107 protein-coding genes, 1 tRNA gene and 15 pseudogenes (1 of these 123 cut by a window edge) are annotated in these 112030 nt (G+C 66.8%); 55 read left to right on the top strand and 68 right to left on the bottom strand.

The window, feature by feature from the left end; genetic code table 11:
- Positions 1-205, bottom strand: partial view of a DsbA family oxidoreductase gene (locus P1N55_RS13915; protein WP_276276136.1) — the 5' end (the start) only. Its footprint begins 647 nt before the window's first position; only the first 205 of its 852 coding nucleotides appear in the window; it begins with the start codon at positions 203-205; its stop codon lies beyond the left edge, outside the window.
- A gap of 499 nt (positions 206-704) precedes the next feature.
- On the opposite strand from P1N55_RS13915, the gene P1N55_RS13910 reads away from it, so the two are divergent.
- A complete protein-coding gene (locus P1N55_RS13910; protein ID WP_276276135.1) occupies positions 705-920 on the top strand; it encodes a DUF7511 domain-containing protein in 216 nt (71 codons plus the stop codon).
- 411 nt (positions 921-1331) lie between these two features.
- On the opposite strand, the gene P1N55_RS13905 is transcribed toward P1N55_RS13910, so the two are convergent.
- On the bottom strand, positions 1332-1619 hold the full coding sequence (locus P1N55_RS13905; RefSeq protein WP_276276134.1) for a hypothetical protein: 288 nt from the start codon (positions 1617-1619) through the stop codon (positions 1332-1334).
- 47 nt (positions 1620-1666) lie between these two features.
- On the opposite strand from P1N55_RS13905, the gene P1N55_RS13900 reads away from it, so the two are divergent.
- On the top strand, positions 1667-6442 hold the full coding sequence (locus P1N55_RS13900) for a PAS domain S-box protein (protein ID WP_276278737.1): 4776 nt from the start codon (positions 1667-1669) through the stop codon (positions 6440-6442).
- Here the strand turns inward: P1N55_RS13900 and P1N55_RS13895 are convergent, their stop codons facing one another.
- A complete protein-coding gene (locus P1N55_RS13895) occupies positions 6443-7171 on the bottom strand; it encodes a hypothetical protein (protein WP_276276133.1) in 729 nt (242 codons plus the stop codon). It lies immediately after the preceding gene.
- On the opposite strand from P1N55_RS13895, the gene P1N55_RS13890 reads away from it, so the two are divergent.
- Positions 7136-7645 (top strand): hypothetical protein, encoded by a 510-nt coding sequence (locus P1N55_RS13890; protein WP_276276132.1) that lies wholly within the window; start codon positions 7136-7138, stop codon positions 7643-7645. The genes P1N55_RS13895 and P1N55_RS13890 overlap by 36 nt on opposite strands.
- A gap of 411 nt (positions 7646-8056) precedes the next feature.
- Entirely contained in the window at positions 8057-8473 is a 417-nt protein-coding gene (locus tag P1N55_RS13885; RefSeq protein ID WP_276276131.1) for an ArsR/SmtB family transcription factor, read from the top strand.
- A 72-nt stretch (positions 8474-8545) separates the two neighbouring features.
- Here the strand turns inward: P1N55_RS13885 and P1N55_RS13880 are convergent, their stop codons facing one another.
- From P1N55_RS13880 to P1N55_RS13840, 9 genes and pseudogenes are all read right to left on the bottom strand, one after another.
- Positions 8546-8953 (bottom strand): ArsR/SmtB family transcription factor, encoded by a 408-nt coding sequence (locus P1N55_RS13880; protein WP_276276130.1) that lies wholly within the window; start codon positions 8951-8953, stop codon positions 8546-8548.
- 547 nt (positions 8954-9500) lie between these two features.
- On the bottom strand, positions 9501-9851 hold the full coding sequence (locus tag P1N55_RS13875; RefSeq protein ID WP_276276129.1) for a rhodanese-like domain-containing protein: 351 nt from the start codon (positions 9849-9851) through the stop codon (positions 9501-9503).
- Between the two features lie 39 nt (positions 9852-9890).
- Positions 9891-10448, bottom strand: coding sequence for an NUDIX hydrolase (locus tag P1N55_RS13870; RefSeq protein WP_276276128.1), 558 nt, complete (start codon positions 10446-10448; stop codon positions 9891-9893).
- Complete coding sequence (locus P1N55_RS13865; RefSeq protein WP_276276127.1) at positions 10445-10987, bottom strand: NUDIX hydrolase; 543 nt, start codon at positions 10985-10987, stop codon at positions 10445-10447. The genes P1N55_RS13870 and P1N55_RS13865 overlap by 4 nt, the downstream gene beginning before the upstream one ends.
- Positions 10984-11389: pseudogene (locus P1N55_RS13860) on the bottom strand (hypothetical protein). The gene P1N55_RS13865 and the pseudogene P1N55_RS13860 overlap by 4 nt, the downstream one beginning before the upstream one ends.
- Complete coding sequence (locus P1N55_RS13855) at positions 11389-11802, bottom strand: DUF5809 family protein (protein ID WP_276276125.1); 414 nt, start codon at positions 11800-11802, stop codon at positions 11389-11391. Before P1N55_RS13855 ends, P1N55_RS13860 begins: the two are co-directional and overlap by 1 nt.
- 24 nt (positions 11803-11826) lie before the next feature.
- On the bottom strand, positions 11827-12237 hold the full coding sequence (locus P1N55_RS13850) for a DUF5810 domain-containing protein (RefSeq protein WP_276276124.1): 411 nt from the start codon (positions 12235-12237) through the stop codon (positions 11827-11829).
- A 54-nt stretch (positions 12238-12291) separates the two neighbouring features.
- Positions 12292-12777 carry a ribosomal protein S18-alanine N-acetyltransferase gene (gene rimI, locus P1N55_RS13845; protein ID WP_276276123.1) on the bottom strand — a complete coding sequence of 162 codons (486 nt, stop codon included), beginning with the start codon at positions 12775-12777 and terminating at the stop codon, positions 12292-12294.
- A gap of 384 nt (positions 12778-13161) precedes the next feature.
- A complete protein-coding gene (locus P1N55_RS13840) occupies positions 13162-15135 on the bottom strand; it encodes an aconitate hydratase (RefSeq protein ID WP_276276121.1) in 1974 nt (657 codons plus the stop codon).
- A gap of 141 nt (positions 15136-15276) precedes the next feature.
- Between P1N55_RS13840 and P1N55_RS13835 the strand changes: the two genes are divergently transcribed.
- From P1N55_RS13835 to P1N55_RS13815, 5 genes are all read left to right on the top strand, one after another.
- Complete coding sequence (locus tag P1N55_RS13835; RefSeq protein ID WP_276276119.1) at positions 15277-15741, top strand: deoxyuridine 5'-triphosphate nucleotidohydrolase; 465 nt, start codon at positions 15277-15279, stop codon at positions 15739-15741.
- Between the two features lie 88 nt (positions 15742-15829).
- The gene (locus P1N55_RS13830) at positions 15830-16489 is read left to right on the top strand and encodes a helix-turn-helix domain-containing protein (RefSeq protein WP_276276118.1); all 660 of its coding nucleotides are present in this window, start codon (positions 15830-15832) and stop codon (positions 16487-16489) included.
- A gap of 105 nt (positions 16490-16594) precedes the next feature.
- On the top strand, positions 16595-16975 hold the full coding sequence (locus P1N55_RS13825) for a methylglyoxal synthase (RefSeq protein ID WP_276276117.1): 381 nt from the start codon (positions 16595-16597) through the stop codon (positions 16973-16975).
- 41 nt (positions 16976-17016) lie between these two features.
- On the top strand, positions 17017-17259 hold the full coding sequence (locus P1N55_RS13820) for a hypothetical protein (RefSeq protein ID WP_276276116.1): 243 nt from the start codon (positions 17017-17019) through the stop codon (positions 17257-17259).
- Positions 17260-17365: 106 nt separating this feature from the next.
- Positions 17366-17704: a hypothetical protein gene (locus P1N55_RS13815; RefSeq protein WP_276276115.1), complete on the top strand. Its 339-nt coding sequence runs from the start codon at positions 17366-17368 to the stop codon at positions 17702-17704.
- A 479-nt stretch (positions 17705-18183) separates the two neighbouring features.
- Here the strand turns inward: P1N55_RS13815 and P1N55_RS13810 are convergent, their stop codons facing one another.
- The 3 genes and pseudogenes from P1N55_RS13810 to P1N55_RS13800 all read right to left on the bottom strand — a co-directional run bounded on the left by P1N55_RS13810 (position 18184) and on the right by P1N55_RS13800 (position 19825).
- Complete coding sequence (locus P1N55_RS13810; protein ID WP_276276114.1) at positions 18184-18906, bottom strand: DICT sensory domain-containing protein; 723 nt, start codon at positions 18904-18906, stop codon at positions 18184-18186.
- 8 nt (positions 18907-18914) lie between these two features.
- Positions 18915-19331: a DUF7344 domain-containing protein gene (locus P1N55_RS13805; RefSeq protein WP_276276113.1), complete on the bottom strand. Its 417-nt coding sequence runs from the start codon at positions 19329-19331 to the stop codon at positions 18915-18917.
- A gap of 52 nt (positions 19332-19383) precedes the next feature.
- Positions 19384-19825 (bottom strand): annotated as a pseudogene (locus P1N55_RS13800) (DUF302 domain-containing protein).
- Positions 19826-19954: 129 nt separating this feature from the next.
- Here P1N55_RS13800 and P1N55_RS13795 point away from each other — a divergent pair.
- A pseudogene (locus P1N55_RS13795) lies at positions 19955-21102 on the top strand (MBL fold metallo-hydrolase).
- 141 nt (positions 21103-21243) lie between these two features.
- On the opposite strand, the gene P1N55_RS13785 reads toward P1N55_RS13795, so the two are convergent.
- The 4 genes from P1N55_RS13785 to P1N55_RS13770 all read right to left on the bottom strand — a co-directional run bounded on the left by P1N55_RS13785 (position 21244) and on the right by P1N55_RS13770 (position 24716).
- Positions 21244-22284 carry a YihY/virulence factor BrkB family protein gene (locus tag P1N55_RS13785; protein ID WP_276276110.1) on the bottom strand — a complete coding sequence of 347 codons (1041 nt, stop codon included), beginning with the start codon at positions 22282-22284 and terminating at the stop codon, positions 21244-21246.
- Positions 22285-22506: 222 nt separating this feature from the next.
- Entirely contained in the window at positions 22507-23319 is an 813-nt protein-coding gene (locus P1N55_RS13780) for a hypothetical protein (protein WP_276276109.1), read from the bottom strand.
- Positions 23320-23377: 58 nt separating this feature from the next.
- Complete coding sequence (locus P1N55_RS13775; protein ID WP_276276108.1) at positions 23378-24169, bottom strand: DUF7260 family protein; 792 nt, start codon at positions 24167-24169, stop codon at positions 23378-23380.
- Positions 24170-24296: 127 nt separating this feature from the next.
- A complete protein-coding gene (locus P1N55_RS13770; protein WP_276276107.1) occupies positions 24297-24716 on the bottom strand; it encodes a universal stress protein in 420 nt (139 codons plus the stop codon).
- Positions 24717-25256: 540 nt separating this feature from the next.
- Here P1N55_RS13770 and P1N55_RS13765 point away from each other — a divergent pair.
- Both P1N55_RS13765 and P1N55_RS13760 read left to right on the top strand, forming a co-directional pair.
- On the top strand, positions 25257-26531 hold the full coding sequence (locus P1N55_RS13765) for a four-carbon acid sugar kinase family protein (protein ID WP_276276106.1): 1275 nt from the start codon (positions 25257-25259) through the stop codon (positions 26529-26531).
- A 98-nt stretch (positions 26532-26629) separates the two neighbouring features.
- The gene (locus tag P1N55_RS13760; RefSeq protein WP_379690144.1) at positions 26630-27937 is read left to right on the top strand and encodes a nickel pincer cofactor-dependent isomerase, group 22; all 1308 of its coding nucleotides are present in this window, start codon (positions 26630-26632) and stop codon (positions 27935-27937) included.
- A gap of 36 nt (positions 27938-27973) precedes the next feature.
- Here the strand turns inward: P1N55_RS13760 and P1N55_RS13755 are convergent, their stop codons facing one another.
- A complete protein-coding gene (locus P1N55_RS13755) occupies positions 27974-28474 on the bottom strand; it encodes a VOC family protein (protein WP_276276104.1) in 501 nt (166 codons plus the stop codon).
- Positions 28475-28568: 94 nt separating this feature from the next.
- On the opposite strand from P1N55_RS13755, the gene P1N55_RS13750 reads away from it, so the two are divergent.
- The 6 genes from P1N55_RS13750 (at position 28569) to P1N55_RS13725 (ending at position 34104) form a co-directional block, all read left to right on the top strand.
- On the top strand, positions 28569-28994 hold the full coding sequence (locus P1N55_RS13750) for a secondary thiamine-phosphate synthase enzyme YjbQ (RefSeq protein WP_276276103.1): 426 nt from the start codon (positions 28569-28571) through the stop codon (positions 28992-28994).
- Positions 28995-29042: 48 nt separating this feature from the next.
- Positions 29043-29732, top strand: a complete 690-nt coding sequence (locus tag P1N55_RS13745; protein WP_276276102.1) for a triose-phosphate isomerase — start codon at positions 29043-29045, stop codon at positions 29730-29732.
- 63 nt (positions 29733-29795) lie between these two features.
- Positions 29796-30548, top strand: a complete 753-nt coding sequence (locus P1N55_RS13740) for a glutamine amidotransferase (protein ID WP_276276101.1) — start codon at positions 29796-29798, stop codon at positions 30546-30548.
- A gap of 39 nt (positions 30549-30587) precedes the next feature.
- A complete protein-coding gene (locus P1N55_RS13735; protein WP_276276100.1) occupies positions 30588-32036 on the top strand; it encodes a rhamnulokinase in 1449 nt (482 codons plus the stop codon).
- A gap of 65 nt (positions 32037-32101) precedes the next feature.
- A complete protein-coding gene (locus P1N55_RS13730) occupies positions 32102-33199 on the top strand; it encodes a mandelate racemase/muconate lactonizing enzyme family protein (RefSeq protein WP_276276099.1) in 1098 nt (365 codons plus the stop codon).
- 95 nt (positions 33200-33294) lie between these two features.
- Complete coding sequence (locus P1N55_RS13725) at positions 33295-34104, top strand: SDR family NAD(P)-dependent oxidoreductase (RefSeq protein WP_276278736.1); 810 nt, start codon at positions 33295-33297, stop codon at positions 34102-34104.
- Between the two features lie 12 nt (positions 34105-34116).
- On the opposite strand, the gene P1N55_RS13720 is transcribed toward P1N55_RS13725, so the two are convergent.
- Complete coding sequence (locus P1N55_RS13720) at positions 34117-35289, bottom strand: enolase C-terminal domain-like protein (RefSeq protein ID WP_276276098.1); 1173 nt, start codon at positions 35287-35289, stop codon at positions 34117-34119.
- 218 nt (positions 35290-35507) lie between these two features.
- On the opposite strand from P1N55_RS13720, the gene P1N55_RS13715 reads away from it, so the two are divergent.
- From P1N55_RS13715 to P1N55_RS13700, 4 genes are all read left to right on the top strand, one after another.
- A complete protein-coding gene (locus tag P1N55_RS13715; RefSeq protein WP_276276097.1) occupies positions 35508-37196 on the top strand; it encodes an ABC transporter substrate-binding protein in 1689 nt (562 codons plus the stop codon).
- 108 nt (positions 37197-37304) lie between these two features.
- Positions 37305-38201, top strand: coding sequence for a carbohydrate ABC transporter permease (locus tag P1N55_RS13710; protein ID WP_276276096.1), 897 nt, complete (start codon positions 37305-37307; stop codon positions 38199-38201).
- Complete coding sequence (locus P1N55_RS13705; protein WP_276276095.1) at positions 38198-39034, top strand: carbohydrate ABC transporter permease; 837 nt, start codon at positions 38198-38200, stop codon at positions 39032-39034. The genes P1N55_RS13710 and P1N55_RS13705 overlap by 4 nt, the downstream gene beginning before the upstream one ends.
- Before the next feature lie 2 nt (positions 39035-39036).
- Positions 39037-40140: an ABC transporter ATP-binding protein gene (locus P1N55_RS13700; protein WP_276276094.1), complete on the top strand. Its 1104-nt coding sequence runs from the start codon at positions 39037-39039 to the stop codon at positions 40138-40140.
- Positions 40141-40246: 106 nt separating this feature from the next.
- Here P1N55_RS13700 and P1N55_RS13695 read toward each other — a convergent pair whose 3' ends face one another.
- On the bottom strand, positions 40247-41467 hold the full coding sequence (locus P1N55_RS13695; protein ID WP_276276093.1) for an ABC transporter permease: 1221 nt from the start codon (positions 41465-41467) through the stop codon (positions 40247-40249).
- Between the two features lie 59 nt (positions 41468-41526).
- Between P1N55_RS13695 and P1N55_RS13690 the strand changes: the two genes are divergently transcribed.
- Together P1N55_RS13690 and P1N55_RS13685 are read left to right on the top strand one after the other, a co-directional pair.
- Positions 41527-42600: an ABC transporter permease gene (locus P1N55_RS13690; protein WP_276276092.1), complete on the top strand. Its 1074-nt coding sequence runs from the start codon at positions 41527-41529 to the stop codon at positions 42598-42600.
- Positions 42601-42666: 66 nt separating this feature from the next.
- A complete protein-coding gene (locus P1N55_RS13685; RefSeq protein ID WP_276276091.1) occupies positions 42667-43365 on the top strand; it encodes a cyclase family protein in 699 nt (232 codons plus the stop codon).
- 16 nt (positions 43366-43381) lie between these two features.
- Here the strand turns inward: P1N55_RS13685 and P1N55_RS13680 are convergent, their stop codons facing one another.
- Together P1N55_RS13680 and P1N55_RS19795 are read right to left on the bottom strand one after the other, a co-directional pair.
- A complete protein-coding gene (locus tag P1N55_RS13680; RefSeq protein WP_276276090.1) occupies positions 43382-43696 on the bottom strand; it encodes an aldolase/citrate lyase family protein in 315 nt (104 codons plus the stop codon).
- 155 nt (positions 43697-43851) lie between these two features.
- Positions 43852-44061 (bottom strand): annotated as a pseudogene (locus tag P1N55_RS19795) (aldolase/citrate lyase family protein); the annotation flags it as partial.
- A 317-nt stretch (positions 44062-44378) separates the two neighbouring features.
- Between P1N55_RS19795 and P1N55_RS13670 the strand changes: the two are divergent.
- From P1N55_RS13670 to dmpG, 4 genes and pseudogenes are all read left to right on the top strand, one after another.
- Positions 44379-45139 (top strand): annotated as a pseudogene (locus P1N55_RS13670) (IclR family transcriptional regulator).
- Positions 45140-45695: 556 nt separating this feature from the next.
- Positions 45696-46454 (top strand): HpcH/HpaI aldolase family protein, encoded by a 759-nt coding sequence (locus P1N55_RS13665; RefSeq protein WP_276276087.1) that lies wholly within the window; start codon positions 45696-45698, stop codon positions 46452-46454.
- 107 nt (positions 46455-46561) lie between these two features.
- Positions 46562-47503 (top strand): acetaldehyde dehydrogenase (acetylating), encoded by a 942-nt coding sequence (locus P1N55_RS13660; protein WP_276276086.1) that lies wholly within the window; start codon positions 46562-46564, stop codon positions 47501-47503.
- Positions 47496-48533, top strand: a complete 1038-nt coding sequence (dmpG, locus tag P1N55_RS13655; RefSeq protein ID WP_276276085.1) for a 4-hydroxy-2-oxovalerate aldolase — start codon at positions 47496-47498, stop codon at positions 48531-48533. Before P1N55_RS13660 ends, dmpG begins: the two co-directional genes overlap by 8 nt.
- Before the next feature lie 562 nt (positions 48534-49095).
- On the opposite strand, the pseudogene P1N55_RS13650 reads toward dmpG, so the two are convergent.
- Positions 49096-50312 (bottom strand): annotated as a pseudogene (locus P1N55_RS13650) (Tm-1-like ATP-binding domain-containing protein).
- Positions 50313-50526: 214 nt separating this feature from the next.
- Between P1N55_RS13650 and P1N55_RS13645 the strand changes: the two are divergent.
- The 7 genes and pseudogenes from P1N55_RS13645 (at position 50527) to P1N55_RS13615 (ending at position 56865) form a co-directional block, all read left to right on the top strand.
- Entirely contained in the window at positions 50527-51306 is a 780-nt protein-coding gene (locus P1N55_RS13645) for an SDR family NAD(P)-dependent oxidoreductase (RefSeq protein WP_276276084.1), read from the top strand.
- A gap of 137 nt (positions 51307-51443) precedes the next feature.
- Positions 51444-51815: pseudogene (locus tag P1N55_RS13640) on the top strand (alcohol dehydrogenase catalytic domain-containing protein); the annotation flags it as partial.
- 133 nt (positions 51816-51948) lie between these two features.
- Entirely contained in the window at positions 51949-52509 is a 561-nt protein-coding gene (locus tag P1N55_RS13635) for a zinc-binding dehydrogenase (RefSeq protein WP_276276083.1), read from the top strand.
- 328 nt (positions 52510-52837) lie between these two features.
- Entirely contained in the window at positions 52838-54226 is a 1389-nt protein-coding gene (locus P1N55_RS13630; protein ID WP_276276082.1) for a sugar ABC transporter substrate-binding protein, read from the top strand.
- A gap of 204 nt (positions 54227-54430) precedes the next feature.
- Positions 54431-55381: an ABC transporter permease gene (locus tag P1N55_RS13625; protein WP_276276081.1), complete on the top strand. Its 951-nt coding sequence runs from the start codon at positions 54431-54433 to the stop codon at positions 55379-55381.
- A 3-nt stretch (positions 55382-55384) separates the two neighbouring features.
- Positions 55385-56128 (top strand): ATP-binding cassette domain-containing protein, encoded by a 744-nt coding sequence (locus P1N55_RS13620; RefSeq protein WP_276276080.1) that lies wholly within the window; start codon positions 55385-55387, stop codon positions 56126-56128.
- Positions 56125-56865 (top strand): ATP-binding cassette domain-containing protein, encoded by a 741-nt coding sequence (locus P1N55_RS13615; protein ID WP_276276079.1) that lies wholly within the window; start codon positions 56125-56127, stop codon positions 56863-56865. Before P1N55_RS13620 ends, P1N55_RS13615 begins: the two co-directional genes overlap by 4 nt.
- A 125-nt stretch (positions 56866-56990) precedes the next feature.
- Here the strand turns inward: P1N55_RS13615 and P1N55_RS13610 are convergent, their stop codons facing one another.
- On the bottom strand, positions 56991-57815 hold the full coding sequence (locus tag P1N55_RS13610) for a phosphoenolpyruvate hydrolase family protein (protein WP_276278735.1): 825 nt from the start codon (positions 57813-57815) through the stop codon (positions 56991-56993).
- Positions 57816-57899: 84 nt separating this feature from the next.
- Positions 57900-58319 carry a cupin domain-containing protein gene (locus tag P1N55_RS13605; RefSeq protein WP_276276078.1) on the bottom strand — a complete coding sequence of 140 codons (420 nt, stop codon included), beginning with the start codon at positions 58317-58319 and terminating at the stop codon, positions 57900-57902.
- Positions 58320-59416: 1097 nt separating this feature from the next.
- Between P1N55_RS13605 and P1N55_RS13600 the strand changes: the two genes are divergently transcribed.
- Positions 59417-59659 (top strand): hypothetical protein, encoded by a 243-nt coding sequence (locus P1N55_RS13600; protein ID WP_276276077.1) that lies wholly within the window; start codon positions 59417-59419, stop codon positions 59657-59659.
- A 240-nt stretch (positions 59660-59899) separates the two neighbouring features.
- On the opposite strand, the gene P1N55_RS13595 is transcribed toward P1N55_RS13600, so the two are convergent.
- Entirely contained in the window at positions 59900-60508 is a 609-nt protein-coding gene (locus P1N55_RS13595; RefSeq protein WP_276276076.1) for a hypothetical protein, read from the bottom strand.
- Between P1N55_RS13595 and P1N55_RS19995 the strand changes: the two are divergent.
- Positions 60429-61929: pseudogene (locus tag P1N55_RS19995) on the top strand (cytochrome P450). The gene P1N55_RS13595 and the pseudogene P1N55_RS19995 sit on opposite strands and share 80 nt — an antisense overlap.
- An 84-nt stretch (positions 61930-62013) precedes the next feature.
- On the opposite strand, the pseudogene katG reads toward P1N55_RS19995, so the two are convergent.
- Both katG and P1N55_RS13580 read right to left on the bottom strand, forming a co-directional pair.
- Positions 62014-64148, bottom strand: a pseudogene (katG, locus tag P1N55_RS13585) (catalase/peroxidase HPI).
- A gap of 206 nt (positions 64149-64354) precedes the next feature.
- A pseudogene (locus P1N55_RS13580) lies at positions 64355-65949 on the bottom strand (methyl-accepting chemotaxis protein).
- Positions 65950-66381: 432 nt separating this feature from the next.
- On the opposite strand from P1N55_RS13580, the gene P1N55_RS13570 reads away from it, so the two are divergent.
- Together P1N55_RS13570 and P1N55_RS13565 are read left to right on the top strand one after the other, a co-directional pair.
- Positions 66382-66753 (top strand): UPF0175 family protein, encoded by a 372-nt coding sequence (locus P1N55_RS13570; RefSeq protein WP_276278734.1) that lies wholly within the window; start codon positions 66382-66384, stop codon positions 66751-66753.
- Positions 66750-67259, top strand: coding sequence for a twitching motility protein PilT (locus P1N55_RS13565; protein ID WP_276276072.1), 510 nt, complete (start codon positions 66750-66752; stop codon positions 67257-67259). The genes P1N55_RS13570 and P1N55_RS13565 overlap by 4 nt, the downstream gene beginning before the upstream one ends.
- A gap of 152 nt (positions 67260-67411) precedes the next feature.
- Here P1N55_RS13565 and P1N55_RS13560 read toward each other — a convergent pair.
- The 4 genes and pseudogenes from P1N55_RS13560 to gnd all read right to left on the bottom strand — a co-directional run bounded on the left by P1N55_RS13560 (position 67412) and on the right by gnd (position 70753).
- A tRNA-Arg gene (locus P1N55_RS13560) sits at positions 67412-67484 on the bottom strand.
- A gap of 37 nt (positions 67485-67521) precedes the next feature.
- Positions 67522-68823: an RNA-guided endonuclease InsQ/TnpB family protein gene (locus P1N55_RS13555; protein ID WP_276276071.1), complete on the bottom strand. Its 1302-nt coding sequence runs from the start codon at positions 68821-68823 to the stop codon at positions 67522-67524.
- 156 nt (positions 68824-68979) lie between these two features.
- Positions 68980-69561 (bottom strand): annotated as a pseudogene (locus P1N55_RS13550) (2Fe-2S iron-sulfur cluster-binding protein); the annotation flags it as partial.
- A gap of 295 nt (positions 69562-69856) precedes the next feature.
- Positions 69857-70753 carry a phosphogluconate dehydrogenase (NAD(+)-dependent, decarboxylating) gene (gene gnd, locus P1N55_RS13545; protein ID WP_276276070.1) on the bottom strand — a complete coding sequence of 299 codons (897 nt, stop codon included), beginning with the start codon at positions 70751-70753 and terminating at the stop codon, positions 69857-69859.
- 107 nt (positions 70754-70860) lie between these two features.
- On the opposite strand from gnd, the gene P1N55_RS13540 reads away from it, so the two are divergent.
- Both P1N55_RS13540 and P1N55_RS13535 read left to right on the top strand, forming a co-directional pair.
- Entirely contained in the window at positions 70861-71235 is a 375-nt protein-coding gene (locus tag P1N55_RS13540; protein WP_276276069.1) for an SHOCT domain-containing protein, read from the top strand.
- On the top strand, positions 71226-71846 hold the full coding sequence (locus P1N55_RS13535; protein WP_276276068.1) for a DUF4188 domain-containing protein: 621 nt from the start codon (positions 71226-71228) through the stop codon (positions 71844-71846). Before P1N55_RS13540 ends, P1N55_RS13535 begins: the two co-directional genes overlap by 10 nt.
- A 6-nt stretch (positions 71847-71852) precedes the next feature.
- Here P1N55_RS13535 and P1N55_RS13530 read toward each other — a convergent pair whose 3' ends face one another.
- Together P1N55_RS13530 and P1N55_RS13525 are read right to left on the bottom strand one after the other, a co-directional pair.
- Positions 71853-72212, bottom strand: a complete 360-nt coding sequence (locus P1N55_RS13530) for a TetR family transcriptional regulator C-terminal domain-containing protein (protein ID WP_276276067.1) — start codon at positions 72210-72212, stop codon at positions 71853-71855.
- The gene (locus P1N55_RS13525; RefSeq protein ID WP_276276066.1) at positions 72158-72490 is read right to left on the bottom strand and encodes a TetR/AcrR family transcriptional regulator; all 333 of its coding nucleotides are present in this window, start codon (positions 72488-72490) and stop codon (positions 72158-72160) included. The genes P1N55_RS13530 and P1N55_RS13525 overlap by 55 nt, the downstream gene beginning before the upstream one ends.
- Before the next feature lie 84 nt (positions 72491-72574).
- Between P1N55_RS13525 and P1N55_RS13520 the strand changes: the two genes are divergently transcribed.
- Positions 72575-73657 carry an aminopeptidase gene (locus P1N55_RS13520; protein ID WP_276276065.1) on the top strand — a complete coding sequence of 361 codons (1083 nt, stop codon included), beginning with the start codon at positions 72575-72577 and terminating at the stop codon, positions 73655-73657.
- 64 nt (positions 73658-73721) lie between these two features.
- Here P1N55_RS13520 and P1N55_RS13515 read toward each other — a convergent pair whose 3' ends face one another.
- The 18 genes and pseudogenes from P1N55_RS13515 to P1N55_RS13430 all read right to left on the bottom strand — a co-directional run bounded on the left by P1N55_RS13515 (position 73722) and on the right by P1N55_RS13430 (position 89456).
- Positions 73722-73955 carry a hypothetical protein gene (locus P1N55_RS13515; protein WP_276276064.1) on the bottom strand — a complete coding sequence of 78 codons (234 nt, stop codon included), beginning with the start codon at positions 73953-73955 and terminating at the stop codon, positions 73722-73724.
- 107 nt (positions 73956-74062) lie between these two features.
- Positions 74063-75811 (bottom strand): archaellar assembly protein FlaJ, encoded by a 1749-nt coding sequence (gene flaJ, locus P1N55_RS13510; protein WP_276276063.1) that lies wholly within the window; start codon positions 75809-75811, stop codon positions 74063-74065.
- Positions 75812-75813: 2 nt separating this feature from the next.
- A complete protein-coding gene (locus P1N55_RS13505) occupies positions 75814-77487 on the bottom strand; it encodes a type II/IV secretion system ATPase subunit (RefSeq protein WP_276276062.1) in 1674 nt (557 codons plus the stop codon).
- Between the two features lie 14 nt (positions 77488-77501).
- Complete coding sequence (locus tag P1N55_RS13500) at positions 77502-78263, bottom strand: ATPase domain-containing protein (protein WP_276276061.1); 762 nt, start codon at positions 78261-78263, stop codon at positions 77502-77504.
- Positions 78260-78713, bottom strand: a pseudogene (locus tag P1N55_RS13495) (flagellar protein G). Before P1N55_RS13495 ends, P1N55_RS13500 begins: the two are co-directional and overlap by 4 nt.
- A 1-nt stretch (position 78714) precedes the next feature.
- Positions 78715-79149, bottom strand: a complete 435-nt coding sequence (locus P1N55_RS13490; protein ID WP_276276060.1) for a flagellin — start codon at positions 79147-79149, stop codon at positions 78715-78717.
- Positions 79133-80761: a FlaD/FlaE family flagellar protein gene (locus P1N55_RS13485; RefSeq protein WP_276276059.1), complete on the bottom strand. Its 1629-nt coding sequence runs from the start codon at positions 80759-80761 to the stop codon at positions 79133-79135. The genes P1N55_RS13490 and P1N55_RS13485 overlap by 17 nt, the downstream gene beginning before the upstream one ends.
- 249 nt (positions 80762-81010) lie before the next feature.
- Entirely contained in the window at positions 81011-81535 is a 525-nt protein-coding gene (locus P1N55_RS13480; RefSeq protein WP_276276058.1) for a chemotaxis protein CheD, read from the bottom strand.
- A complete protein-coding gene (locus tag P1N55_RS13475) occupies positions 81535-82752 on the bottom strand; it encodes a chemotaxis protein CheC (RefSeq protein WP_276276057.1) in 1218 nt (405 codons plus the stop codon). The genes P1N55_RS13480 and P1N55_RS13475 overlap by 1 nt, the downstream gene beginning before the upstream one ends.
- Positions 82753-83112: a chemotaxis protein CheY gene (gene cheY / locus P1N55_RS13470; protein ID WP_276276056.1), complete on the bottom strand. Its 360-nt coding sequence runs from the start codon at positions 83110-83112 to the stop codon at positions 82753-82755. It abuts the gene before it with no gap.
- Positions 83113-83216: 104 nt separating this feature from the next.
- The gene (locus P1N55_RS13465; protein WP_276276055.1) at positions 83217-85211 is read right to left on the bottom strand and encodes a hypothetical protein; all 1995 of its coding nucleotides are present in this window, start codon (positions 85209-85211) and stop codon (positions 83217-83219) included.
- On the bottom strand, positions 85211-85687 hold the full coding sequence (locus P1N55_RS13460; RefSeq protein ID WP_276276054.1) for a hypothetical protein: 477 nt from the start codon (positions 85685-85687) through the stop codon (positions 85211-85213). Before P1N55_RS13460 ends, P1N55_RS13465 begins: the two co-directional genes overlap by 1 nt.
- A gap of 42 nt (positions 85688-85729) precedes the next feature.
- A complete protein-coding gene (locus P1N55_RS13455; RefSeq protein ID WP_276276053.1) occupies positions 85730-86299 on the bottom strand; it encodes a DUF7500 family protein in 570 nt (189 codons plus the stop codon).
- A gap of 76 nt (positions 86300-86375) precedes the next feature.
- Positions 86376-87014 (bottom strand): archaellin/type IV pilin N-terminal domain-containing protein, encoded by a 639-nt coding sequence (locus P1N55_RS13450; RefSeq protein WP_276276052.1) that lies wholly within the window; start codon positions 87012-87014, stop codon positions 86376-86378.
- Between the two features lie 264 nt (positions 87015-87278).
- Positions 87279-87560, bottom strand: a complete 282-nt coding sequence (locus tag P1N55_RS13445; protein ID WP_276276051.1) for a DUF7521 family protein — start codon at positions 87558-87560, stop codon at positions 87279-87281.
- Positions 87561-87679: 119 nt separating this feature from the next.
- Positions 87680-88015, bottom strand: a complete 336-nt coding sequence (locus P1N55_RS13440; RefSeq protein ID WP_276276050.1) for an ArsR/SmtB family transcription factor — start codon at positions 88013-88015, stop codon at positions 87680-87682.
- A 175-nt stretch (positions 88016-88190) separates the two neighbouring features.
- A complete protein-coding gene (locus P1N55_RS13435) occupies positions 88191-88916 on the bottom strand; it encodes an RAD55 family ATPase (protein ID WP_346429977.1) in 726 nt (241 codons plus the stop codon).
- 105 nt (positions 88917-89021) lie between these two features.
- The gene (locus P1N55_RS13430) at positions 89022-89456 is read right to left on the bottom strand and encodes a chemotaxis protein CheW (protein ID WP_276276049.1); all 435 of its coding nucleotides are present in this window, start codon (positions 89454-89456) and stop codon (positions 89022-89024) included.
- A 179-nt stretch (positions 89457-89635) separates the two neighbouring features.
- Between P1N55_RS13430 and cheB the strand changes: the two genes are divergently transcribed.
- The 5 genes and pseudogenes from cheB (at position 89636) to P1N55_RS13405 (ending at position 95765) form a co-directional block, all read left to right on the top strand.
- Positions 89636-90757, top strand: coding sequence for a chemotaxis-specific protein-glutamate methyltransferase CheB (gene cheB, locus P1N55_RS13425; RefSeq protein ID WP_276276048.1), 1122 nt, complete (start codon positions 89636-89638; stop codon positions 90755-90757).
- Positions 90757-92769 (top strand): chemotaxis protein CheA, encoded by a 2013-nt coding sequence (gene cheA, locus P1N55_RS13420; RefSeq protein WP_276276047.1) that lies wholly within the window; start codon positions 90757-90759, stop codon positions 92767-92769. The genes cheB and cheA overlap by 1 nt, the downstream gene beginning before the upstream one ends.
- Positions 92766-93575, top strand: a complete 810-nt coding sequence (locus P1N55_RS13415) for a CheR family methyltransferase (RefSeq protein ID WP_276276046.1) — start codon at positions 92766-92768, stop codon at positions 93573-93575. The genes cheA and P1N55_RS13415 overlap by 4 nt, the downstream gene beginning before the upstream one ends.
- Positions 93576-93579: 4 nt before the next feature.
- Entirely contained in the window at positions 93580-94812 is a 1233-nt protein-coding gene (locus P1N55_RS13410; protein ID WP_276276045.1) for a HEAT repeat domain-containing protein, read from the top strand.
- Positions 94813-94902: 90 nt separating this feature from the next.
- Positions 94903-95765: pseudogene (locus P1N55_RS13405) on the top strand (CheF family chemotaxis protein).
- Positions 95766-95775: 10 nt separating this feature from the next.
- On the opposite strand, the gene tenA reads toward P1N55_RS13405, so the two are convergent.
- From tenA to P1N55_RS13380, 5 genes are all read right to left on the bottom strand, one after another.
- Complete coding sequence (tenA, locus tag P1N55_RS13400; RefSeq protein ID WP_276276044.1) at positions 95776-96441, bottom strand: thiaminase II; 666 nt, start codon at positions 96439-96441, stop codon at positions 95776-95778.
- A gap of 64 nt (positions 96442-96505) precedes the next feature.
- Positions 96506-97384 carry a CheF family chemotaxis protein gene (locus tag P1N55_RS13395; RefSeq protein WP_276276043.1) on the bottom strand — a complete coding sequence of 293 codons (879 nt, stop codon included), beginning with the start codon at positions 97382-97384 and terminating at the stop codon, positions 96506-96508.
- Positions 97385-97478: 94 nt separating this feature from the next.
- Positions 97479-97907, bottom strand: a complete 429-nt coding sequence (locus tag P1N55_RS13390; protein WP_276276042.1) for a DUF7112 family protein — start codon at positions 97905-97907, stop codon at positions 97479-97481.
- A 5-nt stretch (positions 97908-97912) separates the two neighbouring features.
- Complete coding sequence (locus P1N55_RS13385) at positions 97913-98302, bottom strand: 30S ribosomal protein S6e (protein WP_276276041.1); 390 nt, start codon at positions 98300-98302, stop codon at positions 97913-97915.
- An 83-nt stretch (positions 98303-98385) separates the two neighbouring features.
- Positions 98386-98808, bottom strand: coding sequence for a dCTP deaminase/dUTPase family protein (locus P1N55_RS13380; RefSeq protein ID WP_276276040.1), 423 nt, complete (start codon positions 98806-98808; stop codon positions 98386-98388).
- A gap of 88 nt (positions 98809-98896) precedes the next feature.
- Here P1N55_RS13380 and P1N55_RS13375 point away from each other — a divergent pair, with 88 nt between their 5' ends.
- A complete protein-coding gene (locus tag P1N55_RS13375; protein ID WP_276276039.1) occupies positions 98897-99328 on the top strand; it encodes a DUF5807 family protein in 432 nt (143 codons plus the stop codon).
- 12 nt (positions 99329-99340) lie between these two features.
- On the opposite strand, the gene P1N55_RS13370 is transcribed toward P1N55_RS13375, so the two are convergent.
- From P1N55_RS13370 to P1N55_RS13360, 3 genes and pseudogenes are all read right to left on the bottom strand, one after another.
- The gene (locus P1N55_RS13370) at positions 99341-99484 is read right to left on the bottom strand and encodes a hypothetical protein (RefSeq protein ID WP_276276038.1); all 144 of its coding nucleotides are present in this window, start codon (positions 99482-99484) and stop codon (positions 99341-99343) included.
- Positions 99485-99528: 44 nt separating this feature from the next.
- Positions 99529-100620 (bottom strand): DHH family phosphoesterase, encoded by a 1092-nt coding sequence (locus P1N55_RS13365; RefSeq protein WP_276276037.1) that lies wholly within the window; start codon positions 100618-100620, stop codon positions 99529-99531.
- Between the two features lie 41 nt (positions 100621-100661).
- Positions 100662-101125: pseudogene (locus P1N55_RS13360) on the bottom strand (universal stress protein).
- Between the two features lie 90 nt (positions 101126-101215).
- Here P1N55_RS13360 and P1N55_RS13355 point away from each other — a divergent pair.
- Positions 101216-101647 carry a universal stress protein gene (locus tag P1N55_RS13355; protein ID WP_276276036.1) on the top strand — a complete coding sequence of 144 codons (432 nt, stop codon included), beginning with the start codon at positions 101216-101218 and terminating at the stop codon, positions 101645-101647.
- Here P1N55_RS13355 and P1N55_RS13350 read toward each other — a convergent pair.
- The gene (locus tag P1N55_RS13350; protein WP_276276035.1) at positions 101644-102165 is read right to left on the bottom strand and encodes a GNAT family N-acetyltransferase; all 522 of its coding nucleotides are present in this window, start codon (positions 102163-102165) and stop codon (positions 101644-101646) included. The genes P1N55_RS13355 and P1N55_RS13350 overlap by 4 nt on opposite strands.
- A complete protein-coding gene (locus tag P1N55_RS13345; protein WP_276276034.1) occupies positions 102162-102533 on the bottom strand; it encodes a universal stress protein in 372 nt (123 codons plus the stop codon). Before P1N55_RS13345 ends, P1N55_RS13350 begins: the two co-directional genes overlap by 4 nt.
- Before the next feature lie 101 nt (positions 102534-102634).
- Between P1N55_RS13345 and P1N55_RS13340 the strand changes: the two genes are divergently transcribed.
- Positions 102635-103303: a DUF5806 family protein gene (locus tag P1N55_RS13340; RefSeq protein ID WP_276276033.1), complete on the top strand. Its 669-nt coding sequence runs from the start codon at positions 102635-102637 to the stop codon at positions 103301-103303.
- Here P1N55_RS13340 and P1N55_RS13335 read toward each other — a convergent pair.
- The gene (locus tag P1N55_RS13335) at positions 103300-104601 is read right to left on the bottom strand and encodes a dihydroorotase (protein WP_276276032.1); all 1302 of its coding nucleotides are present in this window, start codon (positions 104599-104601) and stop codon (positions 103300-103302) included. The genes P1N55_RS13340 and P1N55_RS13335 overlap by 4 nt on opposite strands.
- 25 nt (positions 104602-104626) lie before the next feature.
- Positions 104627-105310 carry a lipoate--protein ligase family protein gene (locus tag P1N55_RS13330; protein WP_276276031.1) on the bottom strand — a complete coding sequence of 228 codons (684 nt, stop codon included), beginning with the start codon at positions 105308-105310 and terminating at the stop codon, positions 104627-104629.
- Between the two features lie 202 nt (positions 105311-105512).
- On the opposite strand from P1N55_RS13330, the gene P1N55_RS13325 reads away from it, so the two are divergent.
- Entirely contained in the window at positions 105513-106334 is an 822-nt protein-coding gene (locus P1N55_RS13325) for a hypothetical protein (protein WP_276276030.1), read from the top strand.
- 3 nt (positions 106335-106337) lie between these two features.
- Here P1N55_RS13325 and P1N55_RS13320 read toward each other — a convergent pair whose 3' ends face one another.
- Positions 106338-106910 (bottom strand): cysteine hydrolase family protein, encoded by a 573-nt coding sequence (locus tag P1N55_RS13320; protein WP_276276029.1) that lies wholly within the window; start codon positions 106908-106910, stop codon positions 106338-106340.
- 76 nt (positions 106911-106986) lie between these two features.
- On the opposite strand from P1N55_RS13320, the gene P1N55_RS13315 reads away from it, so the two are divergent.
- From P1N55_RS13315 to P1N55_RS13300, 4 genes and pseudogenes are all read left to right on the top strand, one after another.
- Entirely contained in the window at positions 106987-108480 is a 1494-nt protein-coding gene (locus P1N55_RS13315) for an Hvo_1808 family surface protein (RefSeq protein WP_276276028.1), read from the top strand.
- Positions 108473-109813, top strand: a complete 1341-nt coding sequence (locus P1N55_RS13310) for an Hvo_1808 family surface protein (protein ID WP_276276027.1) — start codon at positions 108473-108475, stop codon at positions 109811-109813. The genes P1N55_RS13315 and P1N55_RS13310 overlap by 8 nt, the downstream gene beginning before the upstream one ends.
- A 172-nt stretch (positions 109814-109985) precedes the next feature.
- Positions 109986-110159 (top strand): hypothetical protein, encoded by a 174-nt coding sequence (locus P1N55_RS13305; protein WP_276276026.1) that lies wholly within the window; start codon positions 109986-109988, stop codon positions 110157-110159.
- Positions 110160-110252: 93 nt separating this feature from the next.
- A pseudogene (locus tag P1N55_RS13300) lies at positions 110253-111405 on the top strand (nicotinate phosphoribosyltransferase).
- A 200-nt stretch (positions 111406-111605) separates the two neighbouring features.
- On the opposite strand, the gene P1N55_RS13295 reads toward P1N55_RS13300, so the two are convergent.
- Positions 111606-111800 (bottom strand): cold-shock protein, encoded by a 195-nt coding sequence (locus P1N55_RS13295; RefSeq protein WP_276276025.1) that lies wholly within the window; start codon positions 111798-111800, stop codon positions 111606-111608.
- Positions 111801-112030: the final 230 nt, after the last annotated feature.

Genomic DNA, 112030 nt, shown 5'->3' with positions numbered 1-112030 from the left:
TAGGTTCTGTGATGTCGTTGGCAGCGTCGTAGAACTCGTCGAAGTCTTCTACCAGGCCGCCCATGACGTATCTGAGCTCTATCTGGTCGCCGAGTACGGTCCGGAGACGGCGCATGATCGGTTCCGACCCCCAGCACCACGTGCACATCGGGTCGGTGAACTGGGTTATCGTAGGCCGCTCGTTCGCGGTTTCCGTCGAAGACATATGAGTGGCCACACCCCGCCAGGGGATATATCTCAGGCAAATTACAATAAATCAGGTTTAGTACGGGAAACTGGAGCCCGCCGGTGCTGTAGGTAGACCCTGAACCGTCCCGGATCGACACCCAGACACAGAAGTGGTCAGTCGGACCGCCCCCAATTACTGGCGGGATAATCGTCGTCTACATCACGTTCAAGTACGTTACTGAGGGGGAAGGGAAGGGCACGAGACAGCCGAGTGGGGTCTGTCAAGGGGCAATTGACCGCCCGCTCGGCTGCCACCAGGGGATGATGGGGGGGCGAGCATGTCGGATACTTTTCGGTGACCGCCTCCGACCGGCGGCTACCTGCACGTACTTGCCGGGGTGTAATCAAGCCCCCCAGCGTGTCTCTGACGCTGAAACACTGGGGGGTTGTGTCGGCGGGACAACCAGAGGGACGGCCGTCTCAGTTCCCGAAACGCTGCTCCCCGTATTACTATCCCGCCACCCGTTGGGCTAGATATGACCGACTTCGATGTCCGAGAGAGAACGGTTGCCCCGGTCGACGAAAAATTCCAGCGACCCGAGGCGGATCCAGCGCCGTCACAGCTCGATGTGGGTCTGGACCCCGAATCCAACCGAGCCACCGTGGTTCCGGATCGCCCTGAAGCCGACACGACAACTGCGTGGATCACTGCCGACGTCGAGGTGCTCATAGACGTTTCCGAAATGCAGTGAGAGCACGCTGTCGGCGGAACCTCGGTTGACATCGTTGGACCGCTCAGCCCGCTGGGAGCCGATAGCCAGATCAGCAGTGACGCCGGGGCGATCGACGGCGTCACAGCGACGACGCTACGCGTCGAATCCGGGCGATGCCGACAGTACTCGCCACCTGGGGTGTAGCCCCGCTACTCGTCAGCTATCGACGCTTCGCCGGCACGACTCGCTGGGGTACGTTGCGCGAACGCACCACTCCTTGCGGTGCTGCGGCGTCTGGACGCCGTGGTGACTCCGTACCATCAATTTACGGGGTTCGAGTGTCAGCTAGTATCTATGTTTGCAGGTGGCTCTCGCTCGTTTTCGTTCCTGCTTGTGGGGGCAGATCCGGACAGCGAGCTTCGGTCGGCACTGGAACAGGGGGCTGGGCTCTCACTCGAAACGAGCCCCACAGGAGAGACCCACGGAGACACAGCCACAGAGACCGATTGCCTGCTCGTAAGCAGCGGCCCGGGAGAGGACGATATCGTCGACATCGTGCAGCGATGGACGACTGAACAGCCGACCACACCGGTCGTCGTCCTGGGGGAGCGTGACGACGAGGAGTCCGTCGGGGACGTACTGTCGGTCGGTGCGACAGCGTGGCTTCCGCGCGGACTGGCCGAGACAGCCCCGAGCGTACTGGGAGAGCGCCTTCGGACAACCGTCGAACGAGAACACGCACAGACGAGCGCACGTGAGATATACGATAACGTCGGGGCGTCGCCATTCTCCACGATCCGGACTCGGGCGAGATGCTCCACGCAAACGAGACACTCTGTGAACTACTTGGCCACGATCGGGCCGAAGTAGAGTCGATGCGGCTCGGCGAGTTCACTGCTGATCTCCCCGGATACGACCACGAGTGGATAACGCAGGTCGTATCGAGTGTGACACAACAGGACGGGGAACTCGAGATCGAATGGCCACTCCAGACAGCCGAGGGTGGGGTCCGGTGGACAGAAGCGCGCCTGCGGACAGTCCACGTCGGTGGCCGTGAAGTAGTGCTAACGACGTCGGTGGACATCACCGAACGCCGCCGAGAGGAACGGAAGTACCGCCAGGTATTCGACAACGTCAACGACGTCATCTCCGTCCACGACCCCTGGAACGAACGGATCGTCGACGTCAATCAGACGATGACCGAGCTGACGGGATACAGCCGCGCGACGCTGCTGGAGATGGGTATCACCGGACTCAGCGTGTCCGATGCCGGCTTCGGGTCGGGAACACCCTACGAACGCCAGCAACGTGTCGCGGCGACCGGAGAAGCCGAGACCGTCGAGTGGACGATCGAAACTGCTGCCGGGGCACAGCGACGGTTAGAGACGAATCTGGCGCCGGCCACCATCGCGGGAGAGGACCGTGTCCTCGCCCTGTCACGGGATGTGACCGCGCGTACCGAGTACGAGCGACGGCTCGAACAGGAACGGGACCGCCGATCGATACTGTTCGAGAACAACCCCGACCCAGTCGTCCGGGTTCGGTTCGACGGGGACGACGAGCCGATCATCAAGGAGGTCAACCCCGCATTCGAGGCGGTCTTCGGGTACGCTGCCCAAGAGGTCGTCGGGGCGACTGTGGCCGAGATGCTCGTTCCGGAGGACGAACACGACGACTTCGACCGCTTCCGACGGCAAGCAGCGAGCGGTGACCGTGTCAACGCGACCGCACCACGGCAGACGGCGAGTGGAATCCGCGAGTTTCTCTTCAACGTAATTCACTTCGACGCTGGCCAGGGCGAGAGCGGCGTCGCCGATGCGTACGTCTGGTACACCGATGTCACGGAACGAAAGCGGCGCGAGCGAATGGTCCGCTCCCTCCACGAGTCGACCGAAGCCGTCCAGACTGCCGAGACGGCACAGGCCGTGTGCGAAGCCGTCACGGATGCCGTCAGGGACGTGCTCGACCTGACAGCGCCGACCTGCTGGCGTGAGACGGACGACGGCCCGGAACTGACTCCCGTCGTGCGTAGCGGTTCGGAGCGTGGTCTCACAGCAGGAGTTGACGGGTCCGACGTGATCGAGCCTGGTTCGGTTCCGTACGATGCGTATCAGGAGGAAGCGCTACGCGTGATCGAACCTGATACGGGCCCCGGGAACGAGCAAGCCCCGGAGACAGCGCTGATCCCCCTCGACGGTCACGGTCTCGTCACGGCAGCAGCACCGGAACCCAGGCACATCGACGCAGTCACGCTCGATGCCGCGCGGATTCTCGCCCGACACGCGACGACGGCACTCGATCGAGTCAAACAGGCTCAGGAACGCCGCGAAAGTGAGCGTCGATTCCGTCTCATCGCCGAACATATCGACGAGATCGTCTATCTCACGACGGCCGACTTCTCCGAGATGCTGTACATCAACCCGGCGTACGAGGAGATCTACGGACGGCCTGTCGAGGAGCTCTACGAGGAGCCGACATCGTTCATCGACGTCGCTCACCCGGACGACCGGGCGAGATACGAGGCCGACGTCCAGCGACTGATCGACGATGTGGCTGCCGGCGAGCCACAGGACACGTACGAAGGCCAGTATCGCATCGACCGGGACGGTGAGACGCGGTGGGTCGCAGTCACCCGATTCCCGATCCGGAACGAGCGTGGCGACGTCGACCGCGTCGTCGGCCGCGTCACGGACATCACCGAGCGAAAGCGCCGCGAGCGCGAGTACGAACAGATCTTCGAGATGGCCGGCGACGGAATCGTCGTCCACGACCCGGAGAGCGGTGACGTGGTCACCGCCAACCGACAGGTCGCCGACCTGTTGGGCTACGATCGTGATGCGTTCATCGAGCGACCGTTATCGGAGTTCCAGGCCACGGACGAGGGAGCCACTGCTGTGGAAGCCAGACGACTGATCCAGGAGTCCGCCCGTGAAGGCGGACAGGAATTCGAATGGGCCCTCGAGACGGCCGACGGTGAGACAGTATGGGTCCGAGCCAGACACGAGCTGGGCGAGATCGCGGGCGAGCAACGCATTGTCGCACTTCTGCACGACATCACCGAACGCAAGCGCCGCGAGCGCGAGTACGAACAGATCTTCGACGGTGTCACCGATTCGATCACGGTCCACGATCCTGAAACGGCAGAACTCGTCGACGTCAACGAGACGTTCTGTGACATGCTGGGCTACGACCGCGAGGAGATACTGGAGATGGGAGTCGCTGGATTCAGCGCGGCCGACCGGGGCTATACGATCGACCGCGCGAGGGAGTTCGTCGAGACGGTCCTCGATTCCGACGGGCCCAGACAGACGGAGTGGGCCGTCGAGACCAGCGACGGGGAGATCCGCTGGCTGGAGGTGAAAGGGACGAGTATCGAACTCAGTGGGGAACAGCGGTACGTCTCGCTCAACCGGGACGTCACGGATCGACGCCGTAGCGAACGAAGACTCCGTGCAGTCCTCGATCGGATCGACGAAGCGATCCTCATCACGCGTGCCGAGGCGATCACCTCCGGATCACGGGCCCCCGATTACGTGAGTTCCGGATACGAGGATATCTGGGGACAGTCTCTCGAGGAGCTCATCGAGGCGTACGACGAGGGATTCTTCAGCACGCTCCATCCGCAGGACGCAGACGCCTACCGGCAGTTCGTCGAGGACATCGTCGCGGATGTTCGAGCGGGAACGGCGACCGAGAGCTACTCCAGGGAGTACCGAATCAGTCGACACGATGGCGCGACCCGCTGGGTCAAGTCGGACTACTATCCGACTGAGTGGGACGATGGCCAGACGCGGCTCGTAATCGTCAGCCGGGACGTCACCGAGCGGAAACGGCGAGAGCGCCGTATCGCCTCGTTCGACGACGCGACCGATGACCTCGCCACGGCGAACACACCCGAAGAGGCGACGCGGATCGCTGTCGAGGCGGCTGCCGAGACCCTCAATCTCCCTGCGGTCGGGGCCTTCCTGTACGACGACGATGAGGGAGTCCTCAGACCGGAGGTGCTGGCTGGTCACCTCCCGTCAGACATGGCGAACGAGCCCATCGGTCCCGGTTCGAGCCCACTCTGGGAGGGATTCGCGGCCGGCACGAGCGTCACATCCGACGGGGGCGAACAGAGACCGGGCGCTCACAGTGAACAAGCCGACTCCGGATCCACGACAGGACTGGCGGATCTCTCGGCATGGCGCGCGCTCTCGCTGGGGAGCCACGGTACCCTCCTCGTGGGCACTCGCGACGGATCGTTAGGTGCGGAGTCGGTGCAGGCCGCCCACGTGCTCGCCGCGACGCTTGAGGCAGCACTCAATCATCTCGAAGGCAAGCGACGGCTCGCCGCTCGAGAGGCGGAACTGCGGACACAGACAGAGCGAGCGGAGCTGCTGGACCGCATCGCTCGCCTCACACAGCGGGTCGAGGCCGCGATCACCGAAGCCTCGAGCAGTGCCGACGTTGAACAGGCAGTCTGTGAACGCCTCGTCGATACGGGCCCGTACGATCTGGCGTGGATCGGCGGCGTCGACGCCGGATCCGACCGTCTCGTACCTCGCGCTGTCGTCGGGACGACGGCCCAACACGTTGACTCAATGGATCTGACGACGGCGGGTGAGACTGTGGATCCACACCCCGCAGTCGAGGCCTGGACGAGCGACCAACTGCAGGTAGTGGACTCGCTCGTCGCCGACGGGCCAGCAGACGACTGGCGGCGGATCGGTCTCTCCGAGGGGTACCAGTCCCTCTGTGCGGTCCCGCTGACATACGACGACATCACGCGTGGCGTGTTGACTGTGGGCGCCGAGTCACCCAACGAGTTCGGCGAGCGCGAACGGGACGTCCTCTCCCAGCTTGGCACCAGCATCGCAAACGCGCTGGCGGCGATCGAGCGCCGCCGAGCCCTCGAGTCCGACGAGACCGTCGAACTTGAGTTCCGCGGTGAGGGCGAAGGGCTCCCGTTCGCGCAGGCGGCGACCGAAGCGGACTGTCGTGTCAGGCTCGAACGGACCGCTGCTGGACAGGAGGGAACCACGAGCCTGTATTTCAGTTTCGAAGGCGATGGACCGACCGACGTGGTCGAGATCGCCGAACAGCGCCTCCCCGGGACAGTCGACGTCGTCACTGACGGGTCGGAATCGACCCTGGTCGAGGCGCATGCGACTGACTGGTTTGGCTCCCCGATCGCCGAGTACGGGGGTATTCTCCGGGAGGCTGTCGCAGATCCGGACGAGACGACCATCCTCGTCGAGGTCCCGCGAGAAGCGGATGTCCGCTCGTTTGTCGAACGGATTCGGGACGTTGCCCCGTCGCTTGCACTCACCGCCCAGCGTCAGCACCAGCGCCGGGACCGGACACCGTCCGAGCTGAGCGAGCAGGTCCGAACCGCGCTCACCGACCGGCAACTCGAGGTGGTCCGAACGGCACTCTCCGCGGGGTACTTCGAGTGGCCCCGTGAACACGACGGGAGCGAGGTCGCGACTCGGCTGGATATCACACAGCCGACGTTCAACAAACACCTCCGTCTCGCAGAGCAACAGACGTTCGAACTGCTATTTGGCGATGGAGACTGACTACCGGGACTGATCAGCGGGGCTGGCTCCGTCCGACTGGATCGCCCGGAGCCGACTATCGAGGAACGAGCCCAGCGCCAGTTGTCGGAGTTCAGCGACCCGCTCCAGTACCGTCGGGGCCGATTCCAGGGCCGGGTAGGCGTGGTCTCCCCTCGTTTCGCGGACTGTCCGTCGAAGCGCGCCGAGCCGCTGGGAGCGCTGGCGCGTGTACGCATCGATCACGTCCGACACCGGGCGGGCCTCGCGCATCAGTTCGGAGAGAAATCCGAGCCCACTCTCGATGCCGAACCAGGGCGAAAACCCGGTCGCTGGCACCGTCGGATAGGCCGCTGTGCCACAGGCCACTACCCGATCGGTTCCCCACCGTATCCGGTCGCTGTCGCCACAGTCGACGCACTGTCGAACCCTCGTTGACTCCCACTCATCCGCTGGGGGGAGGTCGATCCGGGTCCCGGGGACACCCTCGTCGGTCAGGGCGTGGAAGACGTCGCCGGGCGAGGTCGAAGCAACTGGTGTCCGAGGGATCGTGAGACGGACGAGCGTGTCCGCGCCGCCAGCGACGGGGAGCCGTTGTGCGACGGCGTTCGAATACCAGACCTCCCGAACCTGCGGCGAGTCGACTGTCTGCGTGTCGACCACCGCCTCGTACTGTGCCAGCGTCGCTGGGTCTGACGTCTCGGTGCGCGCCAGACGATGCGCCACGCCGTCGGGAGTGGCATCGACGAGCACGTCGAACCACTCCGTGATGCCATCCTCGAACGCGACTTCCAGCCCATCGTCTCGTGCCGAGAGCGCGGCGAGAGCGCGATCCGTGCTGCGCTGTCGATCCGGAAGCGTCGCTTCGAGGGCGTCTGTGAGCCACGGCGTATCCACGACGACTGCGCCTGGATCGCCTCGACTGCTGGACACCGAACTGACAGACGACGGTTCCGCCGAGGCGCTGGCCTGTGTGAACGAGACACGCTGGACCGGAACTCCGTGATCGGACGAGGCTGTGTCGATCGCGAGCGTATCCAGGACCCGACACGCCGGCAGAGAGAGGAACGTCGCTCGCGACTCGATAGCGCCACCGGACTGGCACACGAGGAGTGGATCGTAGCCCTGCCGATGGAGCAAGCTGGTGAGTGTGAGCCCGACGACGGTATCTCCCACGACGAGTACCTGTCTATCGCGACGGGGGTCGCTGGCGTCGGTTTCCAGTAACCAGTTCTGCCACGAGACGCTGTCGGTAGTGTGTGTCTCCCGCGTGGTAGCTGGCTCGGCTCCCTCGTCAGTTGCGGGGGGAGCCGCCGAGTCCGGACACTGGCCGGCGGTCATCTCGCTGGACTCCCTCGCCGACTCGGACAGTAGCGGTGACTTGCGCTGCTGGGGATCGATGGGGCTAGGTAGCGTGTGAGGTGGCGACGCGGTTCGGAGGGCCGACGAATCCGCATACAGCTTTCCGATCGGTTCGCCTCGCATCTAAGTCCCCACGCCGTGTTTCACCGACCGCAACACCGGGTAGTGGCAGTGACGGCGATCCGTAGCCCGTGTCACAGAGCCACGACACAATACTACTAGCCAGGGGGTCCCTGGCGAGACAACGTCAGTTGACAGTAGGTTTGGGATGCTGTCGTGATACAGCCTTACGCAGAGCAGAAAATGTCAGCCACCCACACGACAGCTACCGAGGACGCAGAGGGGGGCACGGACACGCTCCCGTCGAGAGAGATTCTCACGCGACTCAACGCAGCATACGCACAGGATATCCTGGAGATGATCAGTACAGAGGCCAAGCCCGCGCGTGAGATCGCTGTCGAGTGTGGCGCCTCCCGGGCGACGGTGTACCGACGGTTGAATTCCCTCAAGGAGGCAGGACTCGTCGAGACGGAGATGCAGTACGATGGCAATGGTAATCACCGGACCGTGTTCGAAACGAACTTCGAATCGCTTGCCCTGGAGATGACCGTTGACGGACTCACGGTGACGTTTAGCGGCGCCGGTGGAGGCCACTCCTCGACCGGGTCGCGGCCATCGGCCGCTGGTGACTGATAACGGTTGCAGTGTTCGGGGGGTCGTGGGGCGGGGTGCTAGCGTCCTGCTCGTTCACCACCAGACGCGGCGTCAGTCGTCACCGTTCGCCAGCCTGCCTACCGTGGGAGAAGTCGTGTTGGTCTCGACGGTGACGGTCCGTTCGTGACCGCCGGCGACGAGGACCAGCGGGGCCCCAGCCGGAGCGAAGACGTCCATCTCGACGCCTTTTTTCGAGTACCACTGCTCGACGACGGTTATGAGGTTCGCCTCGAGAAGGTTCTCGACGTGATAGCCGACGTTCTGGATGGAGGTGTCGACCCGTTCAGCAAGTTCCGATTGCGTCGCCGGGTCTCGATACAGTTCTGCCAGCACGGCCCGGCTGATGTCTGATCCGAGCGTGGAAAATACTTCGTCGGCGTCCTCGTCGTCGAGGGTGACGACCCGGGAATCCGGATCCGGGCGATCAACGAGTGGTTTCTGTGGGAGCAGGTGACTCATACACCGGTGTTGGGTACCACCCAACTGAAACGATTCCACTACATCTGTCGATACCGCTGCCGGAGGCGGGCTATACTACTAGCCGCTACCGTGGTCATCGACTGGTCGAGTGAGGGCCAGCCGTGCGTAGCGAGGGAACCATTGTCACCGATCTACGTTCCCCATGATTGTCGAGGCTCCCCAGCGTCGCGACGAGGGCAGCGACGTACCAGACATCCGGGAACACGAAGCGACAGCTCGAACGGTACGAACCCAGATCGCTGAACAGGGCAGGCCGACCTCGCAGAAGCCGGGAGTGCAGTTCACACAATCGTTCGATGAACGAGTTTTTCACCATCGGCAGGGTACTCGTCAGTGGTGGCGATGACGAGATGTTACCCCCGCAGAGCCCTTTGTGAAGATAGCTTTCCCTGAGCCACCACCTCTCCGAAGCGTCGATAGAACCTAGTACTAGATATCTGGGTAGCCTCGCTCAGCCCCGTGTGATGAGAGCGGATTCGACCGAGCCACCTCGATGCAGCACTGAGCGACAGCCCCGTCGGTTCGCTCAGAACGGCGCTTCTGGTCCCTCGTCGCCCGCACTCGCGTCGGCCGTCTCGAGCGGGCCGTCCCACCCATCGAGGCCGGGAGCGAAGCTCTCGACGTCACCGTCGAAGCCTTCGTAGGAAGCGATGAGGCGGGCGGCCTGGACGCTCGACTCGCCGTGCGGACAGACGGTCACGACGTGGTCTGTGCCTGCGAACCGTTCCACGTCGCCGACGAGCGTGGGAAAGGGCACGTTCTCGCTGCCGGGGATGTGGCCGCGTGCGAAGGCGGCCGGCGAGCGGATGTCGACCACGCGGACGCCGTCTCGAGCGAGGAGCGTCTTCAATTCATCGAGGCCGATTTCACCGTCCATGTGGCGTCGATAGCGGTCGATACCTAAACGGTCTTCGGACTACACCAGCCCGTCGGCCCGGGCGAGCAAGAGCGGGGTCAGGGCGTTCTCCATGGGCGGTCCGTCGGCCCGCGCCCGGGACAGCGCCGCGTCGACGGGCGCGGTGACGGTCTCGATGTCCTCGCCGTCCTCCGGGTCGGGGTCGCCGGGCGTGAGGTCCGTCGCGACGAAGACGTGGCGGTAGTACCGGAGCCACCCCGACGGGACGTAGGACTCGACGTGGGTCAGCGTCCCGGCGCGGTAGCCGGTCTCCTCTTCGAGTTCGCGACGGGCAGCCACGCGTGGGGACTCGTCGGGTTCGACGCCGCCGGTCGGCAGTTCCAGCGTGCGGGTGCGGTGTCGGGGGCGGTACTGCTCGACGAAGAGGAGGTCGCCGTCGACGACGGCGACGACCGTCGCGGCGTCGGCGGGGTCGAGCCAGTAGTAGTCGGCGTGCTCGCCCGACGGGCGCTCGACGACGTCGTGGCCGGCCTCGAAGAAGGGGGTGGTCCAGGTGACGGCCGTCTCGTGGACCGGCCACTCGGGGTCGTCGGTCGTCCAGGGCGGGCGGTCGGTCACAGGAGGCCCTCGGCGCGCGCCAGCAGGACCCCCTCGATGGTGGCGTCGTTGGCGGGTTCGCGCCGGGCGACCTCGAGCGCGTCCTCGACGGGGACCGTCGTCACCTCGAGGAACTCGTTGCTGTCCAGGTTCGTCTCGACCGGTTCGAGGCCCTCGGCGAAGACGATGCCACGGCGATGACGCAACACGCCGGTCGAGCAGTAGAAGTCCTCGAGCAGGGAGACGCCCGCAGGGTCGAAGCCGGTCTCCTCGCGGAGCTCGCGCGCGCCGGCGGTCGTGTAGGACTCCCCGTCCTCGACGATGCCGGCGGGGAGTTCCAGGCACTGCTCGCGGATGGTCGGGCGGAACTGGTCGACCATGACCAGTTCGTCGCCGGTCGTCGCGACCACGACGACGGCGTCGGGCAGTTCGGCCCAGTAGTAGTCTTTCTCCGAGCCGTCGGGCTGGCGGACGCGGTCGTAGCCGCCGGTGTACCAGCCGGTCTCGTACTCTGCCTCGGACTCGACCACGGGCCACTCGTGGGGCGGGTCGCGGCTCATACCGACTGTGTGACCGCGACGTGGTAAAGCGTGCCGTTGTGCCGGACCCGGACCTGCTCGCCGTCGGTCGCGGCGGGGTACTGCTGGCTGAGGGCGGCGTGTTCGTCGAACGGCGAGTGGGTGAACGCGCCCTTGAGTCCGACCGGGCCCCGCCAGTAGGGCCCCGACCGGCCCGCCTCACCGGCCGTCGCGTTCGACAGCGCCGCCGTCGTGAACGGGTAGATCTGGGCGTCGACGGCGGTGCTGTTTACCGCGGTCACGTTTGCGGCCTGGTCGTCGGCGGGCGTCGCGACGACGTAGAAGGGGTCGCCGGACTTGAGCAGGCTCGGGACCGCCCAGCGCCAGCAGGAGGACGAGCACCACCGCGAGGCCGACCAGGAGGTCGCGCGTGACCCGGCGCATCAGACGACCCCGTCGTAGATGCGACCGAAGGCCTGACGCCGGAGCGTCCCGACGGCCGCGCGGCGCTCGCCCTGGAAGGTCGCGGCGACGGCCCGCCCGGCGAAGGGCGCGGCGTGCCAGGCCACGTTGTCGACGTTCTGGGCGCCGACGACGGTCACCTCGAGGTCGGCGTCGGCCCGCCAGTCCTCGAACTCCGCGCGCGTGCCGACGGTCACCGCGAGCGACTCCGCGAAGAGGACGTCACGCGCGGTCTCGACCACCTCGCCGGTGACCCGCTGGCGGTACTCGTCAGCGTCGAGTCCCATGGCCTTCGCGACTTCCTTGACCACGACCTGTGCGGTCGGACCGAGCGCCTCGTAGCGGTCGCGCGCCGCCTCGGCCGTCGTCGGCGAGAACTGCCCCTCTGTCTCCATAGGCGCGGCTAGGACCTCGCGGGACTATTCGGTTTCGTCTCCGGACCGGTCGTCCGTGGCTCCGTCGGCCGGCCGTCCACTGTCTGTCCCCTCGTCGTCACGGAGCATCGCCTCGGTCAGGTCACGGGCCTCCGCGAGGACGTCGCGGTCGGCGTCCGAGAGCGAGCGCTGGTCGTGGCCGTGCTCGGCACCGTGCCCGTGGCCCTCGTGCCCGCCGGTCGTGTCCTCGAACACCTGTGGGTAGTCGGCCTCGCTGGCGTAGTCGACGACGACGTCGGCGAGGCCGGCCTCGCCCAGCTGACCCCAGTCGGGGACGTGCTCTTCGAGCCACGCCTCGTGGTCGTCACCGCCCGTCAGCGCGGTGAAGGCGAGGTGGTTCGCGAGGTGCTCGGCGTCGGCCTGTGGCTGGTCACACACTGGACACGCGTACCCCATCGTGTCGTATCCCTGGGGCCGGAGACCTAAATCTGGCCTGGTCCGCGATGACGCTCAGAGCAGGCGGACCATCACGAGCGCGTCGTTCCCGTTGCTGTAGTAGTTCGGGATGGTCTTGCGGTGTTCGAAGTCGAACTGCCGGTAGAGCCGGCGAGCGCCGTGATTGTCGGCCCGGACCTCGAGCTTGACCGACCCGGCGCCGGCCGCAGAGAGGACCGCGATGGCGCGGGACAGGAGCGCCGTCGCCACCCCTTGCCGGCGGCACTCGGGGCGAACCGCGAGGTCCTTGACGTGCCCCAGCGGCGTGCCGTGGTTGGGGACCGTGTCGGCGATGACGTACCCCGCGACCGCCGGCAGGACCTCGTCGTCCGTCTCGGCGACCAGGAATCCGGGTTCGCCCAGATAGCTCTCGAGCGCGGAGAACGGCCAGGGCTGGGGGAACGCGGACTGCTCGAGGCGGTGGATCTCGAGCAGGTCCGCCCGCCGGGCCTGACGGATGGCGGGCACCTCGACGGCGTCGTCGGGCGCGGTCGTCGTCACGTCACGACGTAGGACGGGTGCCTACATAGATGTTGTCGCCGGCCGGAGCACCACGGCGCCGGAGCGTCGTTCTCACGGTTGATATTCAGATGAGGGAGGTGAATACGATACTGCGGGCCGCAAGATTGATACGTATCACCGTCGAAACTCAGAGTGCACCCACTTTGGGTGCCACCACCCCCACCCCCACCCCTCTTTCAACACCCCCCTTTCGAACGAATGCGTGGGACGGTGTACCCCGAGCGACGGCCGCTCAGCGACGGCACTTGCTGTGTTCACCGGCCAGTGGCGCGGACCGGCGACAGACCGCGAGCCGACGGCAGCGAGCGACGGACCGGTGGCTCCGGGGTCGGCCGGCGAAAAATGCGGTGGTTCGACGTCCCGTCAGTCGTCGGCGGGCGCGGCGCCGCCCTCTTCGTGCTGGGCCTTCGTGTGTGACAGCTTGCCACCGGCGGCGAGGATTTCACGCTCGCGCGGCGAGGCGTCCAGCGTCGCGGTCGCCTCCCAGTCGTCGTTGATGCGGATGGTGAACTCCTCGGCGCCGTCGCGGACAGCCTCGGCGACCTCGTCGACGATCTGGATGTCGTCGCCCTGCTCGATGGCCTCGTAGGTCTCGGAGTCGATCTCCAGGGGCACGATGCCGAAGTTGAACAGGTTCGCCTTGTGGATGCGAGCGAAGCTCTGAGCGAAGACCGCCTCGATGCCGAGGTACATTGGACACAGGGCCGCGTGCTCGCGCGAGGAGCCCTGGCCGTAGTTCTCGCCGGCGACGAGGACGCCGCCGTCGGCGTCGAGCGCGCGCTGGGCGAACGTGTCGTCGACGCGCGAGAGCGTGAACTCCGACAGTTTCGGCACGTTCGACCGGTACATCAGGATGTCCTGCGTGGCCGGGATGATGTGGTCCGTGGTGATGTTGTCCTCCATCTTCAGGAGGGCCTCACCGCCGACCTCGGACTCAAGCGGGTCCTTCAGCGGGACGTCGCCGATGTTCGGGCCCTTGATGAGCTCGTCGTCGACGGCCTCGTCGGGCGCGATGAGATCGGACTCGGAGTTGCCGATGTACGAATCGGGCATCTCCAGGCCGGGGGCCTCCAGGTCGCCCAGCTCGTCGGCGAGGTTGCGCGGGTCGACGATCTCGCCTTTGAGCGCCGCGGCGGTGGCGACCTCCGGCGAACAGAGGTAGACGTTGTCGTCCTCGATGCCCGAGCGGCCCTCGAAGTTGCGGTTGAAGGTCCGCAGCGACACGGAGTCCGAAGCCGGAACGTGACCGATGCCGATACAGGCACCACACGTCGCCTCGGAGAAGTTGACGCCGGCGGCCATCATCTCCGCGGTCCAGCCCTCGCGGGCGAGCATCTCGGAGGCCTGCTTCGACCCGGGAGCGACGATCATTTCGGTCTTCTTGTCGATGTTGCGCCCCTCGAGCATCTTCGCGGACGGGAGGATGTCCTCGTAGGCGCCGTTCGTACAGGAGCCGATGATGACCTGTTCGACGTCGACGCCCTCGACCTCGCTGACGGGCACGACGTTGTCGGGCATCGACGGCTCGGCGATGAGCGGCTCCAGCTCCGAGAGGTCGACGACGATCTCGTCGTCGTACTCGGCGTCCTCGTCGGGGGCGACTTCCTCGTAGACGTCGCCGCGACCGAGTCGTTCGAGGTAGTCTTTGGTGTTCTCGTCCGTCGGGAAGATGGAAGAGGTGGCGCCGAGCTCGGTCCCCATGTTGGTGATGGTAGTCCGCTCGGGCACCGAGAGCGTCTCGACGCCGGGACCGGTGTACTCGAGCACCTTGCCGACGCCGCCCTTGACGGTCAGGCGACGGAGCAGCTCTAAGATGACGTCCTTCGCGGTCGCCCACTCGGGGAGCTCGCCCTCGAGACGGACGTTGACGACCTCGGGCATGTCGATGTAGTAAGCGCCACCGCCCATCGCGACGGCGACGTCGAGCCCGCCGGATCCGATGGCGAGTTCGCCCAGGCCACCGGGAGTCGGAGTGTGGGAGTCCGAGCCGAGCATGGTCTTGCCGGGCGCGGCGAAGTTCTCCTTGTGGACGTTGTGACAGATCCCGTTGCCCGGTCGCGAGAAGTGGGCCCCGAACGTGCCGGCCGCCGAGCGCAGGAAGCGGTGGTCGTCGGTGTTCTTGAAGTCGAACTGGTACGTCTGGTGGTCACAGTACTGGGCGGCCAGTTCCGTCTGGACCTCCTCGAGGCCCAGCGCCTCGAACTGCAGCCAGACGAGCGTCCCGGTCGTGTCCTGTGTGAGCACCTGGTCGATTTCGATCCCGATCTCCTCGCCGGGTGTCAGCTCCCCTTCGACGAGGTGGTCGTCGAGAATCTTTTCCGTGAGTGTCTGTCCCATAACAGTTCGACAATCGACGGCGCGCGCGTATAAATCCCGCGTATCCCTCCCTATTTTGCGTGCAGTTTCTCCCGCGGCCGTCCGGCGATTCAGCGTAGCGAGGACCGGCAAGCCTATCGGTCGGCCGGTCGGACTGGCGGTATGTTCAAGAGCGGGCCGTTCGTCGCGGAGCGACTCGACGGACTTCGAGACGCGCAGGTCCAGCCCAACGGCGTCGACCTGACGCTCGAGGCGGTCTACGAACAGGTCGAACCGGGTCGCATCGAGCGTGGCGGGAAGACCATCGGCGAACGTCGCGAGTGCGAGGCCGACGACGGCGTCTACCACTTAGACCCCGGCGGCTACGTCGTCGAGTACGCAGACCGGGTCGTCGTCCCGGAGGGCCACGTCGGCTTCCTCTACCCGCGCTCGTCGCTGCTTCGAAACTCCTGCATGCTGAACACGGCAGTCTGGGACGCGGGTTACGAGGGGCGCGGGGAGGGACTGCTCGAGGTGCATCACCCGGTCGAACTCGAGACGGGCGCCCGCATCGCCCAGCTCGTGCTTGCCGAGGCCGCTCACGAGGGGACCTACGAGGGGTCCTACCAGCACGAGAACCTGGACTGAGGCTGCGGGGGCGGTCCAGAGTCGTCCCGGCCCGAACGTGTTGTTTCATTGACGAGGTTTTATGGCGGTTCCCATCCCACAGAGGAACATGATAGTCGATTTTCACGTCCCGGCCTCGTTTCTCCACCACACGGCCGTCGAGCTCCCGGAGGCGTCGGTCCGCATCCGGCAGCTCCACTGTGCCAGCGACGGGTGCCGGACGGCGGTCGCGTTCGGGTCGGTCGACCGCGGGAGCCTGGAGGCGGCGCTCGCGGCCGACGAGAGCGTCGGCGGGATGACCCACGTCTCGACGACGCGCCCGGGCCACCTGTACTCGCTTGACACCCAAGACCACGTCGTGACGACGATGGGACGGGGCCTCGTTAGCGGGAACAGCGTCTTCGAGGGGGCCCGGCGGCGGGACGACTCGTGGGCCGTCAGGGCCCAGTTCCCGAACAAGGGGACGGTGCTCGCGTTCAGGGACGAACTGGCCGACAGCGGCGTCGACGTCGACATCCAGTCGTTCATCGAGGACGCCGAGGTGCCGACCCAGTACGGCGTCACCGATCCCCAGCGGGAGGTGCTCTTGCTGGCCCTGGACGAGGGGTATTTCACCGTCCCGCGGGAGGCCTCGCTGTCGGACCTCGCTGACGACCTCGGCATCTCGAGTCAGGCGGCTTCCGAGCGACTACGCCGCGGGACGCGCTCGTTGCTCGAGAACACGCTCGCGAACGGCAAGGGGCGACTGGTCGAGTCACCCCTGCGGTAGCCACGCTCGCGCGGCGGGGCGTAGCGGCCGACGTCGGAAAGCGACGACACACAGACGGTCTGCCGGACCCGACCACCTTTACTCGTGGCCTGCCACAGTCGGGCCATGACGCGCGTCGCGCTCATCGCCCACGACGACGAGAAACCGGAGATGATAGATCTGGTCCAGGAGTACGAGAACCTCCTCTCGACGTTCGAGCTCGTCGGGACCGGCACGACCGGCCAGCGCATCATGGACGAGACGACACTCGACGTCGAGCGAAAGCAAAGCGGACCCATCGGCGGGGACGCACAGGTCGGCGCCGAGGTGGCCGACGGGGCGATAGACGCCATCGTCTTCCTCCGGGACCCGCTGACCGCTCAGCCCCACGAACCGGACATCACGGCGCTGTTGCGCATCTGTGACGTCCACGACGTGCCGATGGCCACGACCCGGACGGCGGCGGAGTTCGTCCTCGACGGCCTCGAGCGCCGCGGGTCGGCGTGACCGCCGCAAGGGCTACTATCGTCCGGTCCTCACGGACAGGTGTGACACGACGTGCCATCGAACGCGGATTCGAACGCTACCTCGCGGACCTCGTCGAGGAGACGTACGAGGCCTTCGACGTGGCCGCCGTCATCCGGGGGTCACGGGGCGGGGGGAGCAGGGTCGCGAGCAAACTGCTGAAACAGCCGCCCGCTGGAGCGCCACGTCGTCCGGCCGAAGCTCACAGCGTACGAGCGGACCATCAGTCGACAGTTCGAGACGGTCGTCGACTACGCGGCGGGTGACGCACCCTTCGAGACCTACGCCGACGAGATTCTGGCCCAGGACATCTACTGGGACGCCCTGCGCGAGGGGGTCCGGGGCGAGCGCCGACAGGCGGTTCGTGACCGGTTGCTGGCCCGCCAGCGCGCCTTCGGCGACGACATCGCCCCCGTCGTCGACGCCGGGAGCGACGAGTTCGTCGCCGCCGTCGCCGAGGCCTACGACCGGTCGGCCGCCGTCGACCTCCTCGAGGAACACCTGGCGTTCAGCGCGCCGCTCCACGAGGAGCGAAGCGCCTTCGCCTTCGAACTGGACATCGACCCCGGCGACGTCCTGGGCGGCCTCGCACGGGCGCTCCCGTCGTTCTCGGTGGAGTTTACCGACGAGGCGCTGCGGTCGATGCGCCGCGCCGAACGGCAGGTCATCCCCCAGGCCGTCGCGGAGATAGAGGGGGCCTACCAGTCGTGACTGGGCGGGCGGGAAATGGAGTGGAGTGGGACGGTCCCCCGCTGGCACGGCGCGGGACCGTCAAAGTACGCGATAGAGGAACGATGGGGGTCACCCCATCTCGTGCTGACTGACGTCCTCTGACTGACACGGCAGGCGCAGTTTGGTCCGGACGGAGCCCGGTTCGTGACTCCGAACTGGCATGTGCATGACAGCGAACCCCGCGAGCACGTCGGCCCGACGGGGTCGCCGACCCAACCTCCTGCCAGTCTCGATATATCGCATCGCGTGGTAAATAACCTACGAAATATGTTACTTCTATCCCGAGTGAATTCTTTCACCACCCCTCAGCGTCCAGCAAGTCGAGAAACCGACGGTACGACGGGCGGCAAATAGTACGTATTCCGATACGTTCTCGGGCGAGCGGCTCCACGCCAGTGGCCGTCGTCGGACGGTCCGGTTGCCGGACTCGGCGTGGCGCCCCGGCGCGACCCGGTCTCTCAGGGCAGCGAGTCGGTGGCGGTGGCGACCAGCGTCGGGTCGTAGGTCCAGAACCCGCGGTACCGGTCCGGACTGTACTCCTCGGCGACGAGGCCACAGGCCTGGAGGGCGTCCCCGCCGCCGTCGAACAGGAGAAACCAGTACCGGCCGACACCGTCGGCCGGGCCCGTGTGGAGGGCCAGTGGCCCCGGGTCGAAGTCGTCGTCGACCGTGTCCGCCCCCAGGTAGACGTGCACGTCGAGATCGGTCGTCGCGGCCAGCTCGCGGTACAGCTCGCGCTGGCGCTCGAACGCCCGTCGGCGCTGGAACCCGACCCGGAGCGTCCCCCGACCAACCCGCCAGGCCCGGTCCTCGATCTCGCGGGCGGTCGCGAGCAGCTGTCGGCGGTCGAGCGAGACGAACAGCGTGTCGTCGAGCAGGTCGAAGACGGCCCGGTATCCGGGATCGGCTTCGTCCAGCTCCCACGGCGGGTGGACGGTCGGCGTGAGGAACGAGAGCAGGTCCTCGAGCGCGATGGCACCGAGGAAGTCGTCGCCGCCCCGGACGACAACGAAGCCGGCTGGGACGGCCGCCGGTGACTGGCGCACCAGCACCGACGCGTTCCGCGTCGAGAAGCGCTCGGCGGCTCGGTCCCGGCGTCGGTCGGCGTGTAGATGACGATGGTCTTCCGGGCGTCGGCGACAGCGTCGAGAAGCGAGTCGAACGGCATGCTCGGCACTCACCCGGTGGGTCACTCGGTCTGCCGACCGCTCCGGTCGAGGACCCGTTCGTACTGTTCGGCAAAGCGGATGGCGTGCTCGACGGGGTCGGCGAGCGACTGGAGCTGGACCTCGCCCTCCCGGTCGTCGAACGCCACGAGGCCCATGTCGTCCAGCAGCGGCAGGTGCGCGTGGACGAGCTCGATCTTCACCTGGGCCCACTCGTCGGGGCCGGACGGGCCGTCGATGGTGGTCTGCCACCCGACGATGATGTCGGTCAGTTCGTCGACGGAGATGTTCGGCCGGTCGAGCAGGATAGCGAGAACGTGACAGCGACGGGGGCCTGCCAGCGCCTTGAACAACTGAGACGGGAGTGGAGCCACGTCGTCACCAAGCTCCCAGGAGTCCGACCCAGACAGGAGGTCGGGACCGTCACGTTCTCGCTTCATCAGTGTGGTAATAAATTTGACGACCGACGGCTTATACCTTACCCCCACAGCGTCAGAGGTTCGAGAACGCGGCTTCGACGTACTCCCCGGTTTCGGCGACGATATCGGCCATCGCTTCGTCGTCGGGCGCCATCCCGACGAGGCGCGCGATCCGCATGATGCTGACGTGGTAGACCGCCTGGACGCCCGGCTGTTCCTCCCAGACGACGACGTTGCACGGGAACAGCCCCCCCGATTCGGTTGTCGGAAGCGTCCAGTGCCTCGTCGGCGACGGCCGGGTTGCACGCCCCGAGCACGTAGTAGGGGTCCCGGCCGGCGTCGACCTTCTCGTTGAGGAGGTCCGAGGCCGAAAACTCCACGGGGAAGCCAAAACCGGCGTCGGCGAAGGCCTCGCGGACGTGGTCGACGGCCGCCTCGTGGTCCATCTCGAGGGTCGCGCGCTTCTCGCCGATGTCGTCTGCCGCGAGCGCAGTCGGGTCGATTGGGAGCGTCATCGTCCGAGATGTCGTTCGAGTGTCTCAAAACTGTTTGGCTGGCCTGCGCGCGAAACGGGGCCGGCGGACCCGTCCCCGCACCGGTCGATGGGGAATACGTACAAAACCGTACACGACGTAGGCCGGGCCATGTTCGAAGTCATCACCGCGCGCCAGCTCGCAACGATGCTCGACTCCGGGACCACGTTCACGCTCGTGGACACGCGCCCGCGCGAGAGCTACGAGGCGTGGCACGTCCCGGGCGCCGTGCACTTCCCGTTTGGCCCGACCGAGGAGCTCACCGAGAGCCGACTGCCCGAGCTGACCGCCCTGGTCGGGTACGAGGACCCCGTCGTGACCATCTGCGGGAAGGGCGTCACGTCGGCGAACCTCGCGGTGAACTTAGACCGGCAGGGCTTCGACGAGGTGTTCGCCGTCGGCGGCGGGATGCGCGAGTGGTCGGAGCTGTACGAGACGGCCTCCACCGAACCGGACGACGACCTGGTCGTCGTCCAGTTCCAGCGCCGGGCGAAGGGGTGTCTCTCCTACCTCGTCGGGTCGCGCACAGCGGGCGAGGCCGTCGTCGTCGACGCCGGCCGGCACACCGACCAGTACATCGTGCGGGCGGCGGAACTGGGGCTGGACATCACCCGGACGCTCGACACGCACGTCCACGCCGACCACGTCAGCGGCGGCCGGGAGCTGGCCGATCGACTGGGCGTTCCCTACCACATGGGCGCCGAGGCGAGCGAGCGCGACGTCGCCGTCGACTACGCCCCACTCGCCGACGGCGAGTCGGTCCCCGTCGGCGACCGCGAGCTGACCGCGCTGTCGACCCCCGGTCACACCTCCGAACTGACGAGCTACCGACTGGGGGATCAGGCCGTCTTCACCGGCGACGCGCTGTTCGTCGACTCGCTGGGCCGGACCGAGCTCCAGTTCGGCGAGGCGGGCGCCGCCGAGGGGGCGCGGATGGCCTACGAGACGCTCCACGACGTGTTCGGTGCCCTCCCCGAGGACCTGCTCGTCCTGCCGGGACACGTCGACGTCGACGCGGACGGCCGCTTCAGCGTCGGGGAACCGGGCGCTCTCGTCGGCGAGCGACTCGGGTCGGTCAGGGCGGACTGGACCTGTACGGCCTCGACGAGGCAACCTTCGTCGACCGGATGACCTCGACGGACGCCGAAAAGCCCGCCAACTACGAGCGCATCATCCGCATCAACCGGGGCGTCGAGACGCTCGCCGACCCCGTCGACGCCATCGACGTCGAGACGGGGCGCAACAACTGCGCGGTGTGACCGACCGGTAGTGCGAGCCGTGTGACATATTCACAACGCTTGTCGCCACTGACAGACCGGTCGCCTGCATTGACGCACAGCGTGACCAGAAGGGGCGAGCGAGGGCTGGCCGGCCGACGACGGGTCCAGCGCGTGCCCCCGTCACTCGCCCTCGTTGGGCCACCACCGGAAAGTGAGCGCGACGGAGGTGTCCAGCCCGAAGACGCCCGTCGCCTGCTCGATGCTCGCCCGCTGGGGACCGTCGAGGACGAACCGCTCGCCGCCGAGCTCGACGACCATCGTCCCGGTCTGCTCGTCGACGGCCGCCTCGAGTGCCTCCAGGTCGGCGACGAGTTCGGCCCGGTCGATGCTGTCGACGCTCTCGCCCTTCCGTCGTGGCACGCCCCCGAGTACCGGCGTGATGTCGACGTCGTTCGACCGGTTCGAGAGCACGGCGTTGATGGCCGCCCCCAGCAGGACGACCAGGCCGATGACGTAGAGCCAGGTCAGGAGCACGAGGATGCTGGCGATGAGGTTGCCGCCGGTGCCGCCGGCCTTGAACGTGGTAAAGAGCGCCTGGGCGACGGTGACGCCGACGGCGGCGAAGGCCGCGCCGGGGACGACCTCGACGAAGCCGACGTCGAGGTCCGGGAAGACGTAGTACATCGGGTAGAAGACGACGAAGAGACCCAGGACGGTGGCGGCGGCACGCGCCACCGCGAGACCGAGGCCGCCGCCGTCGAGCGCGATGAGGCGGCCGAGCAGACTCGTCGCGACGACGGCCAGGGCGACGGTGACGAGCAACAGGAGGCCGTCGCCGAGCTGGTCGGCGAAGGAGTTCTCGGCCTCGCTCTCGTAGATGTCCGAGAAGGCGGTATCGAGGCCCCGGAAGATGCGGAGCGCCCCCCAGACGAGGAAGGCCACACCGAGCACCGAGACGGAGGCGTCGGCCTCGGCGAGTCCCTGCTGGATGACGCCGCTGGCCTGCTCGGTCAGCACCGCCTCCATGATGCGGACGATCGACTCCGAGAGCGCGACGTTCTCCGTCCGCTGGACGATGGTGAGCAAGAGGAGCAAGAGCGGCAGTATCGAGAGGAAGGCGTGGTAGGCGATCGACCCGGCGAGGAAGGTCAGCTTCTCGGTGCGGACCTCGTGGACGATGGCCCGGAGTATCTCGGCGACGCGAGCACGACGACCTGACATGTCGGTGACGTTCGTCGGGTGGCCTCAAATACTCGCCGGCGGGACGGCGGTCGAACACACCGGATAGCGGTGCCCAGCAGACGCGCCCGGGGGGAAGTCAGTCGTCGGCCCCGGCGGTTGCATCCGGTGCGAGCCACCGTCGGCGTCACCGCGGGGCGAATTTTGGCGATCGCACCCCTCTCCGCCCGGAACGGGTGCGCGTCAGCCGTAGAGTTCGACCAGCTACGCGCCCACCGGTATCCCCGTCCGGTCGTCTTCAGCCCATGCGGGCCGGTCGACGGTCGTCTCGTTGACCGCAGAGACCCGCTGGCGGACGGTGACCAGCACGGGCTCGTCGTCGAAGGTCGCCCGGTAGCGGAAGACGGTCTCGACGACGAGGCCGTCGCGCCTGACCGTCAGCCAGGCGGTGCCGTTGTGACGGTCCGGGAGCGCGACGGGGACCGCTGGCCACGAGAGGCTGATCGGCGTCGTCGACCGGAGGACTACCCCGTCCGCGCCCGCCCGCACGACCCGGTAGTCGGCCGCGTCGAGGAGGCGGCCGGGGAGCGCCGGCCCGAGTTCGTGGAACGCGGGGGGGTTGGGGTTGCGCTGGGTGAGGACCTCCTCGCGGTCGATGAGTCTGGTGCGGATCCAGAACACCCGCCCGTCGGTCCAGAGCGTGCTCTCGAGGACCGCCGGCGTGAACAGCCCCGTGGTCGACGTCGAGAGGCGGTCGACGGTCACGCCGTCCGGCCCCGTACGTCGTTCGCGTTCGATACGGACCTGTCCGTCGGCCCCGTCGATGGTGACGGTCCGGTCGAGCCGGTACGAGGAGGCGTTCCGGACCCGGCGGTCGGCCCGTTGCAGGCGCTCGGTCTCGACGGTCCGTGACTCGCCGTCCGCTGCCGCCGGCACGCCGGGCGCGAGTGGGGTCTCGACCGCGGGGACCTCGACCGGCGTGACGGTGGCGCGGTCGGGACCGTCCTCGAACAGCGCCGAACAGCCGGCGCTGACGACAAGCACCAGCACCGTCGCGTGGACGAGCCACCGCCTCATCCGCGGAAGCTGGGGCCGGCACGGCCTAAAACGAACCGGCGGGTGTGCGGGACCCGCGTCATCGGAGACAGCGCTGGCGGATGGCCCGGATAGAGGAGAGACAGTCCGTGGTGGTGGCCAGGCCCGGACAAGTCGCCTCGCACTCCTCGTAGAGGAAGTCGACGAGGCTGTCGGCGTCGACGCCCGAGAACGACCCGACCGTCCGGCCGTGGAGGCACGCCTGGCGCCGCTCGGCCAGGTCCGCACACTCGCGTTCGAGTGTCGCCAGGCGGTCGTCGATGCGACCGAGTTCGGCGCTGTCGGCCGCGTCGGTCACGGCCTCGCTGAGCGCGTGGGCCTCGCTCTCGCAGTCGTGCAGCGCGTCGCGAATCTCACGGAGCGACTCGCGCTCGCGCTCGAGCACCCGCAGGAACTCGGTGCGCTCCAGGATCGCCTGCTCGCTTCCCCGCTCGAGAGCCTCGTAGAGGACCGGCGTGAGACGGGCGCCGTCTGCGACCTGGGCGGCCACCTCGGCGCCGAGTTCGGCCGCCACGTGCTCCCGGAGGGACTCGTCGTACTCGCGCTCGAAGTGCGGCGTGGCCATCACCGTCTCACGGTAGGCGCTCCGGACGGCCCGGATGCCCTCGGACGGGGCCGGGTCGCCGCCGCCGAGCGTCACCGTCCCGCCGCCGGTACCGGCCAACGACGGCGCGGCGGGCGTCGCCAGGTCGATGCTCGCCAGTCTAGCGCGGAACCGACGGAAGGCCGCCCGCTCGTCGGTGGCAAGCGTTATCTCGCTGTCCAGGATCTCGAGGGCGCGTTCGATTCGTGGCTGAGTGGTCGCTGGCATGACTGGGTCCTGGGACTGCATCGCGGTCGACCGACCGTCGGCCGACCGACTCGCTCGGGAGATCCGCCGCCTGGAGTTAGGCACTTGCTATGACGGCTATATATCCCACCCGACCGAACAGAGCGTTCAATAGCCCAGTACCGTGGGGTCACCTGACGACGGTGACGGGGACCGGACACCGCTGGAAGACGGTCCTGGCGACGTTGCCCACGAACAGGCGGTCGACGAACGTGCCGGCGTGGCTGCCGATGACGACCGTCTCGAAGTCCTCGGCCCGGGTGACGATGGCCCGCCCCGGCCGGCCGGTCCGGACCTCTGTGTCGACGTCGGCGTCGTACTCGGCAGCGACCGCCTCGGCGTGGTCGAGGACATCACGGGCGTACTCGCGGGCGGTGGCCTCGACGTCGTCTGCCAGCGCGATGCTGGTCGCCTGGCCGAACATCGCGGACGGCTCGCCGACCACGTGGAGGACGGTGATGTCGGCGTCCGGGTGGGCCTCGAGTGCGTACCGGAGCGCTCGCTCGCCCATCTCCGGGTCGGCCATGGGAACGAGAACACGCGAGAGCATACCGTCTCTACGGGCGAGTGGGCGATAAGCCTGTGGCCGTCCACGACGCCGGCGGGGACGAGTACGAGCCAGTCGCCACGGTGAAACCGTGACGGGCCCGATTCTCCCCCGGGAACAGCTGGTTGCTAGCGTCGAGGATTACGGGGTGCCGGAGCGGTGGTGCTCGGTCGGGTCCGTGGCCGACACCTCGGTGACCTCCGGGGCGGTGGCTTCGGGCGGTCAGCGGCGCTCGGGGGGTGGGGCACACGGCATTCGAGTCCGGGTCGGTATTTCTAGAGTTGTCTCGGCGAATTACAGCCCCATATTCGAGTTTGTATATTTAAAATGGGAGGTATAGAGTTATTTCTTAGCCAAGTTAGAATATATATTCCAAAACCGACCGTTATTCGGGTATCCCACTCAAATTTCCCCGAATGTAGTCCCATACTCACTAATGTGGTTCTCGATTGACGACCGGCGAGCAGCGCAGGTCTCGCCACGTCCGAAGCGGGACGTCCCGGACGGGGACCATTTTTATACGCGGCCACGGTGGTCTCCGACGTGACTTCGAACGTGCACCTCGTGACGATAATCGCCGACGACCTGACCGGGACGCTGGACACGGCACAGGGGTTCGCGGTGCGGGGACACGAGACGGCCGTCGTCGCGGTCCCGGCCGACGGGCACGGCGACGCGACACCGGCGTCGCCGGTGGTCGGGGTCAACACCGACAGCAGGTACGACGACGCCGAGCGTGCGGCCGCGGCGGTGCGGGACGTGGTCGAGTCGGTGCCCGCCGAGACGGTCTACAAGAAGGTCGACTCGACGCTCCGGGGGAACGTCGGGGCCGAGACAGACGCCGCACTCACCGCGTCCGGTGCGCCCGCGGCGCTTGTCGCCCCGGCCTTCCCCGAGGCCGGGCGGACCACCGAGGACGGGCGCCACTACGTCGACGGGACGCCGCTCGACGAGACGGAGTACGCCGACGACGAGAAGGGGGCCCCCTCGGCCGCGGTGCCGGCGCTGTTCGAGGGGTTCGGGCGGCGCGTCGAGCACGTGCCCGCGAGCGACGTCGCGGCGGGTGCCAAGCGGGTCCGCGAGCGCCTCGATGCGGCCATCGCGGCCGCCGAGCGCGCGCCGGTCGTCGTCTGTGACGCCCGCGACGAGGACGACCTGGCGACCATCGCCCGGGCGGGCGCCGAGCGCGACCCGCTCTACGTCGGCAGCGGCGGCCTGGCCAAACACGTCCACGTTCCCGACCCCGAGCCTGCGACCGGAGCCGAACCCGACTCCCGCCCCGGAGCCCCGCTGGGCGTCGTCGGGAGCGTGAGCGAGACGACGCTGGCACAGCTCGGGGCGCTGCCCGAGGCGGCCATCGTGGAACTCGACCCGGAGGCAGTCCTCGCGCCGGGGCCCGCCGAGACGGCAGTCGAGCGGGCGAGCGAACGCCTCGCCAGCGGGCACCCCGCCGTCGTGACGGCGGCGACGGGCGAAGACGCCGTCGAGCGAACCGTCGCGGTCGGGCGGGACCGGGGACTCTCGGACGCCGAGATACGCGAGCGCGTCGCGGCCGGGCTGGCGGCGACGGGAGCGGCCGTCGTCAGGTCGGCGGCACCATCGGGGCTGTTCTACACCGGTGGCGACGTCGCGGTGGCGGGACTGCGGGCGCTCGACGCCGCCGTCGTCGAACTCGCCGGGGAGGCCGTCGAGACGGGCATCCCGCTGGGGTGGATCGCAGACGGCGACGCGGCCGGGACCCGGCTGGCGACCAAGGCTGGGGGGTTTGGCGGGCCAGAGACGATCAGTAACTGCCTGGACGCTCTCGGGGAACGATGAGCGAGTCTCCCCCGAGACTCGGTATCACGATCGGCGAGACGGCCTGAACGAGGAACACATCTTAATACCGGCGGCCTGCATCCACAGATATGCCAGAGATACCCCTCGGGATACCCGATCGGGACCGCCTCGCGACGGCCAACGACGTGACCGTCGACGACCTGCCCCAGTTCGCGCCGGCCAGCGTCGAGTGGGACGTCACCGAGATCGACGACGTGCGGGCGGCCGGCCGGGACGCGGTCGACGGGTTCGCCGACCTCGACTCGCTCCCCGCGGGTGCCAGCATCGCCGTCACCGCCGGCAGTCGGGGCATCCACGACTTCCCCGAGATGATCGCGGGCGTCGTCGAGGCCCTGCAAGCGCGGGGCTTCGATCCCTTCGTCTTCCCGTCGATGGGGAGCCACGGCGGCGCGACGGCCGAGGGCCAGCGCGAGGTGCTCGCGGACCTCGGGATGACCGAGGACTCGCTGGGCTGTCCCATCCGGTCCTCGATGGACGTCGCCGAGGTCGGGACCTGCGACGGGAGTCCGGTGTACGCCGACCGCCTGGCCACCGAGGCCGACGGCATCGTCGTCGCGAACCGGGTCAAGCCACACACGGACTTCAGCGACCGCATCGAGTCCGGTCTCTGCAAGATGGCCGTCATCGGGATGGGGAAACACCGGGGCGCGGAGATGATGCACAACGCCGCGCTGAAAGGCGACATGGGCGCGGAGATCCGCGCCCGGGCCGAGATCCTCTTCGAGGAACTCCCGGTCGTCGGCGGCGTCGCCCTCGTGGAGAACGCCCACGACCGCGCGACCCACGTCGAGGGGGTCCCGACCGACGAGATACTCGACCGCGAGCCCGAGTTGCTGGAGCTGGCCTACGAGGAGCTCCCGACGCTGCCCGTCGACGAGCTGGACCTGCTCGTCCTTGACGAGATGGGCAAGGAGGTCAGCGGCACCGGCATGGACACCAACGTCCTCGGACGCACGTACTTCGAGGGCGAGGTCGAACCCGACCGGCCGGCCTACACCCGGGTGTACGTCCGGTCGCTGACCCCGCCCTCGCACGGCAACGGCCTCGGCATCGGCCTCGCCGACGTGGTCCACCAGGACCTCGTCCGCGAGCTGGACCTGGGCGACACCTACGTCAACATCGCCACGAGCGGCGAGACCAAGCGGGCGAAGATCCCGCTCGTGGTCCCCGACGACCAGAGCGCCCTGTTGCTCGCGCCGTCGATAACGGGCACACCCGACCCAGACGAGTTGCGGGTCGCCCGCATCCCGAACACGATGGAGCCCGGGCACCTGCTCGTCTCCGAAGCGGTCGTCCCGGAACTGGAAGCGCGCGAGGACGTGACCGTCGGCGAACTGCGGGACCTCACGCTCGAGGACGGGAACCTCGGGTCCGAGGACTACTGAATCGGCGACCCGGGGCTGGGCGGAACGCGCGCAGCCTCAGACCTTGTTCGCGTGCATGTGCTCGTAGCCCCGGGAGTGGAGCTCTAATATGTTCCCCCACGGGTCCGCACAGTAGCACATCTTGTAGTCGGGTTCCTCGGGGAATATCTGCCAGACCTTCGAGGACAGCCGCTCGCCGCCGGCCGCGACGATCTCCTCGACCTTCGCCTCGATGTTGGGGTCCTGAACGCAGAAATGGGAGAGACCGGCCTCCGTCGGGTCGGGATCGTTCTGCTCGACGCCCTCGAACTCGAACAGCTCGAAGCCGACGTGGTCGCCGGTGGCCATGTGGGCGATCTTCATCTCGCCGAAATCTTTGCCGATGGCGTCCTGGGCCAGCTTGCCGAAGTGGCCCTCGCCGGCCTGGACCGTGTCGGGTTCCATGACCGGTGTGAAGCCCAGCACGTCCTGGTACCACTCGAACGCCGCCTCGATGTCGCTGACGGCTAGCCCGACGTGCCCCATCACGCGCGGGTAAGCCTGTTCGGAATCAGACATATACCCACCGACCGCACCGAGCTACAAAACCGTTTTGTGAACCGTCACCGTGCAGACACGAATATTTAACTGTCGGTTCCGAGAGTCGTGAAGTATGCAGATACACAAGCAGACGGTCTCCGTCGAGAGCACCGACCGGTTCGACATCCAGAACGTGACGCCGGAGGTCACGGCCGCCGTCGAGGAACTCGGCGTCGAGAACGGCATCGTGTGGGCCTCGACGCCCCACACCTCCGCGGCCCTCTCGACCAACGAGTTCGAGGAGAAGCTGCTCTTCGACCTGAAACAGCACTTCATCCAGATGGCGCCGCCTGACGACGGCTACTACCACGACCTGGACCACATCAACCGCGGGGAGCAGCCGAACGCCCACGCCCACATCCTCTCGGCGATGATAAAGCGACCCGTCCTCACCCTGCTGGAGGACGGCGAACTCGACCTGGGGACCTGGGAGGCGGTGATGCTGTTCGAACTCTGTGGGCCCCGCGAGCGGGAGGTGGACGTCGTTGTCCTCGAGTGAGCGTCACTCGGTCACGGCGGCGGAGAATACGGACGCGGGGGCGACACGATGACCCGCGAGCACAACCTGACCTACCCCTACTTCCAGATCAACTTCAAGATATACCCGGGAACCGGCGGCGCGGAGGGGCTGGAGTTCGCCCGCATGATAGAGCGCGTCGAATCCGAGACGGCCGCCAACTTCGTGCTCACCCCCCAGGTGCCCGACCTCCGGATGATCGCGGCCGAGACGGACCTGACCGTGACGACGCCGGCGGTCCACAGCGCGGAACCGGGCCGGGGCATCGGGAAGATACTCCCCGAGACCATCCGCGAGGCCGGTGCCGAAGGCGCGGTCATCAACCACGCCGAGAACCGCGACACGCTCGCGGACGTCGAGCGGAAGATCGAACGCTGTCGCGAGGCGGACTTAGACTCCATCGTCTGTGTCGATAGCGTCGAGATGGGGCGGGCCGTCGCCGCCTTCGACCCGGACTCGCTCGTCTTCGAGAAACCCGACGACATCTCGACCGACCGCGCCATCACCCAGACTCACCCCGACCGGGTCCGGGCGTTCGTCGCGGCCATCGACGAGGCGAACCCGCGGACGACGGTGCTCGTCGGCGGCGGCATCTCGACGGCCGAGGACGTCCGCCTGGCCTTCGAGCAGGGCGCCGACGCCACCGGGGCGGCCTCGGCCATCTCGCTGGCCGACGACCCCGAGGCGCGACTGCGCGCCATCGCCGAGACCTTCGAGTGAGTCGTCGCGGCGGTCAGGCGACCACCGAAAGGGCTTAGCGGCCGGTGGTCGACAGTTCGTGTCGTGAGTGACGTTAGCGCACTTCTCGTCGGCGAGTCCTGGCACACGGTCGAGTACCACACGAAGGGGTTCGACACCTTCTCGAGTGCCTCCTACACCGAGGCGATAGACCACGTCCAGGCAGCCCTCGAGGCCGACGGCGTCGAGACGACCTACCAACCGTGTCACGTCGCCGCCGCGGAGTTCCCGGAGACGGCCGCCGACCTCGCCGACTACGACGTTGTCGTCCTGAGCGACATCGGCTACAATACGCTGGCCATCCCGCCGGCGACGTTCGCCGAGGGCACCCGGCGGGCCGACCGACTGGGCTTGCTTGAGAGCTACGTCCGGGCCGGCGGCGGCCTGCTGATGATCGGCGGCTATCTCTCCTTCCAGGGCATCGAGGGGAAGGCGAACTACGCCGGGACGCCCGTCGAGGAGGCGCTCCCGGTCACGCTACAGCGCCACGACGACCGAGTGGAGCGACCCGACGGCGTCGTCGCCGAGACGGTCGACGGCGACCACCCGGTGACCGAAGCCATCGACGAGGAGTGGCCCGACTTCCTGGGCTACAACCGGTTCACGGTCGACGACGACGCCACCGAGCTGGCCCGCCTGGACGAGGACCCACTGCTCGCCGTCGGGCCTCACGGCGAGGGGCGGTCGGCGGCGTTCGCGAGCGACTGTGCCCCCCACTGGGGCCCGACCGAGTTCGTCGAGTGGGAGCACTACCCGACGCTGTGGGCGTCGCTGGTCCGCTGGCTGGCCGGCGAGTGACCTGAACACTTTTGGCATCACCAGCAGACGTGATATCCAATGCCATACCGTCTGGCCATCGACGTCGGGAGCAGCAGCGTCAAGATCCACGCCGGGTCGCTCACCGACGGCGAACTCACCTTCGAACCGGTCACGCGACTCGACAACGAGACGACCTGGGAGGACGATCGTCACGTCTGGGACGTCCCGGCGCTGACCGAGGGGTTGCGCGAGGGCATCGCGGTCGCGAGCGAAGAGTACGACATCGCCTCGGTCGGCATCGACGCGACGGCCCTGGACTTCGGCTTGCTGGCCGACGGCGAACTCCTGCGGAACCCCTACTTCTACCGTGACCCGTCGCTGTGGTCGGAGCTGGACCGGACCACCGCCCGCTGTTCGGAGCGCCGGGCATTCCACCTGACCGGCTACAACGGGGCGCCGGGGCCCATCCATTACCAGTACAACGAGACACCCGACCTGTTCGAGGCGGCCGACACCATCGTCCCGCTCCCGCAGCTGCTCGGCCACCAGCTGGGCGGGACCGCCGAGACCGAGCGGTCATACGCGATGACGCTCCAGGTGTTCGACATCCGCTCGGAGACCTGGGCCGACGAGCTCATCGAGGCGCTGGGGCTGCCCCGCGACCTGTTCGCCGACCCGGTCCCCGCCGGGACCGTCGCCGGAACCGTCGACCCGACGGGGCCGGACGGCATCGAGCCCGACATCGTCCTCCCGCCGAGCCACGACACCGCCTCGGCGGTCGGCGCGCTGCCGCTGACCGGCGAGAACAACGCCTGGCTCTGCACCGGGTCGTGGTTCATCCCGGGGCTGGAACTGCCCGACCCCATCGTCACCGACGAGGTGTACGACGCCGGCGGGTCCAACGAGGTGGGGGTCGAGGGCCGGGTCCGGTTCATGCGGAACCTGCCGGGGTTCAGCCTGCTGGAGCACTGCCGCGACGAGTGGCGCGAGGCCGGCAAGACCTACGAGTACGAGCCGCTGCTCGACCGGGTCGAAGAGCCCGACGCCGACGTCCCGGTCATCGACATCCGCAGCGACGCGTTCCTCGATGCCCAGTTCGACGGGGACGTGCAGTCGCGGGTTCGGGACGTCTGTGAGCGGACCGGGCAGACGCCCCCCGAAGACGAGTTCGAGATGACGAACTGTCTGCTCGTGAGCCTGGCCGCCGGGTCGGCGCTCGTGCTGGACCGTCTGCTGTCGGTCGCCGACGAGCGCGTCGACCGGGTCCATCTGGGAGGCGGCGGCGTCCGCAACGAGCCGTTCTGCCAGCTGTTCGCCTCGGCCATCGGGCGACCGGTCCACGCGGGGCCGACGGAGGCGACGGCGCTGGGGAACCTCCTCGTCCAGCTGCGGGCCGGCGACGAGATCCCCGACATCGAGGCGGGCCGTGAACTCGTCGCCGAGCAGTTCCCGGTGACCGAGTACGAACCGCAGAACCGGGCGACGTGGGGCAGGATCCGGGACCGCATCGAGTCGCTCGAGGCGTGAGACGGGGACCGGCGCGCCACGGGAGAATTGATAAGGCCACGTCGCGTCGCCCCGCGTAGCAACCGATGACGACCGTCACGGACTTCGAGACCGGCCTGTATCGCGTCCCGAACGAGGAAGCCCTCGAAGACGCCACCCAGTCGTTCGACGCGCTGGAGCTCGTCGTCGCGTCGGTGACTACCGACGACGGGCACGCCGGAGTGGGGTTCACCTACACCATCGGCGACGGCGGGAGTGCCATCAGGGAGTTCCTCGAGTCGACGCTGCGCGACCACGTCGTCGACGCGGGGGCCGCCCCCCGCGCCGCGCGTGAGCGACTCCGCGCCGCGACCACCTTCGTCGGCCGCGAGGGCGTCTCCGAACTCGCCATCACCGCCGTCGAGGTGGCGCTCTGGGACCGCCTCGGGCGGGCGCTGGACGCGCCGCTGTACGAACTGCTGGGCGGCGAGCGCCGGTCGGTCCCGGCCTACCAGACCGACGGGGGCTGGCTCCAGTACGACACCGAGACGCTCGTCGAGAACGCTGCGACGGCCGCCTCGCGGGGGTTCGCCGGCATGAAGATGAAGGTCGGCCGCGGCCACGCCGAGGACGCGGCGCGCATCGCGGCCGTCCGCGAGGCGCTCCCGCCCGAGATGGACCTCATGATCGACGGGAACTGTTCGTACTCCGTGCCCGAGGCCCGGCGGCTGGCCGAGCGCATCGACGTCCCCGTCGACTGGTTCGAGGAGCCGCTGCCGAAGGGCGACTACACCGGCCACGCCGACCTGCGGGACCGCATCGACGTCCCGGTCGCGCTGGGCGAGAACCTCTACTCCGAGCACCAGTTCAAACAGGTACTCGCGACGGGCGCGGCCGACGTCCTCCAGCCGGACGTCTGCCGGGTTGGCGGCGTCTCGCCCTGGATGACCGTCGCCGAGATGGCCGACGCGTGGGGCCTGCCGGTCTCCCCACACTACGTCGAGCCGATCCACGTCCATCTGGCCGCGGCCGTCCCGAACGTCCCCTACGTCGAACACCACTCGACGGTCCTCGACGGGGTGCTGGCCGCGCCGCTGGAACTCGAGGACGGGTCGCTCCGCCCGCCGTCTGCCCCCGGCCACGGCATCGAGTTCGACGGCCTCGAGGAGTACCGCGTCGCCGGTGGCGTCGACGCCCTCGACTGAGCGGGGCCGGCGGCTCGACACCCGCGATGCAGCCGGGCCGCCGACGACCGGGCGCAGGTGACGTCAGCGCGGGCCGACCGGGGCGAGAACAAAGTATAAGAGCCGTCCGTCGCACTCCCCGGTATGGGACACTGAACCCCGACTTTACTGACGAGACGGTCATCGTGACGGGCGGCGCCTCCGGCATCGGCCGGGAGATCGCCCAGCAGTTCGGCGACGCCGGCGCGACGGTCATCGTCGCCGACTTAGACGAGGAACCGAAGATCGGCGACACGCCGACCCACGAGCGCATCGAGGAGGAGGGCGGCGAGGCGGCGTTCGTCCGGACGGACGTCAGCGAGCGCGACGACATCGTGACGCTGGTCGAGGCGGCCCGCGAGTACGGCGGCGTCGACGTCATGATCAACAACGCGGGCCTGTTCATCGAGGGGTCCATCCTCGAACTGGACCCCGAGGACTTCGAGGCCATCCACAACGTCAACGCGAAGGGCGTCTACTTCGGGACGCAGGTCGCCGCCAACGACATGCTCGACCGCGGCGAACCGGGGACCATCATCAACACCGCCTCGATGAGCTCCCACTACGCGCAGTACGACCAGGTGCAGTACGACTCGACGAAGGGCGCCGTCCGGATGATAACCCGCGGGTCGGCGCTGGAACTCGCCGAGCACGACATCCGCGTCAACGCCGTCGCCCCCGGCCAGATCGCGACCGAGTTCGCCGAGGGCTGGTCGGAGGAGGCGGCCGAGAAGGCAGCAAACGACGAACTCATCAAGATGATTCCGCTGGGGCGTGCGGGCACGCCCGAGGACGTCGCGCCGGCCTACCTCTACCTGGCCAGCGACGCCGCACAGTACGTCACCGGCGAGCTCCTGTGGGTCGACGGCGGCTGGCAGGTCTTCTGAGCGGGCGCCCAGTCACTCGTAGACGTGGACGCTCCCGGTCGCGTTGTCCTCGATGTACTCCCAGTCGTAGTCGACGCCCAGGCCGGGGCCGTCGGGGACCGGGACGGTGCCCTCGTCGTCGATGCTGTCGAAGGTGTCGCTGTAGTCGCCCTTGTACACCGGCGGGACCGGGTTCTCGACCTCCGGGTGGAGCAGCGCCATCTCGTAGTAGTTCGAGTTGCGCGTCGCGGCCATCACGTGGCGCTGTGCCGGGCCGGGCGCGTGGTACTCCACGTCCAGGCCGAAGCCCTCGGCGACGTTGGCCACCTTCATCGCGCCGGTGATGCCGGCGTCGTACTCGGGGTCTGCCCGCACGAAGTCAGTCGCCTCGTTGGCGATGAAGTCGGTGTGGATCTCCAGCCCGCGGATGTGTTCGGTCTGGAGGATGGGCGTGTCCATGTGGTCGGCCAGTCGCTTGTGGCCGTGCTGTGAGGTGCCGGCGTCGCGGTAGGGGTCCTCGTACCAGAAGAAGCCCTCCTCGTCACAGGCCTGGCCGACCTTCAGGGCGTCGGCCCAGGTCTCGTACTGGCAGGCCGGGTCGTGCATCAGGTCCATCTCGTCGCCGACACGCTCGCCGACGGCGTGGACCGTCTCGACCTCACGGTCGATGTCGCCCCACGCGTCGTTCTCCCAGGTGTGGATCTTGAACCCCTGGTAGCCCGCCTCCAGACACTCCTCGGCGAAGTCGGCGAAGGCCTCGGGCGAGTCCAGGCCGCCGTTGACGTCTGCTTCGTACGTCGACGCGTACGCGGGCAGGCGCGTCCGGTACGTGCCGAGCAGCTCGTGGATGGGCGCGTCGTAGTACTTCCCGGCGAAGTCCCACAGCGCGATGTCGATGGGGCCCATCCCCATCCGGTCGTACTTCCGGAGGGCACGCTTGAGTTCCGACCAGTGCTTCTCGCGGTGCAGCGGGTTCTTGCCCACGAGGTAGTTCGCGAACATGTTGACCTGTGCCGCTCCGGGTGAGTTACTGCCGACGTACTCGCCGGTGATGCCCACGTCGGTGTGGACCCGGAACCCGAACAGCTTCCGACGGGTCGTCGTCCCGGGTTGATACACCAGGCAAAAGCCGTTCGGACTATAGCCGACGTCCTCGATTGGGAACGAAAACTCGATGCTCTCGATCTTGGTTATTTCCGGCGCCATAGCTGAACGTCTGCCACCGACACAAATAAATGTGGGTGGGGCGACACGGCCCGTCCGCCCGCTCTAGAGGGTCAGGGGAGGATTGGAGGATTATCTGAACCTACGTGGGAAACAAGCCGACGTGGTTCGATTCATGGACGGCCTCGAGCGGAATTGTACATAATCTTGCCGGTAAAAAGCCAAAGTGTTTTTACTCCGCACCAAATGTGTGCTATCGTATGGCAGATAACAGCCCTGTCCAGGGTGGCGAGCCCGGGCAGTTCGGAATGACGCGACGAGAATGGGTGAAATACTTCGGTGCCACAGGCCTGGCAGCGGGCCTCGCCGGGTGCGGCGGCGACGGTGGTTCCGGCGGCGACGGTGGCTCCGGCGGCGACGGCGGCTCCGGCGGTGACGGCGGCTCCGGTGGTGACGGTGGCTCCGGCGGCGACGGGAGCAGCGGGCCGCAGTACTCGTTCCCCATCGAGGACGAGGACGCCTTCAGCGACGTCGAACTCCGCTGGACGACAGACAACTCGGCCGGCCCCCTCTATGCGATGTTCGGTCCGATCATCGAAGAGGAGACGAACATCACGTTCAACGACGGGAAGACGCTCCCGGCGAGCAACTACTACTCCTCGCTGAACACCGAGCTCATCGGCGGCGGTGACGTCCCCTACGACATCGTCCTGAACATCCCGCTGTACCTGGGTGACTTCCAGGCGCGCGGCCTCTTCGAGCCGCTGGACGACTACATCGCCCAGTACGAGGGCGCCCAGGAGTACCTCGACGGCGTCATCGAGCCGTACAAGGAGTTCTACATGAAGTTCAACGGGAACACGGTCGCGATCCCCATCGACGGGGACATCCACAACCTGTTTTACCGGCCGTCGTTCTTCCAGGACGAGAAACACCAGGAGGCCTACCAGGACGAGTACGGCCAGGAACTCCGTCCCCCCGAGACCTGGCCGGAGTTCAACCAGGTCGCGAAGTACTTCACCGAGAACACGGAGGACGGCACCTTCGGGACGCAGGTCTTCGGCGCTCGTCCGTGGAACTTCGGCTGGTTCATGGACCGGGCGGCCTCGCGCGGGGTCATCTACTTCGACGAGGAGATGGAGCCCCAGATCAACTCCGACGACGCCGTCACGGCTCTCGAACACATGGTCGAGTCGATCCAGTACGCGCCCGAGGGGTCCGCCCAGTTCGGCATCGCCGAGACCATCAACCAGTGGCAGCAGGGCAACGTCGTGATGACCCCGTGGTGGATCGACCTCTCGGAGTTCACCGCGCGTGGGGACTTCCCGGTCGTCGGCGACCAGCGCTCGAAGGCCATGCCCGGATGGGAGCAAGACGACGGCAGCATCCGGCGCAACGCCATGATGCTGTACAACCGGCTGTACTCCATCCCGGCCGACCTCCCACAGGAGCGCAAGGACGCGGCGTTCTACGCCATCCACCGCCTGGCTCGCACCCCGATCCACGAGCAGGCGACGGCCGACCCGTTCACCGGGCTCGACCCGTCCCACGAGATGCACTACACCGAGGAGGCGGCGGAGCTGTACACCAAGCCCAACCCGCTCCGGGAGACCGGCGAAGGGTTCCCGGAGAACCCGCCCATCTTCTCGCCCGATACCGACTACGTCGGCGGCATCAGCGCACAGGAACAGGCCCAGCAGCACCTCGACGCGGGCCGGACCAACATGGAAAACGGGTTCCCACAGCCACAGTGGCCCGGGTCGTCCCAGTACACCGAGGACTTCGCCATCCACATCCAGCGCGCGCTGGTCGGCGAAGAGAGCCCACAGGAGGCCCTCGACAACGTGGCGGACAAGTGGCGACAGACGGTCGAAGAGCTCGGGCGTGAGTCCCAGATGGAACACTACAACCGGTTCCTCGACAAGGCGAAGAAGCTGGGCTACGTGTAAACGAGCCCGACCGATGGCATAACCTTCATAATCTATCTTGCTGTGATTCCGAACACACCTTAATCAATCATGAGTACAATCAAAGAAGACCTTCGTCGACGACTACCGGTGGTCGACCGGTTCGCGGACCGTGACCTCGCGCCCTACCTGCTCGTAGGGCCGACCATCGTCACGGTCTTTCTCATCACCATCGGCCCGATGCTCTGGTCGCTCTGGCTGAGCTTCAACCGCTGGGCGCCGGCCTCCATCGCCCACCAGACGCCGTCGTTCAACGGCGGCGCGAACTACGCCTGGCTGTTCAGCCAGGGACGGTTCTGGAACTCCGTGGCGAACTTCGCCTACTACGGTGGAGTCGGCGTGATGCTGCAGGTGGGGCTCGGCCTGTTCCTGGCGCTGGCGCTGTACAACTACGTCGACAACAAGGGCATCCGCATCGCGATGCTGACACTGTTCGCGGTCCCGATGATGATCGCACCGCTGGTCGTCGGCCGCATCTGGCAGCTGCTCTTTCTGCCGGGCGGCGGGACGGTCAACGGCATCCTCGGGATGCTCGGCTTCAGCGCCGTGCCGTGGCTGCAGTCGCGCTGGCTCGGCCTGACCGCCATCATGATCGCCGACACCTGGCAGTGGGTCGGGCTCCCGCTGCTGATCATCTACGGGGGGCGTGCGAGCATCTCCGATACGCTCTACGAGGCCGCGCGGGTCGACGGGGCGTCGCGATGGATGCAGTTCCGCCGCATCACGCTCCCCCAGCTGCGCAACCTCATCGCCATCGCGTTCCTGCTGCGGTTCATGGACGCGTACAAGTTCTTCGACAAGCTCTTTATCATGACCAACGGCGGCCCCGGCACCCAGACCGAACTTCCGACGTACTTCACGTACCTGGTCGGGTTCAGCCAGTTCAACATCGGCCGGGCAGCGGCCCTGACGTGGGTCATCGGTCTCGGATCGGTCATCGCCATGCTGCTGTTCTGGCGGTCGATGAACACGGAGGAGATGGCATGAGCTCCGACACGTCGGGCTTCCAGTGGTTCGGCCGCGGCTTCGTCGCGCTCTACGCGCTGTTCGTCGCGTTCCCGCTCTACTGGACCCTGAACACGGCGCTGAAACCGCTCAACTACATCGGGACGTTCCCGCCGACGCTGTACCCGCGCGGGTTCACCCTCGATTCCATCGTCTGGGTGCTCACGAACTCCCGGGCGGTCAACGCCATCACCAACAGCCTCATCATCGCCTCTGGGACAACCATCCTCTCGGTGATACTCGGCGCGCTGGCGGGCTACGCGTTCTCGCGGTTCGCCTCGCGGATCGATCCCGGCGGCCACGTCTCGTTCTGGCTGCTCTCGACGCGGATGTTCCCGCCGATCGCCGTCGTGCTGCCGATATTCTTCATCTACGGCCAGCTGGGCCTTCAGGACACGCTGCTTGGGCTCATCCTGCTGTATCTGACCTTCAATCTGCCGCTGACGACGTGGCTGATGCGGGACTTCTTCGATAAGATCCCCGTCTCGTTCGAGGAGGCGGCCTACGTCGACGGCTACTCGCGCTTCGAGACGTTCCGGAAGGTCGTCTTCCCGCTCGTGCGCCCCGGCCTCGTCGCGACGATGATGCTCGCCTGGGTCTTCGCCTGGAACGAGTTCCTCTTCGCGTGGATCATCACCGGGAACAACACGTCGACGATAACGACCATCATCCCGACGCTCATCGAGTCGAACCAGATCCAGTGGAACCGCATCATGGCGATGGCAGTCGTCGTCGCCATCCCGCCCACGCTGATCCTGATCGCCTTCCGCGACAACATCATCGAGGGGATGACCCTCGGCATGACTGACATCTAACCATGGCTAAAGTACACGTTCAAGATCTGACGAAGGAGTACGGTTCGCTAGTCGCAACAGACAACGTCTCGCTGGACATCGGTGACGGCGAACTCGTCGTCCTCGTCGGCCCCTCGGGCTGTGGGAAGACGACGACGCTGCGCTCGATCGCCGGGCTCGAGACCCCCACGAGCGGGTCGATCACGTTCGACGACGTCGACATCACGGACAAGTCGCCACAGGACCGGGACATCTCGATGGTGTTCCAGGACCTGGCGCTCTACCCGCACATGACGGCGAAAGAGAACATCGCGTTCCCGCTGCGCGCCGAGGACGGCCACAGCGAGTCCGAGATCGACAGCGCGGTCAACGACATCGCGGAAGTCGCCGACTGTGACGAGTTCCTGGACAAGAAGATCACCTCGCTCTCGGGCGGGCAACAACAGCGCGTCGCCCTCGCGCGGGCGCTGGTCCGCCGCCCCGAAGTATTCCTGATGGACGAGCCGTTCAGCGACCTCGACGAGCTGCTCAAACGGCAGCTGCGCGCCGAGGTCGTCCGCCTCCAGCACGAGTTCGGCGTCACGATGGTCCACGTCACCCACGACCAGGAGGAGGCGATGACGATGGGCGACAAGCTGGTCGTGATGAACGACGGCAACGTCGCCCAGTTTGGCGACCCCGACGAGGTGTTCAGCGAGCCCCAGTCGCTGTTCGTCGCGATGTTCATCGGGTCGCCACAGATCAACCGCTTCGACTGTCACCTCTCGTGGGACGGCGACACTGCCGTCCTCGACGACGGCGAGGTGACCTTTGAGGTCGACGGGCCACTGGTCGACGCGCTCCAGATGGCGCGCGGCGACGAGATAACCGCCTGCGTCCGGCCCCAGCTGCTCAACTGGTCCGACGACGGGTCGGGGGGCGATTTCGCCGTGCCCGTCACCGTCGACGTGGTCGAGAAGATCGGCACCGAGGACGTCGTCCGGTGTCAGACCCCGAACGGGCACGAGGTCACCGCAGAGGTCGCCACCGGCGTCCTCGACGAGGGCATGGAGGGGTATCTCACTTTCACGGCCGAGAGTCTCCACCTCTTCGACGGCCACGACGACGACGCCGAACGGCTCAACTGACCCCGACACCGGACCCCGTTCTCGCGGCCGGCGGCTCTTCGCGTAGCGTACCCCCAGCCGGTGCTCGGTCGGCGAACCACCGAAACCGTAGCCGACGTACTCGCGGTCACGACTCCGTCCCCGGTTCGAAGACGGTCCGCAAGGTGTCGCCGACGACGTACCACGAGACGACAGTCGCGAAGATGGCAGCGAGCGTGAACGCCTCGGTCCACCACGTCGCGACCGGGATGCCGTCGACCGGGAACGTCCCGGAAAAGACCGCGGTCTTGAGTCCCAGCTGGTCGCCCCAGGAGTAGACGTACCCGGAGCTGAGGTGGAGCCAGCCCAGCGTCGCCTCGACCAGGATCAGTTTCGGGACGAAGTAGGTCGCCGTCGTTATCGCCGTCCCGGCGACGTTCGGGACGACGTGGTCCCGAACGACCAGCCACGGACGCCCGCCGGCGGCCCGGGTGGCGGCGACGTACTCCCGTTCGACCGTCGAGAGCGCGTCGCTCCGCACCAGCCTGGCGGTGTTGCCCCAGCTGAGCACCCCGAACACCAGCACCACGAGCCACAGGTTCTTCTGGAGCGGGATCTGAACGATGACGTAGACGAATATCGCGGGAATCACGTCCACGAGGTCCGCAAGCCGCATCAGCGACTCGTCGACCGGGCCGCCGAGGGACGCGGCGACGACCCCGGCGGCGATACCCACCGGCACGACGAACACCGCCCCCGTCAGGGAGACGGCCAGCGCCACGCGCGTCCCGCTCACGACGCCCTCGAAGACGTCGTTCCCGTACGCGTCGGTCCCGAACGGGTGAGATATCGTCCCGTGACATCGCCCTGCGGTGACCGGGCCGGCACAGGTCTCGACGGCGTCGGCTGGCACGCTCGCGCCCAGCGGCGGTTGCAGCGCCGCCACCTGCTGCCCCTGGGCGGCCGTGATGCCGGCGGTCGCTTCGAGCACGTCGACGAGCGACGGGCCGGCGAGGCCGACGACCACGAACACGGCGAGGACGCCCGTCGCGGCGAGCGCGAGCGCGTCGGTCCGGACGGTCGCCCAGTAGCGGCCGGCCAGCCGTCGGGTCCGCGGCGACGGGTCGACGACGACCCAGCCGACCGCGAGCAACGCGGCGCCGAAGGGCCAGTCGATGGGGCTCGGACGGACCCCGAAGGCGACGGGGTCGCCCGCCGGAACCGCGAGCTCCGAGTAGCAAAACAGCCCGACCCACGCCAGGAGAGCGACGAGCGCCACGACCGTCTTCGGCCGCGGGCGCACCGGCCGGTCCGGCGCCGCGTCGAGGTCGAGCGAGTCGAACGTCGGGTCGGTATCGGGTGCAGACACGCGCGGTCACGTCCGGTCGGACAGTCCGTGGGAAGGGTTCAGGGCGGAGGTAAAAATACATGTCCCACGAGAACGGGTATCGACTCAAGGCGTGTCACGGAGATGCAGACGAGTGCGTGGACGGCCGGTCGAGGAGCACCGGCGGGGAGGCGGGTGACCGCGATATGGCGACCGGCCGGTACGTCGCGACACGGCTGCTGTGGACCGTCCTCGCCTTCTACCTCGTCCTGTCGGCGCTGTTCCTGCTTGCCGCCTGGGCGCCGGACCCGAACGCCCGGCGCGTGCAGGTGACCGAGAACCCCGAGGCAGACCAGCTCGAGTCCTATCGCGAGGCGCGGGGCTACGACGACCCGCTCGCCGACCGCTGGCTCGAGTGGGTCGTCGGCTACACGACGGGCGATCTGGGGACGTCGGTCACCTCCGACATCGGCCCCGGGGACAGCTTCGGCCGCCCGATTCTCGCGCTCCTCCGCTCACGAGGGGGCGTGACCGCCGCGTACGTCGTCCCCGCGGTCGTGGTCGCGACGGCGCTCGGGACGCTGCTGGGGTTGTACACGGCAGTCCGGGAGGCGACGGCGCTCGACCGCCTCCTGACGGGATTCGGGTTCGTCCCCGTCGGCGTCCCGGAGTTCGTCCTCGCTGAGGCGGTGGTCCTCGTGGCCATCGACTGGCTGTCGCTGGCGCCGTACTACCGGCCCGGGCGGGCGCTGCTCGCTCCGTCGAACCTCGTGGCCCTGACGCTCCCGATGGCGGTCGTCACGCTGACGCTCTTTGCCGTGCAGTTCCGGTACACGCGCTCGGAGTCGCGGGAGAGGACGGGCGCCGCGTTCGTCCGCCAGCTCGAAGCCAGAGGGGCACCACCGCGGGAGATCGCTCGACAGATCTTCCGGACCGTCGCGCCGACGCTCCTGTCGCTGTTTCTCGTGGAGACGCTGGGCGTCCTGTTCGTCACCGCCTTCGTCGTCGAACTCGTCTTCAAGGTTCCCGGACTCGGGCAGCTGGGGTGGTTCGCCATCCAGAGCCGGGACGTCCAGACGCTGACCGCGGTGACGATGGTCCCCATCGCCCTCGGACTGGTCGGCAACCTCGTCCAGGACGTCGGCCACGCGCTGCTGGACCCCCGCGTCGAGTGAGTCGATGTGGCTGTCAGTGTGACCGACGAGCAAACATTTATTTTGGCTCCGTCTGATTGCTCCATCATGTTCGAACCAGAGGAAATCATCGACCTGAGCAATCCGGTAGAAGACGGCATGCCGGTGTGGCCGACGTTCCCCGAGGTCCAACTGACCAAGACCGCCTGGGCCTCCAGAGACGCCTACACGATGGAGCGCCTGGAGATGAACACGCACACAGGGACCCACCTCGACTCGCCACGGCACTTCATCCCGGAGGGCAAGACGCTCGACGACTTCCCGGTGAGCAAGTTCATGGGGCCGGGCGTGGCCGTCGACCTGACGCCCAAGGAACCCGAGGAGGCCATCACGGTCGACGACCTGGAACAGTACGACGACGAGATCAACGAGGGCGAGGTCGTGATGCTCCACACCGCGTGGGACCAGTACTACGGCAACTCACCGGAGTACGCCTTCGAGTTCCCGTATCTCACCGCCGAGGCCGCCGAGTGGCTCGGGGAGCGCAAGCCGAAGGCGGTCGGCACCGAAGGCGCGAGCGTCGGCGGGTGGACCGGCGAGGTGCCCGGCCACGGGCCGGCGACGGACGTCGGCGCCGACGAGTCACACCTGCCGCTGCTGGAAAACGACATCATCCCCGTCGAAGAGGTCCGGAACCTCGATCAGGTGCTGGACGGCGCCGACTCCCGGCGCGCGTACTTCTTCTACCCGCCGCTGAACCTCCAAGGGACGAGCGGGTCCTCGGTCCGGGCCTTCGCGTTCCTCTGAGGGCCGGGCCGGTCGGTTACCCGGAGTCGACGACGTCCCGACTGTGTTCGAGGGTCTCGCTGAGCCCCCGTGCGAGGTGCATCAGATCGACGCCGGTCGCGACGTAATCGACGTCCCACTCGAGGCGCTGTTCGCGCTCGGCCGCGCTGGTCGCGAGCGTCCCGGTCGTGACGCCCTCCGCCCGGGCGGCCGAGAAGACGGCCTCGACTGCCGCGAGGAACTCGTCGCTCTCCCACTCGCCGAAACAGTCCATCGACAGCGAGAGGTCGAGCGGCCCGACGAAGACGCCGTCGATGCCGTCGACGGCGGCGATGTCGGCGGCGTTCTCCACCGCCTGGCGCGACTCGAGCTGGACGTGTGTGACGAACGAGTCGTCCCTGCCGCCAAGTGCTCGGCCAGCGTCGTCGTGTACCCCGTGGCCCGCCAGGGGCCGATTCCGCGGGTGCCCTCCGGGGGATACCGGCTCGCGTCGACGATGCGTTCCGCTTCGGCCGCCGTCTCGACCATCGGGACCAGGACCCCGTCCGGGTCCAGGTCGAGCGTCCGCTTCAACGTGGTCGGGTCGCCGTCGGGGACGCGGACCAGCGTCTCCGTCTCGCCGTCGACTCCACGGAGCATGTGTTCCATCGTCTCGTAGGACATCGGCGTGTGTTCCGCGTCGAGGGCGACGAAGTCGTAGCCAGCGTCGGCGGCCATCTCGACCGAGAGCGGATGGGGGACGGCCGCCCAGCTGCCGATCAACGGATCCGAGTCTGCAGTCACCGTGTGCAGGCGCTCCGAGTCACTCATACGTCCCTCCAGTCGCGAGCGGGGTATAAAACACCGGTCGAGTCGACCGGGTCCGGGCTGGCCGGACCAGCGACAGCGATCGGTACTCAAATAGAAAACGCTCTGAGAAGACCGAATCACCCGTCAGAGGGCCAAATTTACGCACAGATCCGCGCCTAAGCCGATCGTCCTAGATTCGGTATTATAGAACAACGTTTTTGAGGATTCGGCGTACACAGGGGACTATGGGAAAAGAAGCCAAACACCCGGTCCAGACGACCGCGAAAACCCTCGAGATCATCGAGGCGATCAAATCCCTGGGCGGAGCGGGGTGACGGAACTGGCAGACGAGGTAGCGATGGGAAAGAGCGCGGTCCACAACCACCTCAGCACGCTCGAGGAGTACGAGTACGTGAGCAAGGCGGACGGCGAGTACTCGCTGGGCCTGCGGTTCCTCGAGATCGGCGGGTACACCCGCAAGGAGATGGATCTGTTCGGGATCGCCAAGCCTCAGGTCGACGAACTCGCCGAGGAGACGGGAGAACTGGTCAACGTCGCCGTCGAGGAACACGGTCGCTGTGTCTATCTCTACCGGTCGCGCGGGACCAAGGCGGTGAACCTCGACATCTACGCCGGCCTCCGGGCCGCGATGAACACGACGGCGCTCGGGAAGTCGATGCTGGCCCACATGCCCGACGCGCGGGTCGACGAGATACTGGCCGAGGGATCGTTCGAGCCCGCGACGGCGAACTCGATCACGGGCCCGGCGGAGTTGCGTGAGGAGTTCTCCAAGATCAGGGCCCAGGGCTACGCCGTCGACGACGAGGAGCTGATGAAGGGGCTCCGCTGTGTCTCGGCCCCGATTCTCTCGGACGGGGAGGTCGTCGGCGCCATCAGCATCTCGGCGCCGACGAGCCGCCTCAAGGGGAAACGCCTCGAGGAGGAGTTCCCCGACCAGGTCATCAGCGCGGCCAACGTCATCGAGCTGAATATCGCACACTCGTAGCCGCGTTTTGGTATAGAAAACGCGGTGTACGCACACCCGAATGGGAAGTCTCCCCTGATCGACGATGATCGTGACGAATCGCGTCGTGGCAAGCGGTAACGCACGCTTCTAGTAACATACGTACTCCTGTTAGAAATTCTGGCTGAGGTCGGCAGTCGGCGCGAGCGTGGCCCGGCGACCGACCCGACCCGCCGGGCGGTCAGCTGCCCCTCTGTTCTGAAATAGAGAATGATTGCGTCAGCCGCTGAGACGGGACGCGGATCGAACTGCGGTCACGAGGCAGGGAGTGTGGAGGGGCAGCGGTCACTGCCGGCGAGACCCGGCCGGCGCAGTGACCCTGCCGCCGGCCGGCGAGGCCCGCGTGTATCAGTGGCGGCGAACGGACAGTGAGACAGGGACACACGCGCCCCCGGACCGAACACCCCACCGGCCGACCGAGTCGCCCGGGGCGGCGTGGCCGCGTCTCCGGCACCGCGATGTCCGGCAGTGGTGGGCTCCCCGGGACGAACCGGGGTTCAGGGGGTATTTTATATACGACGGGAGAGAGTGTGGACGTATGCCTCCTCGAAGTCTCAAGCAGCGTCTCGTGGACGGAGAAACGGTCGTCGGAACGTTCGTCAACGTCGATTCGCCCGCAGTCACCGAAGCGGCGACGCTGGCCGGACTCGACTTCACGATCATCGACCAGGAGCACGGCCCGCTGACCGCCGAGACGAGCCTCTCGATGTGCATGGGCGCCGAGGTGGGCGGCGGCGCACCGATAGTCCGCGTCAGGGGCAACGAGGCGCCGGAGATACAGCGCGCACTCGACGTCGGGGCCGCGGGCGTCCAGATTCCACAGGTAGAGAGCCGAGCCGACGCCGAGGCGGCGGTCGAGGCCGCCCGGTTCGCCCCGGAGGGCGGACGGGGGCTCTCTCCGTACGTGCGCGCCGGCGAGTACGGGTTACAGGACGACTACACGGGGACCCAGAACGAACGGACCCTGCTGATAGTCCACGTCGAGGGCCAGGAGGGTATCGACAACCTGGACGGCATCCTCGCCGTCGACGGCATCGACGTGATATTCCTGGGTCCGTACGACCTCTCGCAGGCACTCGGCGTGCCCGGCGAGGTCACCTCCGAACAGGTCGTCGAGACGATGAGCGATATCTGTGACCGCGCCCGGGCGGCCGACACCGTCGTCGGCGCCTACGCCGACACGCCGGCCATCGCCAACCAGTGGATCGAAAGCGGCGTCCAGTACGTCGCCGTCTCGGTGGACTGCTCGCTGTTGCAGGACCGCTTTGCCGAGGTCGCGGACGCCGTCGACAGCTGACCCCCGGTCGGTCCCGGCCGACGGGCCGGCACACTCCGGGACGGCGCCGGGATAGCCCCTCCACGGCCAGGAGTACTCTTAAATGCCTCCATCGAAAAGGCACTCGCATGGCGGTCAAAGCAGCAATCGTCGGTCCCGGTAACATCGGGACCGACCTGATGTACAAGATACTCGACCGGGGAGAGGCGATCGAGCTCGAGCGGATGATCGGCATCTTCCCCGTCGAGGAGTCCGAGGGACTCCAGGCGGCCGTCGACAACGACGTCGCCGTCGGCACCGAGGGCATCGACAGCGTCAGGGAACACGCCGACGAGTTCGACGTCGTCTTCGAGGCGACGAGCGCACACGTCCATCGTGAGAACGCGCCCGTCTACGAGGACCTGGGCCTGTTCGCGATCGACATGACACCCGCCGCGGTGGGTCCCTATACCGTCCCGGTCGTCAACCTGGACGACGTCGTCGGCGAGACGGACAACGTCAACATGGTCACGTGTGGCGGGCAGGCGACGATCCCCCTCGTCTACGCCGTCGACCGGGTGGCCGACGTCGAGTACGCCGAGATGATCTCACACATCGCCTCCAAGAGCGCGGGGCCGGGGACCAGACAGAACATCGACTCGTTCACACAGACCACGGCCGACGGCCTGGAGACGGTCGGCGGCGCGCGGGAGGGGAAGGCGATAATCACCCTCAATCCGGCCGAGCCACCGATCATGATGCGCAACACAATCCACACGCAGGTCCACGAGGACACCGACGTCGACGCGGTCCGGGACTCCATCGGGCGGATGGAATCGGAGATACAGACCTACGTGCCGGGATACGAGGTGACGATGGAACCGGAGGTCAAGACGGGCGACGACGTGGCCTTCGACCTCGGGGATGCCATCATTCTGACGACGATGCTCGAAGTCGAAGGCGAGGGCCAGCACCTGCCCCCCTACGCCGGCAACCTCGACATCATGACCAGCGCGGCCCTGGGGACCGGCGAACGCATCGCCGAACAGGGCTTGCTCGACGGGACCGCCCGGGGGGTGGCCCATGACTGACCGGGACGTTAGGCTGGTCGACATGACGCTGCGGGACGGGATGCACGCCGTCGACCACTCGTTTACCCCCGAGGAGATGGCCGACGTCGCCGCCGCGCTCGACGAGGCGTCCATGGACGTCGTCGAGGTCTCCCACGGCGACGGGATGGGCGGGTCCTCGATCAACTACGGGTTCTCGGCCGCCGAGACCGGCGAGTACCTCGACGCGGTGGTGCCCCAGCTGACCGACACGAAGCTGTCCGTCCTGTTGCTCCCGGGCATCGGCACCGTCGAGGAACTGGACCTGGCGGTCGACCGCGGGGCGGACGTCTGTCGCATCGCTACCCACGTGACCGAGGCCGACGTCTCCCAGGAGCACTTCGAGTACGTCACCGACCGGGGTCTGGAGGCGACCGGCCTCCTGATGCTGTCCCACATGGCGGCGCCCGAGACCGTCCTCGAACAGGCGAAACTGATGGAGGAGTACGGCGCCGACGCCGTCTACGTCATGGACTCGGCGGGAGCGATGCTCCCGAGCGACGTCCGCGACCGGGTGGGACTGCTCGCCGACGAGCTCTCGATAGACGTCGGCTTCCACGCCCACGACAACCTGGGCCTGGCCATCGGGAACACCCTCGCCGGCATCGAGGCGGGCGCGACGACCATCGACGGGTGCCTGCGGGGCCTGGGCGCCGGCTCGGGCAACGCCCAGATGGAGGTGCTGGTCGGTGTCTTGGAGAAGGCCGGCTACGAGGTCACGCCGGACTTCTTCGGTGTCATGGACGCGGCCGAGGACGTCCTCGTCCCGATGGTTTCGGACGACGAGATGCCCGAGATCGACAACGACTCGCTGCTGCTGGGGTACGCCGGCGTCTACTCGTCGTTCCTCCGTCATACCCGCCGGGCCGGCGAGAAGTACGGCATCGACCCGCGCGAGATTCTGCTGGCGCTGGGCGAGATGGAGGTCGTCGGCGGCCAGGAGGACCTCATCACCGACGTCGCCTCACGCCTCGCGAGCGAACGGGACGCGGCCGCCGAGTCCGACGACTGAGCCGCCGCCGGAATCGGAACTCGGTTCCCCCGAATCACTCGGCTGGACAGTGAGAGAACCGAGAGGGAGTACTGTCCGCCGTCGGTCGGCCGTCTCGGTCCCGTCGATCCGAGACGACGAGCCGGTGCCGAACGGCTGCTCCCGTCGAGCGGGCCGTCCTCGTTCAGCACCTGCACAGCGGCCCTTTCGTCCGCGTCTTCCGACCGGCTACGTACAGTCGCGCTCCGACGTGGATGAGGGGCCGACAGAGTGCCGCGGTGTCGGTCAGGGCGTCTGTCGGTTCACGTGGACCACATCCCTCCGACGAACAGCCACGGCGGAAACAGATCCAGAAAGACAGCTTCTGTGAGAAACCTCGAGTTTCATCACATATCGAAGGGGATATTCCGGAAGACAGGGAATAGAATCCACCGTATATATTCAAATTTGGATTAATAAATATATAATACAGCATTTACTGTACGAAAGTTGCGGTGATATCTCTATAAGTTCGGTACGGGGAAGATATTTCGTCTAAATGGCAAGAGGATAGAGTTATCAAGAGAGAACATGTCCCGTTCCGTTAGTCGGCCGGGCCGTCCTGCAGCAGGTCGTGGAGACGGCTGGCGATGGCGACCGCGAACTCCGTGCTGTTGATGTGCGCGTCGACCGACACACACTCGATCCGGTCGTTCAGAGCGCCGCGCATGGCTTCGAAGAGCGCCCGGTCGGCGGCCGGGTCGTGAAACGGTCCGTCTTCGGAATCGAGCATCGACGTCCCCCGGCGCGGGATCGCGAGTACCGTCGGACCCGTCGACGCGTTGAGCTCTCGGCTATCTCCGTGCCGATCTCGGCCGCCTCGTCCGGAGTCGTTCGCATCAGCGTCACCTCCGGATTGTGCGCGTGGAGGGTCCTGTCGCGGAACTTCTTGGGAACCGTGTCCCTGGGTCCGAAGTTGACGACGTCGAGCGCACCCGTCGAGACGACCTGCGGGAGGCCGTGCTCGGCGGCCGCGTCGAGGCGGTCCCGGCCGGCCGACAGGCACCCACCGACCACCTCGTCGGCCCACTCGGTCGTCGTCACGTCGAGCACGGCGTCGATGACCCCGTCGCGGATCAACCCCTCCATCGCGCGACCGCCGGTCCCGTTCGCGTGGAAGACGATCGTCTCGTATCCCCGCTCTTCGAGCCACTCACGGGCAGTCTGGACACAGGGCGTGGTGACGCCAAACATCGTGATGGCGACGGTTGGCCTGTCCTCGACGTCGACGTCGGGTTGCTTCGAGGCCATGCCGACCATCGCGAGCGCGGCGTTGGCGATCACGGTGCGCGAGAGCTGGTTGATACCCTCGAGGTCCGCGACGGAGTACATCATGGCGACGTCGCGACACCCGACGTAGGGTTCGGTGTCGCCCGACGCCACGGTCGAGACCATCAGTTTCGGCACGCCGATGGGCAAGGCCCGCATCGCGGCCGTCGCGATGGACGTGTTCCCCGACCCGCCGAGACCGAGGATACCGTCCAGGGTCCCGTCGTCGTGAAGACGGTTCGCGACAGCGACCGCCCCCTCGCCCATCGCCGTCACGGCCTCGCCGCGGTCTCCCGCCTCGCGGAGTGCCGCGAGACTCGACCCGCCGGCCTCCGCGACGACCGCTGCCGAGGTGTCCGGTTCGATCTCGGGATCGTCCATCACGCCGACGTCGACGAGGTGGACGTCGAGACCCTCGGCCTCGATCACGTCGCGCGCGAACCCGATCTCCTCGCCTTTCGTGTCCAGCGTCCCGACGATGACGACGCTCATCGCGCCCTCACCCCCGGACCCGGGCGGTGGACTGTGCCGCCGCCTCCGAAGACGGTCCGTTTCGGACCCGAACAGTCGATCGATAGCGGTCCCGAGGGTGCGCGGCAGAGACAGGTCGCGAGCACAGTACATTGGTAACACGGACCGAGCGTGAAAAGTGTACGTCCTCAGGCCACCCGTACATTTAGTAGCACGCCGGAAGATGAGGGGAGTGATGACAGTGCTCGATCGATTCCGACTCGATGGACAGACAGCAATCGTCACCGGCGGGAACCGTGGTATCGGCCGCGGGATATCGACATCGCTCGCGGAGGCGGGTGCGAACGTCGTCATCGCGAACCGCGACGAAGCGGCCGGACGGGAGGCCGCCGAAGCGATCGCCGACGACACTGGCGCGACGGTCGAAGCGATCTCCGTCGACATCACGGACGTCGAAGAGGTCCAGGCGCTCGTCGACGCGACGGTCGAGGAGTTCGGGGACATCGACGTCCTCGTCAACAACGCCGGCGTGACGCTGAACACGCCGGCCGAGGAGATGACCCTCGAGGGGTGGCAACGGGTCATCGACATCAACCTGACCGGCCCGTTCAACTGCGCGAAGTACGTCGGACGGGAGATGATCGACGGCGACGGCGGGTCGATCATCAACGTGTCGTCCATCTCTGCGTTCATGGCGAACCACCCGCAGCCACAGGTCTCCTACAACGCATCGAAGGCCGGGCTGGAGGGCTTCAAGAACCAGCTCGCCTCCGAGTGGGCAGAGCACGGTATCCGTGTCAACAACATCAACCCGGGGTACGTCCGGACGGAGATGATCGATCAGGTACTCGAGGAAGACCCCGAGATGGCCGAGGCGTGGTTCGACGAGATGCTGCTCGAAGAGATGGCACGGCCCGAGGACATCGGTCCGCTGGCAGTCTTCCTCGCCTCCGAGGCGTCGGGGTACATGACCGGGTCGTCCGTCGTCATCGACGGTGGGTACCTGGTCCAGTAGAGTCGATAGACCCGTCACGCTGGCGGACCGTCGTCGGTCGCGGTCGGGTCCCGGCTCGGTCTTGGGTCGGCCATGTCGAATGTGACCGCCACCCATGGTTCGAAATGATTAAGTGAGCGTTGTCCGCCCAACCGACTATGCGAGCAGCCCAGTACTACGGCAACAGGGACATCCGCGTCGAGGAGGTCGCCGACCCCGAGACCGGCCCCGAACAGGTGACGATCGACGTCGAGGCCGCCGGTATCTGCGGGACCGACCTCCACGAATATGCCGCCGGGCCGATACTCACCCCCAGCGAACAGCCCCACGTCGTCACCGGAGAGACCATCCCGGTCGGGCTGGGACACGAGATGAGCGGCGTCGTCAGCGACGTCGGGGCCGGCGTCCCGGACCTCGAAGCGGGCCAGCGCGTCACGGTCAACCCGATGCTGCCGTGTGGCGAGTGTCGATACTGCGACGAGGGGAAGTACAACGTCTGTGAACACCTCGGGTTCGTCGGGCTCTCCGGGAACGGCGGTGGCTTCGCGGAACAGGTCACGGTGCCAGCCCGAAACGTCGTGCCGCTCCCGTCGAGCGTCCCGCTCGAGGCGGGCGTTGGTCGAACCGCTGACCGTCGGCCTCCACGCCGTCAGACGGTCGCCCATGGACGCCGGCGATTCGGTCGCCGTCTTCGGGAGCGGCCCCATCGGTCTCGCCATCGTCCAGGCCGCGCGCGCCGCCGGCGCCGGGAAGATATTCGTCTCCGAACCGAACCGGAAGCGCAGAGAGCGAAGCGCCGTGGTGGGCGCCGACCGACCCATCGACCCGACGGACGAGGATCCGGTGGAGGTGATTCGGAGCGAGACCGGGTCGGGCGTCGAGGTCGCGTTCGAGGTCGCCGGCGTCGAACCGTCCTACGACCAGGCGCTCCGGTCGACCGTACACGACGGCCACCTCACACTCGTCGGCATCTACGAGGAGCCGGTATCGTTCGACCCCAACGAGGTGGTGCTGGTCGAACGGACCGTCGGTGGGGCGAACGCGTTCCTCGGCGGACCGCTGTCGAAACGGGAGTTCGAGATGACGGTCTCGATGCTGGACCGGGGTGAGCTGCGGGCGGACCCCCTCGTGACGAGATGCATCGGTCTCGACGACGTCGTCGACGGGTTCGAGTCGCTCCTGGAGCGTGACAACGACGACGTGAAGGTGCTCGTCGAACCGTAGGCACCGGCAGGCACATCGGCGCCGTCGTCGTGTCCGAGGACCGAATCACCCGCGTTTGCGAACCGGGGCCCGCTATCGGTACACCATCAAGAGTGGATCCCGGGACCATGGGCGGACCGCCGGCGACGTGCAGGGGCACAACCCATAGCGGGCAACGGACAGCGCGGCGGACGGTCCAACCTCTCGGTGGCGGACCAGCGGCACGGGAACCGACGTTGCGGGGCTGGAGATGGGTGGCTGCGTACCGCCGGTCTCACGTCCCGAATCGCCGCGATAGCCCCTTACCAAAGTTTTATCACGTTGTTCATTATATTCAGTTCTTGTTGCTATGGCGAATGACAGTAACGACCGGTTCTCCCGGATCAACAGGCGATCGTTCATAAAGAGCGCAGGCGTGGCGTCTGCCGTTGCACTCGCTGGCTGTTCGAGCGACGGCGGCAGTGGCGGCGATGGTGGCAGTGGCGGCGACGGTGGCAGTGGTGGTGACGGCGGCAGTGGCGGCGACGGCGGTGACGGCGGATCGACCCAGAGTCTCGAGTGGGAACACGGAAAATCCATCCACTACATCGGTCCGCCGACAGAGTCGACGTGGTGGCGACTGATGCCGGCCGGACACGCGATCGAGGCGCACAAGAACGGCTGGGATTTCTCCTTTACCGCGCCCGGATGGGACCCCGCGCAGGTGAACGACCAGATCGTCAACTACGCCCAGAGCAAGGACGCGCTCATCGTCAATCCGGTCGCGTACCAGTCCCACGTGCAGACCATCGAGCGCGTCAAGAAGGAGTACAACACGCCCGTCGTCGGGAACAAGGACCTGGTCGGGGGCGCGGTCTCGCACAACATCCAGTCCGCTGACTACGAGCTCGCCGAGCTGATGGTCGAGGACGCCATCAACTTCCTCGACGAGAACCGCGGCGGCCGACAGGGCAAGACGATCGTGCACTTCCAGGGGAACCCCGACTTCACGGGGTGGCGTCGCCGGATGGAACAGGTCCGAGAGTCGATGAAGAACTACCCGGACGTGGAGTACGTCGAAGTCGCGACCGACGGGACGGTCGCCGGGTGGGCTGACTCGGCCCGGACGTACTTCTCCTCGAACACCGCCGATGCCGTCCTCTCCGACAGCTCCGGCGCGTATACGCGTGGCATCATGAACGCACTGGCGGCCAACGACATGCTCTATTACAAGGGCCACGAGGACCACATCTACGTCGGCGGCATCGACGGCTATCCGAGCGCCCTCCAGTACATCAGGAAGGGGCTCCAGGACCTCGACGCGACGCAGGTGCCGATCAACATCACCCAGAACATCTCGAAGATCTTCTACGAGCAGATTCTGGATCCCTCGGTCCAGCAGTCCGGGACGGAGATCCCACAGGCCGAGGTGGGCACCGAGGTGACGTCCGTGACGGACCCCGTCGACGTCTACTGGGGCCCCGGCGATTCGATCACGCTGGAGATGGCCGACGACTTCGACGTGCCCATCGCAAACGCGCCACCCGAAGTGTACGGCATCAGAGCCGACAACGTCAACACCGAGAACCACTGGGGCAACGTGTTCCCGGCGATCATGGAGCGGACGGACATGATGGACGTCAGCTTCGACACCGAGAACGAGCAGCCCGACGAATATGCCGGTCTCGTCGACGAGTTCGAGGAGAACCTCGAGGGTGGGCAGTACGGCGAGACGCTCGAGTACCTGAGCCAGTTCTGAGAGCGCGCTGACGACGTCAGATTTTTTTTTTGCCACGTCCGCTATTCCACACCCGACTCGAGGTGGCGCGTCGTCGGTCGGTTCCCCGCCGCGAGAGTTCGGCCTCTAACACAAATTTTAATAATAGATAGGGGAGAGATTCTTACTATGTCTTCAGGCAGGACCGGCTTCGGGACCGCTAGTGAGATTTTGACAGGCAGAGAGATGAGCGCGAGGGACTTCGTCGGCGATTACTTCCCCTGGATGCTCGTCGTCGCGATCTACCTCGTAGCGGGGGTCTTCTACAGGGATCTGTTCGCGGTCGACACGCTCGAGAGCGTCGTCGTCCAGAGTACCACCGTCATCATCCTCGCCATCGGGATGGCGTTCACGCTGGTCGTGGCCGAGATCGACCTCTCGATCGTGAGCGCGCTCCTCTTTGCGCCCCTGATGGGGCTTTTCGCGGTCCAGGCCGGTGCACCGATGGTAGTCGGGTTACTCGTCACCGCGCTGGTCGGCCTTCTGATCGGCGCCTGGAACGGAATCGTCATCACGAAGGTGGGGGTCCCGTCGCTCATCCAGACACTCGCCTCCTGGTGGATACTCCAGGGTGCCGTCCTCTCTCTCACCCAGGGTCGATCGATAGCGGACTTCCCCGAACTGTACTATCAGGTCGGGAGCGGGTCGATCGGACCGTTCCGTAACATCCTCTTTGTCACACTCGCCGTGGTGCTGATCGCGTGGTACTACAGCACGCACGTCGTGAGCGGACGGCGCCTCTTCCTCGTCGGCGGGGACCCCGATGCGGCCCAGCGGATGGGTATAGACGTCTCGAAGTACAAGATGCACGCCTTCCTCATCAGCGGCCTGTTTGCCGCCATCGGCGGGTTCGTACTCATCACCCGGGTCGGCGTCCTCTCGTCGGGGACGGGGACGAACTTGCTCATGCCCGCCATCGCGGCACCCGTCATCGCCGGAATTTCGCTGTTTGGCGGCACGGGGAAGATCATCAACGTCCCGGCGGGTGCACTCCTCGTCCAGGTCATCCTGACGATCACCCGCGTCGCGGGGGTCAGCGGCTACGAGTTCCAGCTCGCACAGGGGATACTCGTCTTCGTGGCGGTCGTGCTGATGGAACTCAAGCGCCGCGACAAGCTCTTCGGAGGGTGGGTCTGAACGATGTCGGCAGACGACCCGCTACTGTCGGTACGCAACCTCTCGAAGCGGTACGGTCCGGTGGTGGCCATCGACGACGTCTCGTTGGACCTGGAGCGCAACTCGATCCTCGGGCTGATAGGTGACAACGGTGCGGGGAAGTCCACGCTATTGAACATCCTCAACGGCTTCATCCAGCACGACTCGGGAGAGGTGGTCCTCGACGGCGAGGAGGTCGCCTTCGCGAACCCACAGGAGGCCCGTCAAGCGGGCGTCGCGATGACCTACGAGGAGTTCGCCCTGGTCGACGACACGCCCGTCTGGGAGAACTTCTTCATGGGACGGGAGATGGCTAACTCGTACGGCCCGATAAAGACTATCCGCGGGGGCGAGATGCGCAAGGAAGTAGAGCGAAAGCTCGCCGAGTACGGATTCGACTTCGGCGTCGAAAAGAAGGCGAGCGAGCTTTCGGGCGGTCAGCGCCGGATTCTCGTCGTCAGTCGGGCGATCGAGTCAGATCCGAAGCTCCTGCTGCTGGACGAGCCGTTCCGGGGGCTCTCGGAGCGGGCGATCAACCAGCTCTGGGACATCCTGCACGACTTCACCGACACCGGCTCGGTAATCATCACGAGCCAGTGGTACAGCTCGGTCGAGGAGAACATCGACGACGTCGCCATCTTCAGGCAGGGAGAGAAGGTGGGCCAGTTCGCGAACGACGCCGTCGACAGCAAGGAGTGTAACCGGCTGATGATGGAGGGCGAAGCATGAGCGATGCGGACGTCGTCCTGGACGTTAAGGGCATCTCGAAGAGCTACGGCCCGGTGCTCGCACTCGACGACGTGTCGTTCTCCCTTGACCGCAACGCCGCGATGGGGCTGGTCGGGGACAACGGTGCCGGGAAGTCGACGCTGCTGAAGGTCCTGAACGGCTATCTCAAGCCGGACTCCGGGGAGATCGTACTCGACGGAGAGCCCGTCTCGTTCGACAGTCCACAGGACGCGGCCGACGCGGGTATCGCGATGACCTACCAGTACATGGCGCTCGTCGACAAGGCGACCGTCTGGGAGAACTTCTTCATGGGACGGGAGATGACCAACTCGCGTGGCCCGATCAAGACACTCCGGAAGGGCAAGATGATCCAGGAGGTCGAAGCGAAACTCGACGAGTACGGGGTGGAGTCGCTCGATCCGCGAGACCGCGTCGAAGACCTGACCGGCGGGCAGAAGCAGATCCTCTCGATCAGTCGATCGATCGAGTCCGAGCCCGACGTGTTGATGCTCGACGAACCGCTGACCGAACTCTCGCGGCGCGACAGGGAGTCGGTGATCCGGTTCGTGAAGTCGTTGCGTGACCAGAAGGAAACCTCGATTATCCTGGTCTCACACGATCTGGAGATCGTCAGGGATCTCGTCGACGATATCATGATCCTGAACGAGGGGAAAAAGACGCTGTCGGGGACGCCGGCGAACCTCTCGACGGACGAGATCGTCGAACAGATGGTGTGAGCGAGCGGCGCGCCTTTTGACCGTCGTTACCCGGCCGACCGCACCACCGAGGCGACTCCCGCGGTCCCGGGTTCGACGAACGGACGGCCGGTCCGACTCACCGAACGCCCGAGTGACGTCCCCGGTTACAGCACGTCCTTGAAATCCGCGACCTGCTGCTCGATGGCGCGTTCGGTCGGGAGCCGTTCGACGCTCGACGCGCCAAAGAAGCCGTGGACGCCCTCGGTGTGTTCCATGGAGTAGGCGACGTCCTCGGGCTCTGCGAGGGCACCGCCGTGAGAGATGACCAGGACCTCGTCGTCGACCGAGACGGCAGCGTCGCGGAGTCGCTGGACCGTCTCCGAAGCCTCCTGGAGCGGCGAGACGTCCGCCGCACCGATGTCACCGCCCCTCGTCAGGCCCAGGTGGGCGACGACGATGTCGGCACCGGCCTCGACCATCCGGCGGGCCTGCTCCTCGTCGAAGACGTACGGTGCGGTGAGAAGGCCCTTGTCGCTCGCCATCTCGATCATCTCGATTTCCCTGTCGTAGCCCAGTCCGAGTTCGTCGAGTTCCTCGCCGAATTTCCCGTCGATGAGTCCGTGCGTCGGGAAGTTCTGGACACCGGAGAAGCCGAGGCGCTTGATCTCGTCGAGGAAGACGTCCATGTCGCGGAACGGGTCCGTCGCGTGGACGCCGGCGAGGACCGGCGTGTTCTCGACGACCGGGATAACCTCGCCGGCCATGTCGACGACGATCTCGTTCGCGTCGCCGTAGGCGAGCAACCCGGCGTGGGATCCCCGCCCGGCCATACGGTAGCGCCCCGAGTTGTAAATGATGATCAAGTCAGTCCCGCCTCGCTCGGCGAACTTCGCCGAGATACCGGTGCCAGCGCCCGACCCGATGATCGGCTCGCCGGCGTCGACAGTCTCTTGAAGCATGTGCATGGACTCCGCGCGAGTGAATTTCATACTCATACGCCGTGTCGGCACAGAGACTCGGTGGCCATAATAATCTATGCCCCGTTCGTCGGTGGCTGCCCCAGCGACCGTCCGTCACGACGGATCCGTATCACTCGCGACACCGGGCGGAAGAACCGTACTCTCGGGCATGTCAGCGAGTCCCGACTCTGGTCCCGGTGGGCCGTATACCGCGATGAACCGCAACGGTTCCCAGCTCGTATTGTGTGTGCTGTGCTCGACGCCGGCGGGGATGTACACCATATGTCCAGCCGACACGTCGCGTTCCTCATCGGCAACTGTCTGAACCCCCGAACCGGTCATGAAATAGAGGATCTCCTCACTGTCTGGATGCACGTGTCGCTCGTGTGCCGCATCCGGTTCAAGGACGACGACACCGGCGCTGAACGACTCGGAACCGGTCACGGCCGGGGAACTCATCCACTTGCTCTTGCCCCAGTCGAACTGAATCGTCTCGACGTCTTGTGGCTCGACGAATCGGTAATCGGTCGCCATTAACCGACATAACGCAAACGTTCACATTAAACATTGTGTCGGACGGGTCTCAGCTACTTCGTCTGGCACCGTTGTTCGGAGCTCGGTCACAGGGTGGGAGCGTCACGACAACCGTGTCGCAATGTGAATCGATACCGCCAGATGACCGTCCCCCCACCGCCTCCGAAAACGGAAGGGCGTACCGGCGTCGAGTGAGAGATGGTGAACGCGGGGACACTGCGCCGAGCACCGTCAGCGCAGTCTGGAAGCGAATGTCCCCCCGTATCGCTCGTCAGGACTCGGTTCAGGACGAGTGAACAACCGTTCCGACACTTTGCGACATCGAGGGATGAGCCAGAGATATCCGCCTGCTCTGACCGACGTCAGTATCCGGGAACGCGTCAAAACTGCAGAGAGAGTGGGGCACACCCGAGTTCACACGTGAAATCAAGATCGGTAAATGCGCTCCGTAACACCCCCGACACACCTACCGGTTGCGAAGCGTTACTCCATCAAGTACCGAGCACGCACCCGGAATCCGGCCCCCGACTCAGTGGGAACACGCGACTGGGGGATGGAGTCGGTCGGGGGAGACACACCGGTGACCAACCCCACGATGAGGCCAGTCGGCCCAGGGATCTCGAAATCTTCCACGGTCACAGCAGAACTGCTCGGGAATCCGTCGAATCTGTTCACTGACCCGGGCTGTGGTGACTGGAAACTCGCGAGAAGATACCGATACGTGTCGACGTCAACCCGACCCACAGCGGCGCCGATCCCCCGCTCGAAACAACCCCCGATGACATCTGAGCGAACGGTCGTAACGAGAGTACTCCATCAGAGGCGAAGAGAAGTTCAGGCAAACTGAACAACAGTTCTACCCAACGGTCTGGTTGAATGAATTTTTATACTGTCTGAACGACTGTTCTGCTTGTCCGATACAGGTCCTGAGACGACCGTGGAGATGTACTGGGAGTTTCCCGGACGGGACCTGATCCTAACACGCGTACGTCCATTATTTTGGGGGTGCGGACGACGAAATAGTCGGCCAGACGTCCGAGACCGTCCTCGAACGGACGAAACTGATCGAGGAGTACGGGGCCGACGCCGTCTACGTCATGGACTCGGCGGGAGCGATGCTCCCGAGCGACGTCGGCTTCCACGCCCACGACAACCTGGGCCTAGCCATCGGGAACACCCCCGCCGGCATCGAAGCGGGCGCGACGTACGGCATCGACCCGCACGAGATGCTGCTGGAACTGGGCGAGAGGGAGGTCGTCGGCGGCCAGGAGGACCTCATCACGGACGTCGCCTCACGCCTCGCGAGCGAACGGGACGCGGCCGCCGAGTCCGACGACTGAGCCGCCGAAACCGGAACGTCGCGCTCGATCACACGTATCCGGATCGTCAAATATGTGACGATACTAGGCCAATATGAGTTTGTCGAAGAGATTTTAAATAGATATCTGCCTTAACTGATAAACAAATTCCAGAACTCTACCCATTCTTCGCCACTTCTTCTATATTGTACCATATTCCATATCCACTGAAACAAGAAATGGCACCAGATACGGCTCCCTGGTAGAGACGCGTTCGAGCGGTCACGCCGTCGCCGCCGGCACTGAGAGGCGGTCGGGGAACCAGACCCGGATGGCGGCCCAGAGGAAGACCACACCCAGAAGGAGGCCGCCGACCGACTGGGGCCAGGTGTGGGCGCCGGCCAGCGGCCGGGCGACGACCATCCCGAGGGCGAGGGCGGAAAGCGGCGCGAACCGCCCGTCGACCAGCGAGAGGTAGCCCGCGGGGACCACCACGTAAAGGACGTGGCTCGAGATGTCCCAGAACGGGGTGACCAGGAGGTGCGGGACGGTGACGCCGACCAGCAGCGCCGCAAAGCCCGGGACCAGAGTCCCCCAGCGCCGTCGTCGCCAGACTGCCCAGATGAGGAGGACACCGAGGCCGAGGCCGGCGCTGCCCGTCGCGTCAGGTGCCCACGTGGGTGGGTGAGTAACGAGCCGCGGGACACCCTGGTAGACGAGGAAGGCGAGGCCCCACCCGACACCGAGAGTGGCGACTCGCGGGGCCAGCGACGCGAGCGACCGATCGGCGAGCGTCCGCCACTCGTAACCGATGAGCAACAGTCCACAGACGAGCACGAATATCTCGGGGGCGAACACGTCGGAGTACGTCCGTGCGACCTCCGTGAGCATACAGTCGTGTGGCCGCAGGTGTCTCACCTGTCGGTTTCGGTTCGGCGGCGGGGGCGACGGCCGTGGGACACGGGGCCGGGCGACGAACTCAACACTTTTGTCCGGGGGCCGACACCGCTGGGAACATGGCAGGGAATCCCCGCCCGCGCCGCCCGGGTGGCCGGCGCTGGGCCACACGGTCGGTTTCGCGAGTGACCCGTTCGGGTTCGTGGCCGAGGCCGTCGAGTCGATCGGCGACGTCTTTCGCATGCAGTTGCTGGGCAAGGAGGTCACCGTCGTCGCCCACCCGGACCACGTCGGTGCGGTGCTGCGCGACCGGGAGCGGTTCGCGAAACTCGACGACTTCACCGTCGCCTTCGGCGAGGCGCTGCTCGCCGCCGAGGGCGACCAGTGGCGGCGCCAGCGCCACGCGATGGAGGACTTCTTTCGTCCCACCCGCATCGGCGAGTACGCATCGACGATGTCCGCGCTCGCCCACGACCGGCTCGACGGGTGGGACGGGCGAACGACGGTCAGACTCGACGAAGAGATGCGCCTCCTCGCGCTGGAGAACCTGTTCGAGGTGGTGCTGGGCCACTCGCTCGCGGGCGCGGAGCTCGCGTCGCTGACCGAGGCCGCCCACGCGCTGAACGGCTGGTTCGAACCGACGTCGTGGGTGCTGCCCGACTGGGTGCCGACGCCTGCCAGGCGGCGGTTCCGCCGTGGGTCGGAGGCGTTGCGGGGGCGAGCGCAGGAGCTCCTGTCGGCGGCCGGGACCGACCCCGACGCGGACAGCCTGCTCGCGACGCTCGCGTCGCTGCGCGAGGACCCGACGTCGGGCTTCGACGAGTCGGCGGTGCTCGACCAGGTTGTCGGGATGCTCTTTGCGGGCCACGAGACCACCGCGCTGGGGATGACCTACGCCCTCCACCAGCTCGGGTCCCACCCGGCGGTCGCCGAACGCGCCACGGCGGAGGTCGACGCGACCGTCAACGGGCAGGCGACACTTTCGGACCTGCAGGCCCTCGAGTACGTCGAGCGGGTCGTCGACGAGACGCTCCGGCTCTACCCGCCTGTCCACGCGATCCCCCGCGTCACGACCGAGACGGTCGAGGTCGGCGACTGGCGCCTGCCCGCCGGCGAGCAGGTGCTCCTCTCGGTGTGGAACGTCCACCGCGACGGCCGCTTCTACGAGGAGCCGCTGCGGTTCGACCCGGACCGGTGGGTCGACACGACGCCACGGGAGAGAGGGGACGCGTACGTTCCCTTCGGCGCCGGCCCGCATCTGCATCGGGCGCCACTTCGCCCGCCTCGAGATGAAGGCCGTGCTCGCCGCGGTGCTCTCGCGGTACCGACTCGACGCGCGCGAGGAGATCACGGTGGCGCCACAGATGACGGCACAGCCGGACGGTCCTGTCCGAGTGCACGTCGAGTCGCGATAATCCAGCGGCAGCGAACAACGAGCGGATACGGTGACGCCTGCCCGGCACGTCGCCGGACGTCAGCGGGCACCGCGCCGTGGGTGCTTACTCGAGGTCGAAGCGGTCCAGCTGCATCACTTTCTGCCAGGCGTCGACGAAGTCGCGGACGAACTTCTCCTCGGCGTCGTCACACGCGTACGCCTCCGCGATGGCCCGGAGCCGGGAGTTCGACCCGAAGACGAGGTCGACGCGGGTCGCCGTCCACTCGAGCTCGCCCGTCTCGCGGTCGTAGCCCTCGTAGAGACCGTCCTCGTCGGCCGGTTCCCACGCCGTGCCCATGTCGAGCAGGTTCACGAAGAAGTCGTTGGTCAGCGTCCCGGGCTCGTCGGTGAAGACGCCGTGGGCCGCCCCCTGGTAGTTCGCGTCCAGCGCGCGCAGCCCGCCGACCAGCACCGTCATCTCCGACGGCGTCAGCGTCAGCAGGTCGGCCCGGTCGACCAGCACCTCCTCGGCCGGTTCCTCGAGGTCGTCCGGGAGGTAGTTGCGGAACCCGTCGGCCCGTGGCGCCAGGGCCTCGAAGGAGTCGACGTCGGTCTGGTCCTGCGAGGCGTCGGTGCGGCCCGGTTCGAACGGGACCGTCACGTCGTAGCCGGCGTCGGCCGCCGCCTGCTCGACGGCCGCGTTGCCGCCCAGCACGATGAGGTCGGCCAGCGAGACCCGCGTCCCGTCAGCCCGAGAGTCGTTGAACTCCTGCTGGATGGTCTCGAGGGTATCGAGGACGGTCGCCAGTTCCTCGGGTTCGTTCACGTCCCACTCCGCTGGGGTTCCAGGCGGATTCGGGCGCCGTTGGCGCCGCCGCGCTTGTCGCTGTCGCGGTACGTCGACGCCGCCGCCCAGGCGGTCTTGACCAGCTGGGCCACCGAGAGGTCCGACTCGAGGAGTTCGGCCTTGAGATCTTCGGCCGCCTCGTCGTCGATGAGCGCGTGGTCGACGTCGGGAATCGGGTCCTGCCAGATGAGTTCCTCGTCGGGCACCTCGGGCCCGAGGAACCGGGACGGCGGGCCCATGTCGCGGTGGATGAGCTTGTACCACGCCCTGGCGAAGTTCTCCTGGAACTCGCGGGGGTTCTCCCGGTAGCGCTCGACGATCTCCCGGTAGTCCGGGTCCTTCTTGAGCGCGATGTCCGTCGTCAGCATCATCGGCGTGACCTTCTCCGACGGATCGTGGACGTCCGGGGCGCTCTCGTGGAGCTCCTCGTCTGTGGGCTGCCACTGCCAGGCGCCGCCGGGACCCTTGTGGGGTTCCCACTCGTACTCGAGCAGGTTGGTCAGGTAGCCCATGTCCCACGAGATGGGGGCGTCGGTCCAGGGGCCCTCGATGCCGCTGGTGATGGTGTCGGGGCCCTTCCCGGACCCGAACTCGTTCTCCCAGCCCAGGCCCTGCTGCTCGATGGGGGCCGCCTCGGGTTCGGGGCCGAGGTTGTCACCGGAGTCGGCGCCGTGGACCTTCCCGAACGTGTGGCCGCCGGCGATGAGCGCCACCGTCTCCTCGTCGTTCATCGCCATGCGGCTGAACGACTCGCGGATGTTCGTCGCGGATGCCTCGGGGTCCGGTTGGCCGTCGGGTCCCTCGGGGTTGACGTAGATGAGGCCCATCACGGTCGCCCCCAGACCCTCCTGGAGCTGTCCGTCCTCGCCGAAGCGCTCGGAGGCCTCCATCTCGTCCTCGGGGCCCCAGTCGACGGCGTCGTCGGGTTCCCAGTCGTCCTCGCGGCCGCCGGCGAACCCGAACGTCTCGAAGCCCATCGACTCCAGGGCGACGTTGCCGGCGAGCACCAGCAGGTCGGCCCACGAGAGCTTCTGGCCGTACTTCTGCTTGACTGGCCAGAGGAGTCGGCGCGCCTTGTCGAGGTTCGCGTTGTCCGGCCAGCTGTTGAGCGGGGCGAAGCGCTGCCGGCCGCCGGCCGCGCCACCGCGGCCGTCGCTCGTGCGGTAGGTCCCGGCGCTGTGCCACGCCATTCGAATGAAAAGCGGGCCGTAGTGGCCGTAGTCTGCGGGCCACCAGTCCTGGGACGTCGTCATCACGTCTTCGATATCCGCTTTGACGGCGTCGAGATCGAGCGACTCGAAGGCTTCAGCGTAATCGAAATCGTCGTCCATCGGACCGACCTGACGGACGTTCTGGTCGAGGATGTGCAGGTCTAACTGATTCGGCCACCAGTCTTGGTCGTGACCAGGCATGAACAATATGTTTTTGCTTTCGAGTATTAAGAATTGCTAATTCAGTAACGATCTCTTTCGTCCGTCCGAATCGGGGATCTCGTTCGTGAAATTTCGACCGGTTGCGCACGCATGCTCGTCGGTGGAACGTCGGCGAACGTCTCCCCACGAGCGCGCCGTCGAATTGTCGTTCGACGCCGGCGCCAAGACCGGCTGTTCCGGGCTGGTCACGTGGTGTCGGACGAATCGTCGCGCAGGCGCCGCACGTGGGCCTCCAGTTCACCGATGGCCTCGGTCTGGTCGTCGGTCGCCGCCACGATGTTGTCGGCGGCCTCCTCGGTGTCGGCCGCGTGTTCCCGGGCCTGTTCCAGCGTCGAAGTCAGTTCCTCGACCGTCGCCGCCTGGTCGTCGGTCGCGCGCGAGACGTCGCTGATGCCGTCGGCCGCCTCGTCGATAGCTTCGGCGATATCATCGAAGGCCGTCAGCACGTCGTCGATCTGATCGCTGGCGTTCGCTATCTGCTCGTGGGACTGCTCGGCCGCGTCGACGGTCGAGTCGGTCTGGGCCTGCAGTCGGTCGATCTTCTCTGTGATCTGTTCGGTGTGCTCGCGGGTCTCGTCGGCGAGGGTCTTGACCTCGTCGGCGACGACGGCGAAGCCGTCGCCGTCCTTGCCCGCGCGGGCCGCCTCGATGTTGGCGTTCAGCGCGAGCATGTTGGTCTGTTCGGCCACCTGGGAGATGACCTCGACGACGTCTTCGATGTCGTCCATCCGCTCGCCGAGGTCGGCGACCGAGGTGACGAGCTCCTCGCCGATGTCGGTGACCTCGTCGGTCGCCGCGTGAGCGTCCTCGGAGGCGTCCAGGCCCTCGTTGGCTGCCTCGCGGGCCGTCCGCGCCGCCGAGTCGACCTCCTCGGCGGTGGCGGCGACCTCCTCCATGTTCGCCGAGAAGGAGTGCATCTCGTCGACGCTCTCGACCAGCAGGGCGTTCTGTTCGTCGACGTTGCGGGCGATGTCGTCGGCGGCGGTGACGGCCCGCTCGACCGAGTTGCCGAGGTGGCTCGCCTGCTCGTCGACACGGACCACGATGTCCTGGAGGTCCGCGGCCATCTGGTTGACGTCGTCGACGACCCCCAGCAGCTGCGAGTCGACGGCGCCCTTCGCGTCAAAGGAGGCGCGGGCGTCGAGGTCCCCAGCCATCAGCGCCCGGAGCGTCCCCGACACCTCGTCGACCAGCGCCTCGGTCGCCTCCTGGCGCTTGCGCTCCTCGGTCAGGTCCTGGACCATCTCGACGGCCCCCTGTAATGTTCCGTCCTCGTACAGCGGCATCACGGTCACCCGCGCGTAGTGCTCGACGTTCCCGCTGTGGTCGGCGACGCGGTCCTCCTTGACATAGAGATTCCGAGCCGGATCCTCCACCGTCAGCCCGTAGACTTCGTCTGCGGTCTGTGGGGCCGCGAGCACCTGCTCGATCATCGTCTCCTCGTTCGTCTCGTAGAGGAGCATCCCGACGTCGGTCCGGTCGAGCGCGTCCGCGGCGTCGATGCCCGTTAGTCCGCCATGCCGTGGTTCCAGGCCTGGATCCGTCCCTCGGTGTCGATGACGAACGCGGCCTGTGCGAGGCCGTCGAACAGGACCTGCTCGTCGACCGCGAACGCGTCGGTCGTCTCCGCCTCGTCCGTACTGTCGTCGGGCACCGACGGGTCCGCAGGCGCAGCGTCGGAACCCGACACGTCGGTCACCGTACCACCGTCGGAGCGGACGGCCTGGCTGTCGTCGTCTCGCAGCCACGAGCGCACGCTCGCAAGCGGGTTCAGACCCACGTGCCACCACCGGCCCGGTGTCCGAGGGCGACGCGACGCACCACGCCGCTCTCACAGCAACAACAGTCACGCACACGCGATACCCCTCGGGCCGTCCCTGGCACCGCCCCAGCCGCGTCGGTCAGTGGGGCGTCGAACCCCCCCGAGACGTCCCGAGACGCCACGAGGAGCAGCTCTCTAGTGTCGACCATACGTATGTACGTACCGGGCATATAATATGAGAGTACCCTTACTAAGTTGGTATACGTCTGGACGTACCCGGTATCTGAGCCGGACTGCCACTCGTCCCGCAGCGAGGAACTCCGACGACGTGACAAGTGGACGGGCGGCGAGGGCGTTCGATGGGCGAACGAATCCCACTAGAACGACTCTATAATCGGCGCAGCGACAGCATGGTTCATAAATAGTATGAAGGCGAATATTGACTCAACTATGGGACGGATCACTGGCTCCTATCCGGACGACCTCGATCTGCTCATCGAGGGGGCGGTCGAAGCTGGCGTCTTCGGCGGGAAGAGCGATGCACTCAGGGAGTTCGTTCGGGAGTACTTCGACGACCACGAGAACGAACGGATCGCAGCGGCGATTGCGCTCTACGAGCGCGAGCGAATTACGCTCGGAGATGCAGCCCGACTCGCCGACGTCGATCGGTGGACGATGCGTGACCTCCTTCGGGAACACGGCGTCGAATTACGCATCGGCCTCGCAGACGATGACGATGCCGAGTATGAGAGAGAGGCCGCACGGGAACTCGACTTTAGCGACGAGGAGACGGGTGACGACGGGGAATCAGCGTCGGAATGACAGGCAACGCTGTTCCGTCGAACCCCAGTGTTCTGAACACGACCGTCCTCTCGAATTTCGCCTATATCGACCGAACCGATCTCGTCGCCGCTCTTTCCAACGTCTGTACTGTGCCGGTCGTCCGCGAGGAACTGGCGCATGGCGTCGACGAGCATCCGGATCTCCAGTCAGCACTCGACGTACTCGACGACGGAATCCCAGTCGTCGAAATCTCAGACACCGTTTCGAACCGTGAGGCTGTCGTGCGTTCCCACCTGGATCCGGGTGAAGCACAGGCATTCGCTGTCGCGGACGCACACGATGGACGATTACTGACGGACGACGGTGATGCCCGTTCGTTTGCCAAAGATCAAGGGGTTACCGTCGTCGGGTCGGTCGGCGTCCTCTTGGCCGCGATCGATGCGGGGCGGGTGGACGAATCGACCGCCGACGAGTGGCTCTCGACGTGGGTCGACGAGATCGGGTACTACGTGCCGTATCGGAATATCGAGGACTATCGGAAGTAAGCGAGGAACCCCGACGACGGAAACGGGCGGCGAGGGATTTGAACCCCAGTCGTTCCCGTTCACTCGCTTCGCTCGCTCACCTCCCACTCCTTGCTTCGAATCCTCGCTGCCGGTTCACTCACCGCATCGCTTCCGCTCTGCGATTCGTTGTACGGGCGGCGAGGGATTTGAACCCCCGACCATCTGGTCCGGAACCAGGCGTTCTGTCCGCTGAACTAGCCGCCCACGGGAGCGAATATTCGAGTCGGCCTCTTAACGGTTGTCAGTTACCCACGACTGAAGTCGTAGGCTTGTCAGTGGACTCCCCTTCTACCGTCGAATTGACGGAGGCATGGTGATCGCCGTTCAGGGTCAGCGTCCCTGACTTGAGCGCACACTGACAGGGTGCGCCTCCACCCGAAGACTTCTGCCCCGAGCGGAGACGTTTGATGAGTTTGCGAGCGATGTTCTTGCTCGCGTTGTAGTCCGCGTTCAGTTCGTACTCACACTTCTGACACACGAACTGGTGTTTCGACTGCCTGTTGTTCTCGTGCGTGAATCCACACGAGGAACACCGCTGAGACGTGTACGAAGGACTTACCTGCTCAACCTCGATACCGACCATCTCGGCTTTGTATTCGACGTACTGGTAGAGGCGTCGGAACGCCCATGTGTGGAATCGCTTTGCACCACCCATCCGCTTGCGAATGTCGGTCAGATTCTCGAACGCGATGTGCGTACAGTCGTGGTCGCGAGCCTCGTCGAGAACCTGGTTTGAGGCGCGGTGCAATTCGTTTTGCATCCAGCGGTGTTCGCGGTCTTTCATCGACTTGATCGACAAGTGCGCCGACCGCGTGCCTGCTGCTTGCATCGAGCCGCGAGTTCTCTCAAACTCTCGGCGTCGGTGGTTCATCTCGTCGGCGTTCCCAATGAACGCCCCCGTCGAAGTCACGGCGAGCGAACCGTCCACGTTCAGGTCAACGCCAAGGACTGTTCTGTGCTTGGCGTCTTCAGAAGTAGTCGTGGACGGCTCTTGTCCGCGTTCAGTTCGGCGCATCCGCGCGTGGAGGTAAAACGACTCCGTCGAGCGGTCGTACTGCAACGTAGACATACGGAACTCGTAGTCCTCGTTCAGCAGGTACTCACCAATCGGTGTCCCCTCGACGTCGCCGGGGACCACGTAGTCGCACTCAACACGACCGTTCACCGTTGAGAGCGATACGCGGTCGCGGTAGAACGTCGCAGAGCGTTTGTCGTAGATGACGCTCCACGCATCGAAGTGCGGTTGACTGGTGTTGTCGCCTTTCTTGAGTCGGGCGACACCGCTTTTCGTGGCCTCGATAGCGCGTCGAATCCCCTTCTGTACGAGGTTCGCAGTCAACTCCGTTTCGTTGCGGAGTTGATCGTAGAGGGCGGTCTCGGCCTTCTGTTTCGAGGTTATGCAGTAGTCGTTCGGGTGCCTCCACGCCCACTCTGAGGTGGTGTTCGCGCAGTGGAGGAACTGGTCTTTGGTCTGATGGAGGTCGTCGCACCGCTCGTCGGGTACGTCGAGTTTGATTTTGACAGTGCGAAGTGCGTCCCCCATCCGTGTTTCACATTTTAGTCTACGTTTTTATATATGCCACGACTATCGTTGGGGAGTTCGCCTGCGATCACTCGTGGATTGCGTTGGGCCTTGTCGGATTCCTCCCACGGCTGAAGCCGTGGGCTTCCTCCTTGCACATCTGTGAACCCGGGAGTCAGGGGACTCGCCGGTCTCGATGGTGAAGTCCGCGACGGGGTAGGCGACGCAGGTCAGGCAGTAGCCGTCCTCCATGTCGTCCTCGAACAGCGACTCGTTCTGGCTGTGGCGGATGTAGTCCTCGGCCGGGCCGTCCTCGATGTGGCCGGCACAGGAGATACACTGGCCCTGGCGGCAGGCGTAGGGGAGGTCCCAGCCCTCGTCCTCGCCGGCGTCCAGAATCGTCTCGTTGTTCGCGACCTCGATGGTCTCGCCCTCCTTCGCGAACTCGATGTCGTAGTACTCGACCTCGTCGTCGGCGATGGAGTCGGGGTCGAAGCCGGCTTCCTCCTCGGCCTCCTCGCCTTCTTCGAGTTCGCCCTCGGCCTCGCCGGCCGGAATCGCACCGGCAGGCGCGCCGCCGCCGATAGAGCGGTTGTAGGGTTCAGGGAAGTCCGTCTCGGGTACCGTCGCGGCCCGCTGTTCGAGCACCTGCTGGGAGATGTCCTCCGGTGCCTCCCACCCGGTCCCCTTCGCGTAGTGAAGCGCCACTACGACGAGGGTGAGCGTGGCCCCGGCGGCGATGCCTACCAGTTCAACCATATGCGCGGCTATGGAGTACTGGGTTAACTAACCTTTGGATTCCTCGCGGCCGCAGGCTGGCGGTTTGCCGGGTCGAAGCCCCTCGCTCGTCTGTTCGAGGAGCGGTCCCTCCGGTTCCGCTGGTCACCGTTCGGGTTCGAGGGCTCTCACTTCGGCCGGGCCCTCGCTACGCTCCACGGCTCGCTCCGCTCGTCGTTCCGGTTCGAGACTCCTCGCTTCGCTCGGGCTCTCGCTGCTCGCGGGTCGTTCCTCCCCGCTCGCTTTCGAGGGGCGCTCCCTTCGGTCCCGCCCCTCGCTACCGCCTCGGGACCTCGTGCCGACCGAAGCCGTAGCGCAGGCGATTGGCCAGCCGCCGCGAAAACCGCCCGTCGTCGGCACGGGATCCGAAGCGTTCGGCCAGCGCCTGGTAGATGAGCGGCACCGGCACCTCCTGTTCGAGGGCCTCCTGGACTGTCCAGGTGCCCGTCGAGCCGCCCTCGACGCGGTCGGCCACGTCGCCGAGGTCGGTGCCTTCCTCGCGGAACGCCTCCTCGCAGAGTTCCAGCAGCCACGAGCGGATGACCGCGCCGTTGTTCCAGGTCCGCGAGACGGCCTCCAGGTCGAGGTCGTAGCGGCCCTCGGCCAGCAGTTCGAACCCCTCGCCGTAGGCCTGCATCAGCGCGTACTCGACGCCGTTGTGGACCATCTTCACGTAGTGGCCCGACCCGGCCGGCCCCATCCGGTCGTGGCCGTCGGGGCCGGTGGCGACGGCGTCGAAGACCGGTGTGAGTTCCTCGTAGGCCCACTGTGGCCCCCCGACCATCAGCGAGAAGCCCAGTTCCGCGCCGGCGGGGCCGCCGGAAGTCCCGCAGTCCAGGTAGGCGGCGTCGGTCGACTCGGCGCGACGGACCGAGTCCTCGAAGTAGGAGTTGCCGCCGTCGACGACGACGTCCTCGCTATCGACGAGTCCGTCGAGTTCGTCCAGCGCCGCGTCGACCGGGTCGCCCGCGGGAACCATCAGCCAGATGCGTTTCTCCGACCCGAGTTTGTCGGCCACGTCGGCGATGGAGTCCGCTGGGGTCGCGCCGGCGCCGGCGGCGTCCGCGACGGCTTCCTCGTCGATGTCGAAGACGACCACGTCGTGGCCCGCGTCGAGGACTCTGTCGACGACGATGCGGCCCATGCGTCCCAGTCCGATGACGCCAAGTTCCATACTCGCAGGTCAGCGACCGGGCAGGTAGGGGTTGCGGTTCGGCAGACGTATTGCTGAGTGAGTGCTTACTCAGTAGTTTTATGATGTCTGACATAGAAGGGGAAGGTATGTTCCCGACCACACTGACCCGATGTGAGTCGACGGCGGACGAACGACAGACGGGCCCCACGACCCGGCGAGCGGTCGCCGCAACCGCCGGTGTCGTCTCGCTGGGCACCCTGCTTCTGGGCATTGGCGGCCTGGGACTCGGGGTCGACTGGGCGTGGATCGCCTTCCCCGTCGGCTACGGCGGCGTCCTCCCGCTGGCGATCGCGCTGGCACGGACGCGAGCGAGCGGGGCGAGTGACACCGACGGTGGGGGCAAGGACCCGCTGGCGACGCTTCGCGACCGGTACGCCCGGGGCGAGATCGGCGACGAGGAGTTCGAGCGCCGCCTCGAACGGCTCCTGGAGAGCGAGCCCGACGAGGGCGGATGGGACTGAGCGACTGGCTGGGTCGGCTCGTCGCCAGCGTTCGGGGCCCGGACCAGCGAGGCGGGACGGCCGAGCGCGATACCGCCGCGGCTGGCACGGACGACGACGAAGTGGTCCGTCACCAGCGCGTCCACGCCGACCGCGACGGAGACTTCGTCGTCTTCCACATCGGGATGCGCGTCAACGCACTCTGGAAGGTCCACCGGTGGCTCCCGATCGCGCTGGTCGCGCCCCGCATGGTCCGGGACCTCGAGGCCGACCCGGACTCGGGCCTGCTGGGCAGTCGCACGGTCGTGGGCCCCGGCCTCCGGAACGTCGGCTTCGTCCAGTACTGGCGGTCCTTCGAGGCCCTGCGAGCCTACGCCCGTGACAGCGATCGGCTACACGTAGAGGCCTGGCGCGAGTATACTCAGGGCCCGGCGAACACCGAGGGCGCGGTCGGCATCTGGCACGAGACGTACCTCGTCACCGAGGGCACCTACGAGACGGTCTACAACAACATGCCGCCGTTCGGCCTCGCCGCGAGCGACGGCGCCGACGTCGCGCCGGCGACGGGACGCCACGAGACGGCCACTGGTCGGGTGAGCGAGCGGGCCGACGAGGACCCGCCTGCCCCCTGAGCCTCCTCAGAGCGTCCACTCAGGCGGCGCCTCGACGCCCTCGGCCAGGACGGTCGTCCCGACGTAGTCGAACAGGCGGTCCCGGACCATCACCTCGACGTCGGCCATCCCCAGCGCCATGACCGCGCCGGCGGTGCCGTCGGCGGTCATCAACAGGTACGCGGCGGTCGACTCGGGGTCGACGTCCCGGAAGACGCCGGCGTCGATGCCGTCCTCGATGATGGCCGCGAGGTCGTCGACGACCCGCCGCTCGTAGGCCGTCAAGCGCTCGTGGAACCGCTCGTTGTGCGGGGCATGGGAGAGCAGTTCCATCATCGCGACGTTGATGCCCCGATCGACGTCGTCGCTGCTGTCCCCGAGCAACACGTCACAGGCCTCGTAGAGCCGGGTGACCGGGTCGGCGTCCTCGGCCCCGCCACCTGGTTCGAGAGGCGGTCGACCGCCCACTCGAGGAAGGCCACGATGAGGTCCTCCTTGGTGTCGTAGTGGTAGAAGAAGAACGCCTCGCTCTTCTCGGACTCGGCGGCGACCCGCTTGGTCGTCAGCCCGGCGTAGCCGTGAGCGGCCAGCGCCCGCATCACCGACTGGACGACTTCCTCGCGGGCCGCGTCGGGGACGGTCGACTCCTCGCGCTCGTCGCTCATACTCGACTAGGAACGGCCCGCCTACGTGAAGATTCGCCTTCGGACGACCACGAGGGTTTTGCCCTCGCCGACCCACCACGGGACATGGACGACCGAGTTCACGACCACGCGCGCACGTTGGTCGAGTGGAGCGCACGCATCGAGGCCGGCGACGACGTCGTCGTGCAGGTCGGCGAGGGGGCCCACGACCTCGCGGTGGCCGTCGCCGAACAGCTCGGCGAGAAGCGAGCGAACCTCGTGGCGACGTACAGTTCCGACGAGATCACCCGGGCGTACCTGCGGGCGTTCGACGGCGAGTTCGAGACCGATCCCGCCTGCGAACGCACACTGTACGAGCAGGCCGACAGCGTCCTCGTCCTCTCGGGGTCGGCCAACACGGCCGGAACGGCCGACGTCCCGAGCGAGACCCGCCAGGCGTACGCCACGGCTCGAACGGGAATCCGCGAGGCGCGACTCGAGACGGACTGGGTCTCGACCCAGCACCCGACGCGAGCGATGGCCCAGCAGGCCGGGATGGCCCACGCGGCCTACGAGGACTTCGTCTACGACGCGACGCTCCGGGACTGGGCGGCGCTCGCCGAGGAGCAGGCCCGACTGAAGGACATCCTCGACGCGGGCGAGACGGTCCGCATCGTCGGCGAGGGAACGGACCTCACGCTCGACATCACGGACCGTATCGCGGTCAACTCCGCCGCCAGCGTCGCCTACGACTCCCACAACCTCCCCTCGGGAGAGGTGTTCACCGCGCCCGCCGACGCTGCGGGCGTGGTCACCTTCGACGTGCCGATGACCATCCAGGGCCGGCGAATCCGGGACGCGAAACTGACACTCAAAGACGGCGTCGTCGTCGACTGGGCGGCAGAACAGGGGCTGGACGTCCTCACGGAGGTCATCGAGACCGACGGCGGGTCCCGACAGTTTGGCGAACTCGGCATCGGGATGAACCGCGGCGTCGACCGGGTCACGGACAACATCCTCTTCGACGAGAAGATGGGCGGTACCGTCCACCTCGCGCTCGGCCGGTCCTACGACGCCTGTCTCCCCGACGGCGAGATGGGGGTCGAGAGCGCCGTCCACGAGGACCTCATCACGACGATGGGCGAGGGGTCACGACTCGAGGTCGACGGCGAGGTCGTCCAGGAAGACGGCACGTTCGCCTGGGAGTGAGTCGGGAGCCAGCAGCGTTGGACCGAGGACCCCGTGGCCTCCCGGTTGGCGTCGGCAGGCCCGGTCAGTCCTCGGACAGAGGGGTGACGGTGCGGTCGGACCGGTCGCTGGCCTTGACGGCGGCGGTGTAAGCCCGTTCCGTCTCCATGAGCGCCCCGATGACCTGGTCCGCGAACTCCTGGTCGCGTTCCAGGTCGAGTCCCTCCAGCACGATCGAGAGCTGTTCGTAGGCCTCTGCCAGGTGGGCCTCGTGCGCTCCGGTCGACCGACCGTCCCAGTCGGATGAGTCCGCGGCCATAGTTCCACGTCGGCCCACAGACGTGTTAGTAAAACAGCCATTAACGCGGGCAAGAAGTGTCGACCGTCGGGGTACCGACGCCGGCGCAGTCCCCACCAGCTCGCCGGTCAGATCTGCAGGAACTGCGTCACCAGCCACTTCGTGAAGGTCCCGGTGAGCGCGCCGATCCACGAGAGGATCACGAAGTGCATGTAGGTGTTGGCCTTGTGCCCGCCGTCGACGGTCCGGACCATCAGGGCAGAGAGCATCGCCGAGAACATGATGATGATGATGAGCAGGAACTCGATGAGCGGGATGTTGTAGACGCCGGTGTTGATGAGCGAGTTGACGTCGAGGCGACTGCCCGCGTTCAGGTCCAGGGACATCTGGGCCAGGATGTTGACGACCTGCAGGCCGATGAAGAAGGCGAACGTCGAGGCCGCGGTGATACCATAGAGGAGGCCGACGAGGGTCGTCGTCGCCTGCTTGCGCTGCTGGCGCAACTGCAGCACCTCGTTCATGTTCGCGGCGATGAGCTCGCCCAGTTGCTTTGGCGACCCACCCATCTCCCGGCCGATGAGGTACATCTCCGAGAACGTCTGGATGAGATACGAGCGGCAGTCGGCCGTGAAGTACCGCCAGGCCGCCGACGGTTCGATGCGCATGTTCAGGCGCTTGTAGAGGTTGTTGATGTTCTCGGTCAGCGGACCGAAGTCCTTCTTGCGCAGCGTCCGCAGGACCATCCCCGTGGTCGACTGCTTGGCCCCCTCGGTGGCCCCGAGCGCGCGGATGAAGCTCGGGAACTCGTTGTCCCGCCCCTTGATACGCTGTTCCTCCTGCCGGAAGACGATGCCCGGGTACAGCATGGGCGTGATGGGGACGACGGCGTAGAAGGGCAGCGGGACCGAATCGAGCATGAACAAGACGTCGTTGAGCGTTATCGGGGTCACGCCCAGCAGGCTCCCGAGGACGAAGACGACGAGCAGCACCGACAGGCCCACGCCGACGTACATCGATCGGTCGAGGCGCTCCTCGACGGGCGAGGGGTACTCCTCGGGGTGGTACCACACCGGGTCGTAGGGCGCCATCGAGCGGATGGCGAGGAAGAAGCCCGACTGGACGAAGATGAACATCACGATGACGGCACTGACGGTCATCGTCGGGTTCGTCCCGGTCAGCACGGGCAGAACCACCGCGAACACCAAAGCGAACGTCATCGACAGAATCATCGACAGGTAGAGGTCCTTCATCACCTCGAGGCTGTCGAGCGAGCTCTCGTAGACCGTCGAGTAGTGCTGGATGATCTGGTCTTGCTCCGAGAGGAGGTAGTCCTCCAGGGACTGGCCGGCCCCGAGCGTGTAGGCCAGGCGGTCCAGGAAATCGGAGAAGGCGTCGCTTGGCACCTCCTTGGCCCGGCGGCGGCAGGCGTCGTCGAGGCTCTGGTTCCAGGTGTCGACCAGCTGGACGATGCGGTGCATCTCCAGGGCGAGTTCGCCGTACTCGTCCTCCCGGGCGAGGGTGCGGAACACCTCCATACGGTCGATCTTCGTCGTCGCCAGCACCGTCATGTGGGTGATGAGCAGGTGAAAGCGGTTGTTGAGCTCGCGCTTGCGCTGGGAGAGCAGAATCTTCGGGTAGAAGATAGCCGAGACCATCGCGAGAAAGCCCAGAAGGGGGATTGGTGCCTTGATGGCCAGCGGGAGGTCGAGCGCGAGCGCGGCGACCGCAGACAGGAGGAAGAAGGCGACAGAGGGCCCGAGGATGAAAAGGAGGTACCGCTCTATCGGAATCGTCATCTGCCGGTAGGACTCGGCCAGACCCTCGACCGTCTCGCTTATCGTCAGGTCCAGTCCGTTCTCCGCCTCTCCCTGAGCCATCGTCACTCGGGCCGTGCGATGTTGAACGGGATGCCCTCGATGCCGTCGCGCTGGAAGTCGGAGATGAAGTCGTTGACCTCGTGATAGCCCAGGATGCCCTCCTGGATGGCGCGTTCGATCAGGTTCGCGCGGAACTGCAGGTCGTCGTAGATGTCACGCGTGTCCTCGTAGCCAAGCAGCGTCGCGATCTGCTCTTCCAGCACGTAGGAGTTGTTCATCCCCTGGAAGACGATCTCGTCCTCGACGGGGTCCCAGTTGAACGCCTGGCGGGTGACGACCCCGTCCATCTCCTTGGAGTAGCCCTCGATCTCCTGGACGCTGGTGACCCGGCGCAGGACCTGGTCGCCCTGCTTGACCCGATTCTGGAACAGCGCCACGTCGGCGACGTCCATGAACGTCTCTGGGACGTTGATGGGTTCGCCGGTAAAGCGCTGGATCATCGAGACGATGTCGCTGGCGTGGAAGGTCAGCATCACCGGGTGGCCGGTCTGGGCGGCCTGGAAGGCCATCCGCCCCTCCTCGCCACGGACCTCGCCGACGATGATGTAGTCGGGCCGGGAGCGCAGCGCCGCCGCGACCAGGTCGAACATGTCGATGCTGGTGCCCTCGTCTTCGCCCTCTCGAGTCAGGAGTTGCTGCCAGGTGTTGTGCGGGGGCAGCACCTCGGCGGTGTCCTCCGCGGTGTAGATCTTCGAGTCGTCGGGGATGAAGGAGGTGATGGCGTTCAGCGTCGTCGTCTTCCCGGACGCCGTCTCCCCGACGACGAAGACGGTCTGTTCGTTCTCCAGACAGAGCCAGAGGTACGCCGCCAGTTCCGGCGAGAGCGTCGCCCACTTCGTGATCTGGAAGATGGAGAGGGGGATCTCGTCGCCCTGCCGGATGGTCAGCGAGGGGCCCTTGACGCTCACGTCGTCGGAGTAGATGAGGTTCAGGCGCGACCCGTCGGGCAGCGTCGAGTCGACGATCGGGTCCGAGTCCGAGACGGGGTCGCCGATGCGCTCGCCCATGTTGCGCAGCCACTGGTCGAAGGCCTCCTCGCTCTCCCACTCGACGGTCGTCTCTAACATGCCGTAGACGCCGTGGTCGACGTGGCACTCGCTGCGGCCGATGACGTGGATGTCCTCGTTGGCCGGGTCTCGCATGACCGGTTCCAGCGGGCCCAGGCCGACGATGTCCCGGTTGAGGCGATAGAGGATGTTCTCGTAGGTTTCCTGGGTCACCTCGACGGCGCTGACGTTGGTGAGATTCGACAGCCGCGTGAGCACGCCGCTGTCTCCGTCCTCGTCGCGGATGGTCGTGGTCTCCTGTAAGAGTTCCTCGATGCGGTCGTCGTACTCCGCTTCGCTCTCCGGAGCGGGCTTGTTGACGCTCTTCTGGAGGAGGCGATTGCGGACCTTGTCGAAGACCGCGCCCTCCTCCTCGTCGAGTTCCGGTTCGATGGCGTAATATTTCATGTCCTGGCCGACGTCGCCGTAGATGTGACAGAAGATGGGGCCCCCGACCGGGTAGAGGACGTTGGGTCGGTCGGACTCGTACTCGTCGTCGGCCTCGTCGATGAGCATGGGAAACTCCCCGGTGATCTGCTTGAACTTCTTGAGGTGGTCCCGCAGGTGCGGGCGCCGCGCGGCCATCTGTCGCAGTTCGTCCGAGGGTTTCGCACGTCCGTGGTCTGTCATAGCTTAGGTCACCTCTAAGCAACGCTCCGCGATTCGATGACGATCCCAGTCCCCGACCGCACCGAGAAGCCGATGGTGTCGCCGACCTGTTCGCCCATCCCGGCGAACCGCAGGACGTTGATCTGGCGGCGGACGTCGTTGCCCACCTCGATCATCTCCAGTTCGATGAAGACGTCAGCGATAGCCCGGAACGGGCCGATAGCCTCCTCGTCCAGCGTCGAGGGGTCGACCGTCAGCATGATGCACTTGCCCTGGGAGATGACGTCCCTGAAAAAGGAGATGATCTCCAGGGCGGCCTGGCGCTCGTCGTTCTGGCGGACCAGTGCCTCGAACTTGGGGTCGTTCCGCAGGATGGCGTCGAACGTGTCGATGACGACCACGTCGCTGTTCCACATCACCTCCGCCTCCATCAGCCGCCGTAGCAACTCCTTGCGCTCTTCCTCCTGGTCGCCCCCCGAGAAGGTGTTGGAGTCACCGATGTCGGCGTGTAAGAAGAGGACCTGCTCGTCTAAGATGTGGTTGACCATGTCGTAGGACAGCGAGTGCATCTGGTCTAAGAAACTCCCGACGGTCAGCTCCGTCGAGAGGTAGGTCACCTCGTGGCCCTCCTCGCAGAGGCCGTAGGTGAACCGCTGGCTCATCGCCGACTTCCCGGCCCCGTAGTCGCCCTCGACGAGGATGATGCTGCCCGGGGGGATACCCCCGCCCAGCTCCTTGTTCAGCCTGTCGTGGTCGTCCAGTCCCAGCGAGAACAGGTCGGTGCTCGCGAGGCTCATCGGTTGAACTCGAACACCTCCTCGTCGCCGTTGACGATGATCTTGACGCGGTGGTCGCCGGTCGAGAGTCCGGGCACGGAGATCTCGACGCGTACCACGTCACCGGGGTTCCACGTGTTACCCCCGCTGGGCTCCAACGTCACCTCGTAGGCGGTCACAAAGGCTCCGTTGACGAAGATGTCCATCTGGCCGGGGACCGGCGCCAACCGCTCGGAACCGGTGTTCTTGAGGTGGAGGGTGATATTCTCCGTGCCGGTGTCGTATATCGCATCGCTCCCGGCGTCGGAGATGATCTCGACGTCGGTTCGGACGTCGCTGCTGACGTCGAGTCCCTGTTCGGACAGCGCGTTGCTCAGCTGGCCGACGCTGTCGGTGAACACCCGCGACGCTGGCGGCGATCATCATCGAGGCGATGAAGATGATGAGATGGGAGGCGGAGACGCTCGCCATCTCAGGGCACCTCCTCCGTCGCTTCGATGCCGGGGCCGGTGACGAGTTTCACGCGGGCCGGCTTCGAGGTCAGTCCGGTCACGGTGATTTCGAGGGTCTGCTGGGCGAGCCACAGGTCCGTCGTGGTATCGCCGTCGACGGCCGTCCCGTAGCCCGACTGGTACTCGTTGTCCACGAGGACGTCGACGTCGCTGACCGCGAGTTCGGTCGAGCCCGTGTTCTCGACAGTGATCGTCAGGGAGTCGCCAGTCGAATCGTAGGTCACGTCGATCACTGTTATCGCGGTGTTTTGTTGTTCCAGGAGCGAGTCGCGCTGATCGTCGCGGGCGTCCGAAATCTGTTCGAGGCTGTTTGCCGAGGCCGAGTAGAACATCCCGAACCCGATGAACGCGGCGACGAAGATGATAGCCGCCGAGCCGCTAACGCTGAAGCCCATCGGAACCACCTCCGCCCACCAGTTTCGAGAGCGCGACGGCCTCAGGGCCGCTGTCCTCGTCGAGTTGCGAGATGTAACGGAGGCTCTCGGTGTGGTGGTCGATGGTGAGTCCGCCGCCGGTGTCGTCGACGTCGTCGAACCCGCGGAGGTAGTCTCTGAGCTGGTCGGCGACGGACTCGTCGATCCATCCGATCGTCTCGTAGTACTCGAGCGCCCGGGCCGTCTCGCGGTAGCCCGTCTGCCCCACCAGGTACTCCAGCCACTCGACGATTATCAGGTCGGCGGCAAAGCCCTCCGGCATCGACGCCAGATAGGGCTTGCCCTCGCCGGCGTCGGCCGACGCGTCGGTCGTGGTCTCCGTCTCGGTGGCCGCCGGCGTCGGGTCCGGTTCCGGTTCCGGCTCCGGTTCCGGCTCGGGCGTCGGGTCCTGGGCCGCAGTGGTCGACGTCGATTCGGAATCGGCCGAGGCCGCCGGGTCGGGGTCGGGGTCGGAGTCGGTGGTCGACGCCGTGTCGGCCTCGTCGTCGGATTCGTCGTCCTCGATGACCTCGTCGAAGAGGTCGTCGTCCTCGAGACCGCCGGTGTCCTCCTCGAACGCCGCCTCGTCGCCCTCCTCGAGCAAATCGCCGTCATCGTCACCCTCCTCGAGCAGGTCGTCGTCGGCCGTCTCGTCGAGGTCGTCACCGCCGTCATCTGCCCAGTCGGCCTCGCCCGACTCGTACTCGTCTTTCAGTTCGGCGAAGGACTTGCCGCCGTCGCTGTCGCCACCGTCGTCGTCCATGCTCATGCCATCGTCCATGCTCATGTCGTCGTCCTCCAGTCCGTCGTCGAAGTCGCCCTCGAAGTCCTCGTCGAACGACCCGCCGTCGTCCTCGAATCCGCCACCGCCGTCGTCGTCCGGGAACACGTCGTCGACGTTCCCGTCGTCCATCGACATCGAACCGCCGGCGTCCTCCGAGAGGTCCTCGTCGAAAAAGCCCTCGGCGTCGGCGTTGGCCACGTCCTCGTCTAAGTCGTCGCCGTCGTCCTCGCCGTCGTCCTCGAACAGGCCGAAAGAGCCGCCATCACCGCCACCCATGCCGCCGCCCATGCCGGCGTCGACGTCGTCGGCGAAGGGGTTGACGCCGCGGGTGACCATCTCGTAGATGTCGAGCAGTTTCCTGACGTTCTCCTCGACCTCCTCGACGGACTCGGAGATACTCTCGTTTTCCGTCCGCACCGTGTTGACCGTCGAGGAGAGCGAGCCGACCTCGTTTTCCAGTTCGTCCAAGCGGTGTTCCAGTTCGTCGGTGTCCGGGCCGGTGGCGTCCTCCATGTCGCCGAACTCGTCGTCGCCGAACCCGCCCATCCCGTCGTCGTCATCGAGGCCACCGAGGCCGCCGAGGTCGTCGCCACCGCCCTCTTCGGCCATCAGGCCGCCACCGTCTGCCATCCCACCGCTGTCGTCGTCCGCGTCCTCGTCGCTCTCGTCGCCGGACATGATCGAATCGAACATGTTCTTGATGCTCATCCCGACGAGTCCACCCGAGAGCAACACGAAGAGCGCGGGTGCGAGTGCAACCACCTCCGCGGGGAGGGTCGCGAGCGTCGGCACGAGAGCGAGACTACTCATCGTCTGTAACGATGTCCACAAACACCCTTGAATGTTCCCTCTAGCGTATCACAGTTGATAACAAACGGTAGTTTTCGGCCAAATATACCTTAATTTTATTTCTGAGGAGTGGATTCTCCTGCCCGGGAATAATTCCAGATAATTAGCACAGTAATTTGCGTCAGACGCCCGCGTGTCCGGCAGACTTCCGACTGCCGTCCGTCTGACGCGCCACCGGCACGGGGCCACTCGGCGTGCGACGGCCTGCCGTCACAGCGTGGTCGATTCGGTGTTGGCGCTTTTGACCACCAGGTCGCCAGTCCCCGCGTCGAGTTTGAGCGATCGACCGTGGTCGCCCCCGACGTCCTCGCCGACGAGCGGGATGTCGAACTCCTCGAGGGTCGCCCTGACCTGTTTGGCGTTGCGAGCGCCGATAGAGGAGCCGCTCTCGGAGAAATCGAGCATGTCGCTCCCGCCCGCCATCTTCGCGCGCATCGACGCCCTGCTGGCGCCGGCGTCCTCGAGGGCCTCGACCAGCGCCTCGACGCCGGTGTCGGCGAACTTCGCCCGGTTGCCGTCGTCGATGTCTTCCGCCGTCGGCAGCATCACGTGGACGAGCCCCGCGGCTCCCGACACGTCGTCGTAGATGCCGACGCCGATACACGACCCCAGGCCGCTGGTCGTCAGGACGGCGTCGTCGGTGGTCGTCTTGTACTCGGCGATGCCGACCTTGATGCGTTCGGGTTCGGTCCCCTGGTCGTCGTCGGTCGACTGTGTCCCGTCGTAGACCTTCATTATTCGAATATTTGCTCGACGTCCGCGTCGGTCTCGTCGGCCCGCTCGACGTCTAAGTCCTCCAGCGCCCGCCGCAGCTCCTGCTCGTTTGGCAGCGCGTGGATCTCGGCCTCGAACTCGATGTCGTCGGTCTTCATCCGCGAGTCGATGATGAAGGCGTGTTCCTGGTGCTGGCCGACCTGTGCCGCCAGCGGGTCCATGATTGACCGGCCCATGTCGTGGACCAGTCGCGGCGGGGAGTGGTCGACCGACGTCTGCAGGACGTTCGCCCACCCGTCGACGAAGCCGCTGGTCATGATGTTCCCGAGCTCCTCGATTGCCGACTCGTGCTGGTCGGTCAGTTCGTCGCCGTCCATCTCGATGGGCATCATCGCCTCGGCGACGTTGATGGCCGACACCTCGTCGAACAGCACCAGCAGGTAGCCACTCGGCACGCCGGTGAACTCGACGACGGTCCCGACGTAGGTGTCGGTGCCGATCTGCTTTGGCACGTCGGTGATGGGCGCGAAGCTGATCTGGCTCACCTCGGCCTCGGTGGGGATGCCCGTCATCATCTCGACGTTGTCGGCGGCCTTCTGGGTCCCGCTCGTCGTCATCTCGTTGAACGTGTGCAGCTTGTCGATGGGGATGGCGTCGCCCTCGGTGTCGGCGTGTTCGGTCATCACCTCCGCGAAGGCCTCGTACTCCGGGAGCATGTAGATGTAGAAGTTGACCGACTCGCCGACCCACTCGATCTCGGACTTGAACACGAACACCTGCTCGTGGTCGTCCGGGTGCCGGGTCTCGGGGAGTACCTCCCTGCCGCTCTTCTCGATGTAGGTCGGCGGCGAGTGTTCGATGGCGGCCTCCAGGTAGTCGGCCCACCCGTCGATGAAGCCGCTCATCATGATGTTGCCGACCTCCTCGACCCCGCTTCGGGCCATCGCCTCGTCGTCGCTCCCGCCCGGAATCAGCGCATCGACCATCGTGTCCGCGGAGTCGGTGTCGAAGGCCAGCACCGTGTCGCCCTCGAGCACTCCCTCGAAGTCGAACTGGACGCCGACGAAGTCCTGGCCGACCAGCGCCTCGCCGACGTCCTCGCGGTCGACGAGCGTTATCTTGGTCACGTCGACGGAGGCATCGATACCCGTCATCTGGGCCATCGACTGCGTCGCCTGCTGTGCACCCTCGTGAGCCAGCTGGTTGAAGGTACCCAGCGACTGGATGTCGACGTTCATCTATGAGGGGACGACGTCTTCGATAGCCTCGATGACACTCGGTTTCTGGAACGGTTTGGTGATGTACCCGTCTGCCCCCGCCTTGACGGCCTCTTTCATCTTCTCCTCCTGGCCGACGCTGGTACACATGATGACGTTGGCGTCGGGGTTCGCCGACTTGATCTCGTCGGTCGCTTCGATGCCGTCCCGGATGGGCATCACGATGTCCATCATCACCAGGTCCGGCGTCTCTTCTTTGTACACCTCGACGGCTTCCACGCCGTTTTCCACTTCCCCCACGATAGTGTGGTCCTCCTCGAGAATCTCTCGGAGCAGGTTACGCATAAACTCTGAGTCGTCGGCTATCAGTACGTCGGGCATGACCTATCGGTCCGAAGTACCCGGATTAGATAGATAAAACTGACCCGTAAATTATCGTGCGTGATACCGCAGACGGCAACGGAATCGTCGCACCGAGCGACGCCTCAGAGCGACGGGAGCGAGCCAGCGAGCACCCGGACGAGGTCGAATGCGTACGTCCCGTAGCGGAAGTACACCAGCGCCGCGAGCAGGACGTATGCGGTCGTAAATCCGGCGGGCAGTCCCAGGCCGACGGCCGTCACCCGGGCCGAGACGCGGTCCGGAACCACTGTCCGACCGACGACGGCGCTACCCGCGAGTGTCGCGGTCACGAGGTTGGCCAGCGCGTGGTACTGGACCGCCTCGCCAACCGCCAGATCGAGGGTGAGAATCCCGCCGAGGACGACCAACAGGCCGAGCGCGACCGAACAGAGGTACGACCCCGCCAGCCAGCGTGGGGTACGGGTCGCCGCGTCGCGGACCGCCGGGAGCCGGACGACGCCGTAGACCGCCAGCGGGACGACCGGGTGGAGGTACCGCACCGTGAGCATGCTGTGGAGCGGGAGCCGGGAGAGGTAGATGACGGTCATGACGACGGCCAGCGCCCCGACGAGCAGGTCGGTCTGTCGGGCCGGCGAGAGGCGTCGGTGGGAGACGCTACCGGGATGCACTCCCGTGGCCGCTCGTGCGTCGGCCACCAGTCGGCGTGCCCGACCGAGAAGGAGGACAGGGAACGCGACGAGTGCGCCGAGCAGCGGCATCGCCTCGAGGAGCGCGAGCTCGATTGTCTCGAAGTCGTTGACGCGGTAGTTCAGGCTCTGGATGTTCCCGCTCCGGACGAAGATCGCGGTCAGCCGGTCGGGGTCGTCGAGCACCCGGGTGCCCTCGACGACGGCACCCACGGTAAACCGCGAGATCGTATCGAACTTCGAGAGGGCCGCGGCTGTGGCACCGAGGACCGGCGCCAGTAAGGGTGGTCCTCCTTCCGTCTCACCGTCGTTCGCGGGCCCACCGCTGTCTTCACCGGCGGCATCGCTCCCGCCATCGGCCCCCGAGGAGTTGTCGGGGACGAACTCGACCTCTCCGCCGCCGACGTTCGGCAACAGCCGGGGCGGTTCGGCCGGGTTCCCCGAGATCGCGTAGTTCGTCGCCAGCATCGGCGTCGAGGCGGCGAGCAGCGCGAGCCCCACGACGAGCAACTGGCGCGGGCTGTTCGACCGCGCGGTCAGCACGTCGACGACACCCAGCGTCGCCACGAGAAAGAATGCCTCGAACGCGTGGGTCCACGTCACGAAGCCGGCGAGCGCGTAGGCCCCGGCACGTGCCCTGAGGGCCGCCCGTCCGTCGGCCCGGTGGCGACTCACCGAGAACGCGTAGACCGTCGCGAGCGCCAGCATCGCGACGAACGTGTGTCGCTTCGGGAGCGTCGCCCAGAACCCCACTGGCGTCGCCAGGCCGAGCGCCACGCCGCCAGCCAGACCGACCCGGCGGCCGTGCAACAGCGTGAACAGGCGGTAACAGACCAGTCCGGCCGTCGCCGCGGCGACCAGCGTCGAGAGCTGATAGGCAGCAAGCACCAGCTGGTCCCGCGGGAGGTCGGTCGCCGTGAGGAGGGTCCCGACGAAGAGGACGGCGACGGCGAGACTGCCGACGGTCAGCGTGCGGTCACGGTCGAACGCGGGCAACCGACTCGTCTGGTCGACCAACAGCAGGCCGAGCCCGGACCACAGCCCTGCGAGGAGTAACCGGGCGTCCACGACCACCGAGCCCCCCTCGAGCAACCACACGAACGGCACAGCGACCGCGAGTTGCCCGTAGTTGCGCCCGTAGAGCAACCCGTCGACCCTGTGGAGGCCCGGCTGTGACCCGAGCGTCAGCGAGTAGCGGATCTCGGTCACGGCGAGGCTCCCCTGCGAGAGAGCCACGAGCGTGTTGGCCGTCGCGTAGGTGTCGGTGATGAACACCCCGATACGCCACGTCGCGCCGAGCGTAAAGAGGAGCGCCAGCCAGAGGACCAGGCCGTACCGGTCGCCAAACAGCCAGCGGCCGCCGGCGCGGGCTCGGACACGGATCGTCTCCCTGTCGAGGACGGCAGCGGAACGCGACTTGGGCGCCGACATCAGGTTTCCACCTCGACGGTGACGTTCTCCCGGTAGACGGTCGTCGACTCGGTGAAACTCTGGACCCGGACGGTGAGTGTCGCGTCGTAGGATTCGTTAGCGAGACTCCCGCGCTCGAAGCCGCGGTCGTCCGGGTCCAGTCGCGTCGTCGACGTCGACGTGAGCACCGCTTGCTCGGTGAGCGACAGGTCGAGCGCCGGCACCGCGACGACGTAGACGAGTCGGGGGCGGCCCGAGACCGACTCGACGTCGACGACGGCCGCGGGGACACGGAGGTAGTCGACGTCGGTCCCGAACCGGCCGGCCGTGACGGCGAGTTCGCCGGTTTCGACGGTCACGTCGGAAACCGACGCCGTCCCGTCGCCGAAGTCGGTGGCCGGCGGCCCCGTCGCGTCGACGCCGACAAGCGGACCGGTGGCGACGAGTGACACTGCGATGACCACAGCGAGCAACAGATGCGGGTGCCCTCCGGCCATTACCCCACCAACGTCGACGCCCGGATTTAAACCTCCCGCCGCTCAGAGTTCGAGGCCGTCCTCGTCGTCGACGGCCGCCATGAGGTCCGCGACGGTGTCGTCCGGGCCGAGGTTCGTCGACTCGACGAGGTCCCGGATGGTCGAGGACGGATAGCGAACGGGGACGTTCGACTGCGAGAGGAGAATCCCCAGCACCTCCTCGACGGGCGTCGACCCGTCGAGTTGCCGGGCGTACCAGAGCAGCAGGCTCTCGAAGACCGTGACGATGTCGTTCGAGACGAGCTTTTGCTGGTCGACGCCGCCGTCGAACTTCGCCGTCACGTCGAAGCCGTAGCGGGCATTCGATTCGTCCATCTGGTCGGCGAGCCACTCGTGGACGTTCGCGTCAGTAAATTCCGGCGTCTCGGGCTCCGGTTGCGGTTCGGGGTCGGGTTCAGGATCCGGCGACGGCGTCGCTTGCGTGCCAGGCGAGTCCTCGGTCCTGACGTCCGAGGAGACGACGTACCGACTCTCGTCTAACTGGGTGACGTGTTCGTCGTCGGCGATGTCGAGCTCTTCAGGGGAGAGAATCTTGCCGTCTTCCGGGTTACCCTCGTCTGACCCCTGTGCCATGCTCATATGTGTGTGAACCAGGGGTATAATTCCGTCGCTGGTCGGGGTGCGAGAGAAATCGAAAGAGTGCGCCGAGTTACAGCGTGACGGCGGAGTTTCCAGACAGGGTCTCCGGAACCACGAGTCGAACTTCGGTCGTGCCACCGGACTGGGTGTTGATTCTGATCGTCATCGTGTTACCTTCTGCGAAGGATCCACTGGTGATACCAGAGGAGCTGGTGTCGATGTGAATCTGGGCCCGGTCGGCGGGGTCGTTCAGCACTGCAGAGCCCGGGCTCCCGGTGGTGATTGAGTCCCCACCGTCGTCCTGAACTTCGCTGACGTCGAATTCGGTACTACCGTCACTGTTCGAACCGAATCCATCACTGGTCACCTCTCCGAACGTTAGATCATTTGAGCCGGACGAGTGGACTGCCTGAAGGGTCGTGGACGAAAGGTCGATGTTGTTGGCGCCTGGTGCGCGCTTGACCGTTATCGTAACTTCGTTTATATTTGACCCTGAGACATCACCAACGGTATTCACAACGTCGAGTCGGTTCGTCACTTGGTCACTGCTCTGTTGTCCGGTCTCCTCGGCGCTGCTCTGCAGGAAGCCGGCCGTGTTGATCAGGACGCCCGCGGCGATCGCGGCGACAAGCACCATCGCGATGAACACGATGAGCGTGCCGATCCCGACCTGCCCGCGGTCGTCGTCGTTCGTGTGTTCCGTGAACATGGATATTCCGGGTCTGTCTGACCCTATCGGGACAATTTGAGTCGTCGGTAATAATACCTCCCCCCGAAATATCCGTACTGATAACGCGGTTTTCAGCCGTTGAAACGGGTATATTCCACCCAGAGAGTGTCTGAAACCGGGTTCGTTTCGATTGGAGATGTACGCACTCGATTCAGCGGTGAAATCGTCACTTGAATCGAAATCACGCGTGAAAACGATTTTCAGAGCGCGGTAGCCGGCCGTGTCTCCGCCTCGTACGCACGGTCACTCGTACGTGATGAGGCTGTACATCACGAACAGGTAGCCGAAGGTCGTGAGTCCGCTGTTGACCAGGAGAAGCGACTTGACGCCCTCGAAGTCGTTGATGAACGCGCTGATCATGGTGGCCGCTGCGCCCGCGACGGCGAGCGAGAAGCCGAGCGAGAGGTGGAGCATCGCCTCCCGTGATGTCTGGACGTACGCCCGCATCGCCATCCCGACCATCGTGAGGCCAGCGACGACGAACACCAGCGTCGTGATGGCGTAGAGAAGTTCGATTACCGGCATTACCCTGGGATACAGGAAGGCCGGTCTTAAATCCACGCACGAAAATATCTATCGTGATAACCGAAACAACATAGGTGATATCGGGAGAACCGACAGAGGAGAGCGGGTCGAGAAGGGACCTAGCCGTCGGAGAGCGTGCGCCAGGCCTCGTCGAGCTTGTTCGTCACTTCCGAACGTTCCTCGACGTTGACCGACAGTTCCTCCTCGAAGTCGACACAGACCTGGTCGACGTTCCGGCGGTAGACTTTGATTCGACGGCGGTCGTCCGAGAGGATGTTGTCGTGGAGTTCGAGCAGGTCGTGCTCGGTCAGTTCGTCGATGCGACGGTAGCAGGTCGCGATCGGGATACCGAGCTCGTCGCTCAGCTCTTGGGCCGACACCGGCTCGTCGGTCGCGTCGAGTATCTCGGCGCTGTATTTGTTCCCCAGAGTCTGGAGAATATCCGCTGAGGACATCGTTATCAAAACATGAATTTTTCCGATAATAAAACTATCGACGATGATAGCCGGCTGAAAACACCGCCATTGAGAGAGTCGCCGATTCAGTGCAATTCTCGGCCTAGAGGCCACGAGACGTCCATTTCACTATATAATAATGGAGATATGACCCTGATAATGTGGAAATAGCCCCTTATATCGGGGGATCGCCCTCACCCATCATCGAGAAGGCGCTAGCGCTTGGGTGGATCTGGATGCCGCCCCAGTCGATCTCCATCGGGAAGATGTCCGTCTCGATGTTCTGCTTGCGCATCTTCGCGACCCAGACGTACCGGTTCACGCCGGAGTCGGTCGGAGTCTGGATGAGGTAGATGTTCCCGTCGGTCAGGTAGTTCGCGAGGCCGATGTCGGTGTCCGGAAACCTCGATCCCTGTTCGTTGGTGATCAGGGAGGTCAGCCCGTTCTCCCGGAGGATGTCGGTGAACTTCAGGAGGTACGTGCGTTTTTCCATCTCGTCGTCGAAGAAGAGCTCGAACATGGCGAGCGAGTCGAGGACGAGCCGGTCGTACTGGTCGTCCTCCAGGTCGTCGAGGAGGAGATCGATCGACGAGGAGAAGTCGTTCTCGCGCAGGAGGACCTGCTTGTCGTACACCTTTATCTTCCCGTCGGCGACGTACTCCGGCCACTTGTCGAAGCCGAGCGACTCCGCGGCCTCCCGGAGGTCGGACGCGTTCTCCTCGAACGTGAGGTAGATGCCGCTCTCGCCGAACTCGTCGACCCCGTTGTAGATGTACTGGAGACAGAGAATCGACTTCCCGGCCCCTGGGTTCCCGCTGACAAGCGTCGTCGAGTTGGTCACGATACCGCCGTTCAGAATGTCGTCGAGTCCGTCGATGCCCGTCTGTGTGAGTTGAATCATTGGTTCGTTCGAATGGTGCAGTGGTGTGCGTGTTCGTCAGTGGTGACAAAAATCGTATCGACCCGGTGTGGAGCCCGAGCGACGAATCGGCCGACGCGTGGCGTCTCAGTCACGAGCGTGGACGACGGCCGGATCCACCCAGATGACGAAGTCGTCGTCGCGCTTGACGACCCCGCGGATGGACCCGGTGTCGTCACCCGGCGACCGGTCGACCTGTTCCGGATCGACCTGGACGACCTGGAACACCTCGTCGACCAGCCAGCCGACGGCGCTTTGCTCCTGGACGATGTCCGGATCGAAGACGATGATTCGACGGCCCTCGCCGTCGTCGTCGAGGCCGAAGACCGCCTTCGGGTCGACGATAGACGTCGTCCGGCCGCGCAGGTCCATCACGCCCTCGACGTACGACGGCGCGTTGGGGACCTTCGTCAACTCCCCGACGTCGACGATCTCGGTCACGTAGTCGATGCTCACGCTGTAGGTCTCGGTCCCGAGTTTGAATTCGAGGACCTGGCCGGTCGTGCCTGACTGTGCTGACATAGGTGCTCCGGGATACGTACCAGAACGTAGGGAAACAGCCCCGTATAAAACTGCCTGCTGGATTATCGACTTTGATTACGCGGGCGGAGTCTTTATTTCGGGGCCGGACTCGACTTCAGAGTAGGTATGCGAGGGGCCCGTGTGTCGAGCGTGTCTAGAGTAGGAGAGCGGCCGTGACGATGGTCGGGGAGACCGCGCGCGCCGTCGTCGCCGACGACTCACACTTCATGCGGAGCGTCATCTCCGACATCCTCGACGATGGGGGAATCAACGTCGTGGCACAGGCCCGCAACGGGGTCGAAGCCGTCGATGCGGTCGGCGAGCACGATCCCGACGTCGTGACGATGGACGTCGAGATGCCCGAGATGGACGGCATCGAAGCCACCGAACGGATCATGGCCGACCACCCGGTGCCGGTGTTGATGCTGTCGGCACACACCGACGAGAACGCCGACGTCACATTCGAGGCGCTCGATAAGGGCGCCGTCGACTTCTTCACCAAGCCCGGCGGTGAGGTGTCGATGGAGATGTCCCGGCTGAAAGACCAGCTGGTCGACATCGTCACCTCCGTCGCCGAGGTGGACGTCGCCGAACAGGCGTCCGCAGGCCGGACTGGCGGGGCGACCGCCACCGCGTCGACCGGCACGGGATCGAGGACCACCACGAGCAGCGGGGCGGGCCGGAGCGACCGCCGGACCGGCGAGCAGGCGTTCGTCGAGAACCCGACGCTGCTGGTCGGTTCCTCGACCGGCGGCCCGAAGATGGTCGAGACGGTCATGGCGGCGCTGCCGCGGGACGCCGATCTCCGGGTCCTCATCGTTCAGCACATGCCGGAGGGGTTCACCGGCCGGTTCGCCGAGCGCATCGACGCCCGCAGCGACTACGACGTCCGGGAGGCCCGGGACGGGGCCCGGCTCGCCGGCGGCGAGGCGATGGTCGCCGCCGGGGACTACCACATGGCGGTCAAGAACTACCGGAACGGCCGGCTCCGGGTGAAGCTGAACCAGGACCCGCCGGTCAACAGCGTCCGGCCGGCCGTCGACGTGACCATGGAGACGGCGGCGGCCACCATCGACGACCCGCTCGTCGGGGTCATCCTCACCGGGATGGGCGGCGACGGGGCCGACGGCATCCGCGCAGTCAAGGAGGCCGGCGGCCATACCATCGCACAGGACGAGGCGACGTCGGCCGTCTACGGGATGCCGAAACGCGCCGTCGAGACGGGCTGTGTGGACGACGTGCTCCCGATAGAGGAGATCGCAGGCGGCATTCTCGATACGATAACTGAGGTGACCAGATAATGGACGATCAGTATCTCGACGCGTTCATCCGCGAGAGCGAAGAGGCGATAACGGAACTGAACAACTCGCTGCTCGATTTGGAGTCCGACCCGTCGGACCGGGAGGCGATGGACTCCATCTTTCGGACGGCACACACGCTGAAGGGGAACTTCGGTGCAATGGGCTTCGACGACGCCGCGAACCTGGCCCACGCCGTCGAGGACCTCCTCGACGCGATGCGTCAGGGCGAGATGGAGGTGACCGCGGATGTGATGGACTTGGTCTTTGCCGGCGTCGACCAGATCGAGGTCATCGTCAACGAGATCGAGGCCGAGGGCGAGTCACAGACGGACACCGACGAGATGGTCGAGCAGCTGCGTGCGGTCCTCGAGGAGGGGGCCAGCGCGGCGGGGTCGACAGGGGACGACGGCGGGACCGAGACGGCGGCCGACGACGAGCGCGCCGACGCCGTGTCGGTCGAAGCGGACGTTGACGCCGACGACGCCGACGGACAGGTCGTCCACGTGACCGTCGACATCGGCGAGTCGGACATGCCCGGCGTCGACGCGATGCTGGCGATGGAGGCCGTCGAGGAAGCCTTCGACGTCCTCGCGTTCGAACCGGACCGGGCGGACATCGAGGACGGCGAGTTCGACGAGACGTTCGTCCTCTACCTCGACGCCGTCGACGCCGCGACCGTCGACGCCGAACTCGGTTCTATCGGGAAGATCGACGCCTTCGAGGCGACGGACGTGACCGACGCGCTCGCCGGGACGGGCGGAGACGACGCGACCGACACCGACGACTCGGGCGGCGAGACTGACGGCGACGATTCCAGCACCGGAGGGGCGGGCGCCAGTGCATCCAGCAGCGCGACGGACGACGAGCACAGCGTCGACGAGATCAAGTCGGTCCGCGTCGACGTCGACCAGCTCGACGACCTGCACGGCCTCGTCGAGCAGCTGGTCACCAGTCGCATCAAGCTCCGCCGGGCCGTCGAGCAGGACGACGTGGACTCGGCGGGCGAGACGCTGAACGAGCTGGACAAGATCACCGCGAACCTCCAGAACACGGTGATGGACATGCGGCTCATCCCGCTGAAGAAGGTCGTCGGGAAGTTCCCGCGCCTGGTCCGCGACCTCGCCCGCGAACTGGAGAAAGACGTCGACTTCGAGATCGAGGGCGAGGACATCGAGCTCGACCGGACCATCCTCACCGAGATATCGGACCCGCTGATGCACATCCTGCGCAACTCGGTAGACCACGGCATCGAGAGCCCCGGGGAGCGCGAGGCCGCCGGAAAGGACCCGACGGGCCACATCACGCTGCGGGCCTCCCGCGAGCGCGATCACGTCATCATCGAGGTCGAAGACGACGGGGCCGGCCTCGACGTCGATGGCATCAAGAACAAGGCCATCGAGAAAGGCGTCCGCTCGCCCGAGGAGCTGGAGGCGATGGACGACTCCTCGATATACGACCTCATCTTCCATCCGGGCTTCTCGACGGCCGACGAGGTGACCGACACCAGCGGCCGCGGGGTCGGGATGGACGTCGTCCACGACACCGTCACCCAGCTGGACGGGTCGGTCGACGTCGACTCGACGCCCGGCGAGGGGACCACCGTGGCGCTTCGCCTCCCGGTGACGATGGCCATCGTGAAGGTGCTGTTCGTCGAGGTGGGCGACGAGGAGTACGGCATCCCCATCAAGAACGTCGACGAGATAACCGGGACCGGCACCGTCAAGCAGGTCAACGGCAAGGAGGTAATCAAGCACAACGACGACATCTACCCGGTCATCCACCTGGCCGACACCTTCGACGTCGACGGGGCACACGCGAACGGCGACGGCATGCTCGTGCGCATCCGCGAGTCGGAGCGCCAGGTCGCCCTGCACTGTGACGCGGTCAACTCACAGGAGGAGGTGGTGGTCAAGCCCCTGGAGGGCATCCTCTCGGGGACCGCGGGCCTCTCGGGAACTGCCGTGCTGGGCGACGGGAACATCGTCCACATTCTCGACGTGGTGACGCTATGAGCAAGGGGAGCGAGCGCCAGTTCCAGCAGCTGCTCGAGTTCATCGGGTCCGAGATGGAGTTCGAGTCCGGGTTCTACAACGACTCGTACCTAGACCGGCGCATCAACGCCCGGATGCGGCGGACGGACACCGACTCGTACCGCCGGTACAAGCGGCTGCTCGAGCGCGATCAGGAGGAACGAGAGAACCTGCTGGACTCGCTGTCTATCAACGTCACCGGGTTCTTCCGGAACCCCGAGGCCTGGGAGTCGCTGCGCCCGGTCCTGCGGGATCTGACCGAGAACAACCGCTCGGTGCGGCTCTGGTCGGCCCCGAGCGCGGACGGCCGTGAGCCGTACTCGGCGGCGATGCTCGCCCTCGACGACCCCGAGGTCGACGCCCGCCGCATCGACATCGTGGGGACGGACATCAACGCCGACATCCTCGAGGAGGCACGCGAGGCGACCTACCAGACGTCCCAGACGACCGACATCGCGGAGGAGCTGGCACCGCTCGACGATTACTCCGAGTACATCGAGCAGAACGGAACCACCTTCCGCGTGCGCAAGCGGGTGACCGACATGGTCACCTTCGAGCAACACGACCTCATCAGGGGCGACGCCAAGCGGGACTTCGACCTGGTGTTCTGTCGGAACCTGCTCATCTACATCGACGCCGAGTACAAGGTGCCCATCTTCGAGACGATCCGGAACTCGCTGCGCGAGGGCGGCTACCTGATGATCGGGATGACCGAGACCCTCCCCGCGGCCTGCCGGGACGACTTCGAACCGGTCCACAAACAGCACCGCATCTACCGGCGGGAGTGAGCCGATGAGCCTCTACGAACTCGAACGGAACGGGGAGGTCCAGGAGCTCATCAGGGTCCTGCGGGAGAGCGAGAACGAGCGCGTCAGAAAGCGGGCCGCGGCGCTGCTCGGGAACTTCCCGGACCACGACGACCGGCGCGACGTCGTCAACGCACTGGTCCGGGCCGCTCAGGGCGACAGCGACGCGGTCACGGCCGCGGCCATCGACTCGCTGGAGGAACTGGACGGGGACGCCATCGAGCAGCTCATCGGTAGCATGGCCGGCATCGACGTCGGCGACGACGCCGCCGACTGGGTGAAAGCCAAGGCGTTCACGAAGGCGCTGGGCTCGGAGGTGCCGGAGTTGCGCATGGCCGCCGCCAACGGCCTCGGCAACCTGGGGCAGGCCGACGCCGTGCCGAAGCTGGCCGAGCGGTTCCAGGATCCCGACCCGCGGGTGCGCGCCCGCGCGGCTCGGTCGGCCGGGAAGATCGGCGATTCACGGGCGACGAACCCGCTGGAGTCGCTGCTGACCGACCCGAAGGCCGCCGTGCGCCGCGAGGCCGCCGAGGCGCTGGGCAACATCGGGAACCGGCAGGCGCTCCAGGCGCTCTTGCCGATGTACGAGGACGACAACGAGCGGGTCCGACGCATCGCCGTCGGCGCGTTCGGCAACTTCGGCAACGACAAACCCGTCGACTACCTCGTCGAGTCGCTGTCGGACGACTCGCCGGCGGTCCGGCGGGCCGGCGTCTACTCGCTCATCGAGCTGCTCGCGAACGTCCCGACGGAGCAGAGCCACACCATCCGCGAGACGGTCGTCGAGAAGCTGTCGAGCACGGACGACCGGAGCGTCGTCGTCCCGCTCGTGGAGATCCTAGAGGAGAGCACCCAGGCGGCACAGCAGCGAAACACGGCCTGGCTCCTGGGCCGGGTCACCACCGACGCCGAACGCGGCCGGGTCATCGACGCGCTGGTCGAGGCCCTGCGCGAGGACGACCAGATGCTCCGGCAGTTCGCCGCCACCAGTCTGGCCGAGCTGGGCAGCGAGGACAACATGGTCGAGCGTCGGCTGCTCGACATCGTCACCGACGGCGCCGTCGACCCGGCGGTCCGCGGGCAGGCGATATTCACCCTCGGGAAGGTGGGCGGCGAACGCTCGCGCAAGGAACTCGACCGGCTCGTCGACGAGACGGACCACGAGATGGTCCGCAAGAAGGCCTTCTCGGCGCTCTCGAAGCTCGGGGGCCGGGGATGACGGCGGTGCCGTCGCGGCCCCGCGAGGTGCCCGAGGCCAGACTCGTTAAGTCCCATAGGGTCGTAGCCGAAGGTACAACGGGGTAACACGATGGGCGAGGGAGAACGGAAGCTGGTCGACACCCGGGGCAAGTTCGTCCAGGTCATCAGCGACGGCCGGAAGCGAAACGACATCGAGTGGACGCCGGGTCGCATCCTGCTTTCGAACAAACGACTCGTGCTCGCGACCAACGAGGGCAAGCGGACCATCGCCCTGTCGTCGCTGACCAGCGTCTCGGCCAGTCAGATGAACCAGCCCCTCGCACAGGTCGACGGCTACATCAAACTCCAGGCCGGCCGGGACGTGTTCCTCCTCTCGGCACAGGACGACACGGCCTTCGAGGAACACCTCTACAGCTCGCTGCTGGACCAGGTGGTCGTCCTCGTCGACCACCCCGCGGTCAAGGGTGGCGTCGTGCAGGAGACGAACTGGGAGAAAGCACGCCTCAAGATGGACGAGGACTGCGTGGATCTGGCCATCCAGAGCGGTACGTTCGTCCAGCTGGAACTGGACGACGTCGGCACCGTCGAGGAAAAGACCAAGGAGATACGCGGTAGCGAACGCCCGGTGCTCGAGGTTGAACACACCGTCGAGGGCACGAGCGTCGAGACGCACCTCACCGGGAACCCCCGACACGTCTCCTTGCTCGAGGGACTCGTCCGACAGGGCGAACAGCGCAACAACACCGACGACGTGGACCTCTCCCCCGAGGAGACCCAGGTGCTGATGGCGCTGTACTCGGGCATCTCGCCGTTCAAGATTCCCGACTTCGTGGACATGGACATCGACGACGTCGAGGCCGTCTACGATCGGCTCATCGAGTCGGACATCCTCGAACCCGTCCGGACGCGCCGCGAGGTGCAACTCGAAGCGCGGGGCGGTCCATCGCCGGCGAGGCCATCGCCGACCAGTGACGAGGGCCGCTCAGACGCCCCACTCCTCTTGCCGCCAGGCGGCGTCCCAGAACCGATACTCGTAGCGGGCGGAGGTTCGAAAGAGGTCCCGGTAGCGCTCGCGGTCGGCGGCCGTCGACTCGGCGGCGACCTCGGCCATGAGGTCCTTGCACCACTCGGCGAGGGCCGAAAAGTCCTCGTCTGAGTAGGTGCGAATCCACTCGGCGTACCGTTCCTCGTCGGGCAGGCCGTCGGCGCGGAGGCGGACGGCCGTCTCGTGGAACCCCCACATGCACGGCAAGAGGGCGGCGACGAGGTCACCGAACGTGCCGGTGGCCGCGACGCGGACGAGGAAGTCCGTGTAGGCCCGCGTGGTCGGCGAGGGGTCGGTCGCCTCGAGGTCGGCCGCCGAGATGCCGAAGTCCGCGGCGTACTCCCGATGGAGGTCCATCTCGGTGTTGAGCGTCGCGTCGAGGAGTTCGGCGAACCGGCCCATCCGGGCCAGATCGGGCGCGTTGGCCGCCCCCAGCGCGAAGACGCGACTGTACTCGGTCAGGTAGACGTAGTCCTGGCGGACCCAGTAGCGAAACGGGGCCTGGTCGAGGGTGCCCTCGCCAAGCTGTGTGACCATCGGGTGCTCGAGCGTGGCCGCCCATATCGGTTCGGCCACGGCCGCCAGGTCGTCGACGAAAGTCATACCGGGAGCGTCGTCGCTCGGCCGGATATACCTTGCTGATATTCACCGGTTGTACAGCTGTGGCTCAGACGTTGACGTCCTCTAAGTGGCGACTGGCGACGATCTTCCCCTTGGGTGTCAGCGAGGGGCCGTCCTCGGCCGCCTGGACGAGGTTGTCGGCCTCCAGATCCTGCATGAGCATCGACACCTGCGAGGCGTCGACGCCGAGGATGCTCGCCAGGGGCATCCCCTCCATGTCGCCCGTGGAGTACAGCGCGACCAGCAGCTCCTTTTTGTCTTTCGTGAGGTCGACGTCGTCGAGTTCCTCCATCAGTTCGGAATAGGTCCGGCGGAGGTACCGCCCCAGGATGGACATCTTCCGTGGCGAGGGCAGCGCCGCCAGCGTCGTCACCGCCTGGCCGTCCTGCATGTGCCGGACCTCGAGGACCGGTCGCGTCGTGCCGGCGACGTCGCGTTCGGTCCGGTCGAAGTTCGAGACGGTCCCCAGCTGAATCGAGAACGTCGAGTCCGAGCGGCGGAACTCGACGGCGTTGGGGGTCAGGAAGAGGCGGGCCGTCACGAACGACTCGTCGGTGACGCGGCCGCCGACCCTGGCGTGCCGGTTGACCGTCGTCTCGGTCCCGTTGACGATGGCCTTGAACAACACCGTGCCGAACTTCTCGATCTTCTCGTTGTCGGCCTCGACGGCAGCAACCAGGCGTCGGCCCCCTTTCTCGAAGGCGACGGTCACCGTCGAGTTGAAGAAATCGCCCAGGCCGTCGGGCACCTGGCCGATGGCCACGTCGAAGATAGACGACAGCGGAATCGTCAGCTTGTCGTCCTGGTTGGCGATGAGGACCAGTCGCTTCTGGGAGAGCACGACCCGGCCCTTGATCGGGTCCGACCGGCCGGCGACCTCCGAGTTGAATTTGGCCACGAAATCCGCGATGACTGATTCGGACATGGCCAGGTTGGTGGACGGTTCGCCGGCCCCGATAATGAGCGTTTCGTGCCAGTATCAGGAGAGAGAATCGAGTATATCCGTGAAAATCGGTCGGCTACCCGTCAAGCGACTCGGCGATGTCCGACAGCGACCGGTTCGGTCGCTCGGTCGTCGTGTAGACGACCCGGGTCCCGGGCGTGCGGAGGCCGTATTCGTGGCCGGGGGTCACCACGTCGAAGTGGGCGCTGCCCCCGAGCGAGACGTCGGCGTCCCGGACCCACTCAGCCAGGCGGTTCTCACCCTCCCGCTCGCGGGCGAGGCGAGCGTTGTCCGCGACGTGGGAGAGGACCCGATCGCCGTCGATGTCGCGCTCGACCGCCGCGTGGTACTGGGTGCCGTCGAGAGCGACCCGGACGACCGAGCCGTCCTCGAGGGCGACCGCGTCGGGCAGGACGACCTGGGGGCTGTCGGTCCTGCCGACGCGCGCGATGGGGACGCGATGTGTCTCGACGGCGTCGTGGTCGCTCGGAACGCGGTCTGCCACGGTCGTTACTCGTCGTCGTCGCCGAGCAGTTCGTCGACGTCGCCGCTGCCGCGGGACGCTATCTTGGCGTTGATCTGGCGGGTCTCGTCGCCGACCTCGCGCCCGCGGATGGTGATGCGCTTGCGCTCGCCGTCGGCCGTCGGCGCGAAGCCGACGCCGCCGTCGGACATGATGGCCTTCGTGGCGGTCCCGCGGACGTCTGGCCGCATCGGGCGGCCGGCCGTGTCCGAGCCGCCGGTGATCTCGAGCGTGTAGCCGGAGAGGCCGACGGCGCCGCCGTCGACCTCCTCGCCGATCTCGCGGCCGATGAACCGGTTCGCGTCCTGTCCGTCCACGTCGATCTGGTAGGTGTGGCCGCTCTCCGGGTCGGAGACGGCGACCGTGAACTCTGCCATACCTGTGTCCATTCGACGGCGAGGCAAAAGCGCATCGAACCGTCCTCGCGGGCACGACGGGCGTTGTCACGCCCCGAGACCCGTCACGCCTCGGCGTCGACGATGGTGCTGACCCGCGCGTTCTCCTTGAGTTTCAGCCCCGAACCGCCGACCGACAGCGGGACCCGTGGCAGCGTCTCGACGTGGAGCGTCGGGTGCGAGCCGCCGCGTTCGAGGAGCTCGGTCCGGGGCTGGAGGGTGACCGTCGCCGCGCCGGTCAGCGCCTCGTTGTACTCGATGAGGTACTGACCCTCCCGGAGCGTCCACCACTCGTAGTCGTCGTCCGGATTTCGCGTGTGTGTCTCGTGGAGCGCCGTCGTCGCCGCCTCGAGCTCGCCGCCGCCGAAATCGATGCGGCCGGGGTCCGTTATCTCGTAGACGGCGGCCACACTGAGGTCAAAGCCCGGGCTGTCGGTCTGTGTCTCCTCGTGGACGACGTCGGTGACGTACTGGCGGAAGTCTGCCATGGGTGACACGTCGGGCGGCAGGGCCAAAACGATGGGTGTCGCGCCCCAGAGCGGGTCACTTTTGCGTCGGCGGCGACTCGGAGCGAGCATGAGCAAGCACAGCGAGTTCCTCGCCGGCGACCGCCCGGACGACGTCCTCTTCTTTCTGCACGAGGACGCCGTCTCGAACCCCGGTGCGCTCGCGGGGCACGCCGAGTCCGTCGACGACGGCCTCGTGCTCGTCCTCCCGGGCGACGACGGCCGGAGCGCGTTCCAGTCGGCGACCGGCATCGACCCGATGCGGCTGGCCCAGCAGGCGATGCAGACCGACGGCGTCGTCCACGACGACCTGACGGGCGCGAACTGCCCCGTCGCCGACGAGGAACCGGACGCGGACCACACCACGCGGTTCGTCTTCGCCTTCGCCGAGGCGCAAAACGAGGAGGTCGGCGGGCTCTACGCCGAGGGCGACGTCGTCCACGCCTACGCGGTCTGTGCCTGCGGCGAGCGGTACTCCGACAAGTGGGTCGTCGAATCGTGAGGGGGGCGCCCGCTACCGCTCGGTGTCGACGCTCTCGTCGTCCTCCTCGGGCAACCGCTTGAACGCGTCCACGATCGCCTGTTTCGCCACCGCACCCTGCGTCGTCCGAGTCCACCTTTTTGCAGTTCGGGTGCGCAACCCGCACGCACCACTCACCGCAAAAACGTGGGCGAAAAAACCGCTCACTTCGCTCGCGCCCGCTACCGCTCGGTGTCGACGCCCTCGTCGTCCTCCTCGGGTAATCGCTTGAACGCGTCCACGATCGCCTGTTTCGCCACCGCACCCTGCGTCGTCCAGTGGTGGGCGTAGTCCAGCATGTCGTCGTAGATGTCCGGTTTACAGCCCGCGGCTTTCGGGTGGCCGCCGCCGTTGACCTGCTGGGCCACCTCGTGGGCGCGCTCGAAGTTCTCGGTCCCGCGGATCGACGCGGAGCCGGCGGGCTTGACGATGACGGCGGCGTCGGCACCCTGCTCGCGCAGGGCTTCGGCGACCTCGTTCTGTGAACAGCGGCCGTAGGTGACGCCGACGGTCCACTCGCCGACCTCGCGCAGCTCCGCGCGGTCGACGGCCTTCTCGATGAGCGCCTCCTTCTCGACGCGATTCTCGGCGAGGAACTCGTGGACCTCGGGCGAGAGGTCGGCGCCGTGTTCGGCGACCGTCCCGATGTACTCCTCGGGCTCCGACCAGTAGGCGTAGTCCGCCAGGTCGTCGCTGCGCGGATCGTCGCGTATCCAGAGATCGTGGTCCCGGGTCACGGCGGCGAGGTCGGCCCACCGCTCGTCGAAGTCGTAGTCGAGTTCGGCCAGGGCGACGTCGGCCGTACAGACCGCCTCGCTGTCCCCGACGGTCCGCTCGACGCCGGTGCGGTCGACGAGCGCGCCCAGGTCGTCGGTCCACTGGTGGTGGTCGAACCAGACCAGACGCTCGACGGCGTCGACGAGGTCCTCGAGCGCCCCCAGGTCGGACTCGCTGTCGGGACAGAGGTCACAGACGTAGACCGTCGCGTCGGACTCGGCGTACTCGGCGGTCCAGGCCAGCGCCTCCTGGAGGTCGTGCGGGCCGGCCGGGAGGAGCGCCCCCTCGCCGTGGGCCTCGCGAATCAGTGCGGTACAGGCCAGGCCGTCGGCGTCGGGGTCGGCGACGACCACCACGCCGGCGCCCTCGAGTATCCCCCGGGCCTCGGCCTCCGCCTGCTCCTCCTCGAAGGAGTCGGGGAAAAAGAAGCCCTCGCCGGGGAGGACGGACTTGCGGCCAAGCGAGAGTCGCTCGTCGTCGATGAGATAATCATCCATGCGCCTGCAAGCACCGGCACCGGCAAGAATCCGTCGGGTCCCTACGTCCCCTGGCGCTCGGCGTTTGGTTCGCCCTCGAGCTGGCGGACAGTGAGGACGGGCATCGGCGCCCGGCGGACGATCTGCTCGGCGACGCTCCCCAGCAGGAACGCGTGCTCGCCGTGGCGGCCCCGGGTCCCGGTGGCCACGACGTCCGCGTCGTGCTCCTCGGCGTACGCGACGATCTCGGTCGCCGGGTCCCCTGGCGGACGGCCGTGACGAGCTCCTCGTCGCTCTCGTCTTCGGCCGCTTCGACGACAAACGAGAGGGCGCGCCCGCCGGTCGTCGCCAGCGCGCGCTCGAGCGCCTCGCGGACCTCCTCGGGCGTGGTTTCGACCTCGTGCTCGTCGACGACGTAGAGCGCGTGGACTGTCGCGTCGAACCGCGCGGCGAGGTCGAGTGCGGCCTCGACGGCCCGCCGGGCACTCCCCGAGCCGTCGGTCGCGATGACCACCGTATCGAACATACGCCGGCCTACCGCCGGGACCACCAAAAAGCCGCCCGGTCCGGGGCCGTCCCTCGGTGGATTTGAGCGGCCCGGTCCCAGAGGTGGGTGATGGACATCGACCTCGTGCTCGTCCCGGTCGACGGTAGCGAGCAGTCAGAGCGGGCCACCGAGTACGCCATCGCGGTCGCAGAGCGCTACGAGGCCGACCTGCACGTGCTGTTCGTCCTCGACGAACGCCTGCGCCGGGACATCGACGCCGGTCGGGTTGACCCCGCGGAGATCGCCGAAGACCACCGGTCGTTCACGCGCCACGTCCGCGAGACCTTCGACCACGCCGACGGCGCGCTGACGACGTCGACGGCCACAGCGTTCTCGGAGGGGCGCCTGTTGCAGACGCCCGGCAGCGTCGTGCTCGACGTCGCGGAGGACATCGGCGCCGACTTCGTCGTCGTCCCGCGCGAGCGGGGCGGGGAGGAGGCCATCGGCCGGGCCGCCCAGTACGTCCTCGAGTACGCCAGCCAGCCCGTCCTGTCGGTCTAGATCCGTATCGTCATCTCGAGCTCGAAGCGCTCGGAGTTGTTGGTCTCGAACCCGACCTTCCGGTACAGCGCGATGGCGGGGTCGTTCCAGCGCTCGACGGTGAGCCACACGTTCTCGATGCCGTGTTCCTGACCCAGCCCCAGGAGCGTCTTGACCAGCTCGGTGCCGATGCCGGCCCCCTGGTAGTCCTGGTGGACGAAGATGGCCAGTTCGTTCTGTCCGTGGCGGTCGGGGACCAGCGTCGTGTGCCCGACGACGTCGCCGTCGTGTCGGGCGACGACGTTGAGACAGTCCGACTCGAGGATCGAGTCGAGCCAGTCGCGGATGGCGTCTTCCTTGACCGGGGGAATCCCCTGGGCCCTGTCGGCCGGGTCGAACTCCAGGTACATCGCCACGAGCGCCTCGCGGTCGCCCTCGTCCGCGGCCGTGTAGATTAGCTCGCGGCCCTCGCGGTCCGTCAGCGTCCGTGGAGGGGGCGGGAAGTCGCCCGCCGGCTCCTCCGGGTAGTCCAGCGTCATCGAATCAACGTCACCGGGGTCTGTGCGTTCAGGAGGACGAACTCCACGATAGAGCCGAGCTGGATCTTGCCGAGCGGCGAGCGCTTCCCGCCCCCGAGCACGATGCGGTCGAAGCCCTCACTCTCGGCCAGCTCCACCAGTTCACCACCCGGCTGGTCGCTCTCGATGTGGCGGACGTCGGCGTCGAAGCCGGTCGCCGCCAGGCGTTCCTCGACGCGCTCCTGAATCTCCTCGAGCGTCGTCTCCACCTCCTCGCTGTCGAATATCGCGATCGTCAGGTCGTCGCCGGCCTCGTCGGCCCGCTCGATTGTCTCGTCCAGGGCGTGGTAAGACAGCTCGCTCCCGCCCACACCGAGCAGTATCTTCATATCTGGCGTATGGCCACGGCCGCTCAAAGCCACCTGACCCGGCACGGGGCACAGACGCCGCCGGCGACACGTTTTACAGCCACGGGCACGCAGAGATGGCTATGACCGAGGGCGCACCGACCGACGAGGCGGAGACAGACGCGACGAGCGAGGAGCCCACCCGGGTGGTCCAGCCCCACGACCCCGAGGGGGACGACGGCGGTGCGACCGACGCCGGCGAGGCGGCCGGCCCGGACCTGCCGCCGGACGTCCGGAAGTACGACCGGTTCAAGAAGATCGAGGGCGGGACCTACGACCGGGCCAACGAGTTCCTCCGCGAGCGGACCTACATCACCGCCCGCGAATGGGCCATCGCCCGCCTGTGTGCTGACTTCCGGACCGAGACCGGCGTCGAGATGACCAAGATCGGCGAGAACCTCCCCGAACTGGTCCCGTTCATGACCGACACGTACACGCCACAGGCGGTCAACCAGGCCCGGGCGGCCTTCGAGGAGAAGGTCCGCAAGGCCGGCGCCACCTTCCTCTACGGGGCGATGTGTGACTTCTTCACCGCCGAGGAACTGGACGACGTGATGTACGAGGCGACGGAGGTCGCGAAGTTCCTGCTCGAGGTCGAGGGCGTCGACCTCGCCGTCGAGGACGAGATGGACGCCGAGGACCGCATCTCGACGGTGATGCGCGAGGTCCGCGAACACTCCGCGGCGCTGCGCCACGACGAGATCTCCTGTCCCGAGTGCGGCCACGAGTTCGGCGTCGACGGCGACGCCTAGAGGAGTTCCGCGTCGGCGTCCCGGACGTTCTCCCCCTGATGGTCGTAGAAGACGTCTTCCCCGGAGTCGCGCTCGTAGACGACCGTCCCGCGGACCATCGTCCACTCGGGGAACACCGCGTCGAAGCCCTCGAAGGGCGTCCACCCGCAGTCGGTGTGGCGTTCGGCCGCGCGGATCTCGGTCGTCTCGGTGGTGTCGGCGAGCACGAGGTCGGCGTCCTTGCCGGGCTCGATCGCCCCCTTCTGGGGGACGTCGAACACCGCAGCCGGGTTCGCGGCCGTGAGGTCCCGGACCCGCTCGTAGGTGAGCGGCGTGTCGGGGTCGGCCGCCTCGGCCAGCAGGAGCGGGAGCGCCGTCTCGACGCCCGGCACGCCCGACGGGGCGTCCCAGATGCTGGCGTCTTTCTCCGCGCGGGTGTGGGGCGCGTGGTCGGTGGCGATCATGTCGACGGTGCCGTCGGCGACCCGGTCGTAGACCTTCTGCCGGCGCTTCTCACGCCGGAGCGGCGGGTTCATGCGACCGAGCGTCCCGAGGTCCGAGAGGTCGCGCCGCGAGAGCAGGAGGTGGTGTGGCGTCACTTCGGTGGTCATCCCCGCCTCGCTCGCGATGTCGATGCCCTCCGGCGTGGACGTGTGGGCGATGTGGATGGTGGCGTCGTGGTCGGCGGCGACCCGGCAGGCCCGTTCGACCGCCTTCGCCTCGGCCTCGGCGGTTCGGTAGGCGCTCCAGGCGTCGGCGTCGTCGCGGGCCGTCGCATCCTGGTTGAAGTAGTCGGCGTCCTCCGCGTGGACCGTCACCGTCACGTCGCGCTCGGTGGCGGCCGCGAGCGCGTCCTCGAAGAGGTCGGCCTCGATGCCCATGTCGCCGGTCGAGTCCGCCAGGAACACCTCACCGAGGGCAAAGAGTCGCCGCTCGAGGAGATCCTCGGGCACCCAGTCGACGGTGACGCCGCCGTTTATCCCCCAGTCGACCAGCGAGTCGGCGGCGAACTCGGCCTTCCGGTCGAAGGCCTCGCCGTCGACGGTCGGCGGGTCGGTGTTGGGCTGGTCGACGACGGTGGTCACGCCGCCGGCCGCGGCGGCCCGCGAGCCCGAGGCCCAGGTCTCCTTGTGGGGGTAGCCGGGCTGGCGGAAGTGGACGTGGACGTCGATCATGCCGGGGAACAGTCGCTGGCCCGTCGCCTCGATGACCTCCTCGTCGGCGGGCGAGAGGTCGCGACCGACCTCGGCGACGGTCTCGCCGCGCACCCTGACGTCGCGCTGGCGGCCGTCGGGGAGCGTCGCGTTGCGGATGAGCATACCCCCAGGTCGGCCGGGGTGACTCCTAAGTGTCCCGGATACGCTCGATGCGCACGGTCGCCTCGCCGACGAGCGCGTCCTCGAGCGCGTGACGGACCGTCGCCGGGTCGTCGTCGCCGCCGGCACGAGCGATACTGCCCACCGAGTCCGGGTCGAAGGAGACGTCGAGCGCCGCGTACACCGGGTCGAGCACGGCGGCGATCTCGGCGTGGTCCCGAACCACGACGACGCCGGCGGTGAGCGCGACGGACTGCCTGACCCGCTGGGCGAGCCCCACGAGTTTGCCGTCGGCCTGGAGCGAGTGGGTGCCCGGGCAGAATGCGTCGGGCGGCTCGCCGTCGCGGGCGTCGACGCCGAGGTCGCGAAGCGCCACCCGGACGGCGTCGGTCACGCGGTCGTACCGGGCCTGGATGCCGTCCCGGCCGTCGGCGGTCGGTTCCGCGAGCGCGAGCGCGACGGTGGTGCCGGAGTAAGCGACGGCTCGGCCGCCGACCTCGCGCTCGAGGACGGGATAGCCCCGTTCCGTGGCGGCCGCGCGGGCGCGGTCGTACCCGTCGGCGCGGCGGTCCCGGCGGCCGAAGGCGACCTGCCGGTGGGGGGTCCAGACCCGCAGCGCGGGCTCGCGGTCCGCGGCGACCCGGGCGACCAGCTCGCGGGTCCGCCGGTAGTCGCGCTCGTGGTCGTCGGCCCGGCCACGGAGGAGTCGCATGGGGGCAGTAGGCGCTACGCGGGCAAAACCCTCCCGTCGGTCACGGTGCGCTAACGGGCGACACGCGACGGCCGCGACGGGACGTGTCGCACTCCCGCTGCCCCCGTCGCGGTGGCGGTCAGCGCACGGCGGGTCTGGTCCCGGTCTCGTATGTAAACCCTCGGGCGACAGCCACATGCCGGCGCGCGCCGAACGCCCACCGATGGTAACGGTCCCCGGGGACGTATTGCACCGCTACTACCGGTTCTCGCTGTACAACTCGCCGTTCGCCGCCCACGACGAGGGGTGTGCCATAGACCTGTACCCGGCGGGCAGTCGGGCGCCCTCGCCGGTCGCCGGCGAGGTGCTGGAGACGCGGCGGGTCACGGCACCGCCCCAGCCGTACGCCGCCGAGTACGACTACCTGATTCTGGTCGACACCGGCAAGTACGTCGCGCGGCTGCTCCACGTAAATCCGAGCGTCGCGGCGGGCGAGGCGGTGGACGTCGGTGACGACCTGGGCGAGCTGGTGCGGGCCGGCTTCTTCGCCCCCTGGGTCCCGAACCACGTCCACCTGGGCTTTCGCGAGCACGACGCGAACCCCTACCGGGCGGCTGGCTCGCTCCCCGTCGACGTCGGCGTCGACGTCGAGCCCCTGGCCTGGGACGGCACCGGCACCGTGCTCGAGGCCGGCGAGACCTGGGCGCGACTCGACCGGCCAGTCCATCCCGCGCCCGGCGAGCGGTTCGTCGGCCTGGCGACCGGCGACGGCGGCGTCCTCGACGGCGGCTGCCCGCACTACGAGCGGGGCGGGGTCCTCGGCGCGGGCGAGCACGGGCGGGACCGGCCGATCAGCCTTTTCGGCCGGCGCGTCGGCACCGCCGAGGGGCGGACGGTCGTCTGGGACGACGTGACCGTCCTCGCGAACGGCGACCCGGTGACCGGGCTGGCGCTGTTCTGTTCCCGGGACGAGGCCGGCGTGAAGCTCGTCGGCGAGGGCGTCGACCTGTCCGTCGGGGAGCGCGTCCGGGTGAGTATCGAGTAGCGGTCAGGCGAAGGCGACGGCCTCGCGGTCGGTCACCTCGCCGAACAGCCAGTCGGCGTGCTCGAGGGCGTACTCGCGGTGGTCGGATTCGATGAAGCCGACGGCGTCCTCGACCAGGACGGGGCGGAAGTCCCGCAGGCCGGCGCTGGAGGCCGTGTGCAGGACACAGACGTTCGCCAGCGTCCCGCAGACAACCAGGTCGTCGACGCCGTGGGTGTCGAGCCACCCCTCGAGCTGGGTCCGGTAGAAGGCGTCGTAGGTGTGCTTCTCGACGACCAGGTCCGCCGTGTCGGGGTCGAGTTCCTCGACGAGCTCGGCCTCCCAGGAGCCCTCGAGGACGTGCTCGCCCCAGCGGTCGAACTCGTCGTAGTAGTGGGCGTCCTCGAACTGCTCGGGCGGGTGGACGTCGCGGGTGAACACGACCGACGCGCCGGCCGCCCGCGCCCGCTCGACCAGGTCGGTGACGGGGCCGATGGCGTCCTCGCTGGGCGGGGCGTAGAGGCTGCCGTCAGGGTGACAGAAGCCGTTCTGCATGTCGACGACGACCAGCGCGGTGCTGTCTGGGTCGAACTCCATACGCGACCGTAGGGTGGGGAGCCCTACCAAGGTTGTCCCGTGTGACTTTTCCCCGCGCTACCCGTTGAGAGGATAGATGCGCCGCCTGTCTCTCGCTGTCGCCCTCTGTGCGCTCGGTCTGGTGCTCGCTGGCTGCCAGGCGCCCGGGTCGCCCTCACCCAGCGACGGGGCGAGCGAGGAGAGGGCGACGGGGACGCCGACCCCCGAGACGTTCGTCCTCGAGGTGGAGACCGGAACGACGGCGACAGCGACCGAGACGCCAGCAGCCAGCGACGACCCGCGGCCGGACCCCGAGACCGATCGCCTGGGCTGGGAGGCCGGCTACTGGGCCGACGAGTCGCTGTCGATAACGACCGAGGACGGGCTCAACGAGACGGAACGGGCCGCCGTCGTCGCGCGGGCGATGGCACGCGTCGAGACGATTCGGGGCCTCGAGTTCGAGGCGTCGGTCCCGGTGCGCGTCGTCTCGCGCGCCGAGTACCGCAACCGGTCAGGCGGGAGCGCCGACGAGACGCGCAGCCGATTCGACAACGCGATGTTCGAGGCGCTGTTCCTCGTCGGGGAGGACGAGGACGCCATCGCCGCCCAGGACCGTCAGCTCGGCGCCAGCGTGCTGGGCTATTACAGCCCGTCGGCAGGGGCCATCGTCCTCGTCACGGAGACGGCGACGCCCCGCATCAGCGAACGGACGCTCGCCCACGAGCTCGTCCACGCCCTGCAGGACCAGCAGTTCGGCCTCGCGAGCGACGCGCGGACCCGCGACGCCGCCCAGGGCCGGAACGGCCTCGTCGAGGGCGACGCCACGACGGTCGGCGCGCGCTACGCCGAGCGCTGCGGGGGGACGTGGGACTGTCTCGAACGGCCCGCGCGTGGCGGCGGCGGTGGCGACCAGCACTTCGGACTGAACGTCCTCCAGTACTTCCCGTACAGCGACGGGCCTGGCCTGGTCGCGGCGCTGCGCGAACGGGGCGGGTGGGCGGCGGTGAACGACGCCTACGACGACCCCCCCGACAGTGCCGCCGAGGTCATCGACCCGAGCAGGTATCCGGCGTGGCAGGTCGAGTCGGTCGACCTGGCCGACCGCTCGAGCGACGACTGGGCGCGGGTCCGGCCCGACGGGCGCCCGGACTACGCCGTCGTCGGTCCCTCGGCCATCACCGCCTCGCTCGCGTACACGCTGACCGACGACTACAACCGGAGCGCCGTCGTCCAGCGCACCGACGTGGTGAACTACGAGAACGGGGCGGTCGACCGGACGGACCCGTACGACTACGACCTGCCGGCCACGCAGGGGTGGCGCGGCGGCCGCATGCACGTCTACGCCAGCGGCGCCGAGACGGCCTACGTCTGGAAGACGGCCTGGGCGACGGAGGCCGACGCCAGCGCGTTCGCCGCCGCCTGGGAACGGATCGTCGGCCACTGGGGCGGCGCGGAGACGGCCGACGGCGTCTGGGTCGTGGCGGAAGCCAGCCCGTTCGCGGACGTCGTCTCGATTCGGGTCGACGGCCGGACGGTGACCGTCGTGAACGCGCCGGCCGAGGACGAACTGGAGGGGGTTCACGATGCGTAGGGCCGCCCTGGTGGCGCTGGTCGTGGTCCTCGCCGGGTGCAGCGCACCGGTGTTCGAGGGCGGGCCCGTCCTGGGCGGGCCGGACCACCCCGACACCCCGCCCGGCGGCGACACGCTGGGCTGGGAGGCCGGCTACTGGTACGACGACCCGGTGTCGGTGACGACCGAGGACGGCCTCAACGAGAGCGAGCGCGAGGCCGTCGCCGCGCGGACGATGGCCCGGGTCGAGCAGATCCGCGAGCGGGAGTTCACCGACCCGGTCCCCGTCGAGGTCATCTCGCGGGCGGAGTACCGGAACCGCTCGCGCGGGAACGGGAGCGCCGCCGGCCCGCCGGTGGACCCATGGAACGACCAGGTGTGGGAGGCGCTCCTGCTCATCGGCGAGGACGCGGGCAGCAGCGAGGCCATCGACGACACCTTCTCGACGACGGTCCAGGGCTTCTACTCGCCGGGCGAGGACCGCATCGTCATCGTCAGCCCCACCGAGACGCCCCACATCGACCGCGCGACGCTCGCTCACGAGCTCGTCCACGCCCTGCAGGACCAGCAGTTCGGCCTGAACGGGTCCGCCGAGACCCAGGACACGCAACTTGCCCGCCAGGGGGTCGTCGAGGGCGAGGCCAACTACGTCCAGGCCGTCTACGAACGGCGCTGTGAGGGGAATTGGGGCTGCATCGATCGGCCCGAGCGAAGTGGCGGGGGCGGCGGGAGCGTCACCGCCGGTCTGTTCACTGTCGTCTTCCAGCCCTATGCCACCGGGCCGACGTTCGTCCACCAGATCCGCCAGCGCGGCGGCTGGGACGCCGTCGACGCGCTTCACGACGACCTGCCCGACAGCAGCGAGCAGGTGCTCCACCCCGCGAAGTACCCCGACGAGAAACCGGTCGCGGTGACCGTCCGCGACCGGTCGACCGACGAGTGGGAGCGATTCGACCACGACCCGGTGGGCGACACCGTCGGCGAGGCCTCCATCTTCGCGACGATGTACCACAACAACCAGACCCGGAGCTCGAGATACAGTTACGAGAGCGAGATTTCGGCCGGGTGGGGCGGCGACACGGTCGTCCCGTACCGGAACGGGGACGGCGAGTTCGGCTACGTCTGGACGACGAGATGGGACACGGAGGAAGACGCCCGCGAGTTCGCTGCGGCCTACCGGGCCATCCTCGTCGAGGAGCGCGGCGCGACCAGTCCGCGGGCGAACGTCTACGTCGTCCCCGAGGGCGACCCCTTCGCCGATGCCTTCCGCGTGGTCCGCCGGGGGAAGACCGTCCGTATCGTCAACGGGCCGACGGCGGCCGACCTCGAAGCCATCCACCGGCCCGTCGGCTGACGGCGGCCGGTACAGAGCGGTCCATAGCACTACGGTCGTCTCATGGACAGATTCTTGTATTCGAACCAACAAGAGTTGCCTGTCGGACCACGGTCGACCAGTCGGGACCGGGACCGCGGTTCCCGCCCCGGGCCCGTGCCGGGAGTCGACAGCGCAGTCCACAATCGAATCCATGACAGCAAACACGACATCGTCGCCGACCTGCCCGCTCTGCGGGGAGCCAGCAACGTCAACGAACGACGTCTACGTCCACCTCCAGGTCGAACACCGCAAGAGCGCCATCTGCGAGGCGCTCGTCGAGTCGACCGACGGAGCGCGGACGGACCACATCGTCGCCGGCGACTGAGCACGCGCTCGTCGGCCCCGAGTGACGGCGCGCCCGGACTCCGCCTCCGCCGCCGACCGGGCGTCTTTTTGAATCTCCGTCCGAAGGCCGCCCATGAGCGAGGAGTTCGACATCGTCTCGGCAGAGACGATTCGCGAGGGGCGGGCGACGGACGCGTACTTCGACCGGACGATGGAGGCCCTGGAACACGCCGGCAAGAACCCGACGGTCGTCGCGGAGGTGACCGCGGACCAGTTCCCAACCGGCGAGTGGAACCTGCTCGCGGGGCTGCCCGACGCCGCGTCGCTGTTCGAGGGGCGAGCGGTCGACGTCGACGCGCTGCCGGAAGGGCAGCTGTTCGACGGCGGCCCCGTCATGCGCGTCGAGGGGCCCTACCGGGAGTTCTGTCGTCTCGAGACGGCGCTGCTGGGCCTCCTCTCGCACCCGACGGCGGTGGCGACGCGGGCGCTGGAGGTCCGCCACGCCGCCCGGGTCGACGGTGCTGAGTTTCGGCTCCCGGCACCTCCACCCGGCGCTGGGCACGATGGTCGAGCGGGCGGCCCTGCTGGGCGGCCTGGACGGCTTCTCCAACGTCGCCGCCGAGGAGGCCGTCGGCCGGCGCGCCGGTGGCACGATGCCCCACGCACTCATGATCTGTTTCGGCCGGGGCGAGCAGGAGGCCGCCTGGCGGGCCTTCGACGAGGCCGTCCCCGACGAGACGCCCCGCGTCGCGCTGGTCGACACCTACTCCGACGAGGTCGACGAGGCGCTCCGGGCCACGGAGGCCGTCGACGACCTGACCGGCGTCCGCCTGGACACGACCGGATCCCGCCGGGGCGACTTCCGACACATCGCCCGCGAGGTCCGCTGGACGCTCGACGCCCACGGCCACGAGGACGTCGACATCTTCGTCTCCGGCGGGCTCGGGCCCCGGGAACTCCGGGCCCTGCGCGACGTCGCCGACGGGTTCGGCGTCGGGAGCTACGTCTCGAACGCCGACCCGCTCGATTTCGCGCTCGACATCGTCGAGGTCGACGGCGAACCGGCCGCAAAACGGGGCAAGCTCACGGGCCGGAAGGCCGTCTACCGCACCGCCGACGGCGGCCACCACATCGGCCTGGCCGACCGGAACGCGCCGACCGACGCCGTCGAGCTGCTGGAGCCGCTCGTCCGCGACGGCGAGGTGGTCCGGGCGTTCGACTTCGAGTCGGCCATCGAACGGGCCGCCGCCGACGCCGCGGAGGTCGGCTTCGGCGACGAGCAGTAGCCGCCTCGACCCGGTCGAATCCGGCGAGAACGGGGATGGCTCTGTGGCGACGCTGAACTGCAGGGTGCGACGGCGGTCCAGCCAGTGCTCGAGGGGTAGGTTACACGAACGAGAGGCCACGCAGCGACGGCTACGGGGCGTTCACGTCCGAAAGAATCGAGTCGTACCGCGTCGTCGGACGACGACGGTGGAACTCGGGGTTAGTTGCGAACGACGTTCGTCGCGCGCGGGCCCTTGGGGGCCTGTTCGATGTCGAAATCGACGTCCTGTCCTTCTTCGAGGTCCGGTCCGCCAACGTCCTCCATGTGGAAGAAAACGTCATCGTCCGCGTCCTCAGTCGAGATGAAACCGTAACCGCCTGTGTCGTTGAAGAAATCAACCTTACCGTTTGCCATTGCAACTGTACTGGGGAGCACCACACGGGTAAGTGTTCCGCATTCGTTTTCGATATGGCCAGTAGAGTAGACAAACGTCTACAGAAGTGCGGCATTTGATTCATAAATTCCAGTGGGTCGGTTCTGTGTCGGTTCGGTGGCCGATCTGTCACAACACCGGGGGGATTCCTGTGGGATCAGCAGTTCCCGCGTCGAACCGGCGCGTCGTCGTTCGAGGGGTCGGGATGAGC

The organism is Haloarcula regularis, assembly GCF_029338315.1.
GTDB lineage: Archaea > Halobacteriota > Halobacteria > Halobacteriales > Haloarculaceae > Haloarcula > Haloarcula regularis.
The sequence above is the reverse complement of the archived record's forward strand: the minus strand, read 5'-3'. Positions and strand labels throughout refer to the sequence as shown.

Bases quoted from the DNA above. Each gene is read 5' to 3' on its own strand.
- P1N55_RS13325 (WP_276276030.1), top strand. From the start codon at position 105,513: ATGGTAACGGTCCCCGGGGACGTATTGCACCGCTACTACCGGTTCTCG.
- P1N55_RS13340 (WP_276276033.1), top strand. From the start codon at position 102,635: ATGACCGAGGGCGCACCGACCGACGAGGCGGAGACAGACGCGACGAGC.
- P1N55_RS13890 (WP_276276132.1), top strand. From the start codon at position 7,136: ATGCGCCACGCCGTCGGGAGTGGCATCGACGAGCACGTCGAACCACTC.
- P1N55_RS13610 (WP_276278735.1), bottom strand. From the start codon at position 57,815: ATGAAATTCACTCGCGCGGAGTCCATGCACATGCTTCAAGAGACTGTC.
- P1N55_RS13775 (WP_276276108.1), bottom strand. From the start codon at position 24,169: ATGCAGTCCCAGGACCCAGTCATGCCAGCGACCACTCAGCCACGAATC.
- cheA (WP_276276047.1), top strand. From the start codon at position 90,757: ATGGACGATCAGTATCTCGACGCGTTCATCCGCGAGAGCGAAGAGGCG.
- P1N55_RS13685 (WP_276276091.1), top strand. From the start codon at position 42,667: ATGTTCGAACCAGAGGAAATCATCGACCTGAGCAATCCGGTAGAAGAC.
- P1N55_RS13475 (WP_276276057.1), bottom strand. From the start codon at position 82,752: ATGAACGTCGACATCCAGTCGCTGGGTACCTTCAACCAGCTGGCTCAC.
- P1N55_RS13600 (WP_276276077.1), top strand. From the start codon at position 59,417: ATGGACTCGGCGGGAGCGATGCTCCCGAGCGACGTCGGCTTCCACGCC.
- P1N55_RS13635 (WP_276276083.1), top strand. From the start codon at position 51,949: ATGGACGCCGGCGATTCGGTCGCCGTCTTCGGGAGCGGCCCCATCGGT.
- P1N55_RS13320 (WP_276276029.1), bottom strand. From the start codon at position 106,910: ATGGAGTTCGACCCAGACAGCACCGCGCTGGTCGTCGTCGACATGCAG.
- P1N55_RS13455 (WP_276276053.1), bottom strand. From the start codon at position 86,299: ATGGCACAGGGGTCAGACGAGGGTAACCCGGAAGACGGCAAGATTCTC.
- P1N55_RS13630 (WP_276276082.1), top strand. From the start codon at position 52,838: ATGGCGAATGACAGTAACGACCGGTTCTCCCGGATCAACAGGCGATCG.
- P1N55_RS13490 (WP_276276060.1), bottom strand. From the start codon at position 79,149: ATGGGCTTCAGCGTTAGCGGCTCGGCGGCTATCATCTTCGTCGCCGCG.
- P1N55_RS13555 (WP_276276071.1), bottom strand. From the start codon at position 68,823: ATGGGGGACGCACTTCGCACTGTCAAAATCAAACTCGACGTACCCGAC.
- gnd (WP_276276070.1), bottom strand. From the start codon at position 70,753: ATGGAACTTGGCGTCATCGGACTGGGACGCATGGGCCGCATCGTCGTC.
- P1N55_RS13865 (WP_276276127.1), bottom strand. From the start codon at position 10,987: ATGAGCCGCGACCCGCCCCACGAGTGGCCCGTGGTCGAGTCCGAGGCA.
- P1N55_RS13835 (WP_276276119.1), top strand. From the start codon at position 15,277: ATGTTCAAGAGCGGGCCGTTCGTCGCGGAGCGACTCGACGGACTTCGA.
- P1N55_RS13715 (WP_276276097.1), top strand. From the start codon at position 35,508: ATGGCAGATAACAGCCCTGTCCAGGGTGGCGAGCCCGGGCAGTTCGGA.
- P1N55_RS13310 (WP_276276027.1), top strand. From the start codon at position 108,473: ATGCGTAGGGCCGCCCTGGTGGCGCTGGTCGTGGTCCTCGCCGGGTGC.
- P1N55_RS13625 (WP_276276081.1), top strand. From the start codon at position 54,431: ATGAGCGCGAGGGACTTCGTCGGCGATTACTTCCCCTGGATGCTCGTC.
- P1N55_RS13430 (WP_276276049.1), bottom strand. From the start codon at position 89,456: ATGTCAGCACAGTCAGGCACGACCGGCCAGGTCCTCGAATTCAAACTC.
- P1N55_RS13315 (WP_276276028.1), top strand. From the start codon at position 106,987: ATGCGCCGCCTGTCTCTCGCTGTCGCCCTCTGTGCGCTCGGTCTGGTG.
- P1N55_RS13665 (WP_276276087.1), top strand. From the start codon at position 45,696: ATGCCTCCTCGAAGTCTCAAGCAGCGTCTCGTGGACGGAGAAACGGTC.
- P1N55_RS13830 (WP_276276118.1), top strand. From the start codon at position 15,830: ATGATAGTCGATTTTCACGTCCCGGCCTCGTTTCTCCACCACACGGCC.
- P1N55_RS13440 (WP_276276050.1), bottom strand. From the start codon at position 88,015: ATGTCCTCAGCGGATATTCTCCAGACTCTGGGGAACAAATACAGCGCC.
- P1N55_RS13855 (WP_276276125.1), bottom strand. From the start codon at position 11,802: ATGGAGACAGAGGGGCAGTTCTCGCCGACGACGGCCGAGGCGGCGCGC.
- P1N55_RS13745 (WP_276276102.1), top strand. From the start codon at position 29,043: ATGACCCGCGAGCACAACCTGACCTACCCCTACTTCCAGATCAACTTC.
- P1N55_RS13565 (WP_276276072.1), top strand. From the start codon at position 66,750: ATGACAGGCAACGCTGTTCCGTCGAACCCCAGTGTTCTGAACACGACC.
- P1N55_RS13345 (WP_276276034.1), bottom strand. From the start codon at position 102,533: ATGAAGATACTGCTCGGTGTGGGCGGGAGCGAGCTGTCTTACCACGCC.
- P1N55_RS13730 (WP_276276099.1), top strand. From the start codon at position 32,102: ATGACGACCGTCACGGACTTCGAGACCGGCCTGTATCGCGTCCCGAAC.
- P1N55_RS13380 (WP_276276040.1), bottom strand. From the start codon at position 98,808: ATGGCAGACTTCCGCCAGTACGTCACCGACGTCGTCCACGAGGAGACA.
- P1N55_RS13445 (WP_276276051.1), bottom strand. From the start codon at position 87,560: ATGCCGGTAATCGAACTTCTCTACGCCATCACGACGCTGGTGTTCGTC.
- P1N55_RS13720 (WP_276276098.1), bottom strand. From the start codon at position 35,289: ATGGCGCCGGAAATAACCAAGATCGAGAGCATCGAGTTTTCGTTCCCA.
- P1N55_RS13660 (WP_276276086.1), top strand. From the start codon at position 46,562: ATGGCGGTCAAAGCAGCAATCGTCGGTCCCGGTAACATCGGGACCGAC.
- P1N55_RS13570 (WP_276278734.1), top strand. From the start codon at position 66,382: ATGGGACGGATCACTGGCTCCTATCCGGACGACCTCGATCTGCTCATC.
- P1N55_RS13355 (WP_276276036.1), top strand. From the start codon at position 101,216: ATGGACATCGACCTCGTGCTCGTCCCGGTCGACGGTAGCGAGCAGTCA.
- P1N55_RS13615 (WP_276276079.1), top strand. From the start codon at position 56,125: ATGAGCGATGCGGACGTCGTCCTGGACGTTAAGGGCATCTCGAAGAGC.
- P1N55_RS13750 (WP_276276103.1), top strand. From the start codon at position 28,569: ATGCAGATACACAAGCAGACGGTCTCCGTCGAGAGCACCGACCGGTTC.
- P1N55_RS13805 (WP_276276113.1), bottom strand. From the start codon at position 19,331: ATGAAGCGAGAACGTGACGGTCCCGACCTCCTGTCTGGGTCGGACTCC.
- P1N55_RS13295 (WP_276276025.1), bottom strand. From the start codon at position 111,800: ATGGCAAACGGTAAGGTTGATTTCTTCAACGACACAGGCGGTTACGGT.
- P1N55_RS13365 (WP_276276037.1), bottom strand. From the start codon at position 100,620: ATGGATGATTATCTCATCGACGACGAGCGACTCTCGCTTGGCCGCAAG.
- cheY (WP_276276056.1), bottom strand. From the start codon at position 83,112: ATGCCCGACGTACTGATAGCCGACGACTCAGAGTTTATGCGTAACCTG.
- P1N55_RS13880 (WP_276276130.1), bottom strand. From the start codon at position 8,953: ATGAGTCACCTGCTCCCACAGAAACCACTCGTTGATCGCCCGGATCCG.
- P1N55_RS13395 (WP_276276043.1), bottom strand. From the start codon at position 97,384: ATGTCCGAATCAGTCATCGCGGATTTCGTGGCCAAATTCAACTCGGAG.
- P1N55_RS13350 (WP_276276035.1), bottom strand. From the start codon at position 102,165: ATGACGCTGGACTACCCGGAGGAGCCGGCGGGCGACTTCCCGCCCCCT.
- P1N55_RS13465 (WP_276276055.1), bottom strand. From the start codon at position 85,211: ATGTCGGCGCCCAAGTCGCGTTCCGCTGCCGTCCTCGACAGGGAGACG.
- P1N55_RS13375 (WP_276276039.1), top strand. From the start codon at position 98,897: ATGAGCAAGCACAGCGAGTTCCTCGCCGGCGACCGCCCGGACGACGTC.
- P1N55_RS13305 (WP_276276026.1), top strand. From the start codon at position 109,986: ATGACAGCAAACACGACATCGTCGCCGACCTGCCCGCTCTGCGGGGAG.
- P1N55_RS13480 (WP_276276058.1), bottom strand. From the start codon at position 81,535: ATGAAGGTCTACGACGGGACACAGTCGACCGACGACGACCAGGGGACC.
- P1N55_RS13595 (WP_276276076.1), bottom strand. From the start codon at position 60,508: ATGCTCACGGAGGTCGCACGGACGTACTCCGACGTGTTCGCCCCCGAG.
- P1N55_RS13755 (WP_276276104.1), bottom strand. From the start codon at position 28,474: ATGTCTGATTCCGAACAGGCTTACCCGCGCGTGATGGGGCACGTCGGG.
- P1N55_RS13785 (WP_276276110.1), bottom strand. From the start codon at position 22,284: ATGTCAGGTCGTCGTGCTCGCGTCGCCGAGATACTCCGGGCCATCGTC.
- P1N55_RS13505 (WP_276276062.1), bottom strand. From the start codon at position 77,487: ATGACAGACCACGGACGTGCGAAACCCTCGGACGAACTGCGACAGATG.
- P1N55_RS13435 (WP_346429977.1), bottom strand. From the start codon at position 88,916: ATGATTCAACTCACACAGACGGGCATCGACGGACTCGACGACATTCTG.
- P1N55_RS13705 (WP_276276095.1), top strand. From the start codon at position 38,198: ATGAGCTCCGACACGTCGGGCTTCCAGTGGTTCGGCCGCGGCTTCGTC.
- P1N55_RS13875 (WP_276276129.1), bottom strand. From the start codon at position 9,851: ATGGACGGTGAAATCGGCCTCGATGAATTGAAGACGCTCCTCGCTCGA.
- P1N55_RS13540 (WP_276276069.1), top strand. From the start codon at position 70,861: ATGTTCCCGACCACACTGACCCGATGTGAGTCGACGGCGGACGAACGA.
- P1N55_RS13690 (WP_276276092.1), top strand. From the start codon at position 41,527: ATGTCCCACGAGAACGGGTATCGACTCAAGGCGTGTCACGGAGATGCA.
- P1N55_RS13910 (WP_276276135.1), top strand. From the start codon at position 705: ATGACCGACTTCGATGTCCGAGAGAGAACGGTTGCCCCGGTCGACGAA.
- P1N55_RS13620 (WP_276276080.1), top strand. From the start codon at position 55,385: ATGTCGGCAGACGACCCGCTACTGTCGGTACGCAACCTCTCGAAGCGG.
- P1N55_RS13840 (WP_276276121.1), bottom strand. From the start codon at position 15,135: ATGGGACAGACACTCACGGAAAAGATTCTCGACGACCACCTCGTCGAA.
- dmpG (WP_276276085.1), top strand. From the start codon at position 47,496: ATGACTGACCGGGACGTTAGGCTGGTCGACATGACGCTGCGGGACGGG.
- P1N55_RS13450 (WP_276276052.1), bottom strand. From the start codon at position 87,014: ATGTTCACGGAACACACGAACGACGACGACCGCGGGCAGGTCGGGATC.
- P1N55_RS13780 (WP_276276109.1), bottom strand. From the start codon at position 23,319: ATGAGGCGGTGGCTCGTCCACGCGACGGTGCTGGTGCTTGTCGTCAGC.
- P1N55_RS13385 (WP_276276041.1), bottom strand. From the start codon at position 98,302: ATGGCAGAGTTCACGGTCGCCGTCTCCGACCCGGAGAGCGGCCACACC.
- P1N55_RS13605 (WP_276276078.1), bottom strand. From the start codon at position 58,319: ATGGCGACCGATTACCGATTCGTCGAGCCACAAGACGTCGAGACGATT.
- P1N55_RS13415 (WP_276276046.1), top strand. From the start codon at position 92,766: ATGAGCAAGGGGAGCGAGCGCCAGTTCCAGCAGCTGCTCGAGTTCATC.
- P1N55_RS13500 (WP_276276061.1), bottom strand. From the start codon at position 78,263: ATGAGCCTCGCGAGCACCGACCTGTTCTCGCTGGGACTGGACGACCAC.
- tenA (WP_276276044.1), bottom strand. From the start codon at position 96,441: ATGACTTTCGTCGACGACCTGGCGGCCGTGGCCGAACCGATATGGGCG.
- P1N55_RS13330 (WP_276276031.1), bottom strand. From the start codon at position 105,310: ATGCGACTCCTCCGTGGCCGGGCCGACGACCACGAGCGCGACTACCGG.
- flaJ (WP_276276063.1), bottom strand. From the start codon at position 75,811: ATGGCTCAGGGAGAGGCGGAGAACGGACTGGACCTGACGATAAGCGAG.
- P1N55_RS13700 (WP_276276094.1), top strand. From the start codon at position 39,037: ATGGCTAAAGTACACGTTCAAGATCTGACGAAGGAGTACGGTTCGCTA.
- cheB (WP_276276048.1), top strand. From the start codon at position 89,636: ATGGTCGGGGAGACCGCGCGCGCCGTCGTCGCCGACGACTCACACTTC.
- P1N55_RS13770 (WP_276276107.1), bottom strand. From the start codon at position 24,716: ATGCTCTCGCGTGTTCTCGTTCCCATGGCCGACCCGGAGATGGGCGAG.
- P1N55_RS13525 (WP_276276066.1), bottom strand. From the start codon at position 72,490: ATGAGCGACGAGCGCGAGGAGTCGACCGTCCCCGACGCGGCCCGCGAG.
- P1N55_RS13535 (WP_276276068.1), top strand. From the start codon at position 71,226: ATGGGACTGAGCGACTGGCTGGGTCGGCTCGTCGCCAGCGTTCGGGGC.
- P1N55_RS13485 (WP_276276059.1), bottom strand. From the start codon at position 80,761: ATGAGTAGTCTCGCTCTCGTGCCGACGCTCGCGACCCTCCCCGCGGAG.
- P1N55_RS13825 (WP_276276117.1), top strand. From the start codon at position 16,595: ATGACGCGCGTCGCGCTCATCGCCCACGACGACGAGAAACCGGAGATG.
- P1N55_RS13515 (WP_276276064.1), bottom strand. From the start codon at position 73,955: ATGGCCGCGGACTCATCCGACTGGGACGGTCGGTCGACCGGAGCGCAC.
- P1N55_RS13645 (WP_276276084.1), top strand. From the start codon at position 50,527: ATGACAGTGCTCGATCGATTCCGACTCGATGGACAGACAGCAATCGTC.
- P1N55_RS13335 (WP_276276032.1), bottom strand. From the start codon at position 104,601: ATGCTCATCCGCAACGCGACGCTCCCCGACGGCCGCCAGCGCGACGTC.
- P1N55_RS13410 (WP_276276045.1), top strand. From the start codon at position 93,580: ATGAGCCTCTACGAACTCGAACGGAACGGGGAGGTCCAGGAGCTCATC.
- P1N55_RS13520 (WP_276276065.1), top strand. From the start codon at position 72,575: ATGGACGACCGAGTTCACGACCACGCGCGCACGTTGGTCGAGTGGAGC.
- P1N55_RS13735 (WP_276276100.1), top strand. From the start codon at position 30,588: ATGCCATACCGTCTGGCCATCGACGTCGGGAGCAGCAGCGTCAAGATC.
- P1N55_RS13460 (WP_276276054.1), bottom strand. From the start codon at position 85,687: ATGGCCGGAGGGCACCCGCATCTGTTGCTCGCTGTGGTCATCGCAGTG.
- P1N55_RS13850 (WP_276276124.1), bottom strand. From the start codon at position 12,237: ATGGGGTACGCGTGTCCAGTGTGTGACCAGCCACAGGCCGACGCCGAG.